The sequence below is a fragment of the Shinella sp. JR1-6 genome, assembly GCF_004284735.1.
Classification (GTDB): Bacteria; Pseudomonadota; Alphaproteobacteria; order Rhizobiales; family Rhizobiaceae; genus Shinella.
The window spans coordinates 57,140-169,522 of sequence record NZ_SHMI01000010.1; the positions used below are offsets into that span (position 1 = coordinate 57,140).

The 112,383-nt window shown below is 63.8% G+C and carries 108 protein-coding genes and 1 tRNA gene (2 of these 109 only partly in view); 75 read left to right on the forward strand and 34 right to left on the reverse strand.

The window, feature by feature from the left end; translation table 11 throughout:
- From fdnG to EXZ48_RS34925, 7 genes are all read left to right on the forward strand, one after another.
- A protein-coding gene (gene fdnG, locus EXZ48_RS18305) for a formate dehydrogenase-N subunit alpha (RefSeq protein WP_165909373.1) crosses the window boundary here: on the forward strand, window positions 1-824 show its end. It extends 2,260 nt beyond the left edge of the window; the window shows 824 of its 3,084 coding nt (coding positions 2,261-3,084); the start codon falls outside the window, past its left edge; its stop codon occupies window positions 822-824.
- Entirely contained in the window at window positions 821-1,807 is a 987-nt protein-coding gene (gene fdxH / locus EXZ48_RS18310; protein WP_130517505.1) for a formate dehydrogenase subunit beta, read from the forward strand. Before fdnG ends, fdxH begins: the two co-directional genes overlap by 4 nt.
- Complete coding sequence (locus tag EXZ48_RS18315) at window positions 1,807-2,496, forward strand: formate dehydrogenase subunit gamma (protein ID WP_130517507.1); 690 nt, start codon at window positions 1,807-1,809, stop codon at window positions 2,494-2,496. The genes fdxH and EXZ48_RS18315 overlap by 1 nt, the downstream gene beginning before the upstream one ends.
- 31 nt (window positions 2,497-2,527) lie before the next feature.
- Window positions 2,528-3,439 (forward strand): formate dehydrogenase accessory protein FdhE, encoded by a 912-nt coding sequence (gene fdhE, locus EXZ48_RS18320; protein ID WP_130517509.1) that lies wholly within the window; start codon window positions 2,528-2,530, stop codon window positions 3,437-3,439.
- Complete coding sequence (selA, locus tag EXZ48_RS18325) at window positions 3,439-4,815, forward strand: L-seryl-tRNA(Sec) selenium transferase (RefSeq protein WP_130517511.1); 1,377 nt, start codon at window positions 3,439-3,441, stop codon at window positions 4,813-4,815. Before fdhE ends, selA begins: the two co-directional genes overlap by 1 nt.
- Window positions 4,812-6,716 carry a selenocysteine-specific translation elongation factor gene (selB, locus tag EXZ48_RS18330; protein ID WP_130517513.1) on the forward strand — a complete coding sequence of 635 codons (1,905 nt, stop codon included), beginning with the start codon at window positions 4,812-4,814 and terminating at the stop codon, window positions 6,714-6,716. The genes selA and selB overlap by 4 nt, the downstream gene beginning before the upstream one ends.
- A 55-nt stretch (window positions 6,717-6,771) precedes the next feature.
- Window positions 6,772-6,867, forward strand: a tRNA-Sec gene (locus tag EXZ48_RS34925).
- Here EXZ48_RS34925 and EXZ48_RS18335 read toward each other — a convergent pair.
- The 8 genes from EXZ48_RS18335 to EXZ48_RS18375 form a co-directional block, all read right to left on the reverse strand.
- Window positions 6,868-7,866 (reverse strand): ROK family protein, encoded by a 999-nt coding sequence (locus EXZ48_RS18335; RefSeq protein WP_130517648.1) that lies wholly within the window; start codon window positions 7,864-7,866, stop codon window positions 6,868-6,870.
- A gap of 14 nt (window positions 7,867-7,880) precedes the next feature.
- Window positions 7,881-8,582 carry a ribulose-phosphate 3-epimerase gene (locus EXZ48_RS18340; RefSeq protein WP_130517515.1) on the reverse strand — a complete coding sequence of 234 codons (702 nt, stop codon included), beginning with the start codon at window positions 8,580-8,582 and terminating at the stop codon, window positions 7,881-7,883.
- Window positions 8,583-8,585: 3 nt separating this feature from the next.
- A complete protein-coding gene (locus EXZ48_RS18345) occupies window positions 8,586-9,389 on the reverse strand; it encodes an alpha/beta fold hydrolase (protein WP_130517517.1) in 804 nt (267 codons plus the stop codon).
- Window positions 9,386-10,219 (reverse strand): sugar phosphate isomerase/epimerase, encoded by an 834-nt coding sequence (locus EXZ48_RS18350; RefSeq protein ID WP_130517519.1) that lies wholly within the window; start codon window positions 10,217-10,219, stop codon window positions 9,386-9,388. Before EXZ48_RS18350 ends, EXZ48_RS18345 begins: the two co-directional genes overlap by 4 nt.
- Window positions 10,219-11,295, reverse strand: coding sequence for a Gfo/Idh/MocA family protein (locus EXZ48_RS18355; protein WP_130517521.1), 1,077 nt, complete (start codon window positions 11,293-11,295; stop codon window positions 10,219-10,221). Before EXZ48_RS18355 ends, EXZ48_RS18350 begins: the two co-directional genes overlap by 1 nt.
- 86 nt (window positions 11,296-11,381) lie before the next feature.
- A complete protein-coding gene (locus EXZ48_RS18360) occupies window positions 11,382-12,527 on the reverse strand; it encodes an ABC transporter ATP-binding protein (protein WP_037404728.1) in 1,146 nt (381 codons plus the stop codon).
- Window positions 12,528-12,853: 326 nt separating this feature from the next.
- Window positions 12,854-13,783: a PfkB family carbohydrate kinase gene (locus EXZ48_RS18370; RefSeq protein ID WP_130517525.1), complete on the reverse strand. Its 930-nt coding sequence runs from the start codon at window positions 13,781-13,783 to the stop codon at window positions 12,854-12,856.
- A 3-nt stretch (window positions 13,784-13,786) separates the two neighbouring features.
- Window positions 13,787-14,587 (reverse strand): class I fructose-bisphosphate aldolase, encoded by an 801-nt coding sequence (locus tag EXZ48_RS18375; protein ID WP_023514338.1) that lies wholly within the window; start codon window positions 14,585-14,587, stop codon window positions 13,787-13,789.
- A gap of 203 nt (window positions 14,588-14,790) precedes the next feature.
- Between EXZ48_RS18375 and EXZ48_RS18380 the strand changes: the two genes are divergently transcribed.
- Window positions 14,791-15,552, forward strand: a complete 762-nt coding sequence (locus EXZ48_RS18380; protein ID WP_024269900.1) for a DeoR/GlpR family DNA-binding transcription regulator — start codon at window positions 14,791-14,793, stop codon at window positions 15,550-15,552.
- Between the two features lie 59 nt (window positions 15,553-15,611).
- Here the strand turns inward: EXZ48_RS18380 and EXZ48_RS18385 are convergent, their stop codons facing one another.
- Window positions 15,612-16,430, reverse strand: a complete 819-nt coding sequence (locus EXZ48_RS18385) for a sugar phosphate isomerase/epimerase (protein WP_023515645.1) — start codon at window positions 16,428-16,430, stop codon at window positions 15,612-15,614.
- A 261-nt stretch (window positions 16,431-16,691) separates the two neighbouring features.
- On the opposite strand from EXZ48_RS18385, the gene EXZ48_RS18390 reads away from it, so the two are divergent.
- Together EXZ48_RS18390 and EXZ48_RS18395 are read left to right on the forward strand one after the other, a co-directional pair.
- Window positions 16,692-17,840: a Gfo/Idh/MocA family protein gene (locus tag EXZ48_RS18390; protein ID WP_024269899.1), complete on the forward strand. Its 1,149-nt coding sequence runs from the start codon at window positions 16,692-16,694 to the stop codon at window positions 17,838-17,840.
- Entirely contained in the window at window positions 17,837-18,772 is a 936-nt protein-coding gene (locus tag EXZ48_RS18395) for an alpha/beta hydrolase (protein WP_023511987.1), read from the forward strand. Before EXZ48_RS18390 ends, EXZ48_RS18395 begins: the two co-directional genes overlap by 4 nt.
- 10 nt (window positions 18,773-18,782) lie before the next feature.
- Here the strand turns inward: EXZ48_RS18395 and EXZ48_RS18400 are convergent, their stop codons facing one another.
- Entirely contained in the window at window positions 18,783-19,817 is a 1,035-nt protein-coding gene (locus EXZ48_RS18400) for a LacI family DNA-binding transcriptional regulator (protein ID WP_024269898.1), read from the reverse strand.
- 327 nt (window positions 19,818-20,144) lie between these two features.
- Here EXZ48_RS18400 and EXZ48_RS18405 point away from each other — a divergent pair, with 327 nt between their 5' ends.
- From EXZ48_RS18405 to EXZ48_RS18415, 3 genes are all read left to right on the forward strand, one after another.
- Window positions 20,145-21,392 carry a sugar ABC transporter substrate-binding protein gene (locus EXZ48_RS18405; protein WP_023517359.1) on the forward strand — a complete coding sequence of 416 codons (1,248 nt, stop codon included), beginning with the start codon at window positions 20,145-20,147 and terminating at the stop codon, window positions 21,390-21,392.
- Window positions 21,393-21,475: 83 nt separating this feature from the next.
- Window positions 21,476-22,414 carry a carbohydrate ABC transporter permease gene (locus tag EXZ48_RS18410; protein ID WP_024269897.1) on the forward strand — a complete coding sequence of 313 codons (939 nt, stop codon included), beginning with the start codon at window positions 21,476-21,478 and terminating at the stop codon, window positions 22,412-22,414.
- A gap of 6 nt (window positions 22,415-22,420) precedes the next feature.
- Complete coding sequence (locus EXZ48_RS18415) at window positions 22,421-23,266, forward strand: carbohydrate ABC transporter permease (protein WP_024269896.1); 846 nt, start codon at window positions 22,421-22,423, stop codon at window positions 23,264-23,266.
- A 55-nt stretch (window positions 23,267-23,321) separates the two neighbouring features.
- Here the strand turns inward: EXZ48_RS18415 and EXZ48_RS18420 are convergent, their stop codons facing one another.
- Window positions 23,322-24,734 (reverse strand): nitrate/nitrite transporter, encoded by a 1,413-nt coding sequence (locus tag EXZ48_RS18420; protein ID WP_130517527.1) that lies wholly within the window; start codon window positions 24,732-24,734, stop codon window positions 23,322-23,324.
- Between the two features lie 207 nt (window positions 24,735-24,941).
- Here EXZ48_RS18420 and EXZ48_RS18425 point away from each other — a divergent pair, with 207 nt between their 5' ends.
- Window positions 24,942-25,763: an SDR family oxidoreductase gene (locus EXZ48_RS18425; protein WP_130517529.1), complete on the forward strand. Its 822-nt coding sequence runs from the start codon at window positions 24,942-24,944 to the stop codon at window positions 25,761-25,763.
- Window positions 25,764-25,845: 82 nt separating this feature from the next.
- A complete protein-coding gene (locus EXZ48_RS18430) occupies window positions 25,846-26,796 on the forward strand; it encodes a GlxA family transcriptional regulator (protein WP_024269894.1) in 951 nt (316 codons plus the stop codon).
- Between the two features lie 239 nt (window positions 26,797-27,035).
- Here the strand turns inward: EXZ48_RS18430 and EXZ48_RS18435 are convergent, their stop codons facing one another.
- The 4 genes from EXZ48_RS18435 to EXZ48_RS18450 form a co-directional block, all read right to left on the reverse strand.
- A complete protein-coding gene (locus tag EXZ48_RS18435; RefSeq protein WP_024269893.1) occupies window positions 27,036-27,812 on the reverse strand; it encodes an SDR family oxidoreductase in 777 nt (258 codons plus the stop codon).
- 81 nt (window positions 27,813-27,893) lie between these two features.
- Entirely contained in the window at window positions 27,894-28,811 is a 918-nt protein-coding gene (locus EXZ48_RS18440; protein ID WP_130517531.1) for an AraC family transcriptional regulator, read from the reverse strand.
- 257 nt (window positions 28,812-29,068) lie between these two features.
- Window positions 29,069-29,680: an alpha/beta hydrolase gene (locus EXZ48_RS18445; RefSeq protein ID WP_023514672.1), complete on the reverse strand. Its 612-nt coding sequence runs from the start codon at window positions 29,678-29,680 to the stop codon at window positions 29,069-29,071.
- A gap of 99 nt (window positions 29,681-29,779) precedes the next feature.
- Window positions 29,780-30,712, reverse strand: a complete 933-nt coding sequence (locus EXZ48_RS18450) for a ring-cleaving dioxygenase (RefSeq protein WP_023514671.1) — start codon at window positions 30,710-30,712, stop codon at window positions 29,780-29,782.
- Between the two features lie 217 nt (window positions 30,713-30,929).
- Here EXZ48_RS18450 and EXZ48_RS18455 point away from each other — a divergent pair, with 217 nt between their 5' ends.
- From EXZ48_RS18455 to EXZ48_RS18495, 9 genes are all read left to right on the forward strand, one after another.
- The gene (locus tag EXZ48_RS18455) at window positions 30,930-31,760 is read left to right on the forward strand and encodes an AraC family transcriptional regulator (RefSeq protein ID WP_130517533.1); all 831 of its coding nucleotides are present in this window, start codon (window positions 30,930-30,932) and stop codon (window positions 31,758-31,760) included.
- A 74-nt stretch (window positions 31,761-31,834) separates the two neighbouring features.
- Window positions 31,835-32,704 carry an AraC family transcriptional regulator gene (locus tag EXZ48_RS18460; protein ID WP_023512492.1) on the forward strand — a complete coding sequence of 290 codons (870 nt, stop codon included), beginning with the start codon at window positions 31,835-31,837 and terminating at the stop codon, window positions 32,702-32,704.
- A gap of 76 nt (window positions 32,705-32,780) precedes the next feature.
- Window positions 32,781-33,698: a helix-turn-helix domain-containing protein gene (locus tag EXZ48_RS18465; RefSeq protein WP_245462189.1), complete on the forward strand. Its 918-nt coding sequence runs from the start codon at window positions 32,781-32,783 to the stop codon at window positions 33,696-33,698.
- A 157-nt stretch (window positions 33,699-33,855) separates the two neighbouring features.
- Window positions 33,856-34,512, forward strand: coding sequence for a hydrolase (locus EXZ48_RS18470; RefSeq protein WP_023512490.1), 657 nt, complete (start codon window positions 33,856-33,858; stop codon window positions 34,510-34,512).
- Window positions 34,513-34,584: 72 nt separating this feature from the next.
- Window positions 34,585-34,848 carry a XapX domain-containing protein gene (locus EXZ48_RS18475; protein ID WP_130517535.1) on the forward strand — a complete coding sequence of 88 codons (264 nt, stop codon included), beginning with the start codon at window positions 34,585-34,587 and terminating at the stop codon, window positions 34,846-34,848.
- On the forward strand, window positions 34,848-36,818 hold the full coding sequence (locus tag EXZ48_RS18480; protein ID WP_130517652.1) for an amidohydrolase: 1,971 nt from the start codon (window positions 34,848-34,850) through the stop codon (window positions 36,816-36,818). The genes EXZ48_RS18475 and EXZ48_RS18480 overlap by 1 nt, the downstream gene beginning before the upstream one ends.
- Before the next feature lie 69 nt (window positions 36,819-36,887).
- Window positions 36,888-37,343 (forward strand): DoxX family protein, encoded by a 456-nt coding sequence (locus EXZ48_RS18485; protein ID WP_130517537.1) that lies wholly within the window; start codon window positions 36,888-36,890, stop codon window positions 37,341-37,343.
- Window positions 37,343-38,938, forward strand: coding sequence for an MFS transporter (locus EXZ48_RS18490; protein ID WP_130517539.1), 1,596 nt, complete (start codon window positions 37,343-37,345; stop codon window positions 38,936-38,938). Before EXZ48_RS18485 ends, EXZ48_RS18490 begins: the two co-directional genes overlap by 1 nt.
- Before the next feature lie 117 nt (window positions 38,939-39,055).
- Window positions 39,056-39,877 carry an alpha/beta fold hydrolase gene (locus EXZ48_RS18495; protein WP_024269890.1) on the forward strand — a complete coding sequence of 274 codons (822 nt, stop codon included), beginning with the start codon at window positions 39,056-39,058 and terminating at the stop codon, window positions 39,875-39,877.
- A gap of 42 nt (window positions 39,878-39,919) precedes the next feature.
- On the opposite strand, the gene EXZ48_RS18500 is transcribed toward EXZ48_RS18495, so the two are convergent.
- Window positions 39,920-40,870 carry a LysR family transcriptional regulator gene (locus EXZ48_RS18500; RefSeq protein ID WP_023517211.1) on the reverse strand — a complete coding sequence of 317 codons (951 nt, stop codon included), beginning with the start codon at window positions 40,868-40,870 and terminating at the stop codon, window positions 39,920-39,922.
- Between the two features lie 86 nt (window positions 40,871-40,956).
- On the opposite strand from EXZ48_RS18500, the gene EXZ48_RS18505 reads away from it, so the two are divergent.
- From EXZ48_RS18505 to EXZ48_RS18545, 9 genes are read left to right on the forward strand one after another with little or no spacing between them, the layout of a single operon-like run.
- Complete coding sequence (locus tag EXZ48_RS18505) at window positions 40,957-41,811, forward strand: dioxygenase (protein WP_023517212.1); 855 nt, start codon at window positions 40,957-40,959, stop codon at window positions 41,809-41,811.
- On the forward strand, window positions 41,808-42,866 hold the full coding sequence (locus tag EXZ48_RS18510) for a maleylacetate reductase (RefSeq protein WP_130517541.1): 1,059 nt from the start codon (window positions 41,808-41,810) through the stop codon (window positions 42,864-42,866). Before EXZ48_RS18505 ends, EXZ48_RS18510 begins: the two co-directional genes overlap by 4 nt.
- A gap of 42 nt (window positions 42,867-42,908) precedes the next feature.
- Complete coding sequence (locus EXZ48_RS18515) at window positions 42,909-44,189, forward strand: ABC transporter substrate-binding protein (protein ID WP_023516972.1); 1,281 nt, start codon at window positions 42,909-42,911, stop codon at window positions 44,187-44,189.
- Window positions 44,190-44,239: 50 nt separating this feature from the next.
- On the forward strand, window positions 44,240-44,959 hold the full coding sequence (locus EXZ48_RS18520; RefSeq protein ID WP_023516973.1) for an ABC transporter ATP-binding protein: 720 nt from the start codon (window positions 44,240-44,242) through the stop codon (window positions 44,957-44,959).
- Window positions 44,956-45,675: an ABC transporter ATP-binding protein gene (locus EXZ48_RS18525; protein ID WP_023516974.1), complete on the forward strand. Its 720-nt coding sequence runs from the start codon at window positions 44,956-44,958 to the stop codon at window positions 45,673-45,675. Before EXZ48_RS18520 ends, EXZ48_RS18525 begins: the two co-directional genes overlap by 4 nt.
- Window positions 45,662-46,525 (forward strand): branched-chain amino acid ABC transporter permease, encoded by an 864-nt coding sequence (locus EXZ48_RS18530; protein WP_023516975.1) that lies wholly within the window; start codon window positions 45,662-45,664, stop codon window positions 46,523-46,525. Before EXZ48_RS18525 ends, EXZ48_RS18530 begins: the two co-directional genes overlap by 14 nt.
- A 9-nt stretch (window positions 46,526-46,534) precedes the next feature.
- Window positions 46,535-47,617, forward strand: a complete 1,083-nt coding sequence (locus EXZ48_RS18535; RefSeq protein ID WP_130517543.1) for a branched-chain amino acid ABC transporter permease — start codon at window positions 46,535-46,537, stop codon at window positions 47,615-47,617.
- Window positions 47,610-49,364 carry an FAD-dependent monooxygenase gene (locus tag EXZ48_RS18540; protein ID WP_130517545.1) on the forward strand — a complete coding sequence of 585 codons (1,755 nt, stop codon included), beginning with the start codon at window positions 47,610-47,612 and terminating at the stop codon, window positions 49,362-49,364. The genes EXZ48_RS18535 and EXZ48_RS18540 overlap by 8 nt, the downstream gene beginning before the upstream one ends.
- Before the next feature lie 8 nt (window positions 49,365-49,372).
- The gene (locus EXZ48_RS18545; RefSeq protein ID WP_023516978.1) at window positions 49,373-50,272 is read left to right on the forward strand and encodes an intradiol ring-cleavage dioxygenase; all 900 of its coding nucleotides are present in this window, start codon (window positions 49,373-49,375) and stop codon (window positions 50,270-50,272) included.
- A gap of 112 nt (window positions 50,273-50,384) precedes the next feature.
- Here EXZ48_RS18545 and EXZ48_RS18550 read toward each other — a convergent pair whose 3' ends face one another.
- A complete protein-coding gene (locus EXZ48_RS18550; RefSeq protein WP_023516979.1) occupies window positions 50,385-51,284 on the reverse strand; it encodes a LysR family transcriptional regulator in 900 nt (299 codons plus the stop codon).
- Window positions 51,285-51,440: 156 nt separating this feature from the next.
- Between EXZ48_RS18550 and EXZ48_RS18555 the strand changes: the two genes are divergently transcribed.
- Entirely contained in the window at window positions 51,441-52,130 is a 690-nt protein-coding gene (locus EXZ48_RS18555; RefSeq protein WP_023516099.1) for a hydrolase, read from the forward strand.
- Window positions 52,131-52,220: 90 nt separating this feature from the next.
- Here EXZ48_RS18555 and EXZ48_RS18560 read toward each other — a convergent pair whose 3' ends face one another.
- Window positions 52,221-52,637: a MarR family winged helix-turn-helix transcriptional regulator gene (locus EXZ48_RS18560; RefSeq protein WP_023516098.1), complete on the reverse strand. Its 417-nt coding sequence runs from the start codon at window positions 52,635-52,637 to the stop codon at window positions 52,221-52,223.
- A 279-nt stretch (window positions 52,638-52,916) separates the two neighbouring features.
- Between EXZ48_RS18560 and EXZ48_RS18565 the strand changes: the two genes are divergently transcribed.
- The 9 genes from EXZ48_RS18565 to EXZ48_RS18605 all read left to right on the forward strand — a co-directional run bounded on the left by EXZ48_RS18565 (window position 52,917) and on the right by EXZ48_RS18605 (window position 62,075).
- The gene (locus EXZ48_RS18565) at window positions 52,917-53,987 is read left to right on the forward strand and encodes a substrate-binding domain-containing protein (protein ID WP_245462190.1); all 1,071 of its coding nucleotides are present in this window, start codon (window positions 52,917-52,919) and stop codon (window positions 53,985-53,987) included.
- 306 nt (window positions 53,988-54,293) lie between these two features.
- Window positions 54,294-55,511, forward strand: coding sequence for an ABC transporter substrate-binding protein (locus EXZ48_RS18570; protein WP_130517549.1), 1,218 nt, complete (start codon window positions 54,294-54,296; stop codon window positions 55,509-55,511).
- A gap of 65 nt (window positions 55,512-55,576) precedes the next feature.
- A complete protein-coding gene (locus EXZ48_RS18575) occupies window positions 55,577-56,443 on the forward strand; it encodes a branched-chain amino acid ABC transporter permease (RefSeq protein WP_023513739.1) in 867 nt (288 codons plus the stop codon).
- Entirely contained in the window at window positions 56,440-57,477 is a 1,038-nt protein-coding gene (locus EXZ48_RS18580; protein ID WP_130517551.1) for a branched-chain amino acid ABC transporter permease, read from the forward strand. Before EXZ48_RS18575 ends, EXZ48_RS18580 begins: the two co-directional genes overlap by 4 nt.
- A complete protein-coding gene (locus EXZ48_RS18585) occupies window positions 57,474-58,196 on the forward strand; it encodes an ABC transporter ATP-binding protein (protein WP_024269888.1) in 723 nt (240 codons plus the stop codon). The genes EXZ48_RS18580 and EXZ48_RS18585 overlap by 4 nt, the downstream gene beginning before the upstream one ends.
- Window positions 58,189-58,899, forward strand: a complete 711-nt coding sequence (locus EXZ48_RS18590; RefSeq protein ID WP_165909374.1) for an ABC transporter ATP-binding protein — start codon at window positions 58,189-58,191, stop codon at window positions 58,897-58,899. The genes EXZ48_RS18585 and EXZ48_RS18590 overlap by 8 nt, the downstream gene beginning before the upstream one ends.
- 30 nt (window positions 58,900-58,929) lie before the next feature.
- Window positions 58,930-59,229, forward strand: a complete 300-nt coding sequence (locus EXZ48_RS18595) for a putative quinol monooxygenase (RefSeq protein WP_023513538.1) — start codon at window positions 58,930-58,932, stop codon at window positions 59,227-59,229.
- A 25-nt stretch (window positions 59,230-59,254) separates the two neighbouring features.
- Window positions 59,255-60,754, forward strand: a complete 1,500-nt coding sequence (locus tag EXZ48_RS18600) for an aldehyde dehydrogenase family protein (RefSeq protein WP_130517565.1) — start codon at window positions 59,255-59,257, stop codon at window positions 60,752-60,754.
- Between the two features lie 70 nt (window positions 60,755-60,824).
- Complete coding sequence (locus EXZ48_RS18605) at window positions 60,825-62,075, forward strand: M20 family metallo-hydrolase (protein WP_023513540.1); 1,251 nt, start codon at window positions 60,825-60,827, stop codon at window positions 62,073-62,075.
- Window positions 62,076-62,136: 61 nt separating this feature from the next.
- On the opposite strand, the gene EXZ48_RS18610 is transcribed toward EXZ48_RS18605, so the two are convergent.
- On the reverse strand, window positions 62,137-63,111 hold the full coding sequence (locus EXZ48_RS18610) for a phosphotriesterase (protein WP_130517567.1): 975 nt from the start codon (window positions 63,109-63,111) through the stop codon (window positions 62,137-62,139).
- Window positions 63,112-63,270: 159 nt separating this feature from the next.
- Here EXZ48_RS18610 and EXZ48_RS18615 point away from each other — a divergent pair, with 159 nt between their 5' ends.
- The 9 genes from EXZ48_RS18615 (at window position 63,271) to EXZ48_RS18655 (ending at window position 73,554) form a co-directional block, all read left to right on the forward strand.
- The gene (locus tag EXZ48_RS18615) at window positions 63,271-64,185 is read left to right on the forward strand and encodes a phosphotriesterase (RefSeq protein WP_023516392.1); all 915 of its coding nucleotides are present in this window, start codon (window positions 63,271-63,273) and stop codon (window positions 64,183-64,185) included.
- Window positions 64,186-64,209: 24 nt separating this feature from the next.
- Window positions 64,210-64,938 carry a creatininase family protein gene (locus tag EXZ48_RS18620; RefSeq protein ID WP_130517569.1) on the forward strand — a complete coding sequence of 243 codons (729 nt, stop codon included), beginning with the start codon at window positions 64,210-64,212 and terminating at the stop codon, window positions 64,936-64,938.
- Window positions 64,939-64,982: 44 nt separating this feature from the next.
- A complete protein-coding gene (locus tag EXZ48_RS18625) occupies window positions 64,983-65,849 on the forward strand; it encodes a MurR/RpiR family transcriptional regulator (RefSeq protein WP_023517521.1) in 867 nt (288 codons plus the stop codon).
- A 177-nt stretch (window positions 65,850-66,026) separates the two neighbouring features.
- On the forward strand, window positions 66,027-67,103 hold the full coding sequence (locus tag EXZ48_RS18630) for an ABC transporter substrate-binding protein (RefSeq protein ID WP_130517571.1): 1,077 nt from the start codon (window positions 66,027-66,029) through the stop codon (window positions 67,101-67,103).
- A 69-nt stretch (window positions 67,104-67,172) separates the two neighbouring features.
- Complete coding sequence (locus EXZ48_RS18635; RefSeq protein ID WP_023513250.1) at window positions 67,173-68,678, forward strand: sugar ABC transporter ATP-binding protein; 1,506 nt, start codon at window positions 67,173-67,175, stop codon at window positions 68,676-68,678.
- Window positions 68,675-69,655 carry an ABC transporter permease gene (locus EXZ48_RS18640; RefSeq protein WP_023513251.1) on the forward strand — a complete coding sequence of 327 codons (981 nt, stop codon included), beginning with the start codon at window positions 68,675-68,677 and terminating at the stop codon, window positions 69,653-69,655. Before EXZ48_RS18635 ends, EXZ48_RS18640 begins: the two co-directional genes overlap by 4 nt.
- 5 nt (window positions 69,656-69,660) lie before the next feature.
- A complete protein-coding gene (locus EXZ48_RS18645) occupies window positions 69,661-70,581 on the forward strand; it encodes an ABC transporter permease (protein ID WP_245462207.1) in 921 nt (306 codons plus the stop codon).
- Entirely contained in the window at window positions 70,571-72,046 is a 1,476-nt protein-coding gene (locus tag EXZ48_RS18650) for a xylulokinase (protein WP_023513253.1), read from the forward strand. The genes EXZ48_RS18645 and EXZ48_RS18650 overlap by 11 nt, the downstream gene beginning before the upstream one ends.
- The gene (locus EXZ48_RS18655; RefSeq protein ID WP_023513254.1) at window positions 72,043-73,554 is read left to right on the forward strand and encodes an FGGY-family carbohydrate kinase; all 1,512 of its coding nucleotides are present in this window, start codon (window positions 72,043-72,045) and stop codon (window positions 73,552-73,554) included. The genes EXZ48_RS18650 and EXZ48_RS18655 overlap by 4 nt, the downstream gene beginning before the upstream one ends.
- Before the next feature lie 18 nt (window positions 73,555-73,572).
- On the opposite strand, the gene EXZ48_RS18660 is transcribed toward EXZ48_RS18655, so the two are convergent.
- Window positions 73,573-73,977, reverse strand: coding sequence for a VOC family protein (locus EXZ48_RS18660; RefSeq protein ID WP_023513255.1), 405 nt, complete (start codon window positions 73,975-73,977; stop codon window positions 73,573-73,575).
- A gap of 216 nt (window positions 73,978-74,193) precedes the next feature.
- Here EXZ48_RS18660 and EXZ48_RS18665 point away from each other — a divergent pair, with 216 nt between their 5' ends.
- The 5 genes from EXZ48_RS18665 to EXZ48_RS18685 all read left to right on the forward strand — a co-directional run bounded on the left by EXZ48_RS18665 (window position 74,194) and on the right by EXZ48_RS18685 (window position 79,472).
- Entirely contained in the window at window positions 74,194-75,297 is a 1,104-nt protein-coding gene (locus tag EXZ48_RS18665) for an efflux RND transporter periplasmic adaptor subunit (protein WP_130517575.1), read from the forward strand.
- Window positions 75,294-75,995 carry an ABC transporter ATP-binding protein gene (locus EXZ48_RS18670; protein WP_130517577.1) on the forward strand — a complete coding sequence of 234 codons (702 nt, stop codon included), beginning with the start codon at window positions 75,294-75,296 and terminating at the stop codon, window positions 75,993-75,995. Before EXZ48_RS18665 ends, EXZ48_RS18670 begins: the two co-directional genes overlap by 4 nt.
- Window positions 75,995-77,137, forward strand: coding sequence for an FtsX-like permease family protein (locus tag EXZ48_RS18675; protein WP_023512473.1), 1,143 nt, complete (start codon window positions 75,995-75,997; stop codon window positions 77,135-77,137). The genes EXZ48_RS18670 and EXZ48_RS18675 overlap by 1 nt, the downstream gene beginning before the upstream one ends.
- Window positions 77,138-77,142: 5 nt before the next feature.
- Window positions 77,143-78,354, forward strand: coding sequence for an ABC transporter permease (locus EXZ48_RS18680; RefSeq protein ID WP_130517579.1), 1,212 nt, complete (start codon window positions 77,143-77,145; stop codon window positions 78,352-78,354).
- 224 nt (window positions 78,355-78,578) lie between these two features.
- The gene (locus EXZ48_RS18685; RefSeq protein ID WP_023512471.1) at window positions 78,579-79,472 is read left to right on the forward strand and encodes an AraC family transcriptional regulator; all 894 of its coding nucleotides are present in this window, start codon (window positions 78,579-78,581) and stop codon (window positions 79,470-79,472) included.
- Between the two features lie 6 nt (window positions 79,473-79,478).
- On the opposite strand, the gene EXZ48_RS18690 is transcribed toward EXZ48_RS18685, so the two are convergent.
- On the reverse strand, window positions 79,479-81,611 hold the full coding sequence (locus EXZ48_RS18690) for a TonB-dependent siderophore receptor (RefSeq protein WP_130517654.1): 2,133 nt from the start codon (window positions 81,609-81,611) through the stop codon (window positions 79,479-79,481).
- 277 nt (window positions 81,612-81,888) lie between these two features.
- Here EXZ48_RS18690 and EXZ48_RS18695 point away from each other — a divergent pair, with 277 nt between their 5' ends.
- Genes EXZ48_RS18695 through EXZ48_RS18715 form a run of 5 tightly spaced genes read left to right on the forward strand, consistent with a single transcriptional unit; the run spans window position 81,889 to window position 86,834 of the window.
- Window positions 81,889-82,881 carry an iron-siderophore ABC transporter substrate-binding protein gene (locus EXZ48_RS18695; protein WP_130517581.1) on the forward strand — a complete coding sequence of 331 codons (993 nt, stop codon included), beginning with the start codon at window positions 81,889-81,891 and terminating at the stop codon, window positions 82,879-82,881.
- Entirely contained in the window at window positions 82,878-83,918 is a 1,041-nt protein-coding gene (locus EXZ48_RS18700; protein ID WP_130517583.1) for an iron ABC transporter permease, read from the forward strand. The genes EXZ48_RS18695 and EXZ48_RS18700 overlap by 4 nt, the downstream gene beginning before the upstream one ends.
- Before the next feature lie 2 nt (window positions 83,919-83,920).
- Window positions 83,921-84,955: an iron chelate uptake ABC transporter family permease subunit gene (locus EXZ48_RS18705; protein WP_207900442.1), complete on the forward strand. Its 1,035-nt coding sequence runs from the start codon at window positions 83,921-83,923 to the stop codon at window positions 84,953-84,955.
- Window positions 84,952-85,773 (forward strand): ABC transporter ATP-binding protein, encoded by an 822-nt coding sequence (locus tag EXZ48_RS18710; RefSeq protein WP_130517587.1) that lies wholly within the window; start codon window positions 84,952-84,954, stop codon window positions 85,771-85,773. The genes EXZ48_RS18705 and EXZ48_RS18710 overlap by 4 nt, the downstream gene beginning before the upstream one ends.
- On the forward strand, window positions 85,770-86,834 hold the full coding sequence (locus EXZ48_RS18715; RefSeq protein WP_130517589.1) for a DUF2218 domain-containing protein: 1,065 nt from the start codon (window positions 85,770-85,772) through the stop codon (window positions 86,832-86,834). The genes EXZ48_RS18710 and EXZ48_RS18715 overlap by 4 nt, the downstream gene beginning before the upstream one ends.
- Window positions 86,835-86,996: 162 nt before the next feature.
- Here the strand turns inward: EXZ48_RS18715 and EXZ48_RS18720 are convergent, their stop codons facing one another.
- The 4 genes from EXZ48_RS18720 to EXZ48_RS18735 all read right to left on the reverse strand — a co-directional run bounded on the left by EXZ48_RS18720 (window position 86,997) and on the right by EXZ48_RS18735 (window position 92,006).
- Window positions 86,997-88,454 (reverse strand): UdgX family uracil-DNA binding protein, encoded by a 1,458-nt coding sequence (locus EXZ48_RS18720; RefSeq protein ID WP_130517591.1) that lies wholly within the window; start codon window positions 88,452-88,454, stop codon window positions 86,997-86,999.
- Window positions 88,454-89,683 carry a putative DNA modification/repair radical SAM protein gene (locus EXZ48_RS18725; protein WP_024269883.1) on the reverse strand — a complete coding sequence of 410 codons (1,230 nt, stop codon included), beginning with the start codon at window positions 89,681-89,683 and terminating at the stop codon, window positions 88,454-88,456. The genes EXZ48_RS18720 and EXZ48_RS18725 overlap by 1 nt, the downstream gene beginning before the upstream one ends.
- Before the next feature lie 135 nt (window positions 89,684-89,818).
- Window positions 89,819-91,021: an NAD(P)/FAD-dependent oxidoreductase gene (locus EXZ48_RS18730; protein ID WP_023517027.1), complete on the reverse strand. Its 1,203-nt coding sequence runs from the start codon at window positions 91,019-91,021 to the stop codon at window positions 89,819-89,821.
- Between the two features lie 22 nt (window positions 91,022-91,043).
- Complete coding sequence (locus EXZ48_RS18735; RefSeq protein WP_023517026.1) at window positions 91,044-92,006, reverse strand: D-glycerate dehydrogenase; 963 nt, start codon at window positions 92,004-92,006, stop codon at window positions 91,044-91,046.
- A gap of 217 nt (window positions 92,007-92,223) precedes the next feature.
- Here EXZ48_RS18735 and EXZ48_RS18740 point away from each other — a divergent pair, with 217 nt between their 5' ends.
- From EXZ48_RS18740 to EXZ48_RS18780, 9 genes are all read left to right on the forward strand, one after another.
- A complete protein-coding gene (locus tag EXZ48_RS18740) occupies window positions 92,224-93,024 on the forward strand; it encodes a creatininase family protein (protein ID WP_130517593.1) in 801 nt (266 codons plus the stop codon).
- 1 nt (window position 93,025) lies between these two features.
- Window positions 93,026-93,850, forward strand: a complete 825-nt coding sequence (locus EXZ48_RS18745; protein WP_130517595.1) for an ABC transporter ATP-binding protein — start codon at window positions 93,026-93,028, stop codon at window positions 93,848-93,850.
- Window positions 93,831-94,685: an ABC transporter permease gene (locus tag EXZ48_RS18750; protein ID WP_023512615.1), complete on the forward strand. Its 855-nt coding sequence runs from the start codon at window positions 93,831-93,833 to the stop codon at window positions 94,683-94,685. The genes EXZ48_RS18745 and EXZ48_RS18750 overlap by 20 nt, the downstream gene beginning before the upstream one ends.
- 5 nt (window positions 94,686-94,690) lie before the next feature.
- Complete coding sequence (locus EXZ48_RS18755; protein WP_130517597.1) at window positions 94,691-95,905, forward strand: amidohydrolase family protein; 1,215 nt, start codon at window positions 94,691-94,693, stop codon at window positions 95,903-95,905.
- Window positions 95,902-97,269: an FAD-binding oxidoreductase gene (locus EXZ48_RS18760; protein ID WP_130517599.1), complete on the forward strand. Its 1,368-nt coding sequence runs from the start codon at window positions 95,902-95,904 to the stop codon at window positions 97,267-97,269. The genes EXZ48_RS18755 and EXZ48_RS18760 overlap by 4 nt, the downstream gene beginning before the upstream one ends.
- 22 nt (window positions 97,270-97,291) lie before the next feature.
- Window positions 97,292-98,302, forward strand: coding sequence for an ABC transporter substrate-binding protein (locus EXZ48_RS18765; RefSeq protein ID WP_130517601.1), 1,011 nt, complete (start codon window positions 97,292-97,294; stop codon window positions 98,300-98,302).
- 73 nt (window positions 98,303-98,375) lie between these two features.
- Entirely contained in the window at window positions 98,376-98,999 is a 624-nt protein-coding gene (locus tag EXZ48_RS18770) for a TetR family transcriptional regulator C-terminal domain-containing protein (RefSeq protein ID WP_050746252.1), read from the forward strand.
- A gap of 3 nt (window positions 99,000-99,002) precedes the next feature.
- Window positions 99,003-99,383 (forward strand): RidA family protein, encoded by a 381-nt coding sequence (locus EXZ48_RS18775; protein ID WP_130517603.1) that lies wholly within the window; start codon window positions 99,003-99,005, stop codon window positions 99,381-99,383.
- A 27-nt stretch (window positions 99,384-99,410) separates the two neighbouring features.
- Complete coding sequence (locus tag EXZ48_RS18780) at window positions 99,411-99,734, forward strand: 2Fe-2S iron-sulfur cluster-binding protein (protein ID WP_023512077.1); 324 nt, start codon at window positions 99,411-99,413, stop codon at window positions 99,732-99,734.
- An 85-nt stretch (window positions 99,735-99,819) separates the two neighbouring features.
- On the opposite strand, the gene fabI is transcribed toward EXZ48_RS18780, so the two are convergent.
- The 9 genes from fabI to EXZ48_RS18825 form a co-directional block, all read right to left on the reverse strand.
- Entirely contained in the window at window positions 99,820-100,566 is a 747-nt protein-coding gene (gene fabI, locus EXZ48_RS18785; RefSeq protein ID WP_130517605.1) for an enoyl-ACP reductase FabI, read from the reverse strand.
- Window positions 100,563-101,675, reverse strand: coding sequence for an acetate/propionate family kinase (locus EXZ48_RS18790; protein WP_130517607.1), 1,113 nt, complete (start codon window positions 101,673-101,675; stop codon window positions 100,563-100,565). Before EXZ48_RS18790 ends, fabI begins: the two co-directional genes overlap by 4 nt.
- Window positions 101,672-102,601, reverse strand: a complete 930-nt coding sequence (locus EXZ48_RS18795) for a bifunctional enoyl-CoA hydratase/phosphate acetyltransferase (protein ID WP_130517609.1) — start codon at window positions 102,599-102,601, stop codon at window positions 101,672-101,674. Before EXZ48_RS18795 ends, EXZ48_RS18790 begins: the two co-directional genes overlap by 4 nt.
- A gap of 39 nt (window positions 102,602-102,640) precedes the next feature.
- The gene (locus tag EXZ48_RS18800; RefSeq protein ID WP_130517611.1) at window positions 102,641-103,738 is read right to left on the reverse strand and encodes an ABC transporter ATP-binding protein; all 1,098 of its coding nucleotides are present in this window, start codon (window positions 103,736-103,738) and stop codon (window positions 102,641-102,643) included.
- A 2-nt stretch (window positions 103,739-103,740) separates the two neighbouring features.
- Window positions 103,741-104,784, reverse strand: a complete 1,044-nt coding sequence (locus tag EXZ48_RS18805; protein WP_130517613.1) for an NAD(P)-dependent alcohol dehydrogenase — start codon at window positions 104,782-104,784, stop codon at window positions 103,741-103,743.
- Window positions 104,785-104,801: 17 nt separating this feature from the next.
- A complete protein-coding gene (locus EXZ48_RS18810) occupies window positions 104,802-105,614 on the reverse strand; it encodes a carbohydrate ABC transporter permease (protein WP_023512083.1) in 813 nt (270 codons plus the stop codon).
- Window positions 105,611-106,474, reverse strand: a complete 864-nt coding sequence (locus tag EXZ48_RS18815; RefSeq protein ID WP_130517614.1) for a carbohydrate ABC transporter permease — start codon at window positions 106,472-106,474, stop codon at window positions 105,611-105,613. Before EXZ48_RS18815 ends, EXZ48_RS18810 begins: the two co-directional genes overlap by 4 nt.
- Window positions 106,475-106,540: 66 nt before the next feature.
- Window positions 106,541-107,818, reverse strand: a complete 1,278-nt coding sequence (locus EXZ48_RS18820; protein ID WP_130517616.1) for a sugar ABC transporter substrate-binding protein — start codon at window positions 107,816-107,818, stop codon at window positions 106,541-106,543.
- Window positions 107,819-108,019: 201 nt separating this feature from the next.
- Window positions 108,020-108,982 carry a helix-turn-helix domain-containing protein gene (locus EXZ48_RS18825; protein WP_371260157.1) on the reverse strand — a complete coding sequence of 321 codons (963 nt, stop codon included), beginning with the start codon at window positions 108,980-108,982 and terminating at the stop codon, window positions 108,020-108,022.
- 436 nt (window positions 108,983-109,418) lie between these two features.
- On the opposite strand from EXZ48_RS18825, the gene EXZ48_RS18830 reads away from it, so the two are divergent.
- The 4 genes in view from EXZ48_RS18830 to EXZ48_RS18845 are tightly spaced (at most 27 nt apart) and all read left to right on the forward strand, a layout consistent with a single transcriptional unit that may run on beyond the window.
- Entirely contained in the window at window positions 109,419-110,111 is a 693-nt protein-coding gene (locus EXZ48_RS18830; RefSeq protein WP_023515416.1) for a GntR family transcriptional regulator, read from the forward strand.
- Window positions 110,108-110,968, forward strand: coding sequence for an ABC transporter permease (locus EXZ48_RS18835; RefSeq protein WP_130517618.1), 861 nt, complete (start codon window positions 110,108-110,110; stop codon window positions 110,966-110,968). The genes EXZ48_RS18830 and EXZ48_RS18835 overlap by 4 nt, the downstream gene beginning before the upstream one ends.
- Window positions 110,965-111,753: an ABC transporter permease gene (locus EXZ48_RS18840; RefSeq protein ID WP_130517620.1), complete on the forward strand. Its 789-nt coding sequence runs from the start codon at window positions 110,965-110,967 to the stop codon at window positions 111,751-111,753. The genes EXZ48_RS18835 and EXZ48_RS18840 overlap by 4 nt, the downstream gene beginning before the upstream one ends.
- Before the next feature lie 27 nt (window positions 111,754-111,780).
- Window positions 111,781-112,383 carry the 5' portion of a PotD/PotF family extracellular solute-binding protein gene (locus EXZ48_RS18845; RefSeq protein ID WP_024269880.1) on the forward strand. It continues 426 nt past the right edge of the window, so the window shows 603 of its 1,029 coding nt (coding positions 1-603); the start codon lies at window positions 111,781-111,783; its stop codon lies off the right edge, out of view.

Below are 112,383 nucleotides of genomic sequence, written 5' to 3' on the forward strand. Positions count from 1 at the left end.
GCAACATGATGGCGCGGCGCGACAACAGCGATCCGGGCGATATTGGTACTTTTCTCAACTGGACCTTCGCCTGGCCGGCAAACCGCCGCATCCTCTACAACCGCGCCTCCTGCGATCTTGCAGGCAAACCGTGGGACGAGAGCCGCAAGCTGATTGAATGGACCGGTGAGAAATGGGCCGGCTTCGACGTGCCGGATATCGCGGTGACGGCCAAACCCGAAACGGTGATGCCGTTCATCATGACGCCGGAAGGCACCGCCCGGCTGTTCGCGCGCAAGCTGATGCGCGACGGGCCCTTCCCCATCCACATGGAGCCCTTCGAAAGCCCGGTCGAGAATCCGTTCAACGCGAAGCTGCGTGGCAACCCGGTCGCCCGCATCTTCCCGAACGACGTGGAGCAGCTCGGCACCAGTGCCGACTATCCCTTCGTCGCCACCTCCTACCGCCTGACCGAGCACTTCCATTACTGGACGAAGCACAACCGCGTGAACGCCGTGCTGCAGCCGGAATTCTTCGTGGAGATCAGCGAGGAGCTGGCGGCCGAGCGCGGCATCGTCAAGGGCGGGCGCGTACGGGTCTGGAGCAAGCGCGGCGAGGTCTGGGCGAAAGCCGTGGTCACGAAGCGCATCCGCCCACTGATGTGCGGCGGCAAGACGGTACATGTGGTCGGCATTCCCTTGCATTGGGGTTTCATGGGCGCAGCGCGCAAGGGGTTCGGGCCGAACAGCCTCACCCCCTTCGTCGGCGATGCCAACATCGACACGCCGGAGTTCAAAGCCTTCCTTGTCAATATCGAGCCGGCGGCAGAGGAGGCCTCGTCATGAGCGAACGCGCACCGGAACCTCTGACGGCAGCGGCCAACCCGCCACTCCAGCCCTTGCCGTCGAACCTCCTGCCTGGAGACGTCATCAAAGCTTCGGCGACGAGCGACCTGCCTGCGCCCGAACGACAACTCACCCAAGTCGCCAAGCTGATCGACGTGTCGAAGTGCATCGGTTGCAAAGCCTGCCAGTCGGCGTGCATCGAGTGGAACGACACTCATCCGGACGTGGAGGAGAATGTCGGGGTTTACGAGAACCCGCATGATCTGACGCCCGACATGTTCACCCTCATGCGGTTTACGGAATACGAGAACCCGAAGACCAACGAGCTGGAATGGCTGATCCGCAAGGATGGCTGCATGCATTGCGCCGATCCGGGTTGCCTCAAGGCGTGCCCCGCCCCTGGCGCGATCGTGCAGTACTCCAACGGCATCGTCGATTTCATCTCCGACAACTGCATCGGCTGCGGATATTGCGTGGCGGGCTGTCCCTTCAACATCCCGCGCATCTCCAAGACGGCACACGTCTCGAAGAAATGCACACTCTGTTCGGATCGCGTCGCCGTCGGTCAAGGCCCGGCCTGTGCCAAGGCGTGCCCCACAAAGGCGATCACCTTCGGCACCAAGGAGAGCATGATCGAGCTTGCCGAGGAGCGCGTCGAGGATCTGAAATCGCGCGGTTACGACAATGCCGGCCTCTACGATCCGCAAGGCGTCGGCGGCACCCATGTCATGTATGTGCTGCACCACGCCGACCAGCCCTCGCTCTATGCTGGTCTGCCCGACGATCCGCAGATATCGCCCGTGGTGCGCGGCTGGAAGGGTCCGGCCAAGACGGTCGGCCTTGCCGTGGCGGGCATTGCCGCAGCCGGCGCGCTGCTGCACGGCCTTTTCGCCCGGGCGAACGTGGTGACGGAGCACGAGGAAGAGGAGGCAGAGGACCTCGTCGACGATGCCGGCCAGATGCCTGGCTGCAGGGAGGTTTGATGACCGAGAAACGGATCTATTCGGCCCCCGGCGACAAGATCGAAACGAAGCACCCGGTCCTGGTGAGCCGCTATCGCGGCATTACGCGGCTCAATCACTGGGTCACCGCGCTCTGCATGATCCTGCTCCTCCTTTCCGGCTTCTCCTTCTTCCACCCATCCCTGTTCTGGCTGACCGGCCTCTTTGGCGGCGGGCAGACAACGCGCTGGCTGCATCCCATCGTCGGCCTGGTGCTGGTGGCAAGTTTCCTCCTGCTCTTCGTGCAGATGTGGAAGCTCAACCTGCCGCGACGCGAGGACGTGGAATGGAGCCTGAAGATCGGCGACATGCTCAAGGGCGACGAAGACAAGTTGCCCGAGCTCGGCAAGTACAATGCGGGACAGAAGCTGGTATTTTGGGGCATGTCCGCGCTGATCATCGTGCTCGTCACAACGGGTATCATGATCTGGGAGCAGTATTTCCCGCACCTCGTTTCCATCCCTGTGCGCCGCGTCGCCGTCGCCGTGCATGCGCTGGCCGCGCTCGGAGCGATCCTCATCTTCATCGTTCATGTCTATGCGGCGATCTGGACGCGCGGCACGATCCGCGCGATGACGCGCGGTACCGTCACCGGCGGCTGGGCCTTCCGCCACCATCGCAAATGGCTGCGCGAACTGGCTGGACGCCAGCGCACCGACCCGTCAAAATAGCCTGCCAAGACAAAGCATCGCCGGAGGCTTCATGGCGCAGAACCTAGAGCCCGATCCCACGCTCATCGGCGGCGTGCCGACACCTCCGTTCGCCTTCCTGCCCGAGCCGGTGAAGCTCTTCCAGACACGCGCTCGCCGCTTCGCCTTCCTCGCTGAAAGCAATCCTTTGGCGCCTTATCTTGCGTTCCTCGCCGAGCTCTCGCGTCTGCAGGCCCGGCTTGCCGCAACACTGCGGCCGGTGAGCGCCATTGCGCCGATGCGCGTCACCGAGGCCGCCCGCAGCGCCATGCCACCCATCGACCGGCTGAGGATCTCCGCCGATCCCGCCCTCGGGGTCACGCTGGACGCCTTTGTCGAAGGGGCCGTCAGGTTCTCCATGCCCGAACCCGCCCGCCTCGCGCTTGATGCCGTGCGCGCAGCCGAGCCGGCGGACCGCATCTGGCTCCTGTCAAACATCCTGTCGGACCGGATTCCTGACGACAGCGCCGCTCCGCATCTCTTCGCCGCCGCTGCGGTACAGGTTCACCTGGCAAGGCTCGCCGCTACGCTCGATGCCGGCGCACTGGTCCCTGTCGGAACCGGTCTCTGTCCCGCCTGCGGCGGACGCCCCGCCACCACATCGGTCATGGGCACACAGGGCATCGAGAATGTGCGCTACGCCGCCTGCGCCTGCTGCGCCACCTGCTGGAACGAAGTCAGGGTGAAATGCCTTTGCTGCGGTTCGACCAAGGGGATCAGCTATCGTTCGGTCGAGACCACGGAGGCCACGGTGAAGGCCGAGACCTGCAAGGAATGCCATTCCTGGATCAAGATCTTCTATACGACGAAGAACCCCAGCCTCGATCCCGTTGCCGATGATGTCGGCAGTCTGGGCCTCGATATCCTGATGAAGGAGACCGATTTCCGCCGCGGCGGCTTCAACCCCTATCTGGCAGGCTATTGATGCAGGGATTTCGCGCGCTTCCCTCCGTAGACCAGATACTCACCTCGACAGAGGGACTGGCACTGGCCGAAGCGTACGGTCGGCTTGCCGTTGTCACCGCGATCCGCGCGCGGCTTGAAATCGCCAGGGAGAAGATCCGCGGCGGTGCGGATGGCGTGACCCTTGCTGCCGATCTGCCGGGTCGGGTCGCCGGGGATCTCGTGGCTGCAGCGCGCTCCACCCTGCGCCCGGTGCTGAACCTCACGGGCACGGTGCTGCACACCAATCTTGGCCGCGCAATCCTCGCCGATGACGCGATTCGGGCCGCGACGACTGCCATGGCCCACCCGCTGGCGCTCGAGTTCGACCTTACAGGCGGTGGGCGCGGACAGCGTGATGATCATCTGCGCGGACTTCTCAGGGAGCTTTCCGGCGCGGAAGACGCCACTATCGTCAACAACAATGCCGCCGCGGTGCTGATCGCGCTCAACACCTTCGCAGCCGGGCGCGAGGCCATCGTTTCACGCGGCGAGCTGATCGAGATCGGCGGCGCTTTCCGCATGCCCGACATTATGGCCCGCGCCGGAGCCCGACTTGTCGAGATCGGCACCACCAACCGCACCCACCCGCGCGACTACGAAGAGGCGATCCGCCCTGAAACCGGCATCATCCTGAAGGTCCACACCTCAAACTACCGTATTGAGGGCTTCACGGCCGAAGTGCCCGCACCGAAACTGGCGGGCATTGCCGGAAAGGCCGGCGTGCCGCTGCTGAACGATCTTGGCTCGGGCTCGCTCGTCGACCTCTCTGCGTTCGGTCTGCGGCGTGAGCCGACGGTCGCAGAAGCAGTCGCCGAGGGTGCAGACCTCGTCACCTTCTCCGGCGACAAACTGCTCGGGGGGCCGCAGGCCGGCTTCATTGTCGGCAGGCGCGATCTCGTCGCCGCGATCAACCGCAACCCGTTGAAGCGCGCCGTGCGGCTGGACAAAATCCGTATCGCCGCACTTGAGGCGACGCTGAAACTCTACCGCGACCCCGACCGCCTCGGCGAGCGCCTGCCGACCCTTCGCTTTCTCGCCCGCCCGGAGGCTGAGATTGCAGCGCAGGCCAACCGCCTCGCGCCTGCGGTCGCTACGCTGCTTGCCCCGTACGGTTTTTCCGCGACCCACTGTTCCTGCCGAAGCCAGGTCGGGTCCGGCGCCCTGCCGGTCGATACGATCGCAAGCGCCGGTCTCCGGCTGACGGGTGCCGGTGGCGATGCGCCCGACCGTCTTTCCGCCCGGTTGCGCGTCCTCCCTACCCCTATCATCGGCCATATCCGCGACGGTGCGCTGATCCTCGATCTGCGCTGCCTTGAGCGCGACGACGATCTGCTGGAGGCGCTTGCAGCCCTATGATTGTCGGGACGGCAGGGCATATCGACCATGGCAAGACCGCGCTCATCAAGGCGCTGACCGGCACGGACCCCGATCGCCTTGCCGAGGAGAAAGCCCGTGGCATCACGATCGACCTCGGCTTTGCGTATGCCGATCTCGGCGGCGGCACGATTACCGGCTTCGTCGACGTTCCCGGCCATGAACGCTTGCTCCACACCATGCTTGCTGGCGCCGGTGGTATCGACTTCGCACTGTTGGTCGTCGCCGCAAACGACGGCATCATGCCACAGACGTGCGAGCATCTCGCGGTCCTCGACCTGCTCGGGATAACCAGGGGTGTCGTTGCCCTCACCAAGATCGACCTTGTTGACCCGCAGCGCCGAACCGAGGTGACGGCGAGGATCCGCACGACCCTTGCGGGCACCGGACTTGGCACAGCCCCGATCATCCCGGTTTCCGCGCAGAGCGGCGAAGGCATCCCAGCCCTGCGCAGCGCGCTCGCCGAAGCCGAATCGGAAAGCACGGTACGCGACCACGCCGGCCTTCTGCGTTTTTCCGTCGATCGAAGTTTCACGCTGCCAGGCGCAGGAACAGTGGTCACGGGGATGATGCTGTCCGGGCAGGTGAGACTGGACGACGTCGTTACCGTCAGCCCCTCCGGCCTGACGGCCCGCGTGCGCGGCATCCACGCGCAGAGCCGCAGGGCTACCGAAGGGCTTGCCGGCCAGCGCTGCGCACTGAACCTTGCCGGTGATCGAGTGACAAAGGATGCTCTCCGACGTGGTGACATCGTGCTTTCCCCGCCTCTTCATGCACCCTCGGACCGGATCGATGCAGTGCTTTGCGTGCTGGCATCGGAGACCAAGGCCATCGGAACATGGTTTCCAGCCCGGCTGCACAGCCACGCAGCGGAGGTCGGCGCGCGGGTCGTGCCGCTCGACGGCCCGGTTTCGCCCGGCGGCGAGGGCTTTGTACAACTGGTTCTCGATCGCCCGGTCGCAGCAGTCATCGGCGACCGATTCATCCTGCGCGACACCTCCGCCAGCCGCACGATCGGCGGCGGCCGCTTCCTCGACCTCCGCCCACCGGCCCGCAAGCGCGGCACGCCGGAGCGATTGGCTTGCCTCTCCGCCGCCCGCAGCACCGAACCTGCCGTGGCTCTTTCCGGGCTCGCCGCCATAGCTCCGGTCGATCTTGCCGTCTTTCTCCGCGACCGCGGCCTTGCGGAAAGCGCCCAGCCTGGCATCCTCGACGCCGCGAACGCCGAAACGGTCGGAGCCTTTGCCCTTTCCTCGAAAGCCCTCGGCCGCCTGCAGGCCGATCTTGTCGAACATCTGGCGGCGTTCCATGCGGACAATCCCGACCTCGCCGGGATCGGCCGCGAGAGATTGCGCCTCGCCCTTCCTCTCCGCCTGCCCAAGGACACGTTCCTCACCTTTCTGAAAACGGAGGCAGCGGCGGGTTGCGTGGTTCTCGATGGCGCGTTCCTGCGCCTGCCCGGGCACGCGGCGCGGCTCTCAGCCGCAGATGAAGGTCTCTGGGACCGTGTCAAACCGCATCTGTTGGGTGAAGGCCGCTTCCGGCCGCCGCGTGTACGCGATTTCGCAGAAAGCTTCGGCATGGACGAGCGTGCGGTGCGGCGCATGTTGAAGCTCACGCAGAAGCTTGGACGGACAGACCAGATTGCCCATGACCATTTCTTCGCCCGTGAGGTTGTTAAGGAGATGGCAGCGATCGTGCATGGTGTTGCCGCACAGGCTGAGGACGGCTGGTTCACCGCGCCCGCCTTTCGCGACAGGGTCCATAACGGCCGCAAGGTCGCCATCGAGATCCTCGACTTCTTCGACCGTCTCGGCCTGACCTTGCGCAAAGGCGACTTGCGCCGCATAAATCCTCATCGCAGCGACCTGTTCGATCTCTAGGTTCTGCAATCCGTCGGTCCGGCAAAGCCGCTTTGCCCTTGCAGGCACGGCTTCAGGAAGGGAATCGTCTCCGGTGGGACGGCCGGACTTCAAATCCGGTTGGGGCAGCGAGCCTGTCCCGGGTGGGTTCGACCCCCACTCCCCTCCGCCATCACATGGGGAAGGACTTGGCCGCTTGTGAAGAAGAGAGTTGCCTGTCGTTCTGCATGTCTGCCGCAAGGAATGCCAGGGCGGCCGCGCCGATAAGCCCGGAATTCTGGCCGAGGGCAGCGCACACCACGCGCACATCCTTGAAGGCGGGCATAGCCCATTCGGCGATGTAGCGCTGGATGCCGGGATGCAAACGCTCGAATTCGTGCGAGAGACCACCCCCCATGATGATGACATCAGGGCTGAAGATGTGCAGGAGGCTCGTGAAACCCCGGCCGAGGATTTCCGCCTCCTCGTCGATCAATGTATTTGCCAGGGCGTCCCCGGATCTGGCGGCGGCGAACACGGCGCGACTGTCGACGGCGGCGCCCTCGGCCCCCAAACGGGTTTCCGTGCACGCAAAAGCCCGGTCCCGCGCGCGCCGCGTGAAGGCCGTACCGGATCCGTAGGCCTCGAAGCATCCCCGGTTGCCGCAAAGGCAGAGCGCGCCATCCGGCATGACGGACATGTGACCGATATGCCCTGCCATCCCCTTGCGGCCGCGCAGCACGCGCCCATCAGCAATCACGCCGCCGCCAAGGCCCGTGCTGACCGTAACATAGACAAGGTTTTCCAGCCCCCTGCCTGCGCCGAACTGCCATTCACCAATGGCGGCGGCAATGCCGTCGTTTTCGAGGCTGACGGGAACGCCGAACCGCTTCTGCAACTCAGCCTTCAGAGGAAAATCAGCAAATCCGGCAAGCGTCGGGATATCCCGCGCTATGCCCGAGATCGTGTCGATCGGCCCCGGCGTCGAGATACCGATGCCAACCACCCTGGCGGTCCCCACATCAGCGGTCAGACCATCGGCAAGCGCTCCGATCTGGGCAAGCACACGATCCGGCCCGGCCATTGCATCCGTCCGCTCCTCGGCGCGCGCGATGACCTCTCCCCGCGCGCCGACGAGCGCGGCGCGAACCTGCGTGCCTCCAAGATCGATGCCGATGGCGATCTCATGCATGGTCGGATGCACCTTCAGAGGGAATGAAGCCACGCCATGCGCTCCTCGAGCGAAGGCGCATTAAAGGCAAGCGAACCGAGTACGACCGTCTGCGCACCTGCCCCACGCAAAATCGGCACGGTGTGCTCTCGGATACCGCCATCGGCCGCAAGCACGATGCGATGCTCCGCCCCGCACGCGGCGATGATGCCTTTTGCCTCCTGCAGGCGTGCGCCGGCACGCTCATCAAGGCCCTGCCCTTTCACGCCGATTGCAGTTCCAAGCAGTGTGATGAACTGCAGCCGAGCAGCGTAGCGGCGGATGCGCTCGACGGGGGTTTCCACCCGCAGCACCATACCGGCAGCGATGCCGCGGCGTTCAAGCAGGTCGAGGGCTGCGTCTGCGACACGTTCGTTTTCGACGTGAAGGCTGATGAGATCACTGCCTGCATCAGCGAATTGCTCGATCTGCGAGAGGAGGATGTCGTCGGAGACCATGAGATGAACGTGGATCGGCCGCCCGGAAACCTTGCGAACACCCGCCACCAGATCGGGGAAGAACAGCATCGCCGGCGCAAAATGGCCGTCGGCGACGTCGATGTGCAGGATATCGACATGGGGCTCGACGCGGGCGAGATCATCAGCCAGCCGCACAAGATCGGCCGACCAGACGGAGAATTCGGCAATCAGACGGTCCTTGGGAAGGTCGGCGATCCAGTTTCTGGCGGTGATGTTCATACGTCAGAGATCCTTCAGGAAGGCAGCCATGGCCCGGCGGAAATCGGCGACGTACTGCACCTTGTCCTCCGCCTTTGGCGTGATTTGAATGAAGCGTGCCGTGCGGATTTGTTCCGCCAGCGCACGCGCATAGGCAATGGGATGAATGAGATCCCGTTCATGACCGATGACGAGGGTCGGCGCGGCAATGCCGCCAAGATCTGCCTCCGTCACGCCTGGGCCGTCCTTCGCAATGGCGGTCAGAAGCGCGCCGGTGACCTCCACAGGTTCGCGCGAGAAGAAACCGGTGAGGGAGGCCAGGTTGTCCGGCGCTTCAGCGGCAAGACGCCGGCCGGTCGATCCTGCCAAGAAAGCAGCTTTTGCGGCCGGGGACGGTAAATGCGCGAGTAGATGGCCAACTTCGGCATTCGGCGCCATGTTCTCCGGCGCCGCGGCCGTTCGCCAGGCAGGTCGGGCGAGGACAAGCGCACGGACGAGTTCCGGCCGTCGCACCGCAAGGCGAAGAGAAATCGCAGCTCCCATAGAGATGCCGCCGACGACAACCGGCGCCTCCAGGGCGGACTCGATATAGTCGGCGACATCATCTGCGAAGGTCGAGATCGAAAGTTTGCCGAAGGCTCCGGCTTGCGAGCGGCCATGGCCGCGGGCCTCGATGGTGATGCGGCGAAATCCGGTATCAGTCGGAAACACCTCCGCGGTCTGGCCCGAATCGCCGCAGAGACCGTGCAGGAAGACGACCGGTATGCCCTCTCCTGCCGTATCGACATTCAGCCGCGTGCCATCGCTTGCCTCGAATGCAGCACTCATCGCCGCGCCCCGGAAAGTTTTTCCGACAGGAAACGGGCAACACCCTCGGCTTCGGCCGCGGTTAGCCCGTGGGTGATCAGGCCGCCGGCAAAACCAATCGCCTTCAGTCCATCGAGATAGTGCGTATAGTCGAGCACACCCTTGCCGGCCGTCGCAAAGCTGCCGTCCGCGTTCCTGTCCTTGGCATGGGCCATGACGATGCGGTCGGCGAGAAGATCGATGGCGGCTGAGATGGTCGCGCGCTGCGCATCGAGCGCTGCTCGTTCGAAGAGATTGGCGGGATCGAGCACGATCTTGAGGCGCGGGCTCTGCATCTCGTCGATCAGCCGGCGGGCCTTTTCCGCCGAATTGATCACATTGGCCAGTTCCGGCTCGATGCCGAGATCGATGTCATGGCGGTCGGCGATATCGATTGCCGTTTCCATGGCCTCCAGCAGGTCCCGCCAGGCTTCCGGTGTGTCGTTGTCCGGATGTGCCTTCCATTGGTCGAGCGGATCGCGCGTGCCGGTGCAGAGTGTGATCAGGCGCGTGGACATCGCACGGCTGCGCGCCGCCAGCACGGCAAGCCGGCGGTGGCCCGCCTCACGTACGACCCGGTCTGGATGGATCATGTTGTAGGTGCCGGAGACGGCGGCGATTTCGATACCGGCGTCTTTCGCCGCAGCGGCGACCGCACCCGCCTCTCCCTCATCGATCGAATCCGGCATGGAGGCGAGACCCGAGCAGGCCATGTTGTATTGCGCCGAGGCAAAGCCGGCCGCAGCTGCCGCATCGAGCACCGCCCTGGGCTGCGCGCCTTCAAACGTCTTGGCAAAGATCCCAAGTTTCATCAGACACCACCCGTCACATCGGAGAGCCTGACCGCCCTGCCGCTTTCGACTGAGCGGGCGATGGCGACCATGGCGCGGACGGAGGCAAGACCGTCATCGATATCGGCACCTTCCATCGGAGAGCCATCGAGGATGGTGCGGGCAAAACCTTCGACCTGACGACGGTAGAAATGGCCATCCGCACCAAGGATGCGATGGGTTGCGCCGTCAGCCTCGCGGAAGATGTCGACCTCGCTCGTCTTGTAGTACCAGGGGTTATAGGTTTTGCCGAGGACGCTCCCGTTCCTGCCATAGATCTGGAAGCCCTCATGCCAGTCCATGCGGACCTGGACCGTCAGATCAAGGTGGCCAAGCGTGCCGGAAGCGAATTCCACATCCACGAACCAGCACCAGATGCCTGCCCGCTCGGAAAGCCGCGCCTGGACCGAAACGATGTCGCCGGCGAAATAGCGCGCTGTGTCGATCAGATGGCAGCCGTGTGCCAGCATGTAGTAGCGGCGCAGGTCGGCCTTCGGGTTGGCCGAAGGCCTCTTCGCATTGGCGCTGGTGACGATCAGCGGCTGCACGGCATCGGTCATCGGATAGCGGTGGGTGCTGTCGCAGTACCAGGCCTTGAGCGCAACCATCTCGCCCATCTCATCGGCAATGAAGGACTTTGCCGCCTGCAGGCCGGCATCGAAACGCTTCATGTGCCCGACCTGAAACACCCTGCCGTATTTTTCGACGGCCGCCTTGAGCGTGAGGCATTCCTCGACCGTCACACCGACCGGCTTCTCGCAGAGCACATGCTTGCCGGCTTCGAGCGCACGCAGCGACGCCGGAACGTGGAATGCATCGGCGGTCGCGATGATCACGGCATCGAGATCCGGATCCGCAAGCATCGCATCATAGTCGTTGTAGGTCTTCTCAGCGCCGTGGGTGATCGCCATGCGCTCGCGAAGATCATCGGCGACATCGCAGATCGCATAGAGATCGGCGTTGGCCGCCTTGGTGCAGCTTTCGAAGTGGGCGGCCTGGGCGATCTGCCCCGCGCCGAGTACGCCCACGCGAAGGCGCCGTTCCTGTTTTGCTGGCATTGCTGCCCCCTTCAAGTTTCATCGTTCGCCGCGGACGTCGAGCCTGGTGTCCCGGAGATCACGGCAGCCAAGCCCGGATCTGGCACCTAGAGAGCCGCATGGGTCTGCACATCGAAGAAGTGCAGCTTTGCCGGGTCGATAGCGAGATCGATCTGCTCTCCGGCCTTGACCATGCTGGTGGCCGCAAACCGTGCCACCGTGTTGGCCGCGCCGCTCAGATCCTCGACGGCATCCGGATCACCGGAATCGACACGGGCCGCCTCGACTTTCAGGTGCACGATCAGCTCGGAACCAAGCTCCTCGGTCGTTCTGACCAATGCCGGGATGGTCGGATAGGCCGCGCCCGACGGCAGGCGGCTGTCATGGAGATCTTCAGGACGGATTCCAAAAACGACAGGCTTGCCGTCGAAAGCCGCAAGACCGGGAACACGCTCGCGGACACTTGCCGGCAACGGGATCGAAAAGCCCGGGAGCCGGATCGATCCACCTTCCAGGCGCCCCTCGAACAGGTTCATTGAAGGCGAGCCGATGAACCCCGCAACGAACGCGTTGACCGGCTTGTGATAGAGTGCCCTTGGCGTATCCACCTGCTGCAACACGCCACTCTTCAACACCGCGACGCGGTCGCCCATGGTCATCGCCTCCGTCTGGTCGTGGGTGACATAGATGGTCGTCACGCCCAGCTGGCGCTGCAGGCTGGCGATCTCGGCGCGCATCTGGACACGCAGCTTTGCATCGAGATTGGACAGGGGCTCATCCATCAGGAAGGCCGCAGGTTCGCGCACCATCGCCCGACCCATCGCCACGCGCTGGCGTTGACCGCCGGAGAGCTGCGCCGGCTTGTTCTGCAGCAGCGTTTCGAGCTGCAGGATTTTGGCGATCTCGTTTACCCGTTTGGCGCGCTCCGCCTTGCTCTTCCCCGCCAGCTTCATCGAAAAGGCGATGTTGTCGAAAACGGTCATGTGCGGATAGAGAGCGTAGCTCTGGAACACCATGGCAATGTCGCGGTCTTTCGGCGGCAGGTCTGCCACGTCCTGGTCACCGATGCTCAGCGTGCCGCTCGTGATTTCCTCAAGGCCGGCGATCATCCGCAGGGCCGTCGATTTTCCGCAACCCGATGGCCCCACGAGGATCAGAAACTCACCATCGTGGATCGTCAGGCTCAAATCCTTGATCGCATGATAGTTGTTTCCATAGGTCTTGCAGATCCTGTCCAGCACAACCTCAGCCACGTCGCATCCTCCCTGCACTGTCCCGAACACCGACCGGCAGCCTCCACCGCTGCTATCGATTTTCGACAGAAGGCTCAGGAGTGACCAACAAAGTCAAGGTGAAAAAATACACCTGAAAGCCACGACAAGAATAAGAAACAAGCTCATCACATTGATAACAAACATGTTTTTTAATTCAAAAAATGATATGCGTGATATTTTATTTTTTAACGCGCGTAATTTTTTATCTAAGGCATGCACTTGATGCCGAGCGCGCAGCATCATGCATATGCCGGCGCGCTTCAGCGCACCGGCGGCTGGGATGTCACGTTGAGGACGGGAGGGGTCTAACTGCGTAGGGGAACAGGGACGGGCGCGTGTGCCCCGGCCATCCAGGATAGACATGCGGCCCTATCCGGCAGCCCCAGGCGACCGCCATGCGCCGTCACCGATATGGCCGCTGCGGCGGCCGCAAAAGCCGCGCAATCAAGTGGGCGGCCGCCCTCGGCCAGCGCCAGCGCGTAGGCGCCATGGAAACAATCTCCTGCGCCGGTCGTATCCACGGCCCGGACCATATAGGCCGGGAGGTGCCAAGAGACCGGATCGCCCCGCTGCCGGACATAGCTGCCACGGTCGCCATCGGTGAGAACCACCGCCGCTCGATCCGGCGACCAAAGCGCCTCCAGGAGTGCCCGCGGATCATCCTGTTCCAGATGGGACCTGGCAAAGGCGATCGGCAGCACGAGATGATCGGCAAGCGACAGGATTCGGTCGCTTGCAGAGCCGGCGGTCCACTCGATATCGGCGACGATGGAAAGGCCAAGCGCGTGCGCCCGCACGACAGCGGCCTCCGAATGGATGGCGTAGCCATCGATGAGGAGAACCGGTGTCTTGCTGAACACGACGTCCGGCAAATCTGGTGCCGTGCCGTGCAACACATCGTCATCATAGGCGATGAAGCGATCACCATCCGGCCCGACGGTGATGATGGACCGGATGGGAGCCGCATCGGCATGGCGAGGCGCGCAAGCGGTGTCGACGCCCTCGCGCTCCAGTTCGCGCCCGCCAATATCCTGCGCGGGTTCGCCCAGCCATCCGACGAAAGCAGCCCGCCCCCCGAGGCGGGCGACGGCGACGAGCGCAGTGGCGACATTGCCGCCATGGTCGCGGACACGTTTCGTCACCTTTCCCTTGCCGGCAGAAAGGGGACGGTCGACATAAACGATGTCGTCGACCGCCAGGGCGCCAAAGCCGATGACGTCAAAGGCGCGGGCCATGGTTCACGCGCCGGCCGCAGCGAGCGCCTCTTCCGGCGCCAAGCCATCGTGAATGACCAGTTTGAAGGCACGGGCGGCCTTTGTCGTATCGCCGTGTCCCCAGAGGTTGCGCCCCACGACCGCACCCCGCGCGCCAGCGCGCAGGGCATCCGAAGTCTGCTGCAGCGCGCCGAGCAGCGTTTCCGTCTTCGGGCCGCCGGCAATAACGATCGGGATCGGGCAGGTGGCGACGGTCTCACGGAAGGAATCGAAATCGCCGGTGTAGCCAACCTTGACCACATCGACGCCCGTTTCGTAGCCGATCCGGACCGCGTAGGCGATTTCATCCGGCGTGAAAACGATCTTGCCGCCATCGGAAAAATCGCGTGGATAGACATGGGCAATGACCGGCATCTCAAAGCGCGCGGCAGCGTTCACCGTATCGGTCAACCAGCGAATGTATTCGCCTTCCGTGTTGCCGCGCACGGGAATGGCAACGGCCAGCGCATCCGCTCCGTAACGCACAGCATCTTCCGGGGTGGCGATGAGCTGGCGGATCCGGTCGTCGGCCGTGAAGCAGCCGGCCTGGATGACAAGAGCCGCCTTGCCCGCATAGTCGGACCAAAGATGCCGCGCGGCACCAGGCTGGATGCTGACATAGTCAGGCCCGCCGGCCATGACCCGGCTCAATGCGCCTGGCAGGTCTGCTAGGCCACCTTCACGCACATTGCCGTAGCCAACGAAGTGGTCAACCGCGCCGCCAAAAAGATTGCCCGAAGCGTTCGAGAAGAGGCGTGACAGTCGAATTTTGGTACCGAGACCCATGAAAAACTCCTCCGTGTTTTCTGGCCTGACCCTAACTCGAAAGAAAAAGAACATTCAATCTTTCGATTCCTTTCATTTAACGCTTCTCATACGATTTCTTCCCGTGCTATCCTCAATGGGGCACGAGGTGCGCGACGCTTTACAGCGAAGGATGAGAAATTCCTTTCGAAATTCGAAACCCGGTGAGTAGGCAGCGAAGCCCTATGCTTGCAGAACAAAGACGCCAGCAGATCCTGATCGAACTTCAGCGGATTGGTCAGGCTCGCACGCGCCAGCTCGCGGACCTGTTCGATGTTTCAGAAGTGACGATCCGCTCCGACCTCGACATTATGGACGGGAAGAAGCTGCTCATCAAAACCCACGGCGGCGCCATAGCCCTGCCCGCGGATTCACCGGCAGCTGCCTTCGAGGAGCGCATGCAGCGCAACTTCGACGCCAAGAGACGCATCGCCCAGATGGCCGCGCGCCAGATCATCGACAATCAATCGATCGTCTTCGACAGCGGCTCTACGCTGCTCCAACTCGCCATGCAGATGCCGCCAGTAAAGAATGTCGTTGTGGCGACCACCGCCATGAACATCGCCCAGCACCTCATGTATCGCCCAGGCCTTGATGTTCACATGATCGGCGGCCGCGTGTTTCCGAGCACGGTCAGCACGATCGTTTCCGATTCCGACAAGGCTCTCGGCGGCCTCGTCGCGCATCAGGCCTTCGTCAGCGCGCACGCGATCGACTCGTCCTTCGACGTGGTCGATGTCTCCGAGGACATCGCCCGGACCAAACGCAATCTTGTGCGCATGGCGCGCCGCGTCGTTCTGGTCGCCGATTCCAGCAAATGGGACATCGGTGCGTCCTCGAAGGCATTCTCCCTCTCGCGCGTCGATCTCATCATCACCGACAGCAACATGCCGCACGGTATCCGGCACCGCCTGGAAAAGCTCGGCGTCGAAGTCCGCTACGCCTGAAAGCGTTCACGGCCGGGGTGCCTGCAGCCGAAGCGGCATCGCCCGGCGCGGGCCTGCGGCTAGTATCCGAGTTTGCGCAACGTCTGACGGTTGATGCGGACTGCGGAAGCAGGGTCTTCGCCCGCCACGGTGGACTCTTCCTCGACGACGATCCAGCCATTGAAGAGGGGCGCGGCACGAACGGCTTCGATCACCGCCGGCACATCGCACACGCCCGCCCCCAGCATGGCCCAGTCGCCCTCGGCATCAACGTCCTTAAGGTGCACATAGCGGATGCGCGGGTGGAACGCCGCAAGCGTGTCACCCATGACCTGTCCGCCACGCAGGATATGGCCCGTATCCGGCACCCAACCCACCTGCGGATCGAGAAGCGCGAAGAGCGCATCATAGTCCTCCCGGGTAAACAGCAGCGTGTTGTGATGCGAGGACGGATGAACCGCGACGGCCACCCCTGCGGATCTGCCGATCTCGCTTGCGCGGTTGTAGCACTCGGCTGCAACCGAGAATTTATCCGCGCGTGCACCCTCGGACACCACCGTTGCCGAGCCCATGGAAACGAGAGCACCAGGGAAATGCGCTGCAAAATCCACCCAGCGCCGCGCCGCTTCGAGGTCGGACGCGATCCCATCCGGCAGCGTAAAGCCGCTGGACGAACCGAAGGCAAAAGAAACGAGGCGCAGCCCGGCATCCGCGAGTGTGCGGGCGAAGGCATCAGGCTTGCCGGCATAGCCGCCGATCATGGTGTCGGTGATCTCGATCCCCGAATAGCCGCCGGCCGCAATGGCCCGAACCAGATCGTCAGGGCCGCCGGCCCAGGCTTTCCCCAGCATCTCCCAGGTAAATGTCTGGCAGCCGATTTGCAGTTCTGCAGTCTTCATAGGCTAAGTCCCGAGCTGTCGGTTGATCGTCACATCGACACACGGAGGCAATCTCAGCTCCAGGCGGACAACCACGAATCCGCATGCAGAAGCGACCGTGAAAATCCCCGATGAAGGCGACTGGTGACGCCTCCCAGGCATCTTGTCATTACGTAAGATAAAATGTTACCGTGCGTCAACTTAATTTGTTCTTTAAGTGCTTAATGTGGCACGGAAAGACGAAGATTTTATCAACGATGACAGATAGATAAGGCTTACAAGATGACACAGAAGAGCGACAAGAAACTCAGGATCGGTGTTGTCGGCTGCGGCAACATCTCGCTCACCTACATGCGCAACGCCCCGCTTTTTCGCGATGTCGAGATCGTCGCATGCGCAGACCTCAACAGCCAGGCCGCCCAACACCGTGCCGAGGAATTCGGGCTGCGCGTCACCGACGTCGACACGCTTCTTGAAGCCAGCGACATCGACCTGATCCTCAACCTGACCATCCCCGCAGCGCATTTCGACATTTCAATGCGCGCACTCTCCGCGGGCAAGCATGTCTTTACCGAAAAGCCGCTGGGCGTGACGGCCGATGAAGGTCGCCGACTGGTCGATACCGCAGATACCCAGGGGCTTGTCATCGGTTCAGCACCGGACACCTTCCTTGGAGCTGCCGGGCGGCATGCACGCCGCCTGATGGAAGCAGGCATCATCGGCAAGCCCGTCACCGGCACCGCCTTCATGATGGGGCGCGGCATGGAGCATTGGCATCCGGATCCGAGCTTCTACTACCAGCCTGGCGCAGGCCCGCTCATGGACATGGGCCCGTACTACCTCACCATGATGGTCAACCTACTGGGGCCGGTGCGCCGCGTCCAGGCAATCGCAACCAGCGGGCAGGAAGAGCGCCTCATCACAGCCGACGGCCCCAAGAAGGGCACGACTTTCAAGGTCGGCACACCGACCAGCGTGCTCTCACTGCTGGAATTTGCCTGCGGTGCGACCATCACCTTCGGCACCTCCTGGGATGTTTTCCGCCACTCCAACCATCCGATCGAGCTGCACGGCACCCAGGGCTCGCTGCGCCTGCCCGATCCGGACAATTTCGGTGGGGTGATCGCCGTGTCACGACAGGGCGCACCCTGGGAGGAAACGGATACGGCCAACGCCCTGTTCGGGGCCGTCAACTGGCCGATCACCGCGCCGGACCGCGCCAATTACCGCATGCTGGGCCTTGCGGATCTTGCCCGTTCGATAACTGAGGGGCGCAAGCCTCGCGCCTCCGGGAGCCTGGCGCTGCACGTCCTCGAAATCATGGAGGCGATCCTGCGGGCCGGCGAAATCGGCGCAGCACAGATTGTGGCCGACAAGACGGAGCAGCCGAAAGCGCTACACGAGGACGAAGCGCGGAGCCTGCTCGCATGACCAAGCTCGACCCATCCGCCGAACGGGCCCTCGCCTGGCCGGGCGAACCGGAAAAGCCCGTCGAAGAATGCACACCAGCAGAGGCCCGCAGACAGTATCTCGACGGTTTTGCCAGCAAACAATGGCCGCTGGAGCCAGTCGAAAGCGTGGAAGAGCTCGACATTCAGGGCATCCGTATCAAGGTCTGGCGTGGCCTTGGCGCAGCGCCTTGCGATGCCCCCGCCCTGCTCTATCTGCATGGCGGCGGCTGGGTGATCGGCGCGCCGGAAACCCATGAGGATATCTGCCGCACTCTCGCCAACGACGCCGGCGCCGTTGTTGTCGCTCCAGACTACCGGCTCGCACCGGAGCATCCCTTCCCGGCAGCCATCGAGGATTGCGCCGCCACCCTCGCCTGGATGGAGGAGCAGGCTACCGCTCTTGGCATCAATGCGAACCGCATCCTCGTCGCAGGCGACAGTGCCGGCGGCAACCTCGCCGCGGTCATCGCCCTCCTTGCCAGGGACGGCCAAGCTCCAGCCATCCTCGGCCAGGTGCTGATCTATCCCGTAACGGATCAGCAGCAAACCTCCGGCAGTTATCGCCGCTATGCAACCGATTTCGGCCTCACCACGCAGGCCATGCACTGGTTTCGCGATCACTATCTGCCGGACGAAACCAGCCGCCTGGACTGGCGCGCCTCACCGCTCCATGCATCCTCGCTGAAGGGCACCGCAGCGGCCGTCGTCATCCTTGCCGGCCACGACGTTCTCTTTGATGAAGGGCGCGCCTATGCGGAACGCCTGGAAGCGGAAGCAGACGTCCGGTGCCACACCTGGCCGGGACAGATCCACGGCTTTCTCTCGATGGGCCGTGCCATTCCCGAGGCCCGTGAAGCGCTCGACACGATCCTCGCGGCTTGGCGCAGCCTGGACCCTCGCGTCAGGACGTAGAGCGGGAGCCTCAGGCGGACTCGCGCATGACGAGGGTCGCCTCGAGGATCACGCGGGACGGTGCCACCTTGCGGTCGGCCTCCTCGTCCTCGATGCTTTTCAGCAGAAGCTCGACGGCCCTGGCCGCGATTTCGGATGCGTTCTGAGCCATCGTCGTCAGCGAAGGGCATGTGTACCGACTGAGCGGATGGTCGTCGTGGCCGGCAATGCGGATATCGCACCCATCCGCCCGCCCGATCTTCAGCCCCGAGGCGAAGGCGGCCGCCATGGCGCCAAAGGCGAAGCGATCGTTGGCGCACAACAGCGTCTTTCCCGGCAGGCCGCCTCTTGCCAGCATTCGCTCCACCTGCTCGTAGCCAAGTCGCTCGAACTCCCACGAGGGGAGCGATTCGCACGCGATCACGAGCGGTTCGTGGCCTTCGCGCTGCATCGTGACGCGGTAGCTGTCCGTCCGCTCGTTGGTATTGGCCATCATATGCGGCACGTCGAGGAAAATCGGCGGTTCGCCGGAGCGACACAGATACTGCACGATCGCCGCAATGCTCTGAGTGTTGTCGTTACCCACAAAGGGAAGATCGAAGGCCGAGGGGCTGTCGAAACAGACGACCGGAATCGCATCGGTGAGGCGCCCAAGTGCCGAACGCCGGGAGCCCGTGCCCAGCGGGGCCACGATCGCCCCCGCAACCTTGAGCGAAAGGAGCGTGCGGACCGCTTCCTCCTCGAGTTCGGGCCGGGTATGCGAAGAAAGCTGCACGGGCCAGAACCCCTTGGCGCGCAGCTCCAGCTCGATCAGCGAAACCACCTGCACGTAGAACGGGTCGGACATGCTCGGAACGAGGATGCCGATGTTCTTCGTCCGCTTGCGGTTCAGATGCCTGGCGAAGAGGTTCGGCTCGAAGTTCGATTTCTTCAGCGCCGCCTCGATACGCTTGCGCGTCACCTCCTTGACCTGTGTCGGATCGTCAAAATATTTCGACAATGTCGGCCGCGACACGCCGCAGGCGGCGGCAAAGTCGTCCATGGATCTGTAAGTCTTTTTAGCCATTCCAATCCTCATCGCGGGGGCGACACTCTACAATCTCACATCGCAGGCTGAAAGGGCTGCCAGCACTGGGAATGGGGATGCAGCGACGAACTTTCGTTTGTTTACGAAAGTAAAGAAAAAACACATCACAAGCAACAGAAACCTCACCAAAAAATTCACGCGCGCAAATTTTTTTTATTACTTTAAATCAAATACTTGATGTGACATTCGACAATAAAATCATTCAACTTGCAATCGTCCCAGTTGACAGTCGGATCGTTCCGGCAGCTACTCATGTCACGATCTTGGGAGAGGATCGCTCACCTGAAAGTCCAATGGGAGGCAGATATGGATTTCAAAAAACTCAGCCACACTCTGAAGACCGCCGCAGCGGTCTGGGCCCTCTGCGCCACGTCGGCCTTTGCCGACACCACCATCGAGTTCATCCAGTGGTGGGAACCGGAAATGCCCGCCGGCGCGCTGCGCGGCATCATGGATGATTTCGAGGCCAAGAATCCCGGCATCAAGGTGACGCTCGTCAGCGGCCCCTATGCCACGACCCGTGACCAGATCGTCGTCGGCGCGGCCTCCGGCACGCTCAGCGATGTTGTCGGCCTTGACGGGGCATGGGTCAACGGCCTCTCGAAGCAGGGCGCCATCGCATCGATGGACGAACTGATGGAGAAGGCCAACTACGACAAGAGCCAGATCGCCGACATCGTCAAGGTCGATGGCAAGAGCGTCATGTTCCCGCTGGCGTCCTTTGTCTATCCCGTCTTCGTCAATCTGGATATCGCCAAGGCATCGGGCGTCGAAACGATGCCCTCGACCCGTAGCGAATTCGCCGAAGCCGCCAAGAAGATGACGGACGCCGCGAAGAACCAGTACGGCTGGGTTCTGCCGCTTTCGCTGCAGTCGCCGAGCGGCATTCAGAACGACGTCATGTCCTGGGTCTGGTCGTCCGGCGCCTCGATGATGAAGGACGGCAAGCCGGACCTCGAAAACGAGGCTGTCGTCGGCACGCTGGAATACATCGAGCAGCTGAACAAGGACGGTGTGATTTCGCCCGGCATCTTTGCCAAGAAGGAACAGGACAAAGTCGAGGAGTTCGTCAACGGCCGCGTCGGCATGATGGTCGATACGCTCGCCCATGTGAACCTGATCCGCGAGCGCAATCCGAAGCTGAACTTCGGCATATCCGCCCTGCCCGCCGCCGACGGCTATACCGGCAAGCGCGGCATGCCCTATGCATCCTGGGGCATCGGCATCAGCGAAGGCAGCGCCCACAAGGAAGAAGCCTGGAAGCTCGTGGAATTCCTGATGAGCCCTGAGATCAACGGGCGGCTTGTCTCCATCGCCAACGCCTTCCCGGGCAACGTTCATGCCAAGCCCGATTTCGTGACCTCCGATCCGATCTTCGCGGAAGCCTTCAAGATCTACCAGAGTGGCTACCCGGCCAACGAATTCGTTGGCCTGCCGGTCGCCGAGGAACTGATGCGCAACATGAACGTCGAGGTGCAGAAGATGTTCGATGGCGGCCAAAGTGCCAAGGATGCCGCTGCAAACACACAGAAGGCCTGGCTCGCCAAGTTCTAAGCCGGCACACTCAACAGCACCGGCAGCGTCGATCATGGCCTGCCGGTGTCGTCGTCAATCCCGGCAAATCGGACAGTCCCGCGATGAACCACTCCATGACGGCCCAGGCCGCAGCACCGCCGAAGGCACACAAGAAGGGCAAGCTTAGCTACAAGACGCTGCGCAAGCTGGTGCCATATCTCTACGTGACGCCGGCCACGCTCCTGCTGGTCCTCCTGATGCTCTTTCCGATGGTAATGGTTCTGCGCTACTCGCTGATGGACGGCGCCATCATGAAGCCGGACGCCGCCTTCGCGGGGCTCCAGAACTACATCGCCATCTTCCAGAACCCGGTCTTCTGGCAGTCCTTGTACCAGACGATCTACTTCACCGTGATGAGCGTGGTCTTCCACTTCATCCTCGGCCTTGCTTTCGCACTGCTGCTCAACACCGATCGTGTCGATCCGCTGATCCGCAGCATCCTGCGCGTGCTCTTCATTCTTCCCTGGCTGTTCACCGCCGTGATCATCGCCATCATCTGGCGCCTGCTGCTCGATCCGAACGGTGTCGTCAACAGCGTGCTGATGGCGCTGCGGATCATCGACTTCAAGGTGGAGTGGTTTTCCTCGACCAGCACGGCCATTCACGCGCTGACATTCGCAAACATCTGGGCAGGATACCCGCTCTTCATGGTCAGCCTGCTCGCCGGCCTCCAGGGCATTCCAAAGGAACTTTACGAGGCGGCCGGCATCGATGGCGCCAATGAATTGCAGAAGTTCTGGTACATCACCATTCCGCAGCTGATGCCCATCATCATCAGCATCTCGTTGCTCGATTTCATCTGGACCATGCAGGTCTTCCCGCTTGTCTGGATGACCACCGGCGGCGGCCCGATCTATGCGACGGAAATGCTGTCCACCTTCACCTACAAGCTGGCCTTCGCCCAATATGAATTCTCACTGGCCTCGGCGAGTGCCATCGTCATCCTCCTCATCTCGATGAGCGTGACGTATTTTTACATCAAGCACCAGCAGCGCAGGTAGTCGGTCATGGCAAAGCGTTCCTTCAAAAACTCGATCCTGCCGACGGCCCTCACCTATCTCGGCCTTGCGGTCGGCCTGGTCTTCGCCGCCTTCCCGATCGTCTGGATGTTCTTCAGTTCGCTGAAATCCAACACGGAGATTTTCGCCCTGCCGCCACGGTTGCTGCCGGACGACTTCACGATTTCGGCCTACCTGACGATCTTCAATGATCCGACGAAGGTGCGCTTCTTCATCAACAGCTACTTCGTTGCCGGTGTCGTGACGGCTCTGACGCTCTTCATCGCGATCCTTACCGCCTACGCCTTCAGCCGCTACTCGTTCCGTTTCAAGAGCACCCTGAACATCTTCATCATCAGCACGCAGACCGTGCCGCCGATTACCCTCCTCATCCCCTATTTCGGCATGGTGGTCGCCTTCCGGATCTTCGACACCTATCTTGCACTGATCCTGACCTATCTGGTCTTCACGCTTCCCTATGCGGTCCTGCTCATGACAGGCTATCTGAACACCTTGCCCAAGGAACTCGACGAAGCCGTTCTGGTTGACGGCGGCTCCAGTTGGACGGCGCTGTGGCGGGTGATCGTTCCTGTGTCGATCCCCGGTATCGTGGCGACGGCAGTCTATACGTTCCTGCTTGCATGGAACGAGTTTCTCTTCGCGCTCACCCTGACCAAGTCCATGGATTTGCGCACCGTACCGATCGGGATCCAACTCCTCATGGGGCAGCACGCCTTCGAGTGGAACGAGATGATGGCCATGAGCGTGCTCGGATCACTCCCGCTGCTCGTGCTGTATCTGGTTGCCCAGCGCTACTTCCTCGCGGGCATGACGGCAGGCTCCGTCAAGAGCTGAGGCCTGCGCAAACAACGGGAAGACCGGAGCTTCAACGCGGCGCAGAAATCGCGCGTCACGATGCTGCTCCCGGCCGCCGCAGGAAAATGGCGAGAACGATGAGAGCGGCGGCCGACACAAGCGCAACGATATAGATCTGCTGGAACGAGCCGCTTTCGTCCTTGAGGACGCCGCCGAGAAAATTCCCGGTCATGGCACCCAGCCCGAGCATGACATTTCCCATGCCAAAAATCAGGGCTGTGGCCCTGGTCGGATAGGCCAGGCTCACATAGGCGGGAATGAGGCCGAAAATCGCGTTGAAGGCCAGCCCGAACAGGGCGGCCCCCAGATAGATCACCACAAGGCTCCGGTGATCGGCAAAGGCTGCGAAAGAGACGCCCAGCAGAAGATAGGCAAGGACCAGGGCTTTCTTCACCGTTATCTTGTCCGCAAGGATACCCATGAGGAATCCGCCGAACATGCCGATGAAACCGATCACCTTCCAGACGTCTCCTGCCGCGTCGATGCCATGGCCAAGCTCATCGCGAACGAAGGCGACAAGATAGTTCTGCGCCGGCATGCAAGAAAAGCCGTTCAGAAACATCATGGCGGGAACCGTGAGATAGGCAGGCTGCGCCAGCGTGCGCAAATCCATGCGCTCCATGGCGCTTCCGGCGGCGCCACGCATCCCGGCAGTCTTTTCCAACCCTGCCAGACGATACCAGCCCCACACGAACAGCAGGCCTGTGAGGGCTGCGACAAAAAACCAGACCGACTGCCAGCCATAGGCCGGCAGCAGGACTGGGATGGCAGACCCGTTGACGAAGACACCGTAGGCCGTACCCGACGACATGAGACCGAGGGCTTTTCCCTGATGTGCTTCCGGAATGAGGGCCTTGGCGACCACGACCATCGGCACCCAGACCGAAGCCGACGCCGCACCGGTAAAGAACAAAGCGACCGCCAGGGCGGTAAAGCCTTCCGTGAGCGGCACGAGCAGCAGGCACAGCGTGCAACAGGCCATCGAGAGAAGAATGAGGCGAGAGGCGCCGATCCTGTTCGTCAGAATTCCGCTGATGAGCGCAGCAATCAGAAAGCCGGCCTGCGATGCCGCCATGATGGTACCGGCGTGCCCGTAATTCAGAGAGAGCGCCGCCAGCATGTCCGGCATGACGGCCGGGAAAAGATAGACCCCGAAGCCGTAGGCCGCCGCAATAAAACCGGTGAACAGGAAGGTCAGGCCAACGGCCCCTGATTTGCGCGCTGGCGGAACGGCTTGATCTGTTGTGGTCACACCACGGCTCCCGGAGGTGCAAAGGGAAGGACAATGGGTCTTGCGGGCCGGCCCGTAATCCATCGGCGGCGGGATCGAGGGACCTGCAGTCCCTTCATTCCGCCCGCGACGCCTATTATCCACATCGCCAAACGGATGGGTATCGCGCGCGCGACGAGCCTCGATCTTATCGCGAATGACCTCTCTTTCACTCAAGCCTCTCTCGCCTGGTCCTTTCCCACAATCCGATCCGTATCAATGGCCGTCGTGGAACCCTGCGCCGATCTCGACCCGAGTCAGCCTCAGGAAGCGTGCCACAATCAATGTCGCCAGAGTGTCCCAAATCGACGGATATATGACATTTGAGACGCCTGAATTTCGTCCTACCATCAGGCAATACATTCCAACCTGATGGCGATTGTCATGACCGAGAATTCGAAAGGCACCGCGCTGATCACCGGCGCATCCTCCGGCATAGGCGCGGTTTATGCCGACCGCCTGTCGCGCCGAGGCTACGACCTCATCCTTGTGGCCCGCAACAGGGCGCGCCTCATGGATCTGGCCAAGCACCTTGCCGATGAAACCGGCCGCGCAGTCGAGGTTATCGCTGCGGATCTCGGTCAAAAGGGTGGCCTTGCTGAAGTCGAGACCCTGCTGCGCGCCGACGCCGGCATAACGATGCTGGTCAACAATGCCGGTGTCGGTGCAACGGCCCCGCTGCTGGCATCAGATATCGACAAGATGGAAGAAATGCTGACGCTGAACGTCAACGCGCTGACGCGGTTGACCTATGCTGCCGCACCCGGCTTCGTGGCCCGTGGCGCGGGGACCGTCATCAACATTGCCTCGATCGCCGGCGTCGCGCCGGAACGGTTGAACGGTGTGTATGGCGCCAGCAAGGCCTTCGTGCTTGCCTTCAGCCTGTCGCTCCAGAGCGAGTTGGTCGGCAAGGGTATCCGTGTGCAGGCCGTTCTGCCGGGGGCGACAGCAACCGACTTCTGGAGCATCGCCGGGACGCCATTGGAACATGTGCCGAGCGAGATCGTCATGTCGGCGGAGGATATGGTCGATGCTGCGCTGGCCGGTCTGGAGATAGGCGAACAGGTCACCATTCCGTCGCTTCCCGACATCGGTGACTGGGCAGCCTACGAGGCCGCCCGGCAGAAGCTCATGCCCAACCTGTCGCGCAGCGTGCCAGCCTCCCGCTACGGCGTCGAGCGCAAAAAGAGGCTATTGTCGGCATAGTCTCGGCCCTGGATGCGTATCAGATTTCTCGCCGTGGCATAAATCTGCTACATACGTCCTTATCAGACAGACGCGGTTCGCCATGCACACAGTCGGCTATGTCATTTTCCCCGGGTTCCAGCTCATGGGCTTTGCCGCGGTGACCGCCTTCGAGATGACTAACCTCCATCTTGGGGAAGCCGCCTACGGCATCGAACTCCTTTCCGAAGCCGGTGGCGAGGTCAGGTCGTCCGCCGGTTTCGGGGTCAATTCGAAAGCCTTCAATCCCCAGGCGAGCTACGACACGATCATGCTGGGCGCCGGCACGGCAATCGAGCCGGTGACGCCGGCGCTGATCAATTTTGCGCAGCACGCCCACCAGACCGCACGGCGGCTGGCCGCGCCCTGCACGGGAGCGTTCATCCTTGCTGAGGCCGGTTTGCTGGACGGCCGCCGTGCGACGACGCACTGGGCCTTCGCCCGACAGCTCAGGGAGCATTTCCCGGCCGTCAGGGTCGAGGAAGATCGAATCTTCATCGTCGACGGTACGGTTTGGACCTCGGCGGGGATGACGGCCGGCATCGATCTGGCACTTGCCATGATCGAGAAGGACCATGGCCAGGCCGTGGCGCGCGCCGTCGCGCGCAAGCTCGTGGTCTACCACCGGAGAGCAGGTGGCCAGTCCCAGTTTTCCGCCCTCCTCGAACTGGACGCGAAATCGGACCGGATCCAGAAATCCATCGGCTATGCCAAGGCCAACCTGCGCAGCCTCCTGTCGGTGGTTAAGCTTGCCGATGCAGCAGGTCTGAGTCCGCGCCAGTTCAGCCGAGCCTTCCGCTCGGAGACAGGGCAGTCGCCTGCCAAGGCTGTCGAGACCTTACGCGTGGAGGCGGCACGGCTGATGATGGAACAGGGGCGCCATTCCATGGACGTGATTGCCACGGAGACCGGCTTTGCAGACAGCGACCGGATGCGCCGGGCCTTCTTGCGAACGCTTGGCCAACCACCTCAGACAATCCGGCGCAATGCGCGGGAAAGCGCTTTGTCCCTATAACCAGCAAACAGGCGATATTCTATCCGCACACTACAGCGCTGCTGAGGGGTGATGGGCGCAGGCCGCCGGTTCAATGAACCCTCGCAAACCACATCCCGAGCGCCCCGCTTCATGCCGGCAATCATGCCCCTTGGGGCTGGCCGTCCATGCAGGGCCGCAGGGTAAGGCTGCCAAACAGCGGGTGGCGAGAAGCAGCAACGCCTCTGGGTGGCAGCATCGCTCCAACGGCCATTGCGTGGCTATGCAAGGCGCACAGCACTCGGAGCCTTGCCGAACCGTGCCGCGGCCAGCGCCAGAGCGTCCTCCCCCGCCGGGAAATGAAGCTGCCCGGAGGTATCGTGCACCGCGGCCCAGACAGCCCTTGCGACGTCAGTCTCCCGGGTGGTCGCCCCGGGATTGGCGAAGGCGGCAAAGATCGGGGCTGCGAAGGGTGTATATTCCGGTGGCACCAGATCCTCCACCTTCACATCCGCGTTCTGCGCGAAACGCGTGGTCGGGCCGTAGCCCGGCTCGACGAGCCGGGTGCGAACTCCGAAGAAAGCGAGTTCGTGCGCCAGCGAGCCTGTAAAACCTTCGATCGCCTGCTTGCTCGCGGTATAGGCCGCCGCGAGCGGCATTGCAGCGAGCGTGACCGTCGACGTGACATTGACGATGACACCCGTGCGCCGTGCGCGCATTTGTGGAATGACCGCCTGGGTCATCGCCATGACACCAAAGGTGTTGGTGTCGAATATCTTGCGGACGTGAGACATCGACATCGCCTCGAACGCACCAACGACACCGATGCCGGCATTGTTGACGAGGGCGTCGATAGGCCCGGCTGCGGTGACGGCGGCCGCAATGCTCTCTTCGTTCGTGACATCGAGCGGCAGGATCCTCAACCGCTCGGAACGGGGGAGAATATCTGCGTTCGGGCGGCGCATCGTTGCGATGACAGTCCACCCGTTGGCGAGGAAATGGCATGCGGTCTCAAGACCGTAGCCGGATGAACTGCCGGTAATCAGGATCGTCTTCACGAGAACCTCCATATGTTGGGGAGGCCCTTCGATAGCGCACGCCGTTTGGATGATATATAATCAGACGTCTAGAATGATTGCTCAATCTTCCAAAACCGCTTGTTCGTATGTCTTGGCGAACCGACCGGGAGGGCAGCCGACGCGCTTTCGGAACGCGGTGCTGAAGGCGCTCGCGGATTCATAGCCGATCTCGTCGGCGATCCGGTCAAGGGGCTTGGTGGCGTTGATCAGTGCATCCTTCGCAAGTGCCATGCGCCAGCGCGCGAGATACTCGATGGGACCGCATCCGAGCACGTCACAAAAGCGGGCGGCAAATGCCGAACGCGACAGGCCCGCGGTCTTTGCCAGATCCGCAACCGTCCAGCGCGCCCTGACATCGGCGTGGATGGCGCGCAATACCCGCGCCAGAACCGGATCCCGCAGCCCCCGGAGCAAGCCGGTCCGGTCCTCGTCATCGTCGATGCCGCGCCACCGCAGGGCTTCGACCAGGAGGATCTCCAGCAATCTCTGCAGCAGCATTTCCTTTCCGGGCTCGTCGCGGACGCATTCTTCCGTGATGAGCTGGATCATCCGGTGAAGCCTGCCGCCGCGCCCCTCCGCCGCCGGGATACGGATGATCGATGGCAACAGCGCCAGCAGCAGCGGAGCATTCGCCTGCTCGATACGAAAGGTGCCGCCCAGCGCGATGAAGTCCGGGTCCCCGTCCTGTTCACCATGCCTGACGGGCCCTTCGCGCGGATCCGTCAAATCCCCTTTGACGTCGGGATGGCTCGCCATCGTGAAAGGTGGCGTCGTCGGGAGGAGGAGGAAGTCGCCCGTCAGGAATCGCACCGGCAACGCTCCCTCGAAGGAGAGCCAGCATTCGCCCTGCAGGACGACCGCAAATCCGGGCGCTTTGTGAGCGGCATAGCGCACGCCCCATGTACTGCGCCCACTGATCGGTTTGGCTATTGCAGTGCTCGGCCGGAGCAATGCAATGACGTCGCTGAAGGGGTCCATGCGGACGATCCGTAATCAATTTAAGACTTCGGATTGTAATCTGTCCGGCAATCTCCGTCGAGATGTCGAACCGCTCGAGGGCGACGACAGGGGAAAGGGTCGAGACTGCCCTGCCTATCCCACCCACCCCGAGCAGGAGCCCGGAGATCATCAAAGATCGCCAGTCGCGCGGAACAAGGGGGCCGTGCAATGGCGGGCGCCCCCGGGGGCGAAAAACTCCCGGAGACATGCGCATGAAGATCGGTGGTGGATGCAGCCTACGTCTTCCGGGTCAGGAAAGTCGTGACGGCCTCGATCTCCGGCTGCCGCACCTCGTGGCCGCCATCGTGCAGCAAGAGCTCGACATTCGCTCCCTTCGCTTCGAAATGGGCAACGAGCGTTTCGGTGAAGGGCAACGGGCAGATCGGGTCGCGCCTTCCGGCTGTCACCAGAATGTCCCGGCCTAGAAGGGTCGGATCCGGCGCCGGCGCCCAGGGGATCAGCGGATGCATCAGCACCGCACGATCGAAAAGGTCGGGCGCCTCGAACAGCACCGAGGCGAGGATGTTCGCACCGTTCGAATAGCCAAGGCCGTAAAGCAGCACGCCTGGATTGGCCTGCTTATGCGCACGGACGAAATCCGCCATCTTGCGCGTGCGAACGGCAAGGTCCTCCATGTCGTAGACCCCTTCGGCCTTACGGCGGAAGAAGCGGTTCGCGCCATGTTCGGAAACATCGCCGCGGGGCGAAACGATGCCGGCCGCAGGCAGGATCTGGCCGACGAGGCCTGTGAACTGATGCTCGTCACCACCCGTTCCATGGAAGGTGAAAACGAGCGGCGCGCCAGGTGCCGGCGCTTTGGAGACGTGTTGGTACGCGTCGCGGGACATGCGAATCTCCTTTGCAACGAATCCGCAAGCAACCGTGGACGGCTGGCGGAAGTGTTTGAATGAAGGGGCCGCCGAAGATGGCCGGCGGCCGGGGTCGGCCTAATCGACGATGGGCGGCAGGATCTCTTCGATCCGTTCGCGCAGATGGGCGTGCTGACGCGGAAGTTTCAGCGCCTCTCCGAGATGCGCGGTGTCCTCGTCCCGGTTGAAGCCGGGCTCGTTCGTTGCCACCTCGAACAGCACGCCGCCGGGCGTGCGGAAATAGATGGCGAAGAAATAGTCGCGGTCGATGACCGGCGTAACCTGGTAGCCGGTATCCATCAGCGCCTTGCGCACCTCGGCCTGGGCGGCACGATCTTCGACGGCGAAGGCGACATGGTGAACGGAGCCCGCTCCCTGCCGCGCTGCCGGCGCGCCAGGCAACACTTCGAGATCGATGAAATCGGCGCCGTTGCCGTCCTTGACGGCATATCGTGTCAGGTCGCCGCGACGATCGATTTCCTCGTAACCCATGAACGTCAGCAGTTCGCCGGTGGCCCCGCCGTCGCGCAACCGCATGGTCACGCCATGAAAGCCGTGCACGCCATCGTCACCGGGCACCGGTCCGCCGGCAAAAGGCAGCCGCCGATCACCATCGACCTCAGCAAGAGCAAAGCCGTCACCGTCGGGGCCGAGGAACCGCAGGCGCCTCTCGCCGAAGGCTTCATCTCCGGCGAGGCCAACAAGACCCTTTCCGGCAAATCGTTCCTTCCAATAGCCGAGCGAGCCCTTCGGCACAGAGAACACGGTTTCGGAAACTTCGCCCGCCCCGCGGTTGCCCTTGGCGATGTGCGGGAAGGGAAAATAGGTCATGACCGTGCCGGCCGAGCCGTTTTCGTCGCCATAGTAGAGGTGGTAGACGTCCGGCGCATCGAAATTCACGGTTTTCTTGACCCGACGCAGACCGAGCGTCTTGGTGAAGAAATCGTTGTTTTCCTGGGCGTCGGCAGCCATGGAGGTGACGTGATGCAAGCCTTTGATCTGGGTAAGCATGGTGTTATCCTCACTCGTGGATATCTTCGTTGAGCAACAGATAAATCCGCAGGCGCCAAATAAAAATAGACATAATAATGCATTTATTATTGACTTAATCGCAATTGTTTGTGGCTGCCGCCGAGCGTTGCATGCAGCACCGGGCTGGCCTAAAGTCGCGCAACATCCGGTCTCGCCTTGATGATATCGCTCAGCCGGAGGGATTGAGAGTTTGCCGTTGACGTTTCCAGAAAAAGAACTCAGCTGCGTAGGCCTCTGCTTCGGGACACCTGAAGCGCCCAGCCTCACCACCGTCCCCATCAAATCCGCCACCTTCTCCGTCACCAGTATCCGCAAGGATCTCGGCGTGGGAGAACCGTGCGACATCCGTCTTCCCGCCTGCAGCGCCTATTTTCTCATGCTCTATCTCGATGATGTGGATCATGCGGATATCCGGCCGGACGGAACATGCACGCCAGTTCGCTGCTACGAGCGCGGATCGATCTGCCTGGTCGATCTCGACGAAGGGGCCGCCATTCGCCTGCACAGCCGGCTGAACGCCTTGGCCTTCGTCCTGCCGAAGTCGCTTTTCGAGGAGGCCGCAACCCTTTCCAAAAGCACGGAAAAGCGCCGGCTAGCCTGCCGGCGCGGCAGGCCGGACAGCGTGCTGAGCAATCTCGGGACGGCCCTCCTCGTCTTGCTCGGAGGCGGCCGACAACCCTCGCCGCCCGCGCTGTTGCGTCACATGGCGGTCGCCATCTGCGCCCATCTCCTGCATCAGTATGGCGAAACGCCCGACGATGCCTCGGCAGCCACGCCGCAGTCATCCCGCCCGGGAGCAGCAGTGCCGGAAAATGGCCATGCCGTGCAGCACGGTGAGCCACCGCTTTCCCTTCTCGCCACGGCCGCGGGCCTTGCCGAGGATGAATTCCTGAAAGAATTCAAGGACGCGACGGGCCTGACACCCGCACAATGGCTGATATGGATCCGCGCAGAGCGCGCCAGAGAAACTGACGACGGTTTTACACGAACCTTCCGCCAGCACGCATATACGGACCGCCTTTACTAAGGAAAATCCTTTGCCTCGGCAGGGGGAAAACACGCACTCTTTATCCGTCCATCAACCAATTGCAGGAGGACACGGTGAACGACGCAGACCCGATCGACCCGACCGCCGCCCTGCACCGATCGACCCTGCATGCCGCGCCACTCGTCATCACGCGGCTGAGCTGTGACCGGGACGATCTTGCTCCTGATCCACCGAGCGTGCGGGAGGAAGCCTTCCACATCATCACGCAGCTGCGCGACTTCCGGCTGCACCGGCTGTGGCGGGGCGAGGCGCTGGTCTTCGAAGGCGGGCACCCCAAGGGAGCGCTTGCCATCACCGATCTTCGCGAGGAATGGCGCTGCCATCATCTTTCGCCCTTCGACAATGTCCGCTTTCAGGTTCCCTTCTGGCATGTTCGTGCCTTCGCCGACGAGCTGGGCCGACCCGAACTGTCGGGCTTCAAATGCCCGCCCGGCACGGTCGATGCCGTCGTGCTCGGCCTCGCCCAGGCACTGCTGCCGGCGCTGGAACGGCCGCGGGAGGCCAGCCGCCTGTTCGTGGACCAGGTCAGCCTGGCCATCCTGACGCACCTCACTCAAACCTATGGCGGCGTCTACTTCCCCGCCGAGCGCAAGGGCACGCTGGCGTCCTGGCAGGAAAAACGCGCGTTGGAATTCCTTTCCACACGCCTCGACGGCCGGTTCTCGATTGCCGAGCTGGCGGAAAGCTGTGAACTGTCACAAAGCTATTTCATAAAGGCCTTCAAGGCGAGCTTCGGGCGCACGCCCGCGCGCTGGCTTATGGAATATCGTATTGCCCACGCCAAGGACCTGCTGCGCACCGACATCTCCATCGCCGAGATCGCTATCAGCTGCGGCTTTGCCGACCAGAGCCATCTGACGAAGACCTTCTCCGCGGTGACGGGTGAGACGCCGGCGCGCTTCCGCCGCGACAACCGACCCTAAAATTTCTGGATTGGCGAACCCGGCCCGCACGGCGTAAATTGCCTCGGGGGGAGACAAGATTCAGAGGAATGAAGCCGTGAGCAATGCCTCTTCGATGACGGCTGTCCCCTTGCCCCGGGACACCCTGGGGTGCAGCCTCTCCCGGCTTGCGGAGGACCGCCGCATCGATGCCGGCGGCATGACGTTCTATCGCAAGAAGGCGGAGAAGGCGCCGCCCGAGCCCGTAGCGACGCCTGCCACCAGCCGCGGCTACCTGCTGGGGCTCTCGCTTGCCGGCGGCCACCGGCGACGAATTTACCAACCGCACCATTCGACCCTGCACGACTTCGCGGAGAACACCGTCTATCTGCGCTCCTTCCAGGATGCCTATCGCGCCGAGCTTACCGGGTCATTCGACTTCGCGCTCATCGAGATCGGCCCCTGCGCGATCGAGCGCATGGCCGACAGTGCAGACCTCGAAGGCGTCAGCGGGCTACGGGCTTGCAATGCGCAACCCGATCCCGTGCTGGGTGTACTGATGGGCGCGCTTTTTGCCCCGACGAACGATCAACTGGAACGCAGCGCCCTATTCGTCGACCAGCTCTCGGTGGCGATCGGCATTCACGTCACACACCGCTACGGCGATGCCGGCCGCACAACGGCGGCCGCGCGGGTTGCCGGCCGCCGCCTTTCGCCGCGCCATTTGGCCATGATCCGGGAATGGATGCGCAACCGTCTCGGCGGCGACCTTTCCATCCGAGAACTGGCGCATGCCTGCAACCTTTCCGAGGGGGCTTTCCTGAGAGCTTTTCGCGCGACGGCCGGCAAGACGCCACACCAGTTCCTTATGCAGGAACGCATGGACCAGGCGCGCGACCTGCTTGCTCGTTCCGTGCTCTCGATCAGCGAGATCGCAGCGGCCTGCGGCTTTGCCGACCAGAGCCATTTCACGCGGATTTTCTCCCGTGTCGCCGGGATTTCGCCGGGGGCCTGGCGGCGCAGCCGGAGGTTCTGACCAGAGGTACCGTCAGCGTGCAAAGGCACGAAAATTCAACTCAGAAACCTGACAAAATGTTCAAAAGACAGACATAGGCGACAAGAACGACAGAAGGCGGAAAGGCATAGTTCGGGTTCCGGAGACCTCCAACCGGCATCCAGAAAGGGAGAAGTCCATGACCCCGAACGCCACGCCCACCCCAGGCAGCCTCCTGATATCCCCCGCCGACCACACGCTGATCATGATCGACTTCCAGTCGCAGATGTCCTTTGCGACCAAATCGATCGACGCGGTGAACCTGCGCAACAATGCGGCTCTCGTCGCCCATGGCGCAAAGGGGTTCGGCGTCTCGACGATCCTGACGACGGTTGCCGAGAAGACCTTTTCAGGGCCGATGTTCAGCGAGATCACCGACGCCTTTCCCGGCCAGCCGCTGCTTGACCGCACCTCGATGAACACCTGGGAAGACGCCGCTGTGATTGCCGAGGTCAACCGCATCGGCAAGAAGCGGCTGGTCATGTGCGGCCTGTGGACCTCGGTCTGTATCGTCGGTCCGTCCCTATCGGCGCTCGACCAGGGCTTCGAGGTCTATGTTATCGCCGATGCCTGCGGTGACATCTCCACAGAAGCTCATGACCGCGCCATGGACCGCATGGTGCAGGCGGGCGTGCGCCCGATGACTGCCCTGCAATACCTGCTCGAGCTGCAGCGCGACTGGGCCCGGGCCGAAACCTACGAGTTGACGACAGGCATCGCAAAAAAATTCGGCGGCGCTTACGGCCTCGGCATCATCTACGCCAAAACCATGTTCGGTGCGTCCGAGGGCCATTGAGCCGTTTGCCTTACCCCTCTGCAGGCTCTGCTCCTGCTGTGAGGCGCTCGATCCGTGATGGAGGACGCAGCGATGAAACTGTATCTGCTCTCGCTCGGCGCCGGCCTGCTCGTCGGCGTGATCTACAGCCTTCTCAATGTGCGCTCCCCAGCGCCGCCGGTGGTCGCACTGGTCGGTCTCCTCGGCATGCTTGCCGGAGAGCAGCTCGTGCCGCTCGCCAGATCGCTCTGGAGCCGGGAGATGGCAGGCCAATCCTGGCTGCACCATCACGTCAAACCGCACGTCTTCGGTGAACTGCCGAAGGGAGGCGAACCGCCAGACAGGAAACAGACATGATGCCGACACGCCGCAATTTTCTGGGTGCAACGGCCGCCGCCCTTGCTTTGGGCAGTGGCGTTTCCGCGCGTGCCCAACAGGAGCCCGAAGCGATGACCGCTGACCTCATCCTCCGCAATGGCCGTTTTACGACCCTCGACCGCAGCAGGCCGAAGGCGAGCGCCGTGGCGATTGCCGCCGGCACCTTCCTTGCCGTCGGCGAGGAGCAGGAGGTGATGGCGTTTGCCGGGCCTGCCACGCGGGTCATCGACCTCAAGGGCCGAAGCGCACTGCCCGGCCTTTGCGACAACCATACCCACGTCGTGCGCGGTGGCCTCAACTTCAACATGGAACTGCGCTGGGACGGCGTGCGCTCGCTGGCCGACGCCATGGATATGCTGAAGCGGCAGGTGGCAAACACGCCGCCACCACAATGGGTGCGCGTCGTCGGCGGTTTCACCGAACACCAGTTCGCCGAAAAGCGGCTGCCGACGCTCGATGAGATCAATGCCGTGGCACCCGACACCCCGGTCTTCCTGCTTCATCTCTATGACCGGGCGCTGCTCAACGGCGCCGCGCTCAGAGCCGTCGGCTACACCCGGGACACGCCGAACCCGCCCGGCGGCGAGATAAGCCGCGATGAGAAGGGCAATCCGACAGGCCTGCTTCTGGCAAAACCCAATGCCGGCGTCCTCTATTCGACGCTCGCCAAGGGACCGAAGCTCCCCCTCGACTACCAGGTCAATTCTACCCGGCATTTCATGCGCGAACTGAACCGGCTCGGCGTCACCTCCGTCATCGATGCCGGCGGCGGCTTCCAGAACTATCCGGATGACTATGCCGTCATCCAGAAGCTCTCCGACGAGAACCAGATGACCGTGCGGCTGGCCTACAACCTCTTCACCCAGAAGCCGAAGGAGGAGAAGGAAGACTTCCTCAACTGGACGAAATCCGTCAAATACAAGCAGGGCAACGACTACTTCCGGCACAACGGCGCAGGCGAGATGCTCGTCTTCTCCGCCGCTGACTTCGAGGACTTCCGCGAGCCCCGGCCGGACATGCCGCCGGAAATGGAAGGAGACCTCGAGGCGGTCGTGCGGATCCTTGCAGAAAATCGCTGGCCCTGGCGCTTGCACGCCACCTACGATGAAACGATTTCCCGCGCTCTCGACGTGTTCGAGACGGTGAACCGCGACATCCCCCTCGCCGGTCTCAACTGGTTCTTCGACCATGCCGAGACAATTTCGGAACGCTCGATCGACCGTGTCGCCGCGCTCGGCGGCGGTATCGCCGTACAGCATCGCATGGCCTTCCAGGGCGAATATTTCGTCGAGCGCTATGGGCATGCGGCCGCGGAAGCGACGCCACCAATCGCCCGCATGCTGGAAAAGGGCGTCAAGGTCTCCGCCGGCACGGACGCGACCCGCGTCGCCTCCTACAATCCCTGGATCTCGCTCGCCTGGATGATCACCGGAAAGACGGTGGGCGGCACCGCGCTCTATCCACGCCGCAACTGCCTTGATCGCGAAACGGCGCTTCGGATGTGGACGGAAAATGTCACCTGGTTCTCCAACGAGGAGGGCAGGAAGGGTCGCATCGAAGTGGGCCAGTTCGCCGATCTCGTCATCCCCGACAAGGACTTCTTCACCTGCGCAGAAGACGAAATCTCCTTCCTGACCTCCGACTTGACGATGGTCGGTGGAAGGGTTGTCTATGGCGCAGGCGACTTCGACGACCTCGACGAAAACCCTGTGCCGCCGCCCATGCCCGACTGGTCCCCGGTCAGGACCTTCGGCGGCTACGCGGCCTGGGCGGAGCCGGAAGGCGCGGGCAGACGATCATTGCGCCGGGCGGCGATCTCGGCATGCGGCTGCGCCAGCGCCTGCGGCGTGCACGGCCACGACCATGCCGCCGCCTGGACATCGAAACTGCCGGTCGGCGATCTCAAGGGATTCTTCGGCGCGCTCGGCTGCGCCTGCTGGGCGGTATGAGGAGAATGCGTCCGGCGCACCCATGGGGCAATTGATATTCGAATAGTGGAAAACAGAGAGATAGGCATCATGTCCGCAACCATGGAACAGCGCGCCGCCAGGGTCTGCGCGCGCTTCGTCATCAACCATCCGGTGCGCTGGATCGCGCTGCTGGGCCTGTGCGCCGCCTACATCCAGGGCAGCGTGATGAAACTCTTCGACTTCAACGGCGCGATCGCCGAGATGGAGCATTTCGGCCTTACCCCGGCTGCCCCCATCGCCGCGACCATCATTTTCTTCGAGCTTGCCTGCTCGGCCATGGTGCTCTCCGGCTTCTGGCGCTGGATCGGCGCGCTGGCGCTTGCCGGCTTCACGCTCATGGCGACCTTCATTGCGCTGCGCTTCTGGGAAATGCCATCCGGCATGCCACGCATGATGGCCACCAACTCCTTCTTCGAGCATCTCGGACTTGCGGGTGCGTTCGTGCTGGTCGCCTGGTATGATCTGCACCGCTGGAAGAACGGCGCGAAAGAGGACTGGAGCTGATGGCCGAAGCCCCCAACACCCCTCGCGCGGGCGCGTTCGCCCCGCTACGCCAGAAGGTCTTCGCCGTGCTGTGGGTGGCGACGATCATCGGCAATATCGGTACCTTCGTGCGCGATGTTGCCAGCTCCTGGCTGGTGACGGACCTGTCGGCGGCACCGGCGGCGGTGGCGCTCATCCAGGCCGCATCCACCTTTCCGATCTTCCTGCTGGCTATTCCTGCGGGCGTGCTCTCCGACATCCTCGACCGCCGAAAATTCCTGATCGCCATCCAGCTCATCCTCGCCTCGGCGAGCCTCTGCCTGCTGGCCCTGTCAGCGACGGGCCTGCAGACGGTCACCTCGCTCGTCGCCTTCACCTTCGTCGGCGGCATTGGCGCGGCGCTGATGGCTCCCACCTGGCAGGCGATCGTTCCGGAACTGGTGACAAAGGGGGACGTCAAGGGCGCCATCGCCCTCAACTCGTTGGGCATCAACATTTCGCGGGCGATCGGTCCAGCGCTTGGCGGTGTCCTGCTCGCCTCCTTCGGGGCTGCCGTCACCTATGGCGTCGATGTCATCAGCTACGTGTTCGTCGTTTCCGCCCTCCTGTGGTGGCGGCGAAAAACGGAAGGCGAGGACGCGCTTTCCGAACGGTTCTTCGGTGCCTTCCGCGCCGGCCTGCGCTATGCCCGATCGAGCCGGGACCTGCATGTCGTCCTGGTGCGCGCAGCGGTCTTCTTCGCCTTCTCCAGCGCAGTCTGGGCGCTGTTGCCGCTGGTGGCGCGCAATCTTCTCGGCGGCACGGCGGGATTTTACGGCGTGCTGCTCGGCGCGGTCGGGGCCGGCGCAATCGGCGGCGCCTTCCTGATGCCGCTGCTGCGCACCCGGCTCGATGTGGACGGGCTGATGCTGCTGGCGGCCCTCGCTGCAGCACTGGTGATGGCGGCGCTCTCCCTTGCCCCACCGCAATGGGTGGCCATCCTGTTGCTGCTTCTCCTCGGTGCCGGCTGGATCACCGCGCTCACCACGCTCAACGGCACGGCCCAGTCCGTGCTGCCCAACTGGGTGCGCGGCCGCTCGCTCGCCATCTATCTCACCGTGTTCAACGGGGCGATGACAGCGGGGAGCCTCGCCTGGGGCACGATCGCCGAAGCGCTCGGCATCGCCACGACGCTCCTCGTCGCGGCTGCCGGCCTCGTCATAGCCGGCCTTGTCTTCCACCGGCTGCACCTGCCCAGGGGCGAGGCGGATCTGGTGCCTTCCAACCATTGGCCCGAACCCTTGACCGCCGAACCCGTCGACCATGACCGTGGCCCCGTGCTGATCACCGTGGAGTACCGCATCGACGACGCCGACCGCACGGCATTCCTTCAGGCCCTCCATCGCTTCTCTACTGAACGACGGCGTGACGGCGCCTATGGCTGGGGCGTGACCGAGGATGCAGCCGATCCGAACATCGTCCTCGAATGGTTCTTCGTCGAATCCTGGGCCGAGCACCTGCGCCAGCATCGCCGCGTTTCCAAGGCGGATGCCGATCTCCAGGAGGATGTGCGCCGGTTCCATCGTGGCGGAGAACCACCCCGCGTCCGACACCTGCTGGCCGCCGGAAAGCACTGAACGCCATCGCAGGCCAATGCATTCCCGCCGGTAAGCCAGCCTCTTCACAGGGCTCCCGGCAGACGCCGGAGCCACCACCGTTGCCGCCCAAGCCATAACCAAGCAAGGAGCATACTGATGAGCACCATCACGACGAAAGACGGGACCCGGATTTTCTACAAGGATTGGGGCAAGGGCCAGCCGATCCTGTTTTCCCACGGCTGGCCGCTTTCGGCAGACGCCTGGGATGCGCAGATGCTGTTCTTTGGCCGGAACGGTTTTCGTGTCATCGCCCATGACCGGCGCGGCCATGGGCGGTCTGACCAGCCCTGGAACGGCAATAACATGGATCAATATGCCGACGACCTTGCGGAGCTGATCGAAAAGCTCGACCTGAAAGACCTCGTCATGATCGGCCACTCCACCGGTGGCGGCGAGGTCGTCCACTATATCGGCCGCCACGGCACTGCCCGCGTAGCGAAGGTCGTGCTGGTCGGCGCCGTGCCACCCCTGATGCTGAAGACCGATGCCAATCCCGAGGGCACGCCGCTGGAGGTTTTCGACGGCATTCGCGCGGGAACAGCGAACAACCGTTCGCAATTCTTCAAGGACCTGACCATGCCCTTCTATGGCTTCAACCGTGACGGCGCGAAGGCCAGCGAGGGCCGGCGTCAATCCTTCTGGCTGCAGGGCATGATGGGCTCTATCAAGGGTCACTACGACTGCATCCACGAGTTCTCCGAGATCGACTACACCGAAGACCTGAAGAAGATAGATCGCCCAACATTGATCGTGCACGGCGATGACGACCAGATCGTGCCGGTTGCCGCCTCCGCGGAAAAATCTGCAAAGATCGTCAAAGATGCGAAACTGCTCGTCTACAAGGGCGGTTCGCACGGCCTTGCCGAAATCGACGCCGAAAAATTCAACGCCGACGCGCTCGCCTTTATCAACGGCTGAGCGTTTGGAACACCAGCGCCGGGCAAGGCCCGGCGCTCCTCCTCAAACACCCCAGACGATCGCCTCTTCATGCCGCTTGATGAGGTGCTTCAGCGTATCGAACCCAGCCTGCACATGGCGGGCGAAGTGATCGACCGCCGGCATGCGTGGCGCATCGCCGCGCTTCAGAAGGCCAAGTGCACGCTCGGGATGCGGCACGTTGATGGGCAACGCCGTGATCGATTTCTCATTCCGCTGGGCAAAGACCACGCCGTGCGGCAGCACGGTAAGTGCATCGGTGCCCTTCAGGTAGTTGACGACGCTGAACAACGAGCCGCCGGTATAGCGGATGCGCAGCTCCGTCGCGCCGAAGGAGAGCAGCATGCTGCGCAGGTCTGCCAGCAGCGGGCTGCCCGGCGGCGGGGCGACCCAGGGGTAATCCAGCAGATGCGACGGCTGCGGCCGGCGCTTGAGGAGCAGCGGATGCGTGACGCGGCAGGCGACGACGTTGCGGCCGGGCAGGATCTGCTGGAATTCGAGGCCCGAGCCTTCGTCGAGGATATCGATGGGGCAGATGGCAAGGTCGATCTGGTCGGCCTTGAGGGCTGCGCGCAGGTCCGGGAAATAGCCGTAGATCTGGTCGATGCGCACATCCGGATGCTGGGTCTGGAAGGTCGCGATCATGTTTGAGATCAGCGCATCCATGAAGAAGGGCGTGCCGCCGATGCGCACCGTGCCGCCCTTGCCGACGCGAAAACTCTCGATCGTATCGGAAGCCTTGCGCGAGGCGGCGAGCATGACCTGGCCGTGATCGGCGAGCGCCCGGCCGAGCGGTGTCGGCTGAAGGGGGCGGCGGCCCTTGAGGAACAAGGGTTCACCGAGGCGCTTTTCCAGCATGGAGAGCGTGCGCGAGACGGCGGGCTGGGCAAGGCCGAGCAGCGCCGCGCCCTCGGTGACGCCGCCCGTCCTGACGACGGCGGCAAGCTGGATCAGGTGGCGCTCGTCTATCTTCATAACGATCCGTTATATTCCTGCCGAACAAAATCATCAATGCCCATGCCGCGCCTTGCTACAGTCTCCTCAAGGTTGGAGGAAACAGCATGGCCGTCCCTGTCGATACCCTCGCCTCCTCGGAGGTGTTTTCCCGGCGGCTTACAGCCGTTGGAGAGGGGCCGTTGCGGCAGGCGCTGATCGGCACGGTGACGCATCTCCACGCCCTCATCCGCGAATTGAAGCCGACGCCCGCCGAGTGGCGCAGCCTGATCGCCTTCCTCACCGATGTCGGCCACGCCTCGGATGACCGGCGGCAGGAATGGGTGCTTTTGTCGGACCTGCTCGGCGCGACGGCGCTGGTCGAGGAGGTGAACGCCCATCGCCCGAAACAGGCGACGCCGGGCACGCTGCGCGGTCCGTTCTTCCGTGCCGATGCGCCGGCCCGGGCGCTGGGCAGCGATATCTCGCTCGACGGCGTCGGCGAGCGCCTCGCCGTCTTCGGTCGTGTGGTCGATCTCGACGGCGAACCCGTCGCGGGGGCGGAGATCATCACGTGGCAGGCCAACGCCGCCGGGCTCTACGAGAACCAGCAGCCCGATCTCCAGCCGGAGTTCAACTTGCGCGGCCTTTTCCGCACGGATGGCGAGGGGCGCTTCCATTATCTCACCGTCCGGCCCGCCGGCTATGGCGTGCCCGACGACGGGCCGGTCGGCGCGCTGCTGCTGAAGGCCGGCCTGCCGCTGCGCCGCCCGGCGCATCTGCAATTCCTGATCAAGGCATCGGGTTTCGAAACGCTTGTCACCCACCTCTACGACGGCAGCGATCCACATCTCGCCGAAGACCCGCTCTTCGCCGTCAAGCCGGAACTCGTCTGCCGTTTCGAGCGGATGGGGGAAAAACCCTGCTGGCGGCTCGATTTCACCTTCGTGCTGGCGCGCGCAAAACAGGGAGCAAGGGCATGAGCCGCGATTTCGTCTATTCCACCAGCCCGGCCCATATCGTCTTCGGCGCCGGCAAGGCCGCAACGGTCGGCGACTGGATCGACCGCATCGGCGCCCGCCGCGCCCTCGTGCTGGCAACGCCGCACCAGAAGGCGGATGCGGAGAGGCTGGCGGAAACGCTGGGCGCCCGTGCGGCCGGGGTTTTCGCCGGGGCGGTCATGCACACGCCCGTCGATGTGACGGAACAGGCGATGGATGTGGTGCGCCGGACCGCGGCGGACGCGGTCGTCTCGCTCGGCGGCGGCTCGACGACGGGGCTCGGCAAGGCGATCGCTTATCGCACCGACCTGCCGCAGATCGTCATCCCCACCACCTATGCCGGTTCGGAGGTGACGCCGATCCTCGGCCAGACCGAGGGCGGGCGCAAGACGACGGTGCGCAGCGCCAGCATCCTGCCGGAGGTGGTGATCTACGATCCCCAGCTCACCCTCGGCCTGCCGGTCGGCATGAGCGTGACGAGCGGCCTCAACGCCATGGCCCATGCGGTGGAAGCGCTTTACGCCGAGGATCGCAACCCCGTTTCCTCGCTGATGGCTGTCGAGGGCCTGCGTGCCTTCCGCAAAAGCCTGCCCGGCATCATCGAAAAACCCGGCGACGGCGAGGCGCGGGCGGAGGCGCTTTACGGCGCCTGGCTCTGCGGCACGGTGCTCGGTACGGTCGGCATGGCGCTGCACCACAAGATCTGCCACACGCTCGGCGGCACCTTCGATACGCCCCATGCCGAGACCCATGCGATCATGCTGCCGCACACTGCGGCCTTCAACGCCGTCGCCGTGCCCGATCTGCTCGCCCCCGTGGCGGAGATTTTTGGCGGTTCGGTCGGCGGCGGGCTCTGGGATTTCGCCAGGGCGGCGGGAGCGCCGCTGGCGTTGAGGGATCTCGGCCTTTCGGAAGGCGATCTCGACCTTGCCGCCGATATCGCCACGCAAAACCCCTATCGCAATCCGCGCGCAATCGACCGGCCGTCGATCCGCGCGTTGCTGCAGGCGGCCTGGGAGGGCCGGCGGCCGGACTGACAACACCCTTCGGGAGGAAGGGAACGGGAGGAGGAACCCATCATGTTTACGAGACGCGATTTCCTGAAGACGACGGCCGCCGGCGGCGCCGCGGCCCTGACATCCGGCCTCTCCATGCCGGCGCTGGCGCAGAATGCGGCCATCAAGCTCGGCTATGTGAGCCCGCAGACCGGCCCGCTCGCCGCCTTCGGCGAAGCCGACAGTTTTGTCATTGACGCCTTCCTTTCGGTCGCCAAGGCCAAGGGGCTGAACTACGAGATTGTTGTCAAGGACAGCCAGTCGAACCCCAACCGGGCGGCGGAGGTGGCAAAACAGCTCATCGTCGACGACGAGGTGAACCTGGTGCTCGTCGCCTCGACGCCGGAGACGACCAATCCGGTTGCGACGACCTGCGAGGCGGAGGGCATGCCCTGCATCTCCACCGTCGCGCCCTGGCAGCCCTGGTTCATCGGCCAGCAGGGCAATCCCGGCGATCCCGCCTCGTGGAAACCCTTCGACTACGCCTACCACTTCTTCTGGGGGCTGGAGGACGTCATCGCCGTCTTCACCAACATGTGGGCGCAGGTCGAGACCAACCGCAAGGTCGGCGGCCTCTTCCCAAATGATGGTGACGGCAATGCCTGGGGCGACAAGGTGGTCGGCTTCCCGCCCGTGCTCGAAAAGATGGGCTATTCGCTGAACGATCCCGGCCGCTACCAGAACATGACCGACGATTTTTCCGCGCAGATCAATGCCTTCAAGGCGGGCCAGTGCGAGATCATCACCGGCGTCGTCATCCCGCCCGATTTCACCACCTTCTGGAACCAGGCCAAGCAGCAGGGTTTCGTGCCGAAAGTGGCCTCGATCGGCAAGGCGCTGCTCTTCCCGCAGGCGGTGGAGGCGCTGGGCACGGCCGGGCACAATCTGTCCTCGGAAGTCTGGTGGTCGCCGAGCCATCCGTTCAAATCCTCGCTGACGGGCGAAAGCTCGGCCGAGGTCGCGGCCGCCTTCACCAAGGCGACCGGCCGGCCCTGGACGCAGCCGATCGGCTTTGCCCATGCCCTCTTCGAACTCGCGGTCGATGCGCTCTCCCGCGCCGAGGACCCGACGGACGGCGACGCGGTCGCCGCGGCCATCGCCGCGACGAAGCTCGATACGCTGGTGGGCAATGTCGCCTGGGGCGGCGCGGGCCTGCCGCCCTTTGCGGCGAAGAACGTGGCGAAGACGCCGCTCGTCGGCGGCCAGTGGCGGCTGAAGGAGGGCGGTGGCTACGACCTCGTCATCACCGACAACAAGACCGCGCCGGCCATTCCCGTCGGCGGCACGATGGAAGCGATCGCCTGAGCGTGAGGAAGGCCTGCGGGTGAGAAAACCCGCAGGCTTGGAGGATACCCATGACATTGCTTGAACTCGACAAGGTCTCGAAGAAATTCGGCGCGCTGACCGTCGCTGACAGCATCAGCTTTTCCGTGGCGGAGGGCGAGGCGCTCGGCATCATCGGCCCGAACGGCGCCGGCAAGTCGACGCTGTTCAACCTGATCAACGGCACGATCGCCGCCGACAGCGGCACGATCCGTTTTTCCGGCGCCGACGTCACCCGCACGCCGCCGATGGCGCGCTGTCTTTCGGGCATGGGGCGCACCTTCCAGATCCCCCAGCCCTTCGAAAAGCTGACCGTGTTCGAAAACCTGCTCGTCGCCGGCAGTTTCGGCGCCAGGCGCAGCGAGGCGGAGGCCTATGACCATTGTGCCGAGATTCTCAGCGAAACCGGCCTTCTCGACAAGGCCAATGTGCCGGCCGGCGGCCTGACGCTGCTCCAGCGCAAACGCCTGGAACTCGCCCGCGCGCTCGCCACCGAGCCGCGCCTCCTGCTGCTCGACGAGATCGCCGGCGGGCTGACGGAGGGCGAATGCCTGTCGCTCGTCGCCACCATCCGCGCCATCCATGCCAAGGGCGTCGCCGTCATCTGGATCGAGCATGTTCTGCATGCGCTGACATCTGTCGTCGAGCGGCTGCTGGTGCTGAATTTCGGCCGGGTGATCGGCATCGGCGCGCCGGACGAGATCATGGCCTCACGCGAGGTCAAGGAAATCTATCTGGGGATCGAGATATGACCGCGCTCCTCGAAACCAGGGGGCTCACCGCCTTCTACGGCGATTTCCAGGCGCTGTTCGGCGTCGATATCCGCGTCGAGGCCGGCGAGACCATCGCCATTATCGGCGCCAACGGCGCCGGCAAGACGACGCTGATGCGCGCCATCTCCGGAGTGCTGAAGAGCGCCGCCGAGACCATCCACTGCCGCGGCGAGGCCATCGGCGCGCTCGCGGCGCCCGACATCCTCTCGCGCGGCGTCGCCATGGTGCCGGAAGGACGGCGTCTCTTTCCCTCGCTGACCGTCGAGGAGAACCTGCTCATCGGCGCCTATGGCAAGCGCCGCGGCGTCTGGACGCTCGACAGCGTCTACACGCTCTTCCCGATCCTGAAGGAGCGCCGCAACAACCCGGCGACGGCGCTCTCCGGCGGCCAGCAGCAGATGGTGGCGATCGGCCGGGCGTTGATGGCCAATCCGGATGTGCTGCTCTGCGACGAGATCAGCCTTGGCCTTGCCCCCGTCGTGGTGCGCGACATCTACGCCGCCTTCCCGCGCATCCGCGCCTCGGGCGCCTCCATCGTCATCGTCGAGCAGGATATCGGCCAGGCGCTGAAGGTGGCGAGCCGCGTCTATTGCATGATGGAGGGGCGCATCACCCTGTCAGGCCGGCCGGACGATCTGAGCCGCGACGCCATCCACGCCGCCTATTTCGGAGCCCAGCGCCATGAGCCTCATTGATACCATCGTCCAGGGCGTTTTGCTCGGCGGGCTCTATGCGCTGTTCGCGGCGGGCCTCAGCCTCGTCTTCGGCATCATGCGGCTGGTCAACCTCGCCCATGGCGACCTCATCGTGCTCGCCGCCTTCCTGCTGCTCGTGCTGGTCTCCACCCTCGGCCTCAACCCCTTCCTCGCCGCGCTCTTCGTCGCGCCGCTTATGTTCGCGCTCGGTTATGTCTTGCAGGAGGTGTTGTTCAACCGCACGCTCGGCAAGGACGTGCTGCCGCCGCTGCTCGTCACCTTCGGCCTGTCGATCGTCATCCAGAACGGCCTGCTGGAAGGCTTTTCAGCCGACAGCCGCCGCATCTCCGCGGGATCGCTGGAGACGGCCTCGATGGCGGCAGGCCCCGTCACCATCGGCCTGATGCCGCTCTTGGCCCTGCTCTCGGCCGTCGCCGTCATCGTTGGCCTCAACCTCCTCATCTACCGCACCGCGCTCGGCCGCGCCTTCCGCGCCACGTCGGACGACGCGGTAACGGCTGGCCTTATGGGCATCCGCCCGCGCAAAATCTTCGCCATGGCGACGGGGCTGGCCATGGTCGTGGTGACGATTGCCGCGCTCTATCTCGGCACACGCGCCAATTTCGACCCGACCGCCGGCCCGGCCCGGCTGATCTACGCCTTCGAGGCGGTCATCATCGGCGGCCTCGGCTCGCTGTGGGGCACGCTGGCCGGCGGCATCATCCTCGGGGTCGCGCAGACGCTCGGCGCGGCCATCAATCCCGAATGGCAGATCCTCTCCGGCCATCTCGCCTTCCTCGCCGTTCTTCTCGTCAAGCCGCGCGGCCTCTTCCCGCGCGCCGTCGATTGAGGTGTTTTCATGAGCATCGCCCTCCCCTCCCTCAAGGTCGAAACCCGCAACAAGGCCTCGTCGGTCTCGCTGCTTCTCGCCGCCGCCGTGCTGGCGCTCGGCCTTGCCGCGCCCTTCCTCGTCTCGCGCGGCGCGGTGCAGGACCTGTTCTTCATTCTCACCATGCTGGTGCTGGCGCAGAGCTGGAACCTGCTCGCCGGCTATGCCGGGCTGATCTCCGTCGGCCAGCAGGTTTTCGTCGGCTTCGGCGCCTATGCCATGTTCGGCACAGTCATCCTTCTCGGCGTCGATCCGCTGCTGGCGATCCTGATCGCCGGGCTGTTGTCGGTCCTCCTCGCCATTCCCACCGCCTTCTTCACCTTCCGCCTCTACGGCCCCTATTTCGCCATCGGCACCTGGGTCGTGGCGGAGGTCGTGCGCCTCAGCTTCGCCCAGTGGAAGGCGCTCGGCGGCGGCACCGGCACCTCGCTGCCGCGCGAGGCGGTGCGCGACATGGCCGGCGTCTCCCTCTTGCGCGACTTCTTCGGCATGAAACCTGCGCAGGCAAGCGACGCCATCACCTATTGGCTGGCGCTGATCCTTGCCGCCGCCACCATCGGTTTCATCTACCGTCTCCTGCGCAGCAAGCAGGGCCTCGGCCTTGCCGCCGTGCGCGACAACGAGCAGGCCGCCCGCGCCGTCGGCGTCGATGCGCGGCGCATGAAGGCGCTGGTCTATCTCGCCACCGCCTTCCTCACCGGCCTTGCCGGCGCGCTGATCTATGTGCAGAAGGCCCGCATCTCGCCCGACGCCGCCTTCTCCGTCACCGACTGGACGGCCTATGTCATCTTCATCGTCGTCATCGGCGGCATCGGCACCATCGAAGGGCCGCTCCTCGGTGTCATCCTGTTCTTTCTGTTGCAGAACCTCATGGCCGATTACGGCTCCTGGTATCTCCTGATGCTCGGCCTTGCCGGCATCCTCGTCATGCTCTTCGCGCCGCGCGGTCTCTGGGGCGCCTTCTCCGACCGCACCGGCATCCAGCTTTTCCCGGTCCGCCGCAAACTCGTCGGCGGCCCCGCCATCCATCAGGGAGGAACCTCACATGGCTGACATCACCACGGACGTACTGATCATCGGCACCGGCCCCGCCGGCTCGGCCACCGCGGCGCTGCTTTCCAGCTACGGCGTCGAGAACATGGTGATCAACCGCTACCGCTGGCTCGCCAACACGCCGCGCGCCCACATCACCAACCAGCGCACCATGGAAGTGCTGCGCGATCTCGGCCGCGACGTGGAGGACGAGGCCTACATGTTCGCCGCCGGGCAGGAGCTGATGGGCGAGAACGTCTTCTGCACCGCGCTTGCGGGAGAAGAAATCGGCCGCATGAAGAGCTGGGGCATGCACCCCACCTCGCGCGCCGAGCACCAGCTCTCCTCGCCGACGCTGATGAACGACCTGCCGCAGACCTTCATGGAGCCGCTGCTCTTCCGCACCGCCTGTTCGCGCGGCACGCAGGCGCGTCTTTCCACCGAATATGTCAGCCATGAGCAGGACGGCGAGGGCGTCACCACCACCTGTCTCGACCGGCTGACCGGCAAGACGTTCACGGTGCGTTCGAAATATCTCGTCGGTGCGGATGGTGGCAATTCCAAGGTGGCGGAACATGCGGGCCTTGCCTTCGAAGGCCGCATGGGCGTCGCCGGCTCGATGAACATCCTCTTCGAGGCCGACCTGTCGCGTTATGTCGCCCATCGTCCCTCGGTGCTCTACTGGGTCCTCCAGCCGGGCGCCGATGTCGGCGGCATCGGCATGGGGCTGGTGCGCATGGTGCGCCCCTGGCACGAATGGCTGATCGTCTGGGGCTACGACATCAACCAGCCTGCCCCCGCCGTGGACGAGGCCCATGCGAAGAAGGTGGTGCGCGATCTCGTCGGCGTCGCCGATCTCGACGTGACGATCAAGTCGGTCTCGACCTGGACCGTCAACAACATGTACGCCACCACGCTTTCGAACGGCCGCGTCTTCTGCATGGGCGACGCCATCCACCGCCATCCGCCCTCCAACGGCCTCGGCTCCAACACCTCCATTCAGGACGCCTTCAACCTCGCCTGGAAGCTCGCCCATGTGCTGAAGGGCCAGGCCGGCGCAAAACTGCTCGACAGCTACCAGGCCGAGCGCGCGCCGGTGGCAAAACAGATCGTCACCCGCGCCAACAAGTCGATCGAGGAATTCGGCCCGATCTTCAAGGCGCTCGGCCTGCTGGATTCCGTCGATCCCGTGAAGATGCAGGAGAACATGGACGCCCGCTGCAACGACACGCCCGCCGCCGAGGCGCAGCGGGCCGCTATCCGCAAGGCGATCGCCGCGAAGGTCTACGAGTTCGACGCCCATGGCGTGGAGATGAACCAGCGTTACCGCTCCGACGCCGTCGTCAATGACGGCCAGCCGGAACCCGCCTTCGTGAAGGACCCGGAGCTGCATTTCCAGCAGACCACCTGGCCCGGCGCGCGCCTGCCCCATGCCTGGCTGTTTTCCGAGGACGGAAAAAAGGTCTCGACGCTCGACCTTGCCGGCCATGGCCGCTTCACCGTCCTGACCGGCCCCGGCGGGCAGGGCTGGATCGAGGCTGCAAGGACAGTCGGCCGGGCGCTCGGCATCGAGATCGCCGCCCATGCCATCGGCCCGCGCCAGCAATGGCAGGATTTTTCCGGCGACTGGGCCAATCTCAGCGAGGTGCGCGACGGCGGCGTGGTGCTGGTGCGCCCCGACCACCATGTCTGCTGGCGGCATGCTGAAAATTCCGCTGATCCGGCCGGCGACCTCAGCCGGGTGCTGACCGCCATTCTTGGAAAGTGAGACGCGTGATGGACGAGCATGAAAAGGGTTTCTTCACGGAGGAAAACTCCGTCGAGGTCGTCGCCGGCCGCAACCGCAACGCCAGGGACGCGCGGCTGAAGGCGATCATGGAGGTGGTGACGCGCAAGCTGCACGAGGCCGTCAAGGAGATCGAGCCGACGCAGGAGGAGTGGATGGAGGCGATCCTCTTCCTCACCCGCACCGGCCAGATGTGCAACGAATGGCGGCAGGAATTCATCCTGCTCTCCGATACGCTCGGCGTGTCCATGCTGGTCGACGCCATCAACAACCGCAAACCCTCCGGCGCTTCGGAAAGCACGGTGCTCGGGCCATTCCATGTGCAGGATGCGCCGGAACTGCCGATGGGCGCCAATATCTGCCTCGACCAGAAGGGCGAGGACATGGTCATTTCGGGCCGCATCCTCGACACGGCCGGCCGGCCGATCGCGGGCGCGGTGCTGGATGTCTGGCAGGCCAACGACGAGGGGTTCTACGACGTCCAGCAGCTCGGCATCCAGCCGGAATTCAACCTGCGCGGCGTTTTCCGAACGGGTGAGGACGGGCGCTACTGGTTCCGCGCCGTCAAGCCGAAATTCTACCCGATTCCGCATGACGGCCCGGTCGGCAGGATGCTCCAGCATCTCGGCCGCCACCCCAACCGTCCGGCACACCTGCACTACATCCTCAAGGCCGAGGGTTTCGAAACGCTGATCACCCACATCTTCGACCCGGACGACCCCTATATCAATTCGGATGCCGTCTTCGGGGTGAAGCAGAGCCTGCTCGCGGAATTTCGGCGCGTGGACGACCCGCCGCGGGCGAAGGCCTATGAATTCGCCGGACCGTTCTGGGAGGTGGAGTACGATTTCGTGCTGGCGCGGAAGGGTGAGGCCCGTGAAGCGCCCTGAAGCATCGTTCCCCGTTGACGTGACAATTGCAACACGCGGGGGCGATCCTGATCGCCCCCGCGCACCCTGCAAACGGAGCCATCGATCAAGGCCGTGATGGCATAAGCCTCCCCTATTGCAGCGCCGACATATAGGCAGGCACGTGCTGCTCGAAATATTTCGAGAAGGCGGCAATGCGTGGCGGCAGCGTCTGATACGGGGGATAGTACAGGGTCAGCCACAGCTCGGGCGGCGACCAGCGCGGCAACACGTGCACCAGCCGACCGGCCTTCAGATGCGCTGCGACGTGAAAGCGCGGCAGCAGCGTGACGCCAGCGCCCTCCGCCGCCATGTCGGCCAAGACGTCGCCATTGTTCGCGCTGAAGCTTCGGCCGGCGGAAATCTCGATGTTCGCGCTGCCGTCCGAGAGCACCCATGCTTCCCGACGGCTTTCGCCGCTATAGGCGAGGCACTCGTCGGGCGTCAGTTCGCCGGGATGGTCCATGGCGGCGAACCGGCTGTCGGGCGCTGCCACGAGCACGCGGGGGATGACGCAGACCTTTCGCCAGATCGTGAACTTGTCGGAAGGCGCCGAGGAGATTCGGATGGCAAGATCGAAATCCTGGTCGAGGATGTTGACGAAGCCATCGGCCAGGGAGATCTCGAAATTGATCTTCGGATAGAGCTTTCGAAACCCGGAGAGGATCGGCGGCAGAACGGCCTTACCGAACCATGTCGGTGCGCTGATGCGAAGCCGTCCCTGGTCCGTCTTATGGGCATCCATGATGTCCTTGCGCGCCGTTTCGAGCGCCTGGAACGCCGGCTGGATCTGCGCGGCGAAGATCGCGCCGTCCGTCGTCAGGGACACCTGGCGCGTCGTCCGCACGAAGAGCTGAAGACCGAGCTCCTCTTCCAGCGCGGCGATGGTGCGCGTGATGGCGGCAGGCGCCATGTTGAGTTCCCGCGCCACCTGGGCGAAATTTCGCTTCTCGGCAGCCAGCAAGAAGATGCGCAGGGCCTTGTAGTCATTCATCTCTATTATTTCTCTAATCGCAATTCATTGCGAATTATTATTGCAATTTTCCAACACAATCAATGCCGCTACCTTGTCTCTATCGAAACACACCGACGCAAAACGGAAAGGGCAAGGGCGAGGAACCCTTCCCCCCAAACCAGAGAGGAGACAGACATGTCCAGGAAACTCGAAGTCCTGACCCCGGAAAACAGCCAGATCATCTTCATCGACCAGCAGCCGCAGATGGCTTTCGGCGTTCAGTCGATCGACCGCCAGGCGCTGAAAAACAACGTCGTGGGGCTTGCCAAGGCGGCCAAGACCTTCGGCATTCCGGCAACCATCACGACCGTCGAGACGGACTCCTTCTCCGGCCATACCTATCCGGAGCTGCTCGCCGTTTTCCCCGAAAACGATATCCTCGAGCGAACCTCGATGAATTCCTGGGACGACCAGAACGTCCGTGACGCGCTCGCTCGGAACGCTGCGGCCGGCCGCAAGAAGATCATCGTTTCCGGCCTGTGGACGGAAGTGTGCAACACCACCTTCGCCCTCTCCTGCCTGCATGACACCGACTACGAAATCTACATGGTCGCCGATGCATCCGGCGGCACATCGATGGATGCCCACAAATATGCCATGGATCGCATGGTCCAGGCCGGTGTCGTCCCGGTCACCTGGCAGCAGGTGCTCCTGGAATGGCAGCGCGACTGGGCCCACAAGAAGACTTATGACGCTGTCACCGCCATCGTGAAGGAACATTCCGGTGCCTATGGCATGGGTATCGACTATGCCGTCACCATGGTTCACAAGGGCGAGGAACGTACTCACCACGGCAAGCGCATTGGTCCCAATCCGGCCCGCTGAGCGTCAACCATACGTCGAACAGAGGTCGGTTCCCTCAGGAGCCGGCCTTCGCGTGTTCCGTCTTCTGCCGCGCAGGGGGAATGCTGCGCGTTATACGATCTGCTTGATAAAGCTTTCCAGCATGATTTTCAGGCGCTGGGCATCCTCGCTGCCGTAGTTGTCCTCGACCTTCGCCTCATGCTCCTCGACACGCTTGTTCTGCGAGGCAAGCATCGAGGCCCCCTTGTCGGAAAGGAACATTCGCACCTTGCGCCGGTCGGCGGGGTCGGGAACCCGATAGACGAGCGCATCCTGCACCATGCGATCCACCAGCTTTGTGAGCGTCGGCAAATTAAGCGCCAGCTCCTCGGCAAGCTTGCCCATCGGCAGCCCACCGGCCTCCGACAGAACCTTCATCAGCCGCCACTGATCCAGCGACACGCCCTCGGCTGTCAACTGGCGGCTGAGGTGCCGGTTCGCCTGAGCGAGCAGATGCGAAAGATGTTCGTTGAGCGAGCGTTCGGCCATGATTCTTTAATGAGCAATTGTTTAATCGGAAACTATATATATAGTGCTTCAGTCCCGCCGCATAGGCGGGGCCCAACGAAAACAAAAAAATCACAATCCGCCGTTGCGGAGCGTGTCGTCCAGGGTGGAGCGTAGAATAAAAGGGAGAACGCCGTGACGTTCGATTCTGCTCTGGCCGGCGGGGCCAGCGGCATCTGGATGCGCAACCCAGCCTCTTCGCGCCAAAGCCGGGTTCCCTTACGCCAGACCCTGCTTTCCAAACGCGCAGGTCACCAAAACATGTCCGTACCGCGCAAACGAGAGCCTATCCGGATCGGGTTGCTCGTCCCCTTCCAGGGGGCGGATGCGATCTGGGGGCCATCCTGCCAGTACAGCGCCGTTCTCGCCGCGGCCGAGCTCAACGAGAAAGGCGGCATCCTCGGCCGACAGATAGAGCTTCTGGCCGCCGATGCCGGCGGCAGCCCGCAAGCCGTTGTCGAGCGTGCCCGCGACCTTGTCGAGCGCCAGGGCGCCAATGCACTGGTCGGCGTCCACCTCTCCTCAGTAAGGGTCGAACTTGCCCGCGCCCTGGCCGACCGGGTACCCTATGTCTTCGCTCCACTCTTTGAAGGCGGTACGGAGGGCGAGAGGGTATTCAGCATCGGCGAGGTGCCGGAACGGCAGTTTTCCGGCGCCGTGAGCCATTTCATGGATCACCAGGGCGCGCAGCGTTGGTTTCTCGTCGGCAACGACTATGTCTGGCCCCGGGCTTCACACAACTGGGTGCGCAACTTCGTCCTGCAGCGGGGCGGCGAGATCATCGGAGAGGAATATGTCGGACTTGGCGACGACACGACGCACCTCATCGACCTGATCGGGGCAGCGGACCCTGATATCGTCTTTCTCTCTTTAGTCGGCTCGGAATGCGTGCCCTTCAACCGCATGTTTGCCGAGCGCGGCCTGTCCCGCCATATCCTCCGTCTCTCGGGTGCTGTGGAGGAAAACACGTTGCTGGCAATCGGCGCAGACAACACCGAGAACCTGTTCTGTGCCGCCGGTTACTTCAGCGCGCTGCAGACACCGGAGAACGACACCTTCCTGAAGCGCTACCGGGATGCCTTCGGCGTGACGGCGCCCGTGCAAGGTGTCTTGAGCGAGGCCTGCTATGAGGGCTTGCGCTTCTTCGGTGCCCTGGCCACCCGCGCACAATCACTGGAAATCGACGCTCTGTCACAGGCTTTCGAAGGCCTCAGCTTCGAAAGCCCCCGCGGCGTGACCACGATCCGAAACGGGGTCGTTTCCGGGCCGACCTACCTTGCCCGCGCCGACGGCACCGAGTTCGAGATTCTTCGCAGCTTCGACGCCATCTGACCTCCCCTCTCCGGTTTCGACAATCGGAGGCACGTTCCTCGCCCGCGATCAGAAGGCACGTCCCTGCGAAGGCGCCTTTCCAATCCTTCATATCCTGCTGTTTTGAAACAGGCTTTCCGGAAGCCACGGCTTGAAAACCGTTGCTGTTAAAAAATACTTGAAAAAGAAAATATTGAATATATAAATATTATTGACCGCACGAAGACCGCCTGCCCGTTCCCATCGGTTCGGGCCGACCCCGCAGACACCCGTCTGCCGGAACGAATTCGTACGTCCATTCGGATCTACTAAGAAGAGGGTGAACTCATGAAAATCAGCAGACGCCTGTTTCTCGGCGGTACGGCCGCCGCCTTGGCCGCACCGTGGGTCAATCGCAGCTTCGCGGCTGATGACATCACGATTGCGAGCATCTACGATCTTTCCGGCGGCCTCGAAATCTACGGCCAGCCGATCGACGCCTGCCTCGATCTTGCCGTTGCCGAACTGAACGAGGCCGGCGGCCTGCTCGGTCGCCAGATCAAGGTCCAGAAATACGATCCGCAGTCCAACATCCAGCTCTACACGCAGTTCGCGACGGAAGCGGCAACGAGCCTGCAGGCTGCGACCGTCTTTGGCGGCATCACCAGCGCCTCCCGCGAAGCCATCCGGCCGATCCTCGGTCGGTACCAGACGCTCTACTTCTACTCGCCGCTCTATGAGGGCGGCGTCTGCGACCGCAATACCTTTTTGACGGGCTCGACCCCTTCGCAGACCATCGGCCAGCTGATGCCCTTTGCCGTCAAGAACTTCGGCAAGAAGGTCTATGTGCTCGCTGCCGACTACAACTACGGTCAGATTTCCGCCAAGTGGGTACGCGACTTCACCACGCAAGCCGGCGGAGAAGTGATTGCTGCGGAATTCTTCCCGCTCGACGTCACCGATTTCAGCGCGGCAATCCAGAAGATCCAGCGCGAGAAGCCTGACGTGATCTATACGCTCCTTGTGGGCGGCAACCATATGGCCTTCTTCCGCCAGTGGGCGGCGGCCGGGATGGCGGGCCAGATCCCGATCGTCTCCACATCTTTCGGTGGCGGCAACGAACACATCGTCCTGACGCCTGCGGAATCTGACGGCGTCATGGCCGCCTTCGGATACTTCCAGGAGATAAAGTCGCCAGCCAACGAAGCGTTCGTGAAGCGCTACCACCAGAAGTTCGGCGACAAGGCGCCCTATGTGACCGAGCATGCCTCGGCGACCTACAACGCCGTCCACCATTGGGCAAACGGCGTCAGGAAGGCCAACACCCTCGATCGCATGGCAGTCATAGAGGCGATCGAGAATGGTTCGACGGTTGACGGGCCTGGCGGCCCCTCGACGATCGATCCCAAGACGCACCATTGCGCCACGGACGTCCATATTGGCCGGGTCAAGAACCACAGTTTCGAAATCCTCGAAAGCTTCGCGAACCAGCCGCCGGCCGACACGGCTGCCGTTTGCGACCTGGTCGCCAACCCGAACGACAACCAGCAATACGTCATCCAGTAATCGCTGACGCATTGCCTCCCGGCGCGTGGCAGGCCGCGCACCGGGAGCCACCCGGGACAAATCCAGTGGACTATTTTCTTGTTGTGCTACTCCAGATCGCTGGAGCGGTCGGCAACCTCGCGCTTGTCAGCGTCGGGCTTGCCGTCATCTTCGGCATGATGCGGGTCATTAACCTTGCCCATGGCGAGTTCATCATGCTCGGCGGTTTTGCAGCGATCTTCAGCGTGCAGGCCGGCGTCAACATCTGGCTTGCTATGCTGGTGGTCGCGCCGCTGAGCGTGGCCCTGCTCGGCGTGCTGGTCGAACGCCTCATCATGCGCCGCCTTTATGGCCGCATGGTCGACACCATGCTGGCAAGCTGGGGCCTGAGCCTGCTGCTTATCGGCCTTGCCACCACTTTCTTCGGCAATCGCGTCGTCGGCGTCGCTGCCCCGGTCGGCAGTTTCCGTATCGGCCAATACAGTCTGGGCGCCTATGATTTCGTGCTGACGGGCATCGTCCTCGTCATCTTTGCCGCAGGCTATGCAGTGTTGCGCTTCACGCGCGTCGGCCTGGTTGCCCGGGCAACCATGCAGAACCGGGAAATGGCCTCGTCCCTGGGCATCGAACCCTCGCGGGTCTACGCCGTCACCTTCGCGATCGGCTCGGCCCTCAGCGGTTTGGCAGGCGGATTGCTGGCCCCGATATCCGGCGTGTTGCCCACCATGGGCGTCGCCTATGTCGCCAAGGCCTTCATCACCGTTATCACCGGCGGAGCCAGCGTCATCACCGGCACAGCGCTGAGCTCGACCTTGCTCGGCAGCATCAACACGGTGTCCACCTTCATCACCACACCGGTTCTCGGCGACGTGGCGCTGCTTCTTGCCGCCACCATCTTCCTGCGTCTCCTGCCGACAGGCATCACCGGCCGCATTTTCAGGGGGGCACCATGAGCTTGTCCACATTCTGCCGGGCCAGCGGCACGCATATCGCCCTCGCAGCCATCGCCATGCTGACAGCGATCGTCATTTTCCCCACTGTCGCGCCGCTCTACACACTGATCAACGTCACGCTCTACATGTCCATGGGCATCTTTGCGCTCAGCCTGGCGCTTCTCTGGGGCTATGGCGGCATCCTCTGCTTCGGCCAATCGGCGTTCTTCGGCCTCGGCGCCTATGCCTATGCCATTGCCGCCATCAACTTTGGCGACACGACGCTTGCAGCAGCTTTCGCCATAGGGGTCCCGGCCCTTTTCGCGGCCGGCCTCGGCTACTTCCTGTTCTATGGCCGCCTCAGCGATGTCTATCTCGGCGTCATTACGCTTACCGTCACGCTCATTCTGTTCAAGCTAGTCAACAGCACCGGTGGTGACGTCTGGCGGATCGGCGAGGCGCGGATCGGCGGCTTCAACGGCATTCCCAACACGCCGCTGCTGACAATGCCGTTTACCGGCGCACCACTGTCACCTGCGAATATGTTCGTGCTCGCCTGCATCGCCCTGTTTGCAACCTACGCCCTCTGCAAGTGGCTGATCGCCACCCGCTTCGGCCGCGCGGTGATTGCCGTGCGGGAAAACGAGATGCGCGCCGAACTGCTCGGCTACAATGCCAAGCACTTGAAGCTCGCCGTCTTCGTTGTTTCCGCGGGCATTGCAGGGCTGGCCGGATTGCTGTTTGCCAACTCCGTCTTCGTCAGTCCGACCATGTTCAGCCTCTCCATGGCCGCACAGGTGCTGATCTGGGTGGTGGTCGGCGGCCTCGGCACGCTCTTGGGCCCGGTCGCAGCCTGCTTCGCCCTGCAAATCGCGGCGACAGCGCTCGGCAAACTCGGCTTTGTAGACCCAAACATCGTGCTCGGGCTGGTGCTGATCGTTTTCGTGGTCTTCGTCCCGGGCGGCATCCAGCCTGCTCTCGCCGCGCTCCTTGCCCGCATCAGTGTCCCCTTCAGCAAGTCCCAAGAGCACATGCGCAGGGAGGCCACACGATGAGCGACTATCTCCTCGAAGCGCAGGACGTCGCCATGCATTTCGGCGGTGTAAAGGCACTCGACGGCGTGGATCTACGCCTGAAGAAGGGCGAACTGCGTTGTCTTCTCGGCCCCAACGGCGCCGGCAAGAGCACCTTCTTTCGCTGCCTTACCGGCACCTACAAGCCAACCCGAGGGCGCATCCTCTTCAAGAGCGACGATATCGCCGGCAGGGAGCGGCACGAGATCGCCCGTGCCGGCATCGGGGTGAAGACCCAGGTGCCCAGTCTGTTCGACGGTCTCACCGCCCATGAAAACCTGTGGCTCGCCCTCCGCACGGTCCACAACACCGCCGCCCGGGAAGAGAAGATCGCTGATGTAATGGAGCGGGTGGGCATTTCATCGCTGCGGGGCAACGTGCTCGGTCGCATGGCCCATGGACAACGCCAACTCGTGGAACTGGCCATGGTTGTCGCCAGTGATCCGGACCTCGTGCTGCTCGACGAACCGGCAGCCGGTATGACCGACGGCGAGGTGGAGCGCCTTGCTTCCATCATCCGCGACCTGAACCGCACCCATACCGTCGTGGTCGTGGAGCATGACATGCACTTCATCCGCATGATCGCGGATCAGATCACAGTCTTCCATCAGGGTCGCATCCTGGCGGAGGGCCATGTGGAAAGCATCCTCGCGAACCAGACGGTCCGGGATGTCTATCTGGGGAAAAAACATGATGCCTGATCTCCTGACCGTCAAAAATCTCCAGTCCGGCTATGGCCGCATTCCGATCCTCTTCGGGATCAGCCTCTCGATCGCACAGGGCGAATTCGTCGGCATTCTCGGCCACAATGGCATGGGCAAATCGACGCTTCTGCGCACGCTGATGGGGCACATCGCCGCGACCGGCGGCAGCATCCATCTTGCGGGCCACGATGTGACCAAGGCCTCTCCCGCCGCCCGTTCCCAGGCCGGCATCGGCTACGTCCCGCAAGGACGCCAGATATTCCCGGCGCTCTCGGTGATGGACAACATGCGCGTCGGCGCCGCCCACCAGAGCCCGAGGCAGGCCAAGGCGATCATCGATCAGATCATCGAGGAACTGCCACGGCTGAAGCCGATCCTGTCGCGGGCCGGCGGGGTGCTCTCCGGTGGCGAGCAGCAGATTCTCGCCCTCGCCCGCTGCCTCTGTGCCGATCCGAAGCTGATCCTGCTCGACGAACCGACCGAAGGCATTCAGCCGTCCATCATCGAGGAAATGAAGGACACGCTGAAGGCCCTCGCCCGCTCACGCAACCTTTCGATCCTGCTCGTGGAGCAGAATCTCGACTTCATCAGCGATCTTGCCACCCGGGTCCTCGTCATCAAGCGCGGCCAGCTCTCCGGCGAGATCGACCCTGCCAAACTGCACGACGCCGATCTGGCGGGTGACTTCCTGCCCGCCTGATCCCCTTCAACACCCAGAAACGAGGTCACCATGATCACCATCACCGCCGTCATCCGTGCCCGCAAGGGCTACGAGCAGACCATGGCCCAGGCCCTGCTCGAAGTTGCCGAGCATGTGCGCGCCAACGAGCCGAACACGATCGGTTTCCATATTTCCCAGGATGCGCAGGACCCCTGCCTGTTTGCCACATACGAGCGCTTTAACGATCGCGCCGCGATGGACCTGCATAACAATTCCGACGTCGTCGCCCGCTTCTTCGGCATCGCAAAGCCGATCCTCGACGGCGAGGTCATCCTGATCACCGCCAACGAAATTTCCGCCAAAGCCTGAAGATCGACAAGGGGAACAGAGCACCATGAACGCACCCGTAACTCTCCGGCGCCTTGGCGCGGATGCCGCCCGCTTCGTGGCGAAGGAAAAGAAGCTCTATATCGACGGCAAATGGGTTCCGTCCGCCGAAGGCGGCACCATAGAGATCATCGACCCTGCGACCGGCGAGGCCTTCGATCGTGTTCCGGAGGGCAAGGCCGCCGATATCGACCGCGCCGTTGCCGCCGCCCGCAAGGCGTTCGATGACGGCCCATGGGCAAACATGACACCGGCCGACCGCGGAAAGCTCGTCTGGACGCTTGGTGATCTCGTCGAAAGGCATGCGGACGAACTGGCGGAGCTCGAGGCGCTGGACAATGGAAAGCCGGTGACGGACGCCAGGAACGGCGACATTGCCTTTTCTTACGAGTTGCTGCGTTACATGGCCGGCTGGAGCACGAAAATCTACGGCCAGACCATCCCGCTGTCGGCCGGTGCTCCGTTCCATGCCTATACGCTGCGGGAGCCGGTGGGCGTCTGCGGCCAGATCGTGCCGTGGAATTTCTCTTTCATGATGGCCGTCTGGAAAGTCGCGCCGGCGCTTGCTGCAGGCTGCACGATCGTCCTCAAGCCGGCCGAGCAGACACCGCTGACGGCCCTGCGCCTTGCCGAACTGGTCGAAGAGGCCGGCTTCCCGGCCGGCGTCTTCAACGTGGTGACAGGCTATGGCGAAACTGCCGGCGCGGCACTTGCCGCCCATCCCGACGTCGACAAGATCGCCTTCACCGGTTCCACGGAGGTTGGCAAGAAGATCCTCGACGCTGCCAAAGGCAACTTGAAAAAGGTCTCGCTCGAACTCGGCGGAAAGTCGCCGATGATCGTCTTTGCCGACGCCGATCCCGCTGTCGCGATCCCCGCCATCGCCTATGGCATCTTCTACAATATGGGCCAGACCTGCACGGCCGGAACCCGTCTTTATGTGCACAAGGACATCGCCGATACCATCCTGAGCGGCTTGAAGACCTTTGCCGAATCCATGTCGATCGGCGTCGGCCTCGACCCCACGACACAGATCGGCCCGCTCGTCTCCCAGGAACAGTTCGACCGCGTCAGCGCCTATGTGAAGGCGGGCCTTGCCGAGGGTGCGAAGCTCTATTGCGGCGGCAAACGCGCTGGCACGGAAGGATATTTCCTCGAACCCACCATCCTGACGGAAACCACTCCCGATATGTCCGTCGTCAAGGAGGAGATCTTCGGGCCGGTTCTGGTCGTCGCCACCTTCGATGACGACGGCATCGACGCTATCGTCAAGGAGGCCAACAACTCGATCTATGGATTGGCCGGCAGCGTCTTCACGCGCGATGTCAGCCGTGCCCACAAGGTCGCCAAGAAGCTGAAGGCGGGCACGGTGGGAGTGAACACCCACCATGTCATCGACCCCGCGCTTCCGTTCGGCGGCTTCAACCAGTCCGGCTGGGGGCGTGAACAAGGCTACGAAGCCATCCTCCTCTATACCGAGGTGAAGTCCGTCGGCATTGCGCTCTAGGACCGCCGATGCCGTGGCGGTTTCACCGCCACGGCATGTACTCTGGACAGGAAACACGAGACGACGACGCATGCACAATCTGACGATCGACGGTGAACGCCTCTGGCAAACCATCATGGAGACATCGGCCTTCGGCGCCATCGCGGGAGGCGGTATCGGCCGGCTGACGCTGTCTGAGGCAGACAGGAATGTCCGCGACTGGCTTTGGGAACAATGCGAGGCCATCGGCTGCAGCGTCAAGGTCGATACGGTTGGCAACATGTTTGCACTGCGGCCCGGTACCAATGGGAATGCGCTGCCAATAGCCATGGGCAGCCATCTCGACACGCAGCCGACCGGAGGGAAGTTCGACGGGATTCTCGGCGTGCTTGCAGGGCTGGAAGTGCTCCGCACGCTACATGACGCGGGCTACGAAGCGGAACATCCGCTGATGCTGGTCAATTGGACCAACGAGGAAGGCGCACGTTTTGCGCCCGCCATGCTCGGCTCAGGCGTTCATGCCGGCGTCTTCGACCAGACGTTTGCCGACAGCCGCGTGGATGCCGATGGCGTTTCGTTCGGCGAGGCCATCGACGCAATCGGTTATCGCGGCAAGGCCCCTTTGGGAGAAACTCGCTTTGCAGCAATGTTCGAGCTGCATATCGAGCAGGGGCCGTTGCTGGAGCGGGATACCACCGACATTGGCATCGTGACCGGCGTCCAGGCAATGCGATGGTACGACCTGGCCATCACCGGCCGGGAAGCCCATGCCGGCTCGACCCCGATGGACATGCGATGCGATGCGCTTGCCGATGCCGCGGCGGTCATCCTCGGTGCACAGGAGATCGCCCGCAGGTTCAAAGGCATGGCAACGACAGGCCAGCTATCGATTGCCTCTCCCTCTCGAAACGTCATTCCCGGCACGGTGACGCTCAGCCTCGATATGCGCCATCCGACGGATGACGGGCTCGACCAGATGGAAGCCGAGGTGGCAAAGCTTGTTTGGAGCCAGTGCCAGGAGCGGGCCCGGACTGACGTGGTGTGGAACAGCCCGGCCGTGCATTTCGATGCCGGTTGCCTAGCGACGGTTCGGCAGGCAGTGAAGCGCATCGGCGCGAGCGCGCGCGATATCGTTTCCGGCGCGGGCCATGACGCCGTCTATGTCTCGCGCGTTGCGCCCACGGCAATGATCTTCATCCCCTGCCGGGAGGGCCTGAGCCACAATCCTGCCGAGAGCGCGGAGAAAGGTCACTGTGTCCTTGGCGCCCAGGCACTGCTTGAGAGCGTGCTGTCCCACAAGGTTTCGCGCGGCCCTCAACAGGGTGCCACCGAAACACCCTAACCTCGCGCCTGCGGCGGCAGCCAGCCCGGCGTCGCGACAGGCGTCCGGGCTGTACGATCTATCAAAGCGTGAAGGCGAAGGCCCGCTGCGGGTTGGCGACCATGAACTTGTGGATGAGAGCCTTGCCGTCAAATCCCGCCTCACCGGCCTCCTCGACAAAACGCGGCACCCATTTTTCGAGGATGAAGCCCATGCCAAGCCCCCCTTCGCCATAGCTGGCAAACATCGTGCGCCGCGCGATATCGCCGCCGACCATGACCTGATCCTCGTGCCCGCGCCGCACAAGATCAAGGATGCAGCGCGTGCGCACGTCTTCGGAATAGTATTTGACGCGGGTAATGCCGTCGAAGCTGAAGAAGGCGCCGGTTTCGGCAACCTTGCGATGCAGCCAGGGATCGGGATTACGGTCGAGATGGGCGATCGTCAGGCGGGTGGGGTCGATCCCTTCCTGCTTGAGAAGGTCGAGTTGCTCGAGCGCCATCGTGCCGAGTTCCGTGTGCGAATGGATGGGCGCGCCGGTTTCCTTGTGCGCATCGAGCACGGAAAGAAGCACCTTGATCTCGGCCTCGCTCATCGTGTTGTAGCCCGTGCCGAACTTGACGACGCCGCCCCTGATATCCGTGCCATCCATGCCCTCGGTGACTTCGCGCCGGACGTGATCGGCGAGTGCCGTGCGGCTCTTCGATGCGATCCACTGCGCGTAGGTCATGCCCTGGCCGGGCATCTGCGCCGGCCACATGATCGCCTTGTTGAACCCTGCCGTTGCGATCACCTGCACGCCCGCCGCCCCGGCAATGCGCTTCACCGTCCCCACATCCCGGCCATAGTCGATCGCCGTCGCATCGTAGATCGTCCGCCCGCCTGCCCTGGCGAAGATCTCCAGCTCCGCCTGAGACGCCTCCGGACTGTCGAGGAGCAGATCCGCATCACCCTTCTCCTTCCAGAGTGCCGGGACGCAATAGATATGGTCGTGGGCATAGGTCACACCCATCTCCGACGGATTGATATCGCCAGCCACGGTCCGCACGAAAGCCATTACACTCTCCATATGGAAAACATTTTCACAAAAAGAATTGCACAAATTCAATGAATAGGCACGAATAAAATGAATATACGAAAATAATTGCAATATGCCATCCGTCTGCTAAGCTAAAGCCATCGCGCCCCACGCTCACCCGCCTGATCAGGAATGCCCATGAGAAGAATCCGCACAGTGCTTGGAGATATCGGGACCGATGGTCTTGGCCTCGTCTACAGCCACGAACACCTGATCACCGATCCGCCCGCGATACAGAAGGATCGGGATCTCGAGCTTTCCAGTTATGAGTGCTCGCTGCGCGAGCTCATCATCTTCAAGGAGAGCGGCGGCACGCTGCTGGTCGAGGCAACAACGCTCGACTATGGGCGCAACCCCGCGGCGATGGCGCGCATGTCGCGCGAGGCCGGTGTACCGGTCGTCGCCGTCAGCGGCTTCAACAAGGCCGCCTATTTTCCGCTCTGGGTGGAAACGACCCCGCTCAACGCGATCGCCGACAAGCTGGTCCGGGACGTGTCGGAGGGCATGGATGGCGGCCCACACAAGGCAGGGCACCTCAAGTCCGGCGGCTCGTACAACTTCCTCCACCCGCTTGAGGAAAAGACCACGCGGGCCGTCGCACGCGCCCACAAGGAAACCGGCGCGCCGATATGGCTACATACCGAAGCCGGCACGATGGGCCTCGAAATGCTCGACATTCTTGAGAGTGAGGGCGTGGCGCTGGAGCGCGTGGTCGTTGGCCACTCCGACCGCAACCCCGACCCCTACTATCATGCAGCCATCGCCCGGCGCGGCGCGACCGTTCAGTTCGACGGCGTCTCGAAGGTAAAGTACCACCCGGACAGCACCCGCATTGCCTGCATCAAGGCCCTGCTGGATGCCGGCCATACCGAACGCCTGATGATATCGGGTGACATGGGCCGGGCCTCCTATCTTGCCGGCTACGGCGGCGGCCCGGGCTTTGCCTTCATCGCCAAGACGTTCATCCCGCGCATGCGGGAAGAGGGCATAGACGAAGGGGCAATCGAAACGATCTTCAAAAGGAACCCGGTGCGCTGGCTTGCCCAGTTCTGACCGTTCAAGCCGATACGAGACCCCATGACCGTCGAAGCAAAATATCTCAGCCGCGATGCCTTTGCAGAGCGCATCGCCAAGTTCCCCGCGGTCATCCTGCCGCTAGGCGCCACCGAGCAGCATGGCTACCATCTGCCGCTTGGCGTCGACATCATCCTTGCCGAGGCGCTCGCCACACGCATCGCCGAGGCGACGGGCGCGACAGTCATGCCGGCAATGCCTTTCGGCTATTCCTGGGTCTGGCGCGATGCGCCGGGTTCGGTAACGGTGGAAGCACGCACGCTCGAGGATGTGATCTGCCAGACGGCCGAAAGCCTTGCCCGGCACGGCGTCCGCCACGTCTTCCTTGTGAACGGCCACGAAGCCAACAGCGCCACCATGAAATACGCCGCACGGCGCCTGTGGGACCACCCCGACATCAAGGTCTGGCGCCTTTTCTACCCCAACCTCACTGCCGTGATGGCCGAGCACTGCGAAAGCCCGACCTGGCACGGCATCGTCCATGCCTGCGAATTCGAAACCTCGCTGATGCTCGCCGTGGCACCCAATCTGGTCGACATGGAAAAGGCCGTACGGGAATATCCCGATCGTGACCGCGGCTACTTCCAGGGCGGACGTCCCATGGGGGAACTCAGCCGAAGCGGCGTCTTCGGCGATGCAACGCTCGCAACGGCCGCCAAGGGTGAAGCGATGCTTGAAATCTTCACTCAGAGCATGGCCGACGCCGTGCGCGAGGTTTGCGCGGGGAAGTGATGTGCTTCATACCAGTTCATCGCTCCAGAATCGCGTGATGAACCATGAACGATATCTTCAGCCGCATCAGCAAACTCTATCCCGGCCTCAAGAAGGCGGAGAAGCGGATCGCCGACCTGATCCTGGCAGATGCGGATTTTTTCCTGCGCGGTTCAATCACCGAGATAGCCGAAACCGCCGGCGTCTCGGCCTCTTCGCTTACCCGCTTCAGCCGGCTCCTGGAGGTCGAAGGCTTTCGTGAACTCAAACTGTCGATCGCGCAGGCCAAGAGCGCGCAGAGCCCCTACTATCACCAGTCGGTCCAGGCGCTGAACGAGATCGAGATCGCGGAAGGCCGGCTGGAGTATCTCTATCTCCAGCAGATCGTCGCCGCTCTCAACTCCACCTTTACCCGCCTCGATGCGGAAGCGCTGGTCGACGCCATCCGCGCCATTCGCTCTGCCCGGCGCATACGCACGTTCGGCGTCGCCGTCTCGGGCCTGATCGCTGCCGAGACCGCCATGCGACTGATGCGGCTGGGGCTGGAAGCAACCCATGTCGCCGATCCGCACTTCATGCGCATCGCCTCCAGCCTGGTCGGACCGGAGGATGTGGCAATCTGCATTTCCCATACCGGACGTTCACAGGAGGTACTCGAAGCCGCCGACATGGCCCGCCAGCAGGGCGCGGCGGTCATCGGATTGACCGCGCCGCACACGCCGCTGTCGCGCAAGGCCGACATCCTGCTCGAACTCTCCGTCTTCGAGGAAATCGACATCTATACGCCTTCGATCTCGCACTTTGCCTATCACTACGTCATCGGCCTCATCACCTTCCATATCGGCCAGTCTGCGGATCTGGATCGCGACGGGCTCCTTGCAAAGATCAAGGCTGGCCTCGCGTCCGGCCAGACAGGCGACTTCAGGCAATGAAAATATTTTCAAAAAAATAAACACAATAAAAACATAATGATACAGAACACACAGCCACAAAGGAAAAACTTTACATTCTTTGTGGCAATGATAGAGTTCCCCCAACGAGACCGGATCGCCCCAAGTTAATGCAGCGCATGAAGACGGCGCGACCGGCCAACAAGAGGGAGAACGATCATGAGATTTCCTGCCATCTGCGCCGTGCTGACCGGCATACTTCTCGCTTCGACTGCTGGGGCCGAGAGCGTGATCGAGCTGAACTCGGGCCTCGGCCCGGCCGACGGTGCAAAACCGGTCGACGTGACGCGCTACGAGCCACGCCGCGACGGCAAGTACAAGATCGGCTTCTCCAACGTCTTTACCGGCAACAGCTGGGTCGTCCAGCTTCTGGAGGAAGCAAAATGGCGTGCGGCCGGCTTGCCCGAGATCGAGAGCTACATCGTTACCGATGCCAATTTCGACCCGGCCAAGCAGGTCGCCGATGTCGAGGACATGCTGGCGCAGGGCGTGGACGCCATCATCATCAATCCGACATCGCCGGTCGCTGTCGTACCGGTACTCGAAAAGGCCTATGATGCCGGCGTCGTCGTGGTGATCGTCGCCGCCGACGCGCAGACCGAAAAGGCGACGGTGCGCATCCTGGCCGACCAGGTGAAATTCGGCCGCGACGGTGGCGAGTTCCTGGCGAAGGCCATGGGCGGCAAGGGCAAGGTCATCGCCTTGCGCGGCATTGCCGGCATCTCCGTCGATACGGATCGCTGGGCCGGCGCTGCCGAAGCCCTCAAGACCCACCCGGAGATCGAGGTGGTTGGTGAGGTCTACGCGCAATGGGCGTACGATCAGGGCCGAAAGGCATGCGAGAGCCTCGCCCTTGCCCATCCGCAGATCGACGGCGTCTGGTCTTCGGGTGGCGCCATGACACAGGCCTGCATCGAGGTCTTCAACGAGCTCGGCCGCCCTCTGGTGCCGATGACCGGAGAGGCCAACAACGGCTTCTTCGGCGCCTGGAAGGAAAACCAGGCCGCCGGTTTCGATTCCATTGCGCCACAGAACCCGACCTGGATGGTCGCCGAAGGCGTCGCGGCCGCCGTCGGCGTTTTGAACGGCCAGGAGATCTACACCCAGTACAAGGTGATCGCCGAACCTTACACCGCCAAGGATCTCGACACGCTCTATCGCTCGGACCTCAACGATTCCTATTGGGTCGGCTCCATCCTGCCGGATGAAAAGCTGAAGGAACTCTACGGCAATTGAGTTGACGCGGTCCGGCCCCCTGGGCCGGTCCGTCCGACCTCGGCAAACAGGCAGAACGCGAAAACCGACGTGACGGCAGTTTCCCATCCCCTGATCGAGGTCGAAAACCTCAGCAAGTCATTCGGACCGGTACACGCGCTGCGCCAGATGCAGTTGCGCGGGTTTGCCGGCAAGGTCCATGCCGTGATGGGCGAGAACGGCGCCGGCAAATCGACGTTGATGAAGCTGCTTTCCGGCGTCTACCGGCCCGACACGGGATCGATCCGTTTGAACGGTGCCGCCGTGGCGTTCGGTCATCCGCGCGACGCGCAGAAGGCCGGTATCTCCACCATCTTCCAGGAATTTTCTCTCCTGCCCAACCTCTCGGTCGCGGAAAACCTCTTTCTCGGCCGCGAGCGGGAAAACGGCCGCAAACTGGGCAGCACCGAAATCCATCGCCGGGCGGCGGCGGCCCTCGCGTCACTGGACCTGCCAATCGATCCGCGCCGCCGGGTCGGCGCCCTGAGCGTCGGGCATCAACAAATGGTGGAGATCGCCAAGGGCGTGCTGGCCGATGCATCGGTCTTCATTTTCGATGAACCGACCGCGGCGCTCGCCACGCATGAAGTCGACACACTGTTCAAGCTGATCTGGCGGCTGACGGCGGCCGGTAAGGTCGTCTTCTACATCTCGCACCGCCTCAGCGAGATCTTCGCCCTGTGTGACGACATCACGATCATGAAGGACGGGCGCTTCGTGCGCTGCGTGGCGACCGGTGAGACGACGGTGGACGACGTCATCCAGGGCATGGTCGGCCGCCCGATCGAGGAGTTGTTCGAACCGCGCGCCGAAACGCTGGGCGCCAGCCTGCTGAAGGCGGAAGGCCTTGCAGGCGACGGGCTCCCGTCTCCCCTTTTCCTCGATATCCGCGAAGGCGAGATCGTTGGAATTGCGGGCCTTGAGGGCCAGGGTCAACAGGAACTCATGCGCCTTGTCGCGGGCTTTGACCGTGCCCAGCGCGGTTCCCTGACGCTTGGCGGCAAGAACATCGAGGGCCATTCCGCGCGGCGCAGGATGGCTACGGGCCTCGGTTTCGTGCCCGAAAGCCGCAAGGACGACGGCCTTTTCCTATCGCTCGACATCGGCGCGAACATGGCGACGGCCGACATCGCCCGTCGCCGCCTGTTCTCCTGGCTGCCGGATTTCGGTGCGCGCGTCGGCGAGGTCATGCGGCAGCTCGCGGTCAAGGCGCCCGATGCCAAGACCCCTGTCGTCGATCTTTCCGGAGGAAATCAACAAAAGGTGGTGCTCGGCCGCTGGCTGTTGGCCGGCGCGCGCGTGTTGCTCTGCGAAGAGCCGACGCGCGGGGTTGATGTCGGTGCCAAACGGGAAATCTACCGCCAGTTGCGCCAGTTTGCCGGCGAGGGTCGTGCGATCCTCGTCACGTCCCGGGAGCTTCCCGAGCTGATCGGTCTCTGCGACCGGCTGCTCGTGATCCGTGACGGCCGGATCGTCGCCGAAATGCAGGCAAGGGGCGCCAGCGAAGATGCACTGCTGCGCGCCGCCCTGCCGGCCATGGAAGGAGACGAGGCATGAGCACCCAGCCAGCGGAGCCGGCAACATCAGGCGTCCTTTTCCGCTTCCGTGAGGATGCCTTCTGGTATCGCCAGCGGGGCGCTGCGCTTTCCTACGGTGTTTTGGCGGCCATGCTCGTCCTGCTCGCCCTCTCCGTACCGACCACCTTCTATTCGCAGACGAACCTTTCCAACCTTGCCGGCCAGCTGGCACCGCTCTTCCTCGTCGCGCTCGGGCAGACCTTCGTCCTGCTGGGTGCCGGTTTCGACCTGTCGGTCGGCGCCGTCATCTCGCTCTCGTCGGCGATCCTGACGCTCGATCTTGCCGACCCGGTCAAGATCCCGCTCGCCCTTCTTGCCGCACTCACCGTCGGTCTGGTCAATGGCTGGGGATGCGTCGTCCTGCGCGTCCACCCCATCATCATGACGCTGGCCTCCAGCTCGATCGTGCAGGGCCTTGCACTGATTTTGCGGCCGACACCGGGTGGTGTCGCGCCCACCCTGCTCGTCCAGGCGGCATCAGGTTCCATTCTTGGTTTGCCGGCCGGCCTGTTCTGGATACTGGGCGGCATCGCCGGCACCGTCTGGCTGGTTCACGGCACAAGCTATGGCGTGCGCCTCTACGCCACCGGGCAAAATGCCCGGGCAACCTGGATGAGTGGCGTCGAGGCGAACCACATCCGCATCTCGACCTACATGCTCTCCGCGCTGATGGCGGCCGGCGCCGGCGCCTATCTGACGGGACGCCTCGCCTCGGGCGACCCCAATGTCGGCACAGCACTCGGCCTCGACAGCGTGCTCGGTGCAGCGCTCGGCGGCACCTTGCTGTCCGGCGGCATCGGCGGGCCGATCGGAACGGTCGCCGGCGTGCTGATCATCGGCGTTCTCAACAACGGGCTCAATCTCGCGGGTGTTTCTCCCTACTACCAGTTCATCGTGAAGGGCTCCATGCTGGTGCTCGCCGTCAGCCTTTTCCGTCGCAAGGAGGCCGGCCTGTGAAGCGCATGCTGCTCGCCCTGCCACCGGCCTTCTGGGGCCTGGTCGCCGTCTGCGCCTTCGCCGCGGCCACGCAACCACAATTCCTGTCGTTGCCCTTTCTCATGATCCTTCTGCGCCAGGCTGCGCCGCTCGGCATTGTCGCGCTCGGCCAGACCTTCGTCGTCGCGAACCGTTCGCTCGACCTTTCGATCGGCGCGACGATCGCCTTCGTCAACCTCATCGTCTCCCATGCGATGTGGAACGGCTATGCCCCGGCGCTCGTCATCTCGCTCGCCCTGTCGGCTGGTCTTGTTATTGGCCTCGTCAACGGCCTTCTCGTCACCGTGCTGCGGGCATCGGCCGTGGTGGTAACACTCGGCACGGCTGCCATCGTCACCGGCATCGGCTTTCTCTATTCCGGCGGTGCAGCGGGCAATGCCATGCCGGAACTGGTGAAATGGCTCGGCCGCGGGCGGATCGGCATGCTGCCAGTCTCGGGCCTTGTCTGGCTCGGCCTCGGCATTGCGAGCTTCATCCTGTTGCGCCGCCTCACGCTCGGTCGCTACATCTTCGCCGCCGGTGACAACCCTTCCGCCGCGCTCTTTTCCGGTATCCCCGTCAACACCACGCTTCTGGCTTCCCACATTCTCAGCGGCCTGTTCGCCGCCGTCGGCGGTCTCGTTCTCTCCGGTCTCGTCGGCGTCGGCTCGCTCAATCTTGGCGCGGACTTTGTGCTGAGCTCCATTGCCGCGGTCATTCTCGGCGGCGCTGTCTTTGGCGGCGGTGCGGGCGGCGCGATCGGGACGATGCTCGGTACCGCACTCCTCACCATGGTGCTCAACCTCCTTACCGTCTTCGGCGTGGACCAACCCGGCAAACTGATCGTGCAGGGGCTTATCATCGCGGTCGCGGCGATCATCTACCAGCAGGGCAGGCATGGCAGCTGATACCCTCACCCTCGGCCTCGATTTTGGAACGTCCGCCGTCAAGGCCATAGTCATGAATGCAGACGGAACCGTGTGCAGCGCCGCAAGCGCAGCTTACGAAACGAAACGGCCGGCGGCAGATCACGCAGAACAGGACCCGGAGGCCTGGTGGCAGGCCCTGCGAGCCGTTTGCCGTGCCGTGATGGCCGACATCGACGGGGCCACCATCGGTGCGATCGGTCTTTCAGGCCAGCTGAACGGCATCGTGCTGATCGGCGCCGATGGAAAGGTGCTGCGGCCGAGCCTCATCTGGCTCGACCAGCGCTGCACGGAACAGGTCCGGGCGCTGGAGGACGAGCATTCTGCCCGGCTCGCCGCCGCAACATCGTCGCCGATTTCACCGATCGCCGTCCTGCCCAAGCTGCAGTGGCTCGCCGTGCACGAGCCGAAGACCATGCAACGCGTTGCCAGGGTCCTGCAGGTCAAGGACTACATCCTCTGGCAACTGACCGGTACCATTGCCACGGATGCCAACGAAGCCTCTGCGACGCTCCTCATGGATCTTGGCCGGCGGGCCTGGGCGCCGGATCTCGTGGCGCTCGCCGGGCTCAAGCCTACCCAGCTGTCGCCCATCCGTCCGTCGGCCGCCATCGCCGGCCGGATCCATCGCGTGGCCGCACGGGAAACGGGCTTGCCGCAGGGCATACCCGTCGTTCCGGGCGCAGGTGACACCGGCGCCCTCGCCGTCGGCTGCGGCGCCTATGCGCGCGGGACCGTTGCCGTCACACTTGGCACCGCCGGACACATCGTCGCTGCCATGCCCAATCGTGGCCCCGGTCCCATCGATGGTCTTTGGCGTATGGCGCATGTCTCGCCGGACCGGGAACTATGGCTGGGCCTCATTCCCGCTGGTGGATTGTCGATCGCCTGGCTTCGGCGGTTGGTCGAAGGCTTCAGCGGCAGGCCGACAGGCTTCGATGACCTTGAGATCCTGTTGCAACAGGCGCCGGCCGGATCGGCAGGCGGGGCCTTTCTGCCATTCCTCGAAGGCGCCGGCACCCCCTGGAACGACCCGGGAAAACGCGCGGGCTTCGTCAATCTGAACGTGACTCACGGCGCACCCGCCCTTGTGCGCGCGGTTTACGAAGGTGTCGCCTTCAACATCCGGGCTGCGATCGAGGCTTTCGAAATCGCCGGCGTCCCGCTCACCGACATCCGGCTTGCCGAAGGCGGGGCCCGCTCGTCCGCCTGGTGCCAGATCATCGCCGACGCGCTTGGGCGCAAGGTTCATGTGGTGGCCGAAGGAGATGCCTCGGCCGCTGGCGCCGCAATCCTGGCTCGCGCCGCCATCGCCGAGGCTGATCTTGCCGCGTGCATTGCCCGAGCGGTGCGCATCGAGCGAACCCACAGCCCGGAGCCTGCCCACCGCACCGCGACGGAGCAGGCCTGGCAACGCTTCAGGCGCTATGCCGGACATGCTCGATGACGGGGCCGTATTTTCTCGGCCTCGACGCCGGAACGTCCCTCATCAAGGCCGCAATCTTCGATCTTGGCGGCCGGGAGCTGGCCGTCGCCGAAAGACCGACGACCGTGCACCGCCCCCATCCCGGCTGGAGTGAAATCGATCCGTCGGAGGCCTGGACCGCGACCACGGAGGTCATCGCGCGCGCGGTCCGCGAAAGCGGCCTCGACCCGGGCAACATCGCCGGCATCGGCCTTTCCGCCGCCATGGTCGGCGCCTGGCTTCTCGATGCAGACGGCATGCCGCTGCGCCGCGGTATCACCTGGGAGGACAGCCGCGCCCAGACCCTGATAGACGGGTACCTTGCGGAAGACCCGGCTTTCCTCAGCCGGATCTTCGCCTCATCGGGTTCGGTCATGCAGCAAGGCTGCACCTTGCCGGTGCTCGCCTGGCTCGTCCGGCATGAGCCGGACGTGCTGCGCCGCACCCGACACATTCTCTGCTTTAAGGACTATCTGCGCTTTCGCATGACCGGCCGGATCGCGACGGACCGAAGCGAGGCGGCGGTCCTGCCGGGCTCCGCCCGTGGACGTGCGCGGTCCTCCGACATGATCTCCCTTTTCGGCCTGGGCCCCTACGAACCGCTCCTGCCACCGATAGTGGATTCCGAGGCCGTTGCGGGAGGCCTGACGGCGGAAGTGGCGGTCGCGACCGGCCTTCGCGAAGGATTGCCCGTCGCCATCGGCGCGGGCGATGTCGCCGCCACGGTCATCGGTGCCGGCGGCCTTGTCCACGGCACCGCGACGGCCGTACTCGGCACGGCCTGCCTTGTCGGTGTCGTGCATGAGCACCCGACCTTCGAACCGGCCGATATCGGCCTGCTCTTCACATTGCCCGGCCATCGCTGGTATCGCGCCATGGTCAATGTCGCCGGAACACTCAATCTCGACTGGGCCTTCGAAACACTCGCGCCGGATCTTTCAGGCCGTGCTGATCGGTTTGCCGCGCTGGACACGATGCTCTCCGCGACCCCAGCCGGCGCCCATGGTCTCACCTACCTTCCCTACCTGTCCGAGAGCGGCATCATCGCCCCACGCGTGAACCGTACGGCAAGGGCGCAGTTCAGCGGCCTGACGCCGCGCCATGACCGGGCATGCCTCTTCCGCGCCATTGTCGAAGGCGTCGCCTTTGCCATGGTGGATTTGCTGGACGCTCTTTCGTTCGACGGGGAGCGCCTGCTTTTGACCGGCGGCGGCGCGCGAAACGATATCTGGGTCCAGATGATCTGCGACCTTGTCGGCAAGCCCGTCGAAGTCCCGCACGGCTCGCAATTCGGCGCCCGCGGTGCAGCCCTGCTCGCCGCAACGGCCACCGGTCATTTCGCCAGCATCAATGACGCCTCGAGCACCGTCAGCGGCGACAGCCGGCTCTTCGAGCCCCGTGCGACCGGCCAGCATGACCTTGCCGATGCGTTTCAGCGCTACCGAGCGGCGCGGGACAGGCTGCTGGCCGCCGGATCGCTGCCGTCTTGAGCCGGGACGGCAACTCCACTATGGCCTGCCATCCGTGAATTCGACCAGGTCCCACAGGTTTCCATAGAGATCCTTGAAGACGGCAACCACTCCGTAGTCGGCCTCTTTGGGTTCACGCACGAATTCGACCCCGCGATCGACGAGCGCCTGGTAATCCTTCCAGAACGCATCGGTCCTCAAGAACAAAAAGACCCGCCCGCCGGCCTGATCGCCGATATAATCCGCCTGATGTTCGCTAGAGGCCCGGGCGAGCAGGACCGAGCAGCCCTGCTGCCCTCGCGGACCGACGACGACCCACCGTTTGTCCTGATCCGGCTGATAGGTATCCTCGATGAGGTCGAAACCCAACTTTCCGACGAAGAAGGCGATGGCCTCGTCGTAATCCCGGACCAACAAGGCGATATGGGCGAGCATCTGCGGCATGAAGCAATCCTGAGCTGATGTAATCAGGTGCGATTATCACCGTGGATTCCGCGGCGGCGCAAGCCGGGACAGTGCGAGAACATCCGGTTCACCGCGCGAATGTGGCTTCGGCTTTCGATGGAACGAGCAAGGACAGAATGTCCTCGATCGCGATCGAGCACGACCCTGAACACGTTTCAGGTCGAGTCTGTCCTCCAGCCGGCCACCATATCCGGCATGAACACTCATATCGACATCACCACCGACCACCAGCGCAAACGCGCCGAGATACTCAAGTCGCTTGCGCTTGATCTCTCCTGCGAAGACACGCCGCCGAAGCCGATGCTCAGGCGGCTCATCCTGCCGATCTGCCTCTTGGCGCTGGCTGCCGGAGCCGGCGGTCTCATACTCTATCGAATGGAGGTGGTGCGCCAGTTCGAAACCGCGCGATCAGAGCCGGAACGCGAAGCGGGCGACCTCGCCGCCGTGCCGCAGGCCGGGGCGCTTGATGCGGAGCAAACCGCCATCCGCGGCGCACTGCCGGCCAGACGCGAGATCACCGGCTCCGGTTTCGTCGTCGCACCCAACGCAACCACTGTCTTCGCCAAGTATGAAGGCAAGATCACACGGGTCGCCGTGGTGCCGGGCGATCATGTCGAAGCGGGCGAGGTCCTGGTTACGCTGGAGGATGCCGGCGCCCGTTTCGCACTCGACCAGGCAAATGCTGCAAAGGCCGAGGCCAAACTGGTCCTCGGCGCCCGCGACATCGACCTTGCACAGGCCCGGGCACGGCTTGCCCGCACGGAAATCCTCGCAGCCCGCAACGCTGCCTCGACGCAGGTACTGGAAGAGGCGCGTTCGGCTGCAGAACGAGCGGCCAATGCCGTCGCGCAGGCGGTTCAATCCGTCGACAGCGCCGACCTTGCCATTCGCATTGCCGCGGAACGGGTCGGTGAACTGACCGTTCGTGCTCCACTGACGGGCACCGTCACGCGCCTCGATGCCCGCATGGGCGATACGGTGCTGGCGCGGATCGACAGCGTTCGCGAAAACCAGAGCCTGCTCACGATTACCGATACGACAAGCCTCGTGATCGACGCCGACGTGGCGGAAACCACCATCGCCGCGCTGAGGCCCGGCCTGCGCGGCGAGGCCGTGCTCGACGGTTTCCCCGACCATCCCTTCCCGGTGACGGTGCTGCGGCTGGCGCCCGTCGCCTCGGCCGAAAAAGGCACCCTCACGCTACGCCTGACGCTTGCCGGCCCGCCGGAAGGCATCCGGCCCAACATGGCGGCCCGCATCCGCATCACCCTCGACGAAACAGGAGACAAGACGCAATGACCCACGACCCGACCCCCTACATCGCCCTTGCCGGTATCAGGAAGGCATATCGCATCGGTAGCGAGAGGATCGCCATTTTTTCCGGCCTCGATCTTGCCATTCCGCGCGGCGATTTCGTTGCCGTCATGGGCCCGTCCGGATCCGGCAAGTCGACATTGCTCAACATGCTGGCCGGCATCGATCGACCGGATGCCGGGACCCTGCGCATCGGCACCAGCCACCTCGACCAGATGGGGGATGCCGCCCGCTCCTCCTGGCGGGCACACAACATGGGCATCGTCTTCCAGTTCTACAATCTGCTGCCCATGCTCACCGCTGCCGAGAATGTCGAATTGCCCTTGCTGCTGAAGCCGCTGTCGCGCCAGGAGCGGCGCCTGCGCGTCGAAAGGGCTCTGGGTCTCGTCGGCCTTGCCGGACGGGAAAGGCAATATCCGGCGCTGATGTCCGGCGGCCAGCAACAGCGCATCGGCATCGCCCGCGCTCTCGTCACCGATCCGGGCCTGCTGCTTTGCGACGAACCGACCGGTGACCTCGACCGCAAGTCCGCCGACGAGGTTCTGGACATGCTGCGCTTCCTCAATCGCGAGCTTGGAAAGACCATCGTCATGGTGACCCACGATCCGCAAGCGGCCCTCTACGCGCGCCGCACGTTGCATCTCGACAAAGGCGATTTCATTGAAGAGAAGAGGGCCGCCTGATGGGCTTTTTCGATCTCGCCCGCAGGAATGCCTGGCGCAAGCCGCTGCGTACCTTGCTGCTCATGCTCTCGATTGCGGTCGCCTTTCTCATTTACGGCCTGACGGCAAGTTTCCTTGCCGGAGCCCAGGGGGCAGTCGGCGCAAGCGACGACCTTCTCGGCGTCACCAGCGTGAGCGGCCGCACGGTCCCCCTGCCCATGGCGGCAATGTCGCGCATCACTGCAGACCCCGATGTCGCGGTCGTGGGATATGTCGCGCGCCTGCGCGGTTTCGTCGATGTCGAGAAGAACGTCGTCGCCGTCAGCGCCGCCGACCCCGACAGGCTGATGGCTGTCAATGGAAAGGAACTCGGGTTGACGCCCGCGCTGATGAAGGCGATCGACGGGGCGCGCGACCGGGTTCTGGTCGGCCGGGCCCTTGCCGAGGCACAAGGCTGGGCCGTCGGTCAGCGGATTACCGTCACTGCCTTCGATACACCGCGAGAAGATGGCAGCCGGGACTGGCGCTTCGAGATAGCCGGCCTCTTCGAGGGTGAAAGCGCTGCCACCGACACCTATTTCCTGATCGCTCGCTACGATTATGTGAATGCTGCCCGTGCGCGCGGCAAGGAGACTGTGGATGCTTTCGTCGTCCGGCCCCGTGCCGGCACCGCCCCCGGAAAACTCGCTGCCCGGATCGACGCGCTCTTCGCCAATTCGCCGACGCCGACACGCACGCAATCGGAAAAGCAGTTCCTGGAAGCTTTCCTGCGCCAGTATGCCGATGTCGGCCTGATTGTGAATCTCGTCGTCGGCGCGGCGTTCATCACGCTGCTGATGATCGTCGTGAACACCATGGTCTTTGCCGTGCGCGAACGTACCTTCGAAATTGGCGTGTTGAAGACACTGGGTTTCTCCCGTCGCGCGATCGTTGTGCTCATCCTCGGTGAAACACTCTTCATCTTCGCCGTCGGCGGCGGTATCGGGCTCGCCCTGGCAAAGCTTGGAACCATGCTCGCCGGCCCGGCACTCGGCCTCGTCTTCTCCCTTCCCGTCCTCGCCAAGGCGCTGGCCATCATCGCTGCCCTCGGCCTCGCAACCGGCGCGCTACCAGCCTTCAACGCAATGCGCACACCGATCATCGCTGCTTTCAGAACGAGGTAACCGCCATGCTGAAATCCACTTCCGCCCATAGCCGACAAACACTTGTGATGATCCGCACGAATCTTTCCAGCCTGTCGCGCCGCCGCGCGATTTCGGCCTCCATGGCTCTGTCGGTCGCGCTCGTCGTCTGCGTGCTTGCCGGCTTCCTCTCCATGGCAAAGGGGTTCGAAACCGCGCTCGCCAGCGCAGGCTCACCATCGGTCGCAGTCCTTCTTGGCAGCGGTACGAACCAGGAGACGGGTTCGGACATTCCCGCAGCCGTCATCCGCACGCTCGACGCCATGACCGGCGATATCGGGGTCGTCCGTGATACCGAGGGCAAACTCGCTTCCTCCCGCGAGATCGTCGTCCCCGTCGATATGGAGCTTGAAGCGGAGGAGCCAGCCCGCACACTGGCACTGCGCGGCATGGATGCGGCCGGCCCGTCGATCCGCGATGGCATCGCACTGTCGGCCGGACACGTCTTCAAACCCGGCACGCGCGAAATCGTCGTCGGAGATCGCCTCGCCGAGGAATTCGGCCTCGATGTAGGCGACACGGTTCGCCTCGGCGCCGTCGACTGGACGGTTGCCGGTCGCTTTTCCGCCCATGGCAGCGCCTTCGAGTCCGAAATCTGGGCCGACCTCGATGCGGTGCGCGCCGCCTTCGACCGGCAGGGCGAAGTGCAGAGCCTGAAACTTCGCCTTACCGGGCCCGATGCGCTCGAGCGTCTGCGGAGGAGCCTCGTCACGATCACGCAGACACCGCTCGTCACGCTTTCCGAAGCCGATCTCTACGCAGCGCAATCCGGGCGCACCGCAAGCCTCATCCGCCTGTTCGGCTGGCCGCTGGCGTTGCTGATGGCGGTCGGCGCCACGGCAGGCGCCCTCAACACGATGATGAGCTCCGTTTCCGACCGCACCGTCGAGATCGCCACCGTCCGCGCGCTCGGCTTCAGCCGTCTCTCGGCCTTTTTCGGCACCTGGGTCGAGGCCGTGGTGCTCGCAAGCGCCGGTGTCCTTCTCGGCCTTTTTGCCTCATGGCTTGTCTTCCATGGATGGCAGGCGAGCACGCTTGGCGCGAACAATACACGGATGGCCTTCCAGCTCACCATCACGCCGGATATCCTTGCGATATCCGGCCTGCTTGGCCTCGCCATCGGCATCGTCGGTGGCGCACTGCCCGCCATCGCCGCCACGCGGCTGCCGATGACGGAGGCCCTGCGCGCGCGCGGCTAGGTCTGTTCCTGTTGGCAGGAAGGGTCTCGGATCTCGAAGCAGCGGGAGCTTCTGCTTCAAGATCCGAGATTCGCCCGCGACTTGCCCTGAGGAAAAAACATGATATTTTTAATCATATTTTTGTGCGATTGCTGCACGCACAGGAGCGGTTGCCATCGCGTACCGCTTGGCCTTAAACGCATGCAGACATGCGAGGACTGCTCGATCATGGGTGGCTTTGAACGGTGAACTACCAGCATGCAATGACCTGCCACACGGAAGGCATCAAGGTGCTTGCCCCGGTAAAATGGCGCAGCCTCGACGGGCTGGTCGGCGTCTTCTGGGATGCGGAGGGCCATTCCGGCGCGCGCGGCTATTACCTTTCACCCGATCCACGCATCGTGATCTTCTTCAACGACGTGTCGCCGCACATCAAGATGACCAACCGTGACGGCGGCATGCTCGCGCATTCGCGCCCGATGACCCGCGCGGTCTATGTGCCGGCCGGCGTTCCGCTCTGGACGAGTTTCACCTCCGCCCATCGCTTTTCCCATCTCGATCTGCACCTCCACAAGGACCGCATGCTACGGTTCCTGTCGCCAACGGTCGGCACGTCGGCCGCGCTTGCGACGCTCCGCCGCCCTGTGGAGATCCAGGACGTCGGCGCGATCGAGACGCTGGCAAGCCTCCTCGTCGACGAAGTGTCGGGCCCGACGAAACACGCGCTCTACGCTGAAAGTCTGGTCGGCACGATCGTCAGTGGCCTGCTGGATATCCAGGATTTCCCCAGCGAGCCGCAGAACGGCCGGCTGACCCAGGCGCAGATGAACCGGCTCGTCACCCGCATCAATGCCCAAAGCGACGGCCGCTTGACCGTCGCCGAGATGGCCAAGACGGCCGGCCTTTCCGAAAGCTGGTTCGCCACCGTCTTCAAGCAGACGACCGGCAAGACACCACTGCAGTGGCAGCTCGGCAAACGCATCGACCTTGCGCAGAAGCTGCTGGTCGAAAGCGAGCTGACGATCGCCGATATCGCCGCCCAGCTCGGCTTTTCCGACCAGGCACACCTTACCAAGGCATTCCGGCAGGTCGCCGGTGATACACCCGCCGCCTGGCGGCGGGTGCAGCAGGTCCGCTAGCCTCTCTCACCACGTCTGGCGCAGCGTCGCCGAGATCGAGCGGCCCGGATTGTAGAAATCTGCGCCGAAGCCACCGTAATCGATATGCTTGCGGTCGAAGAGATTGGAGACATTGACTTCGAAGGACGTGTTCTCGAACACCTTGTAGCTGAAGGCCGCATCGACGACGAAATTGCCGCCCGTCTTCACCGTGTTTTCGTCGTTGAAGTAGTAGGAGCCGGTATAGCGGCCACCGAGGCCGAAGGTCATGTCGCCGCGCTTGCCGTCGCCCTCGAGCATGTAGTTGACCCAGAGCGATGCCGTGTGCTTGGGCACATGGTAGGGTCGGTTGCCCTCATTGCCGGCCGCGCCGTTCTCAACGATCTCGGCATCGAGATAGGAATAACCGGCCGTCAGGCTCCAGTTCGGCGTCAATTCCGCCTTGGCCTCCAGGTCGAAACCGCGCACGCGCACCTCGCCGATCGTCTCCTGGAGGTTCGTGGCAGGATTGGTGCGCGTGATGTTGTTCTTCGTCAGATCGTAGATCGAGGCCGTGATCAGCGCCGGGAAGGCGTCCGGTTGGTATTTCACACCAAGTTCGATCTGTTCGCCACGCTCCGGCTCGACGCCGATGGAGGGCGCTGCAACCGACTCGGCATAACTGACAAAAGGCGCAATCTCATCGGTGACGCGATAGGTGAGGCCGACGCGGTTCGTCAACTCGCTGAAGTCCCCCTCGCTCTTGGCGCCCGTCAGCTTGTTCACCTCGCTAAGGTCGAGCCAGTCGTTGCGAAGGCCGGCCGTGACGATAAACTTATCCCAGAAGGCCAGTTCCTGCTGAATATAGAGCGCCTTGCCCGTCTGGTCGCTGCGCGTGCTGGCGATCAGCGGCAGGTTGGTGGGCCGGCCCGTATAGATCGGGTTCGTCCAGTCTATGCCGGGCGCCGGTCCCCACCAGGTATCGTTGTTGCCCTTCATGTCGTTGTATTCGGCGCCGACCAGAGTGCGGCTGTCCATGGCATCGAAATTCGCCTCGTATTGCAGATGCGCGTCGATGATGAACTGCCGGTTCGAGGCCTCGTTGCCGAAGAAGGCGCGCGAGGCGGTCGTGGAGCCGTCCGTCGGCGTTGCGGAAATATAGGCGTAGCCGAAATCGGTGTCGGATTTGCTGTAGCGCGCATTCGCGCCGAAGGTCAGGCCCGAGCCGAAATCGTGGTCGAACATGACGCTGACCGTATCGCGGTTCGTGCCGCGGAAATTGTAGTCCGGCTCGCCGAAGAAGCGGCTGCCGTCGAAATCGGTGCCGACCGGATGGCCGCCGCTGCCGGGCACGCCGTCCTTGTTCAGGTGATCGTAGACGATGGTAAGGCTGGTGGCGTCCGTCGGCCGCCAGGTGAGGCCGCCCATGAAGAATTTTTCATCATCGCGCGAATGGTCGTACTCCGCATCGGCATCGCGCAGCTTGCCGGTAAAACGATAGGAGAGCGTGTCGTCGGCCGTCAGATTGTCGCCGAAGTCGAAGCCGACCTCCTTGCGGTCGAACGAGCCGCCCGTGACATAGGCCTCGCCGAATTTCTCGCTGCGCGGGCGCTTCGTCACATAGTTGACGGCACCACCGGGATCGGAGACGCCGAACGTCGTGGAGTTCGCGCCCTTCAGCACCTCGACACGCTCGAAGGCATAGGCTTCTTCCCGCACACCGCCGAAGGGACGGCCGAGGATCAGCCCGTCGCGGTAGGTCGTGGCATCGAAACCACGGATCTTGAAGAAGTCGTAGCGGTCATCCGAACCATAAAAATCCGTGGTGACACCTGCCGTATATTGCAGGATCTCCTCGACGGTCTCGGCGCCGCGCTGCTGGATTTCCTTGGCCGTGATGACGGAGACCGTTGCCGGCGTGTTCAGGATCTCCGTCGCCATGCGCCCGCCGGCGGTCGTCTTCTTCGCGACGATCGACCGGGCATCGTTGTCGCCGCCCGTCGCAGAACCATCGCCTTCGACGGTGATGGTCTCAAGCACCGTCGTGGAGCCGGCATCCGCCTGCTGGGCGCGCGAGGCGGACGGCACAAGGGCGACAAGCGCGGTGCAGCCGAGCAGAACCGCAGTCCACAAACGGGTAAGAGGCTGTCTCGTATCGGCGCCGGTCGTCTTGATGTCCATCATCGTGTTCCAGAAATTGAAGTTGCGCTCGCCGGCGCAGGGCAGAACCTGCCGAACGCCAGCCGGAACAGGCCAAAACCCCCTCAGGCCGATGCGGCTGCCCCTTAAAGGGGCCATAACTTGAGACACATTGTCCAGTATTGTAGATTTCCATGGTTTTGTAGGAAACCCCGGAAACTTCGCCGCCCTGCCCCAACAAGCCGCCCCTTCGCCTTGACGCCGCCCGATGAACCTGAAACGGAAACTCCACTTTTAACCACCCTGGAGGGTTTCGCCCATGTCGCGGCTTTTCCGCTTCCCGCTGGTTCTTGTTGCCCTCTGCCTCTGGATCACGCCAACCGCATGGGCCGCGGACGAAACCGCCTATCCCATCGTCATCGAGCACGCCTTCGGAACGACGACAATCACGAAGAAGCCGGCGCGCGTGGCGACCGTCGCCTGGGCGAACCATGAAGTGCCGCTGGCGCTCGGCATCGTGCCCGTGGGCTTTGCCGCCGCCAATTTCGGCGACGACGATGGCGATGGTCTCCTGCCCTGGGTGGCGGAAAGGCTGACGGAACTCGGCGGCGAAAAGCCCGTCCTGTTCGACGAGGGCGACGGTATCGATTTCGAGGCGGTCGCGGCGACGAAACCGGATGTCATCCTCGCCGCCTATTCCGGCCTCAGCCAGGCGGACTACGAGACGCTGAGCCAGATCGCCCCCGTCATCGCCTACCCGCAATCCGCCTGGTCAACCGACTGGCGCGAGACGATCCGGCTCAACAGCGCCGGGCTCGGCATGGCAAAGGACGGCGAAGCGCTGATCGCACGCATCGAGAAGGAAATCGCCGGCACGGTCGCCGGCTATCCGGTCCTCAAGGGCAAATCGGCGATCTTCGTCACCCATCTCGACGCGACCGACCTCAGCATGGTGAACTTCTATACCGCCAACGACACGCGCATCAAATTCTTCCGCGACCTCGGCCTCGCCTCTCCCAAAAGCGTGCTGGACGCAACGAAGCCCGGACAATTCGCCGCCAGCGTCAGCGCCGAACAGGTCGACGCCTTCGACGATGTCGATATCGTCGTCAGCTATGGCGGCACGCCGCTGCTCGACGCCGTGAAGGCCGATCTCCTGCTCTCGCGCATGCCCGCCGTCAGCAAGGACGCGCTCGTCATGCTCGGCCGCGACCCGGTCGGCACGGCCGCCAATCCGACGCCGCTGTCGATCTCCTGGGTGCTGAAGGACTATGTCGCGCTTCTTGCGGAAGCGGCCGGGAAAACGAAATGACATCGCACGCCGCCACGGCACGAAATCCGGCGCCGGCCGGACGCCTCAAGCGCCTGCGCGGGCTCTGGCTTTTGCTGGCCGCCGCTACGCTGGTCGTGCTGGTGGCGCTGTCGGTGGCGATCGGCACGCGGAATGTCGGTCTTGGCGACATCCTTTCCGCGCTTGGCGGCAGGGTCGAGACGATCGGTGAGGCGGCTGTGGCGATGCGCATTCCCCGCACGCTGCTGGCGCTGCTCGCCGGCGCCGCGCTCGGCCTTGCCGGCGCGGTCATGCAGGGCGTGACGCGCAATCCCCTCGCCGATCCCGGCATTCTCGGCGTCAACATGGGGGCATCGCTCGCCGTCGTCGTCGGCGTCGCCTGGTTCGGTATCGAAACCGCCTTTGCCTATATCGTCACCGCCATCCTCGGCGCGGGGGCGGCGGCGATCTTCGTCTATGTCATCGGCTCGCTCGGGCGGGGCGGGGCGACGCCGCTGAAGCTGGCGCTCGCCGGGGCCGCCACGTCCGTCGCCTTCTCCTCGCTGGTCATCGCCGTCGTCCTGCCGCGCGCCGACATTGCCGGCGGCGTGCGCGCCTGGCAGATCGGCGGCGTCGGCGGGGCGACCTTCGAACGCATCCTTCCCGTCCTGCCTTTCCTTGCCGCCGGCTTCGCCATCAGCCTCCTCTCCGCCCGCAAGCTCAACGCCCTCGCGCTTGGCGACGAGCTTGCCGCCGGCCTCGGCGAACATGTCGCGACCACCCGCGCCGTCGCCGCCTTCGGCGCGATCCTGCTCGCAGGCGCGACGACGGCTGTCTGCGGCCCGATCGGCTTTCTCGGCCTCATCGTACCGCATCTCGTTCGCCTCCTGACCGGCAGCGACCATCGCTGGCTGCTGCCCTTTTCCGCCCTCGGCGGCGCCTGCCTGCTGATCGCCGCCGATATTGTCGGGCGCATCGTGGCAAGGCCGGCCGAACTGGACGTCGGCATCGTGACGGCGCTGATCGGCGCGCCCTTCTTCATCTGGATCGTCCGCCGCCAGCGGGTGCGGGATCTTTGACCATGCTCGCCCCCCTCGTCGATTCCATTGCGAAAAACCGCCATCGCCGCGCCCGCCGGCGCCACTGCGTCATCGGCTTCCTCCTCGCGCTCGTCACCGCGACCTTCCTGCTGACCCTGCTGCTCGGCCAGTCCTTCACCCCACCGCAGGACATTTTCCGCGCGCTGATGGGCGAGGATGTGCCTGATGTCGCCTTCACTGTCGGCCAGCTCCGGCTGCCGCGCGCCATGCTCGCGATCCTCGCCGGCCTCAGTTTCGGCCTCGGCGGCGTCGCCTTCCAGATCATGCTGCGCAATCCGCTGGCGAGCCCCGACATTATCGGCATCAGCTGGGGGGCGAGCGCCGCCGCGGTCTTCGCCATCGTCGTGCTCGGGCTTTCGGGGCCGATCGTCTCGATCCTCGCCGTTATCGCCGGGCTTGGCGTGGCGCTCGTCGTCTACGCGCTCTCCTTTCGCAACGGCGTCGCGGGCACGCGGCTCATCCTCGTCGGCATCGGCGTTTCGGCCATGCTGGAGAGCGTCATCGCCTACATCCTCTCCACCGCCCCCGCCTGGACCCTGCAAGAGGCGCTGCGCTGGCTCACGGGCAGCGTCAACGGCGCACAGCTCGGCCAGAGCCTGCCGCTCGTCGTCGCGCTCGCCGTCTTCGGCGGCCTGCTGCTTTCCCGCGCCCGCGACCTCGAAGCCCTGCGGCTTGGCGACGACACCGCGGCCGCGCTCGGCGTCCGGGTCGGCCAGACCCGCGTGCTGGTCATCATCGCGGCCGTCGGCATGATCGCCAGCGCCACCGCCATTTCGGGGCCGATCGCCTTCGTCGCCTTCCTCGCGGGGCCGATTGCCGCCCGCATCGTCGGCAACAACGGCTCGCTGCTCGTCCCAGCGGCACTGACAGGCGCGGCGCTGGTATTGGTCGGCGATTATTGTGGCCAGTTCCTGCTGCCGAGCCGCTATCCCGTCGGCGTCGTCACCGGGGCGCTCGGTGCGCCCTACCTGATTTTCCTGATCGTGCGCGTCAACCGGTCCGGAGGCTCCCTATGAAACCGCACACCCTCCTCGCCACCGGCCTTTCCGCCGGGTACGGCGAAACACGCATCCTCGACGGGCTCGACCTTGCCGTGCCGCCCGGGAGGATCACCGTCATTGTCGGGGCGAACGCCTGCGGCAAGTCCACGCTGCTGCGCACCCTCTCGCGCCTGCTGCCGGCCCAAAGAGGGCAGGTGTTGCTGGACGGCAAGTCGATCCATCGCATTCCCTCAAGAGATCTTGCCCGCACGCTCGGCCTCCTGCCCCAATCGCCCATCGCGCCCGAGGGCATCACCGTCGCCGACCTTGTCAGCCGCGGCCGCCATCCGCATCAGGGGGTCTTTTCCCGCTGGACGCGCGAAGACGACGTAGCGGTCGCCGCCGCCCTTGCGGCGACGAAGACCGACGACCTTGCGGAACGGCCGATCGACGAACTCTCGGGCGGTCAGCGCCAGCGTGTCTGGATCGCCATGGCGCTTGCCCAGCAGACGGACCTCCTGCTGCTCGACGAGCCCACCACCTTCCTCGACATCAGCCACCAGATCGAGGTGCTGGACCTCCTGACCGACCTCAACCAGACGCGCGGCACCACCATCGTGATGGTGCTGCACGACCTGAACCTTGCCGCCCGCTACGCCGACCACCTCGTCGCGATGGCGAACGGCCGGCTGCACATCGCCGGCCCGCCGGAGACCGTTCTGACAGAGGACCATGTGCGACAGGTCTTTGGCCTCGAAAGCCGCATCATCACCGACCCGACCTCCGGTCGGCCGACCATGTTGCCGATCGGCCGCCATCGCATGATTTCCCCCGTAATCAAGGAGCCCGCATGAACGCCCTCCCGCAATTCAAGCTCACCGGTGTCGCGCTGCCGAAGGATGCGCTGAAAATGCTCGATGAGGTCTGCGAGCACTTCGTCGAGCACGCCGAGGTGCGGCGCACGGAAAATGCCGCAACGCTGACGAGCGAGATCGGCACAGCCGATATGCGTCTCGACGGCGGACGGCTCCTCATCGATCTCGCCTGCCCGAGCGACGAGACGCTTCAGATGAGCCGCACGGTCATCGCCGAGCACCTCTTCTATTTCGCCGGCGAGGACCCGCTGGAACTCACCTGGTCCGAACCGGCGACGCGTTCGCGGCTCGCCAATCTTCATGAAGTGACCGTCGTCTCGGCCGAGGACGTGACGCCGCACATGCGGCGCGTCATCTTTGCTTGCACAGACGTGAAGCCTTTCATCGGCGAGGGCATGCATGTGCGCCTGCTGGTGCCGCCGAAAGGCCGGACGCCGGTCTGGCCGGGGCTGCGCGATGACGGCCGCATTGCCTGGCCGGAGGGCGAGGATGCGCTGCTCGTGCGCGTCTACACGATCCGCGCCGTCAACGCCGAGCGCGGCGAACTCTCGGTCGACTTCCTGCAGCATCCCCTGCCTGGCGTTGCGACACCCGGCGCGGATTTCGCCCGGGATGCGCAGCCGGGGGACAGGCTCGCCCTGCTCGGCCCCGGCGGCGGCGACCTTCCGCAGGCCGAAACCATCTTCCTTGCCGGGGACGAAAGCGCCTTGCCCGCCATCGCCCGCATCGCCGCCGAAGCGCCCGAAGGCACGAGGATGCAGGCGATCATAGAGGTGGCGGATGCGGCGGAAGAGCAGCCGCTGCCGACCACCGGAACGCTCGACATACGCTGGCTGCACCGCGCCAGCTACCCGGCGGGCAACAAGAACATGCTCGCGCAGACGGTGATAGAGGCACTTGCTGCCGTGGATGAAGAAGCCTTCGTCTGGGTCGCCTGCGAGCGGGAGGATGTCCGGCTTGTCCGCGCATTCCTCAAGGGCCGCGGGCACGATCGCACGCGCACCTATGCCGCCTGGTACTGGGAGCGCGACAACGCCTGACGGAACGGCACCTTTCCCCATCCAAAGACGGCTTCTCCGGGTCGCAACCGGTTGAGATCCCGGCTGGCATGAGGCAACCCATAAATTGCCGGGCAGGGAACGACTTTTATCGAGAAGGCGGCGCAACGCCGCCTGAAGCCAAACGCCGCACCACCGGTTCCTTCAGCAAAGGGAATGCGCCCGCTCGATCATAGCCCGGATGGCACGCAGATCCTCAACGAAGAGGGCATGCTGCCTCAACCGTTCCGCGCCGTCCGGAAGGCGCAGCAGATGGGATGGGTGGATTGTGGGGTAGAGCAACCGCGCGCCTTCCATGGCGATCGGCTTGCCGCGAACTTCACTGAGCGGGCGGCGCTCTCCGCTCAGCGCATGGAGGGCGGTCGCGCCGAGCGTGACGACAAGGCTCGGCTGGACAGCATCGATCTCCTTGGCAAGCCACCACCGGCAGTGCTCGATCTCGCCCCTGTCCGGTCGCTGGTGAAGACGGCGCTTGCCACGAGGGACATATTTGAAGTGCTTTACCGCATTCGTCAGATAGAGACTGTCGCGGGCGATGCCCGCCTCGTGCAGCGCGGCGTCCAAGACCCTGCCTGCCGGGCCGACAAAAGGACGGCCAGCAAGATCCTCCTGATCACCCGGTTGCTCCCCGACCATCATGATCCGTGCACCCTGTGGCCCCTCGCCAAATACGGTTTGCGTGGCGGCGCAATGCAGCGGGCACCGCGTGCACCGTCCTGCCTCTTCGCGCAGCGCATCAAGCGTGCCCGGGCTTTCCAGCCTGACCTGCGGCAATGTCGGGGCGGCATCCTGGAGACGATGGTGAAAGAGCGGCGGATCGCTGGCGGCGCGTTCGGCCATGGCGCGCACATTCGCCTCGGCATGGGCGATGAGGCCTGGAATCAGCGCCGCCTCCGGCAGGTTGCGCCAGTACTTCTTCGGCATCTCCGTCTGCATGGCCTTCACCTTGAGCCGGGCCGGATTGAAGATGCTCGCATAGTAGGTGCACCAGAGGTCATCCGTCGGGTCGTCATGGCCGGGATTTTCACAAGGGCGCGGATCGAAGGCCAGGGTCTCGCCATCCCAGCGCGCCGACCCGCGCGGGGTGGCGATCATCCAGTCCATATCGGCAAAGCGTCGACGGAAGAAAGGCGCCGTGCGGGCAACCACGAAATGCGACGGCTCGAACCAGGCGACGAACCGGCGGCGGCCCACCGCTTCTCCGAAAACCTCCTTGAAGCGTACGAAGGCCGTCATCTTGTGGCTATCGCGATGAACATTTCTGGCAAGCAGCCGTGCCCGGGCAACATCCTCGTCCGCCGGCAGCGCGAGAAGGTTCCTGTCGGATTGCAGGCGCCAGAGCAGCCTGTAGAGGAGATGGAAACGGCCGGGTTCGGTATGGCAGACGACCGCCTCGGCCAACTCCAGAAAACCGGCGGGAACGGTGAGCGCCCGCGCCCGAGGCAAGGCTTTCGGCAGGTTCTGCCCCGCCGCAAAGAGCTCGTTCTCCCCCGACGTCCGCCATTCCACCTCCCGCGGTGCAACACCGGCGGCAGCGAGTGCGCGGGCCGCATCCCGCCATTCGGCAAAGTCACCGCGGCCGAGAAGGAAGACCCTGTGCATCAGAGCAGCGAAAGCTGTACCGGCCTGGGTGCGAAGAACGCCTTCAGGTCGGCCCGGTCGGCAAGGCGGCGGGGCGTCCAACCGTCCGTTTCGATGAAGGCACGTACCTTGCGCAGCGAAACGCCGAGCCTTGCCAGGTCCTCCAGCCGCAGACGGCGGAGGCGGCGGCTGGAAAGAATGGCCTCCACGGTCTTCGTGCCGAAGCCAGGCACGCGCAGCAGCCGTTCCCGCTCGGCCCGGTTGACATCCACTGGAAACGCATCGCGATTGGCGAGAGCCCAGGCGAGCTTCGGGTCCATGTCGAGATCGAGCATGCCGCCGGTTGATGCCGTGATTTCGTCGACGCCGAAACCGTAGAAGCGATAGAGCCAGTCGGCCTGGTAGAGCCGGTGTTCACGAACCAGCGGCGGCTTGATCAGCGGAAGCGCACGGGAGGCGTCAGGGATGGGGCTGAAGGCGGAATAGTAGACACGCTTCAGTCCGTAGCTGCCATAGAGCCGGGCGCTGGTTTTCAGGATGGTTGCATCATCCGCACCGTCGGCCCCGACGATCATCTGCGTGCTCTGCCCACCCGGCACGAAGCGCTTGCGTCGTTTCGACTGTAAGGTCGGCTCATCCGCCGCTTCGATCTTGCGGCGCAGGTCGCCCATCGCACGGCGAATTCCCTCCGGGCGCTTCTGCGGTGCGAAGCGGCCGATGCCGGCATCCGTCGGAAGCTCGATGTTGAGCGACAGGCGATCGGCGTAAAGCCCCGCCTGCTCGATCAGTTCCGGCGCGGCATCGGGGATGGATTTCAAATGGATGTAGCCGCCAAATCCATGCACCGTTCGCAGCTCCCGCGCCACGCGCACCATCTCTCCCATTGTGTGATCGGGCGAGCGGATGATGCCCGACGACAGGAACAGCCCTTCGATATAGTTGCGGCGGTAGAACTCCAGCGTCAGCCAGACCACCTCTTCTGGCGTGAACCGGGCTCGTTCCACATTGCTGGACGAGCGGTTGATGCAATAGGCGCAATCGAAGATGCAGAAGTTGGTGAGAAGAATCTTGAGAAGCGAAATGCATCGGCCGTCGGGAGCATAGGCATGGCAAATTCCGGCTCCCTCCGTCGAGCCGAGCCCGCCGCTTTCCATGGAGTCCCGCTTCACCGTTCCACTCGAAGCGCACGAGGCATCGTATTTGGCGGCATCCGAGAGGATCGCTAAGCGCTGCTTCATCGATTTCTTCATGAATGTTCACTATATGTTCTTTTGCGCACCGTCAAGCAACCGGCCCAGACGGCGCGCGCATGAATGCATCAGAACGCCGTACGGCCTGCACCACCGCGCCAGACAGACCGCACGGTGGAACACGGCTTGAACCCGTCATATCAGGGTTTTCAAATCGAAACCCGTATCGGCCACCTGCTCCGGCAAGGGTGAACGCCCGGCCTCGATCAAGCGCTTGCCCACCATATAGCTGCGCGGCTCGTTCATCGCATCGACGGCAAGCAGCACGCCCTCGCGAAAATACCAGTGCGAACGTGCCTTCTCGTTCGCTCCCGATCGCACCACAACCCGGTCAAATGTCGTGTTCAGGCCGGCGATCTGCAGCTTCACGTCATACTGGTCGGACCAGAACCAGGGCTTCGGCACATAATCCATCGCCGCACCCAGCATATTGGCCGCGACGGCTTCAGCCTGGTCGATGGCGTTCTGCACACTCTCCAGCCGGATCATGTCACCGCGATAGGGCAGGCGCGCGCAATCACCGGCCGCCCAGATGGCGGGATCTCCTGTCCTGCCATGCGCATCGACGATAACACCGCCATCGCAGGCGAGACCCGCCGCCGCCGCGAGCCCGTCATTGGCCGTCACGCCGATGCCGGCGATGACGAAGTCCACCTCCCGGCGTGAGCCATCCGCCAACACCACCGAGATCGCCTCCCCGCGTTCCAGCCCAGCCAGGCCGGTGCCCTCGAGGATTTCGACACCGTTGCCGGCATGAAGGCTCCGGAAATAATCGGAGGTTTCCGGCGCGGCGACGCGCTGGAGAATACGGGGCGCCGCCTCAATGAGTGTCACCTTGAGGCCGAGCCTGGCCGCCACCGCCGCGGCCTCCAGCCCGATATAGCCGCCCCCGACGACCAGCACCCGTCGCCCCTCGCGGAACTCCGGGGCCATACGATCGACATCGGCCAGATTGCGCACCACATAGACGCCGGACAGGTCGCCACCGAGCGCGGCCGGTAGCGAACGCGGCGTCGCGCCGGTCGTCAGCGCCAGCTGGTCATAAGATACGCGGTCGTCATCGAGACGGATCTGCCGCGCGGCGCGGTCGATCGCGACGATCCTTTCACCGAGCCGCAGGGCAATGTCGTTGTCCGCGTAGAACCGCTCGGGCCGCAGGTGCAGCTGCTCCAGCGTCATTTCCTTCATCAGGTATTTCTTGGAGAGTGGCGGGCGCTGGTAGGGCAGCGTGTCTTCTTCACCGATGAGCGTGATGCGCCCGCCAAAACCAAGGACCCGCAGTTTGGCCGCCAGCGACGACCCGGCCTGTCCTGCTCCCAGGATCGCTATGTGGTTCATGTCGTCCTCCCCTCGCTCCTGCTCACGCGACCCGGTTTTCCGGCGCATCGCCGCGGAAAAAGGCCTCCAGATTGTCGAGCGCCGTCATGCCCATCGCCGCGCGTGCCGCCTGCGTCGCCGAACCGAGATGGGGCAGCAGAACGACGTCGTCACGCTCGCGGAGGGCGGCCGGCACGGCGGGCTCGAATTCATAGACATCGAGCGCCGCCCCGGCGATCTGCCGGCATTCGAGCGCGCGGATCAGGGCCACCTCGTCCACCACCTCGCCGCGCGAGACGTTGACGAGATGCGCCTCAGGCCGCATCAAAGCGAAGGCACGCTCGTCGATCAGGTGGCGCGTCTCGCTGCCACCCGGCACGGTCAGAACGACAAAATCGGCGCGTTGCAGCAGATCGTCCAGGGGCACCTGTGTCGCGTCCATGCCGGACACGGTCTTCGGCGAGCGGTTGTGGAACAGCACCCGCATGCCGAAACCGGCAGCGGCGCGGCGGGCGACCTCCTGCCCGATACGCCCCATGCCGACAATGCCGATCGTGCTACCGGAAACATCCCGGCCGAGAAGCTGTACGGGATGCCAGCCCTTCCATGCCCCGGACCGCACCAGCCGCTCCCCCTCGCCCGCACGGCGCGCGGTCATCAAGAGGAGCAGCATCGCAAGGTCGGCTGTCGGGCCGGTGACGGCCCCCGGCGTGTTGGTGACGGCAATGCCTGCGCGCGCCGCTGCCGCAAGGTCGATATGGCTGACCCCGGCGCCAAAATTGGCAAGGATGCGGCAGCGCGGCAATGCCCCATCGGCAAACACCGCCGGCGAGAAGACATCGCCGAGAGAAGGCAGGATCGCGTCGTGATCGCGGAGCGCGGCGGAAAGCTCTGCCGCCGTCGTGGCGCCGGCGTCCTTGCGGATCGTCAGGTCGAAGAGGGCGCCGGCCCGCTCGTGCACGGCGGCCGGCAAGGGACGGGTGATCAGCAGGCGCGGTCGTTTCATAAATCCCTCCCAGACTGCATTCCAACCACCCTCCCGGCGGCAGAAAGCCACGAATAAACATGATGATAATCAAAAGCTTACCGTAACATCTGGAAAGAACATACCAAATAGTTTGACCATTTGCTATGAGTTTGTTTATCTAACCTCGGAGGAAGAGGAGGAGCAAGATGGAACTTCTGTCATCAACGGGTATCCGTAACGGCATGGAGGCTTCCCGATGAAGCGCTTCTGGGCCGACTATTCCAGCCGTGATTTCGCAGCGCTCGATCGGGGACGCCTCATCGCCGTCCTGCCCATCGGAGCCATCGAGCAGCACGGACCGCACCTGCCGATGTCCGTCGACAGCTGTACCGTCGACGGGGTGGTGCGCCGCCTCGCAAAAGCCCTGCCGGAGGATAGTCCAGTGCTGTTCCTGCCCACGCAGGCCGTCTGCAAGAGCGACGAGCATATCGACTATCCCGGCACGCTCACCCTTTCGGCCGAAACGCTGGTCCGCGTGCTGACCGAAATCGGCGCCAGCGTGGCGCGCTCGGGGGTCCGCAAGTTCGTCCTCCTCAACGGCCATGGCGGCAACATTCCGGTCATGGACGTCGTGACCCGCCAGCTGCGCGTTGCCCATGACATGCTGGCCTTCTCGGTCAACTGGTTCGGCTTTGGCATGCCCGAGGGCGTCTATTCCGATGTCGAGCGCACCCACGGCATCCATGCCGGCGACATGGAGACCTCCGTCATGCTGGCACTCGACCCCGGCAATGTGACCATGGCCGCGGCCCGCGACTTCCGCTCGCGCGGCCAGGACCTTTTCGAAAACTTCCGCCATCTCGGCCTCGGCCGTGGCGCAAAACCGGGCTGGAAGACACAGGATTTCAGCACGGCCGGGGCCTGCGGCGAGGCGCATCTCGCCACCGCCGAAAAGGGTGATGCGACCCTCGACCACGCCGTGGCGCGCCTCGTCGAGGCCATGGCAGAGATCGACAGCCTGCCAGCCGACTGGCTGGACAGAAAGCCGGAGTGGTAGCATGAACGCGGCAAGCCCTCTCCCCAAGGCCGCCGGCCTGACCGGCGCGCCCGCCCTCATCGACATGAAGGACGTCTACAAGCGCTTCGCAAACGGTACCGTGGCGCTGCGCGGCATGTCGCTGACGATCCGCAACGGTGAGTTCGTGTCCTTCCTCGGCCCTTCGGGCTGCGGCAAAAGCACCGCACTGAAGATGATCTCCGGTCTCCTGTCCCTCTCCTCGGGTTCGATCACGGTCAACGGTCATCCGGCCGGCGAAAGTCCCCATGGCAGCGATATCGGCTATGTCTTCCAGGAAGCGACGCTGATGCCCTGGGCAACGGTCTTCGACAACGTCTTCCTCCCCCTGAAACTGCAGGGGCTCGGCAAGGGCGAGGCGAAAGCCCGCGTGGAAGAGGCCCTTTCCATGGTGGGCCTTGCCAATTTCGCCCGCTCCTATCCGCGCGAACTTTCGGGCGGCATGAAGATGCGCGTTTCCATTGCCCGCGCCATGGTGACGAAGCCGAAGCTGCTCTTGATGGACGAACCCTTCGCAGCGCTGGACGAGATGACCCGATCCAAGCTCAACGACGAGGTGCTGGGCCTCTGGCGCTCGCACGGGCTGACAGTGATCTTCGTCACTCATTCGGTCTTCGAGTCCGTCTATCTCTCCAGCCGCGTCGTGGTCATGGCCGCGCGCCCCGGCCGCGTGGTGCACGACATCGCGCTGCCCGGCGCGGAGACGCGCACGAGCGCCTACCGCATGACATCCGAGTACACCGAGAACTGCCGTCTGGTCAGCAACGCGCTCGAAGGGACCATGGACCATGTCGATCTCAACCATTGATCCGGCCGTTGCCGAAAGCGAAATCGTCGATCCGCGCATCCTGCTCGAACGCCGCGAACGGCGCCTGCGCGTCATCATGCCCATCATCTCGATTCTGGTGGTGCTTGGACTGTGGGAATTCCTCGTCTGGTACAACGAGGTTCCGCATTACCTGATCCCCGCGCCAAGCCTGATCGCAAAGACGCTGGTCGAGGACTGGTCGTCTCTGATGCAGAGCGCGGCGTTCACGGTGAAGCTGACGCTGCTGTCACTCAGCCTCGCCATCATCGGCGGCGTGCTGCTCGGCATGCTCTTTGCCTTGTCGCGCACGGTGGAAATGTGCCTCTTTCCCTTCGCCGTCATCCTGCAGGTAACGCCGATCATCGCCATCGCACCGCTGATCCTCATCTATGTCAGCAACACCTTCTTCGCGCTGCTCATCTGCGCCTGGATCGTCGCGTTCTTCCCGATCCTGTCGAACACTGCGATCGGCCTGCGCAGCGCCGACCATAACCTGCGCGACATGTTCCGGCTCTATCAGGCGACGCCCTGGCAGCGCCTGCGCCACCTGCTGATCCCCTCGGCACTCCCCTACTTCATGGCCGCGCTGAAGATCGCCGGCGGCCTGTCGCTGATCGGCGCGGTCGTCGCCGAATTCGTCGCAGGCACGGCGGGGCAGAACACCGGCCTTGCCTCACGCATCCTCGAATCGAGCTTCCGCAACGAGATCCCGCGCATGTTCGCCGCGCTGTTCCTCGTCTCGGTGCTGGGGGTCGGGATCTTCCTCGTCACGTCCTGGCTGTCGAACCTCGTGCTCGGCCACTGGCACGAAAGCGAAATCAAGCGCGAGACGTGAACCTCATGCGGACCATCGAGACCACCAGCCTCGCCGATGCCGGCGCAGCGGGCCTGCGCCTTGCAGGCGCCAGCCTCGCTGGCCGGGAGGGCCATTGGGACATCGCCATCAACGGCGGCCGCATCACGGCCCTCGCCCCCTCGGCAAGCCGCGATGGCGGCCTCGTCCTGCCGCTCCTGGCCGACATTCACACCCATCTCGACAAGACCTTCACCGCCTCCCGGATGCCAGCCCGTGCCACATCGCTCTTCCACGCCATCGAGATGATGCAGGCCGATGCCGCACTCTGGGACGACGCCGATCTGCGCCGGCGGGCAGGCCGGGGACTGGATCGCGCCTATCGGCACGGCACGGCGCTGATGCGCAGCCATGTCGACTGGCACGGCGCGACGCCGCCGGCAGCCTGGACCGTGCTGCGCGGGCTTGCCGACGAATGGCAGGGTCGCCTCCATCTGGAGCTTGCCTCGTTGACGCCGCTCGATCTCTTCGCCGAAGTCGGCGAAGCCATCGCCGGTGAGGTCAAGGCGACGGGTGGGGTGCTCGGGGCATTCATCTATCGCAACAATGACCTCGAGGCCCGGCTCGCGCACGTCTTCGATCTTGCGGAAAAGCACGATCTTCTGCTCGACTTCCATGTCGATGAGGGGTTGGACATCGAGGCGCGCGGCATCGATGCCATCGTGGTGGAAACCGAAAGGCGCGGCCTTTCCGGCCGGGTGTTGTGCGGTCATGGCTGCGCGCTCTCGGTGCGTGATCCCTCGGAGGTCGCGGACATTCTCGCCCGAGCGGGCGGAGCGGGTGTCGGACTGACGGTGCTGCCAGGCTGCAACGCCTACCTGCAGGACGCCAGGGCAGGCCGCACGCCGCGCCTGCGCGGCCTTGCGCCCCTGCATGAGGCGCGGGACGCAGGCCTTGCCGTGATGATCGGCTCCGACAACGTGCGCGACGCCTTCTTCCCCTTCGGCGATTATGACCTCTTCGACGCCTTTCGCAGCGCGACCCTGCTCGGCCACCTCCAGCCGGAGGACTGGCTGGACGCGGTGAGCGAGACACCGGCCCGCTGGATGGGCCGGAGCCTTGCGCTTGTCGAGGGCGGCCCCGCCGATTTCATCCGGCTCGACGCCGAGGATCTGACCGATGCCCTGAGCCGTCCCCGCGCCGACCGACAGGTCTGGCGGGGGGGCCGCATCCTGACCGACCACGAAGGAGAACAGACATGACCGGACACCGCGACTGGGCGTCGATCAAGACGGCGCTGAATGGGATCCGCCTGCATGACGACGAGAACTACATCGCCGCGCGTTCGCGCGACTACTTCTGGTATAGCCCCATCCTCAACGAGCAGCTGAAGGACAAGCTGGGCGAGCTGGTGGTCGTACCCCAGAGCCTTGAGGAGGTCGTGCATGTCGCCTCCGTCGTCGCCCGCCACAAGGTTCCGCTTACACTGCGCGGCGGCGGCACCGGCAATTACGGCCAGTGCGTGCCGCTGGACGGCGGTATCGTCATGGACCTCACCCGCCTCGACAGAGTGATCGAGATCACGGACGGCCATGTGCGCGTGGAGGCGGGCGCCCGCATCTCGCGGCTCGATGACGCTGCGCACGAGACCGGGCAGGAACTGATGATGTATCCTTCGACCCGCCAGATGGCGACCATCGGCGGCTTCGTCGCCGGCGGCTCTGGCGGCATCGGCTCGCTGCGCCATGGCATGCTGCGCGACCCCGGCAACCTCACCTATGCCAAGGTCGTCACCGTCGAACCGGAACCGCAGGTCATCGAGCTCCACGGCGAAGACGTGCAGAAGGTGCAGCACGCCTATGGCACCAACGGCATCGTGGTGGAGCTCGGCGTCGGCCTCACCCGCGCAACGGACTGGATCCATACCGCCGCGCTCTTCGACGGCTACGACGCCGCGCTACGTTTCGCCTCGCTGGCGCAGCAGAAGGGGCTCGACTGCTACCTGCTGACCACCGTCGAGCGTCGCTTTGCGCCCTTCTACAACAAGCTCGGCGATCTCTTTCCCGCAGACCGGGACGCCGTCTTCGCCATGGTCGCGCCGCAGGAGATGGCCCGCTTCACCGCCGAGGCAGAAGCCCTTGGCGGGCGCATCTCGTTTGCCATGAGCAAGCCGGAGATCCGCGCCGCCGGCCTGCAACCGGCCTATGAATGCGGCTGGAACCACACCACGCTGCAGGCCCTCAAGGCGGACAAGAGCTGGACCTATCTGCAGGTCGCGTATCCGCGGCCCTTCGATGCCGACCTCGTGCTCCGCCAGATGGCCCGCTACGGCGAGGAGATCTACTGGCACCACGAAATGGCGCGTATGGACGGCGAGGTGCAGATCTTCGCCCTGCCGTTGGTGCGCTACCGCGGCGAAGAGGCCATGTACCGCCTGATCGCCGAAGTGGAGGAGACGGACGGCTGCACGATCTTCGACCCTCATGTGGTGACCATCGAGGACGGCGGCATGAAGCAGATCGACCAGACGCAGATCGAGTTCAAGAAGCGCGCCGATCCATACGGCCTGATGAATCCCGGCAAGACCCGGGGCTGGACCGATGGCATGGCCCGCACCGACGCCTGAAACAACCAAAGGGGAAACGCGCATGAAACACATGACAAGTCTTTTCGCCGCCGTGGGCCTGCTGCTCGCCGCCGGCTCCTCCTGGGCCGCCGACAAGGTCGTCTTCGGTACCAACTGGCTGGCCCAAGGCGGCCATGGCGGCTTCTACCAGGCCGTGGTGGACGGCACCTATGCCAAATACGGCCTCGACGTCGAGATCAGGATGGGTGGCCCGCAGGTCAACACCCGCCCGATGCTGCCGGCCGGCCGGCTCGATTTTCTGATGGGCGGCAACCTGCTGCTCGCTTTCGACAATGTGCGCAACGGCATTCCCACCACGGTCGTGGCAGCGATCTTCCAGAAGGATCCGCAGGCCTTCATGGCGCACAAGGGCGAATATGCCGATTTTGCGGCGCTCACCAAGGCACCGTCCGTGCTCGTTTCCAAGGACGGCCAGTTCAGCTTCTGGCAGTGGATGGTCACCCGCCTCGGTTTCCAGGATGAACAGCTGCGCCCCTACGGCTTCAACCTCGCGCAGTTCCTGAGCGACAAGAAGATGGTGCAGCAGGCCTATGGCACCGCCGAGCCGCTCTATGCCGCAAAGGAGGGCGCCGAGGTTGACGTGTTCCTGCTCGCCGATCAGGGCTGGAGCACCTATGGCTCGATCATCGAGACGCGCAACGAACTGGTCGAGAACAACCCCGACCTCGTGCAGCGTTTCCTCGACGCTTCCATCGAGGGCTGGAACAACTACCTCTACGGCGACCGCAAGGCGGCCTATGCAGCGATCATCGCCGCCAATCCGGAAATGACGGTCGAAAAGCTCGACGCCGAGATGGCGCAATTCGACAAACTTCAGATCATCGATTCCGGCGAAGCGGTGGAAAAGGGCATCGGCGCGATGAGCCCCGAGCGCATCAAGGCCTTCCATGACCTTGCCGTCGAAAGCAAGATCATCGAGGCTGGCGCCGTCGATCTCTCGAAGGTCGCCGATACGCGCTTCGTCAACAAGGGCAAGGGGCTCGACATCAAGGCCAAGCTGACGGGCAAGTAAGCAAAACCACGGACCGGCACCCACCCCGTGCCGGTCCGATCCCGACGCATCGCCAGGAAGGCCAGGACCGCCCATGAGCACTCTTCAGAAAAAGCGGCAGGAAATCCACGCCGCCATCCGCAACGCGGCCATCCAGGAGTTCGCGCGCAACGGCCTGTCAGGCACCTCCACCCAGGCGATCGCGCAGACGGCGGGCATCACCAAGGCCCAGCTACACTACTACATCTCCTCCAAGGAGGAGCTCTACCAGCAGGTCCTCAGCGACATCGTCGGAGCCTACAAGGACATCTTCTTCCTCTCCGCCTCGCGCGACGATCCGGCGCTGGCGATCACCCAGTATATAGAGCGCAAGGTACGCCATACGCTGGAATTCCCCGACCTCTCACGCTTCTTCGCCAATGAGATTGCCCGTGGCGCACCCGAGATGACGCCCCACTGGGCGGCGCTCAAGGCCGCGGTCGAGGAGGCGAACGCCGTGATCCAGCAATGGATCGACAGTGGCAAGATAACACCCGTCGATCCCCTGCTCTTCCAGATGAACATCTGGGCCGTGACCCAACACTATGCCGAATACGAGGCGCAGGCGCGCGTGCTGATGGACCGGCCGGAAAGCGAAGCACTCGATGCGGACCGCATCATCGCCGAAGCGACCGCACTTTTCCTGCGCCGCTGCGGACTTGCCGGCAAGGAGGCGTGACCCATGAAGACACTGCAACCCGCCAGCCTGCCCGCACCTTTCGGCCGCTATTCCCACGGTGTCGCCTCGGGAAGGATCGTCGTCACCTCCGGCCAGCTCGCCCTTGCCGGCGACGGCACGATCCCCGAAGGGGTCACGGCCCAGGCGGAACTGTGCTTCGACAATATCCGCGCCATCCTTGCCGAGGCCGGCGCGGACTTTTCCCATGTCCTGCGCTTCAACGCCTTCGTGACGGAACGCGTGCACATGGCCGACTATATGGCGGTGCGCGACCGCCTCGTCGCCGATCTCCCGGTCAAGCCTGCCTCCACGCTCATGATCGTTTCCGGCTTCACCCGACCGGAATTCCTGGTCGAGGTCGAGGCAACGGCGCTTCTGCCCTGAAGAGTTCCAAACGAAAGGAAAGCGACCATGGTCCAGATCACCTTTGTGGAACATGACGGGAGCCTCCATGTCGTGGAAGCCGCCGCCGGGTTGACGCTAATGGAGGCGGCCCGTGACGATGATGTGCGCGGCATCCTTGCCGAGTGCGGCGGGGCCTGTTCCTGTTCCACCTGCCACGTCTATGTCGCGCCCGAATGGGTGGACCGTCTGCCGGCCATCTCGGCGCTGGAACAGGACATGCTGGACTTCGCCCACGACCCGGACCCCGCCCGCTCGCGCCTGTCCTGCCAGATCAAGCTGACGGACACGCTCGACGGACTGCGCGTCGATCTTCCGGAGCGCCAGGGATAGACCATCTCCTGCCCGCCGGATATCGAACCATCCCTCGATCCCGCCAAGGCGCGGGCTGGGCGACAGATGGCGTCGCCGCCGGGTTTCAAGTCCGAACATTGTAGCCGGCATCGACATAGATCGTCTGTCCGGTGATGAACCGCGCCTTGTCCGACAGCAGAAACGACGCAGCCTCCCCGACCTGTTCAAGGGTGACCAGCTGTTTGAGCGGCGTCTCTTCCGCAGCCTTTGCCAACAGGTCGTCGAAATGCGAAAGGCCCGACGCGGCACGGGTCTTGACCGGCCCTGTGGAGAGCGCATTCACGCGGATCGCCTTGTCGCCCAGATCCACCGCCAGATAGCGCACCGTGGATTCGAGGGCTGCCTTGACCGGCCCCATGATGCCATAGCCGGGGACGACCTTCTCGGATCCATAAAAACTCATGGTGAGGATCGCGCCACCATCGGACATCAGTGGCTCCGCGCGTTTGGCAAGCCGAACGAGCGAATGGCAGGAAACATCCATGGCAGTCGAAAACCCGTCCGGCGAGCTGTCGACGACCCGTCCGTGCAGATCCGCCTTGGGTGCGAAGGCAATCGAATGCAGCAGGAAGTCGAGCCGGCCCCAGTGGGCCGCGATGGCCTTGAAGACATCGTCCATCTGTTCCGGCCGGCACACGTCGAGCGGCAGGACGATCGGCGCCCCGAGCTCCCTGGCAAGCGGCTCCACATGCGGCCTTGCCTTGTCATTTTGATAGGTGACAGCGATTTCAGCACCGAGCGCCTTGAGCGCCACGGCGCAGCCCCAGGCCAGTGACTGGTCGTTCGCCAGACCGACGATCAACCCTTTCATCGCCGTGCCTCCAGCAGTGCGCGTGCATGGATCGCCATCATCATTTCCTCGTTGGCCGGGACTACAAGGGTCTGGAACGGCGGCAGAAACGCAAGCCTTGCAACGATCGCCTCCCGGATCGGGCTCGCGTTCTCGCCGATGCCGCCCGTGAAGACGAAGGCGTCGAGCCCGCCCATCGAAACCGCCATCATCGCGGCATATTGCGAGACCTTGAGCGTGAAATAATCGAGTGCAAATCGGGCAGCCGGCTCGCCGCACTCCAGCAACGTCTTCACGTCGTTGCTGATCCCCGACAGGCCCTTCAGGCCGGAATGCTCGTAGAGAGCGGCTTCCACCTGTTCCACCGTCATGCCCAACGCACGCAGCATATAGGTCACCGCACCGCCATCGATCGCTCCGCTTCGCGTTCCCATGGGAATGCCGTCGAGCGCGGTCATGCCCATGGTCGTGTCGACGCTGACGCCGTTATCGAGAGCACAGAGGCTGGCACCGTTGCCGAGATGGGCGACAACCACCTTGCCCCGGGCGATATCGGGATAGTCCTGCTCCAGAGCCCGGGCAATCCACTCATAGGAAATGCCATGGAAGCCGTAGCGGCGCATGCCCCTGTCGCGCAGCGGCTTCTCGATTGCAAAAGTCTGGAAGAGCGGATCGTGCCCCGCGTGGAACGCCGTGTCGAAACAGGCAATGTCGGGCGCATGCCCCGCCAGCCGATCCGACGCCTCGATGCCCGCGAGATTGTAAGGCTGGTGCAGCGGCGCCAGCGGATTGAGCGCCTTGAGCGCCCTGACGATTTCCGGCGTCACGATGACGGGCTCGACGAACTGTGCACCGCCATGGACGATGCGATGCACCGCCGCCACCATGCGCCAACCGTCATCGAAGCGATCGATAAGGTCCAGAACGGCCGACAGGGCCGTGTCATGGTCGCTGCCATCGAGCGGGCTGTCGATCGTCCGTCCTGCATCCGCAACGGTTGCCGATAGGCGGGCGCTCGTGCCGATCCCCGTCACCTTCCCGTTGGCAAGTACCTCGAGCCCCTCGTAGCCCAGCACCTGGAACTTGAGACTGGACGATCCTGTGTTAAGGACAAGGAGGACGTCCTTCACTTGATCTGCCCCTTGTCGCGCGCCTCGGCCAGAAGCACCGCGAGCGCGCAGGACAACAGCCGCGTCCGCTCATTGTCCGCCCGGCTCGTCAGAACAACGGGCACGCGCGCGCCGAGCACGATGCCGGCGGCCTCGGCCCCTCCAAGGAAGGTCAGCTGCTTGGCCAGCATGTTGCCGGCCTCTATATCGGGAACGACAAGGATATCCGCCTCGCCGGCAACCATGGAGACGATGCCCTTTTCCCGGGCGGCCTCCGCACTGATCGCGTTGTCGAAGGCCAGCGGGCCGTCGATGAGGCAACCTGTGATCTGGCCACGATCGGCCATCTTGCAAAGCGCTGCGGCATCAAGCGTCGCCTGCATCTTCGGATTGACCGTCTCCACGGCGGCGAGGACAGCCACCTTGGGAAGGTTTCCGTCACCGAAGACCACGCGCCAGAGATCGGCGGCATTCTGCACGATGTCGGCCTTGACCGGCAGGTCCGGGAGGATGTTGACCGCTGCATCGGTAATGATGAAGGGCTTGGGATAACTCGCAATGCTCATGAGATAGGCGTGGCTGATCCTGCGCTCCGTCCTTAGCCCGGCATCCGACGGCACGATGGCTCCGAGCAATTCGTCGGTGTGGAGCGAGCCCTTCATGATCGCATTGACCTGATGCCCCGCCGCCAGCTCCGCAGCCTTCGCGGCAGCGGCGTGGCTGTGTTCCACGTCCACCAGTTCCCAGCCAGAAATATCGACCGAAGCAACCGTGGCCGCCTCCTCGATCTTTGCCTTGGGTCCGATCAGGATCGGTACGATGAGCTTTTCCCGCACCGCCTCGTCGATGGCTTCAATCACATTCGGCTTGACCGGGTGGACAACGGCCGCCCTGGTCGGCGGCAACGTCCTGCAAAGCGCCAGGATCGCATCGGTCGCCTCGGCCATGCAGGAACTCCTCTGTCCAGGGTGAATCACCCGCTGACCTTACGATCCCGTCCGCAACATCGAAAGACCCGTCATGCGATCGAAGAGGTGGAGGTTCGCTTTGTCGGCCGAGAAGGCGACGGGGGCGCCGGTTACGGGCCGGCTGCTCGCTGGAACGAGAGCGCCGATCTCCCTGCCGCCCACACGGAAGGAAACCAGGGCACTGTCACCGTGAAACTCGACGAGGTCGGCAATGCCGGCAAGGGTGTTCTCCCGCGTGTCTTCGCCGGCTGCGGGCGACAGCGACGACGGCCGCACGCCGAGGGTAAGGGCCTGCCCCTCCTTAAGGTCGAACCGCTTGCGATCGACCCTGAAGCGCAGCCCGTCGCCCTCCAGCAGCCAGCTTTCGCCAGCGGAGCGCGCTGTTACGTCGAGGAAATTCATGTTCGGCGTGCCGATGAAGCCGGCGACGAAGAGCGTGCGGGGACGCTCGTAGATTTCAGCAGGCGTGCCAACCTGTTCGATCGCTCCGCCTTTCATGAGCACGATACGATCGGCCAGGGTCATCGCCTCGAGCTGGTCATGTGTAACATAGATCGTCGTGGTCTTGAGCGTCTGGTGCAGCCGCGCGATCTCGACGCGCATGTGGTTGCGCAGCTTGGCATCGAGGTTGGAGAGCGGCTCGTCGAAGAGGAAGACGCGCGGCGTCTTGATCATGGCGCGGGCAATCGCCACGCGCTGCTGCTGGCCGCCGGAAAGCTCCGTCGGCTTGCGGGCAAGGTAGGGCTCCAGGCCGAGCGTGCCGGCGACCGTCTTGATGCGGCTGTCGATCTCGGTCTTGTCGACCTTCATGCGCCTCAGGCCGAAGGCGATGTTGTCGTAGATCGTCATGTGCGGATAGAGCGCGTAGTTCTGGAAGACCATCGCAACGCCGCGGTCGCGCGGTTCTAGGTCGTTAACGGTGCGGCCGGCGATGCAGACCTCTCCGCCGGAGATTTCCTCCAGCCCGGCGATCATGCGCAGGAGCGTCGATTTCCCGCAGCCGGAGGGGCCGAGGAAGACCACGAATTCGTGATCCTCGATCTCCAGGTTGAAGTCCCTGATGACATTGACCGCGCCATAGGCCTTGTCGACGCGGGTGCAGACGATGTTTGCCATGCTCAGTTCTCCTCCTGCACGCGGATTTGCAGTTTCACGTCGGTCGGCCGCGCTTCGGCCGCCCGCTCGAAGGCGGCGACGCTTTCGCCAAAGGCATAGGTGCCCGTTATCAGCGGCTTCAGATCGACCTTGCCGGACGCGATGAGTTCAAGGGCGCGGTCGAAGACATTGGCGTAGCGGAAGACCGTTTCCACGCGCACCTCCTTGGAAATGGCGCCCGGGACGTCGAAGCGCACCGCATCGACCGGCAGGCCGACCAGCACGACGGCGCCGCCCGGCCGCACGAGATCGAAGAGGCCCTCGAAGGCCTTCGCGCTGCCGCTGGCCTCGAAGACGACGTCGGCGCCCCATCCTCCGGTTGCGGCAGCGACAGCGGCTGCGAAGGGGGCCTTGCCGACATTCACCGGCTCGATGCCCGGATAGGCGGCCGCGATCGCCAGCTTCTCGGCGGAAAAATCCGAGATGAAGACCCGGCTGCACCCGCCGGCCCGCGCCGCCAGCGCCACCATGATGCCGATGGGACCGGCGCCGATGACCGCCGCGACGTCTCCCGGCACGATGCGGGCGCGCGTGGCCGCCTGCATGCCGATGGCGAACGGCTCGACCATCGCGCCTTCTGCGAAGGAAACATTGTCCGGCAGGCGGTAGGTGAAGGCGGCGGGGTGAACGGCATAGGGAGCAAGAACCCCGTGCACCGGCGGCGTCGCCCAGAAGCGCACGGCGGGATCGACATTGTAGAGGCCGAGCTTCGCGGCGCGGGAGGAAAGGTCGGGAACGCCGGGCTCCATGCAGACCCGGTCGCCGACCGAGAGGGAGCGGACGTTTTCCCCGACCGCGACGACGGTGCCCGCGGCCTCATGGCCGAGCACCATGGGCGCCTGCACCACATAGGCGCCGATCGCGCCATGGGTATAGTAGTGCACGTCGCTGCCGCAGACGCCGACCGTATGGACGGCGATCTTGACATCCTCCGGCCCGACGGAAAGCGGGAGATCGATGTCGCGAAGGGCAAGCACGCCCTTCTCTTCGAGAACCAAGGCTTGCATGGAAGATTGTCCTGTCATCAATTGCTCTTGCGCCGGAACGCATTGTTGAGGAGGCCGCTGAGGATCCCGACAAGCAGGAGCGGCGGAATGGAGAGCAGCACCACCGAGGCGTTGAGGATGCCCCAGGGCACGTCGCGGCCGAGCTGGGTGAGCTCCGAGGCGACGATCGGCAACGTCTTGGCATCCGAGGTCGTCAGCATCAGCGCGATCAGGAACTCGTTCCAGACCAGCACGAAGGCAAAGGCGACCGCGCCGATGAGCGAGCGCGAGGCGATCGGCAAGGCGACGCGCAGGAAGACCGCATAGGGGCCGTAGCCATCGACCCGCGCCGCCTCCTCGACCTCTTTCGGCACGCGGGCGAAGGCCGGCACGCCGAGCCAGATGACGGTCGCGAGCGTCAACAGCGTATAGGTGACGATCAGCGAGAGCCGCGTGTCGTAGAGGCCGAGATCGAGCCAGATCACCATGAGCGGTATCGCCACGGCGACCGGCGGCAGGAAACGTAGCGACAACACGAAGAACTGGATGTCGGCCGACCAGCGGTTCGGATAGCGCGCGATGGCATAGGCCGCCGGCAGGCCGAGCAGCGCGCCGATCAGCACCGATCCGCCGGCAGCGAGCAGCGAATTGAGAAGGCCCGCCGCGACGCTTTCCCGACCCAGCACATAGGCGAAATTGTCGAGTGTCGGCGTGAAGAGGAAGAGCGGCGTGGGCGTGACGATATCGACGCGGTTCTTGAAGGCGTTGATCGCCGTCCAGACCATGGGGAAGACGGCGGAAAAGGCCGCGAGAGAGAGAACGGAGCGGCCGAGGAAACGGGAGACGTTCATGGCTTCACCCTCTTCCAGATCACCGTGAAGATGACGGTCGTCGCCAGCATCATCAGCACCGCCATGCTGGAGGCATAGGAGATGCGGCCAGATTCGATGAAACCCTGCGAGAAGGCATACATGTCGAGCGTTTCCGTCGCGATGCCGGGTCCCCCGCGGGTCATGACATAGATGAGGTCGAAGGCGCGCAGGGACTCGATCATCTTGATGAAGGTGAGCGAGATGAGCGGCGCCTTCAACATGGGCAGGGCGACATAGGCATAGATCTCCCAGCGCCGCGCACGGTCGAGGCGCGCGGCCTCGAAGGGCTGCGGCGGCAGGGTTTCGAGCAGTTTCAACACGATGACCGAAAAGAACAGGCCCCATTGCCAGACATCGACCAGCGCGACCGTCATCAGCGCCGTGGCGGGGCTCGACAGCACGTCGAGCGGCTGGCCGGTGATCATCTTGTAGGGATAGGTGATGATGCCGTAGAGCGGGTGGAAGGCGAATTTCCAGACGAAGGCAGCCGAGACGCGCGGCAGGATGACCGGCACCAGGAAGACCAGTGTCAGCACCGCCCTCTGGCGCATCGAGGCGAGTTCGAAGAGTAGGATGCCCAGCACGATCGCGACGAGAAGGGTCAACGTGACCGTTATCACCTCCCATGTCAGCGACACGCCCACCGCATTGACGAAGCGGCGGTCGGAGAAGAGATCGATATAGTTGGCAAGGCCGACGAAGCTGCCGTCGGGACGGCTGAGCTCGCGGTTGCGGAAGGAAATGTAGATGGCATAGGCGGTCGGCACGAAGGCGAGCACCGCCAGGATGACGAGCGGCGGCGCCAGGAAGACGGCGGGCAGGCTGGTTTTTGGTTTCATGGGGGTTTCCTCGGGATCGCGCGGCCGCCGTCTCGGGAGGCGAAAGCGGCCGCGCGGCTCAAAGGTTTACTGGCTGCGGGCGACGAAGTCCTTGGCGAAACCTTCGAGTTCGGCAAGGCCTTCCTTGATGTCGGAACGCGAGCCGGTGATCAGTTCCTCCAGGATGATGCCCCAGCGGTCGCCGAGATCCGGCCAGAGCGCGCTCTGCCAGAAGTTGACCGCCGTGACCTTGCCGGTATCGGCAAGGGCCTGGCCGAGGTCCGGACCGTAGAGCTTGGCGAAGGCATCGCTCGCCATGATGCTGGTGCGGTTGAGTTCGCCGAACTGGTTGGCCTCCAGGCGCCGCTTCTCGTTCTCCTTCGATGTCGCCCAGGCGATGAAGAGGCCGGCGCAGGCCTTGGAGGCATCGTCCGGGTTGGCCTTGGTGCCGATGGCAAGGCCGTGGCCGTAGCCGCCGCCCGTCAAGGGCGTCGGGGGCGGCAGGTAGCCGACCTTGCCGACGACCTGCGAGGTCTTCGGATCGATCGCGAGGCCGGCGAGCGGCGTGGATTCGATCAGGATGGCGACCTGGCCCGAAAGGAAGGCGCCGGTCGATTCATCCCAGCTGCCGGTCTGCGTGCCGGGCGCGGAATATTTGAAGAGGTCGAGATAGGTCTGCGTCGCCTTTACGGCCGCCTCGCTGTTGAAGGCGGGCGCGTTGCCGTTGAACCATTCCCCGCCGAAACCCTTGAAATAGGGCATCCAGCGCCAGACATTGGCACCCGATCCGCGCTGGCCGCGCAGCGCAATGCCATAGACGCCCTTGTCCGGCTGGTGCAGTTTCTGGACAGCGTCCTTCAGTTCATCGAGCGTTGTCGGCGGCTTGATGCCTGCCGCCTCCAGGAGGTCCCTGCGGTAGACCATCAGGTCGCCGCCGCCCGTAACGGGTGCGAACCAGACCTTGCCGTCATAGGTCGCGACCTTCTGGCGGCCGGGGTCGAAATCCGCATAGTCGTATTCTTCGGGATAATAGTCGGTGAGCGGCACGACCCAGCCGGAGGAAGCGAAAAGCGCAACATTCGCCTCATCGACATAATACACGTTGTATTTGCCAATGGTGGAGGCATCCGCCTTGGTCTTGGCGCGCCGGTCATTCTCGTTGAGATAGTCGATCTCGAAGGATGCGCCGCCGGAGAGCTTGGTAAACTCGTCCTTGTAACCTTCCAGAAGCGTCAGGCCGTCGCGCGGCTGGGCAAGAATGCGGATCGTGCCGGAGCACTCCGCAGCCAGCGCGATCGACGAGACCGAGCCGGCAAGAAGGCATGCATAGGCGATGCTCGAAGCGAGCGTCTTCACGGATGTCATGGATGAACCTCCCCTAAGGATTCGATGGTCGGCGCGGCTCGACCTCCTCGGGCCGGCGCCAATCTGTCAGCGAACAGTTTCGCTGGTGCTGATATTAGCGAAGAGAACCGGGGGAACTAGCGTGCCTGATGCAGCAATTCTGTACTTTAATGCGAAATGAGATGCTGCAGTGCAGAAATAACACCGTGTTTTCGCAAGGTTTCATCGGCTTGCTGCGGGATCATCCCGAAGCGAGCGACGATGGGGCGCCAGCCGGCGATAGGCCGACGGCGTCATACGGTGCTGTCGCAGAAAGGTGCGGTTGAAATTGGAAATGTTCATGTAACCGACCTCGAAGCAGATGTCGGTAATCGGCATGTCGCCTTCCGCCAGAAGCTTGCAGGCCTGCCAGATGCGCAGCTTGTTGACGTGATCGGTGAAGGTGTTGCCGGTGTTCTTCTTGAAGAAGCGGGAAAAGGCGCTTTCGCTCATGCCAGCAAGGTCCGCGACATCCGCAAGCCGGATATCGGTTGCGAAGTTGCGGTAGATGAAGACGAGGGCGCGCTGGAGGACATCGAGCGTCTCGGCATCGAGCTTCGGCGAATATTCCGGGGAAGACAGAATGTCATAGTCGCTGGACGTGCCGAGCAGGTCGAGCAGCTGAAGGAAGAGGGCAAAGCGGGCGACGCCCTTTTCCGCCCCCATGCGCTCGACCAGGTCGGCGCCCTTGGCCAGCGTTTCACCGTGAAAGACGAGGCCGCGCTGGGCGCGGGAGAAGAAATCCTCGAGTTGGGCAAATTCCGGGATCAGCCGTGTCGCCTCGCGGATCCGGTCGGGATGGAACTGGAGCACGACGTCCCGCCCCTCGATCACCTCACCCGGCGCCGTCATCGTCACCCAGTCATGCGGCAGGTCGCTACCGATGACGGTGAGATAGGTCGCCGAAAAAGCGCCGATATAGTCACCGACAAAGGCAATGCCCGTGCCCTTGCGGATCAGATGGATCTCGAATTCCGGGTGGAAATTCCAGACGTTGCGCTCCCAGGGATAGTCATCGAGCCGCCAGAGAAAGCTTTCGTCGATGCCGGTGATGATGTGCTCGAAGGTCGGTGTGCTTGAGGAAAACGGACCGGGTCTTGGGTCTGCAGCGCTCTGGGCTTCACGCATCCTGGTGAGAGTGGCCACATTCTTCTCCGGCAGGGTTTCACTCGACGGAAGGTGCAGGCGAGCGATCACCGGTGCGGTTTGGAGCCACGCCTTCCGCTCCCATTGTGGCGTGGAACAGACGCCGGGACAATCCGTACCCACTGCAGCTACCCGTTCACGCAGCCGATGACGCCGCGGCCGGGGGGATAAAACACGTCTCTCTAGCCGGACGGAATGTTGCTGGCACCATTGGTAAGCGCTGTTGTTTGCGCAATCGGCGACTTCGCCTCCACCGCTTTCCGAGGGCCCCGCTCCCGGCCAAAGTCGTCGGTTGCCCATCCAAACCCTTCCCTCTCAGGCGCTTCGTGCATGGCCCGATTTTCCGGCCTGTCACTTTCATCGGATTTTATCGAGAGCCGTTGACAGGAAATATTTCGACGATATCTTAAAAATATATTTTATGGAGCGACAAGCCTTGCAGCCCTTCTCCACCAAGAAAATGCGCCTCAGCGACGTCGCCTATCACGGGCTGCGCACCGCCATCATCAAGGCCGAGCTGCTGCCGGGATCACCGATCGACGAGAAGGAATGCATGGAGCGCCTGTCGGTCGGTCGCACGCCGCTGCGCGAGGCGCTGCAGCGACTGGCACAGGAGGACCTGCTGCTCGCGGTGCCGCAGCGAGGCTATTTCGTCTCCTCCACGTCCGCGACGGATTTCTTCCAGCTCCAGGAATTTCGCCTCCAGGCCGAAGTCTGGGCCGCCCGCCTTGCCGCGACGCGCATCAGCGACGCCCAGCTCGATCGCCTCGCCGCGCTGATCGAGGAAGCGCGGGCCGGTGTCGAAGCAAAGCGCATGGAGATCGAATGGCATCTCGGCATCGATGAGGAGATGCACAAGCTGATCGCCGAAGCCTCCGGCAACACCTACCTGATGCAGGCGCTGAACCGCCTCTACGCGCTCTCGGTGCGCAGCCTCTATGTCTCGCGGATGCCGGTGGCGCTGCTCTTCGAAGACCTGAAGGACATGGTGGTCATCCACGAAGCACTCGCGAGCCGCGACCCGGACCAGGCCGAGACCGCGATGCGTGCGCATCTTTCCGTCAGCGCGACGAACCTCATCCGCCCGGTCGAGCCCGCCCGCCAGGCCCGCGTGGAGATCCGCAAGTGACCGCCGCGCGCCGCGGCAACCTCGTGACGCTGGCGCTTCTCGCCCCGTCCCTCCTCAGCGCCATCCTTCTCCTTGTCATCCCGATCCTGATCGTCATCGCCTTCTCCTTCGCCGAGCAGGACACCTATGGCGGTGCAAAATTCGGCTTCACGCTGGCGAGCTACCGCGAGCTCTTCCAGGCCATCTATGTGCCGATCTTCGTCAATTCGCTCCAGCTCGCCGCTGTCTCCACCTTCGTCTGTCTGCTGGTCGGCTATCCCATCGCCTATTTTATCGCGCTGCGCGCCGGCCGTTACGCCGGCATCCTGCTCGCGCTGCTGCTCATCCCGTTCTGGATCGATTTCATCGTGCGTATGTCGGCCTGGATGGTGCTGCTCGGCCGGAGCGGCACGATCAACAGCGCGCTTCTCGGCCTCGGTTTGGTCGAACAGCCAATCCGCATGATCGGCACCTATCCCGCCGTGCTCGTCGGCATGCTCTATGCCTTCCTGCCGACGACGGTGCTGCCGATCCACGCCGCGCTGAACGGCCTCGACAAGCGGCTGCTCGAAGCCGCCGACGATCTCGGCGCGACACCGCTGCAATCCTTCTGGCGCGTCACCTTCCCGCTGTCTCTGCCGGGCGTCATGGCGGCGATCCTCTTCGTCTTCGTGCCGGCCATGGGCGTCTATGCCATCCCGGTCCTGCTCGGCGGCGGCAAGAGCATCATTCTCGGCAACCTCATCCTCCAGCTCTTCCTCGATTTCCGCAATATCCCGCTGGGCGCGGCTGTCTCCGTCGTGCTGCTCGCCATCTCCTCGGTCATCATCGTCTGCTACATGCGCGTGCTGCGCTCGGTCGAGGAGGCACGGGCATGAGGAAGGTTCTTTCGCTCTACGTCCCCGCCGCAACGCTCATCGGCTATATTTTCCTCTTTGCACCGCTCGTCGTCCTCGTCGTCTACGCCTTCAATGCCGGCCGCTCGACGGTGATCTGGGAAGGCTTTTCGCTCGCCTGGTTCGCCGAGGCGCTGGGCGACCGGGGCCTCCGCGCCGGCTTGCAGGTCAGCGTCATCGTCGCGGTCGCCTCGGCCGCGCTTGCCACCGCCATCGGCGCGAGCGCCGCGCTCGCCGTCGTCAAGCGGCCTTTCGCCGGCAAGAACCTCTTCTCGACGCTCGTCATCGCCCCGCTCGTGCTGCCGGAGATCGTGCTCGCCGTCGGCCTCCTCGTCGCAACCGTCTGGACCGGCGTTCCACTCGGCTACGGCACGTTGATTGCCGGCCATGTGCTGGTATCGATCCCCTTCAGCTTCCTCATCGTGCGCGCCGCCGCCTCGGGTCTCGATCCGCGTCTCGACGAGGCCGCCGCCGATCTCGGCGCAAACGGCCGGCAAGCCTTCCTGCGGGTGACGCTGCCTTTGCTCGCTCCGGCCATCCTCTCGGCCTTCCTGCTCTGCGCGGTCATCTCCTTCGACAATTTCGTCGTCTCGACCTTCGTCTCCGGTGTCGGCTCCACGCCGCTGCCGATCCAGATCTACGCCGCGCTGAAAACCGGCCTTACGCCCAAGATCAACGCGCTCGGCGCCATGCTGATCGCCGTCAACGTCATCGTCATCCTGATCGTCATGGGACGCTATCTCAAGACGGTCCGCAAACCATCATAACCACCAACCAAAATGGGGAATGCGACAATGAAAAACTGGAGAACCCTTCTTGCCTCGGTCAGCCTGATCGCCTTTGCATCGGGCGCCTCGGCCGCCGAACTCAACATCTATGCCTGGTCCGGCGAAGTGCCGCAGGAGATCGTCGACGATTTTGCCAAGGAGACCGGCATCACCGTCACCTTCGACACCTACGATTCCAACGAAACGATGATGGCGAAGCTTTCGGCCGGCGCCAGCGGCTACGACCTCATCGAGCCGAGCCAGTACACCGTGCAGGTGCTCGCCAAGCAGGGCCTGCTGAAAGAACTCGACCACGCGAAAATCCCGAACCTCGGCAATCTCGGCGCACCGTTCAAGGACGTCTCCTACGATCCCGGCCAGAAGTGGTCTGTACCCTATATCTGGGGCACGACGGGTTTTGCCTATAACGAGGATTGCGTGAAAACCCCGCCGACGAGCTGGAAGGCACTGTGGGACCCGCAGTATGAAGGCCGCATCTACATGCTCGACAACATGCTGGCCGCCTATATCGCCGGCCTCCAGGTCAACGGCTTCAAGGCCGGCACCACCACGCCCGCGGAAATCGAAAAGGCGACCCAGTCGCTCATCGACCAGAAGAAGGTGCTCGGC

What these genes read in the sequence shown, in the direction of transcription:
- fdxH (WP_130517505.1), top strand. Translation starts at nt 821, where the DNA reads ATGAGCGAACGCGCACCGGAACCTCTGACGGCAGCGGCCAACCCGCCA.
- EXZ48_RS18315 (WP_130517507.1), top strand. Translation starts at nt 1,807, where the DNA reads ATGACCGAGAAACGGATCTATTCGGCCCCCGGCGACAAGATCGAAACG.
- fdhE (WP_130517509.1), top strand. Translation starts at nt 2,528, where the DNA reads ATGGCGCAGAACCTAGAGCCCGATCCCACGCTCATCGGCGGCGTGCCG.
- selA (WP_130517511.1), top strand. Translation starts at nt 3,439, where the DNA reads ATGCAGGGATTTCGCGCGCTTCCCTCCGTAGACCAGATACTCACCTCG.
- selB (WP_130517513.1), top strand. Translation starts at nt 4,812, where the DNA reads ATGATTGTCGGGACGGCAGGGCATATCGACCATGGCAAGACCGCGCTC.
- EXZ48_RS18335 (WP_130517648.1), bottom strand. Translation starts at nt 7,866, where the DNA reads ATGCATGAGATCGCCATCGGCATCGATCTTGGAGGCACGCAGGTTCGC.
- EXZ48_RS18340 (WP_130517515.1), bottom strand. Translation starts at nt 8,582, where the DNA reads ATGAACATCACCGCCAGAAACTGGATCGCCGACCTTCCCAAGGACCGT.
- EXZ48_RS18345 (WP_130517517.1), bottom strand. Translation starts at nt 9,389, where the DNA reads ATGAGTGCTGCATTCGAGGCAAGCGATGGCACGCGGCTGAATGTCGAT.
- EXZ48_RS18350 (WP_130517519.1), bottom strand. Translation starts at nt 10,219, where the DNA reads ATGAAACTTGGGATCTTTGCCAAGACGTTTGAAGGCGCGCAGCCCAGG.
- EXZ48_RS18355 (WP_130517521.1), bottom strand. Translation starts at nt 11,295, where the DNA reads ATGCCAGCAAAACAGGAACGGCGCCTTCGCGTGGGCGTACTCGGCGCG.
- EXZ48_RS18370 (WP_130517525.1), bottom strand. Translation starts at nt 13,783, where the DNA reads ATGGCCCGCGCCTTTGACGTCATCGGCTTTGGCGCCCTGGCGGTCGAC.
- EXZ48_RS18375 (WP_023514338.1), bottom strand. Translation starts at nt 14,587, where the DNA reads ATGGGTCTCGGTACCAAAATTCGACTGTCACGCCTCTTCTCGAACGCT.
- EXZ48_RS18380 (WP_024269900.1), top strand. Translation starts at nt 14,791, where the DNA reads ATGCTTGCAGAACAAAGACGCCAGCAGATCCTGATCGAACTTCAGCGG.
- EXZ48_RS18385 (WP_023515645.1), bottom strand. Translation starts at nt 16,430, where the DNA reads ATGAAGACTGCAGAACTGCAAATCGGCTGCCAGACATTTACCTGGGAG.
- EXZ48_RS18390 (WP_024269899.1), top strand. Translation starts at nt 16,692, where the DNA reads ATGACACAGAAGAGCGACAAGAAACTCAGGATCGGTGTTGTCGGCTGC.
- EXZ48_RS18395 (WP_023511987.1), top strand. Translation starts at nt 17,837, where the DNA reads ATGACCAAGCTCGACCCATCCGCCGAACGGGCCCTCGCCTGGCCGGGC.
- EXZ48_RS18400 (WP_024269898.1), bottom strand. Translation starts at nt 19,817, where the DNA reads ATGGCTAAAAAGACTTACAGATCCATGGACGACTTTGCCGCCGCCTGC.
- EXZ48_RS18405 (WP_023517359.1), top strand. Translation starts at nt 20,145, where the DNA reads ATGGATTTCAAAAAACTCAGCCACACTCTGAAGACCGCCGCAGCGGTC.
- EXZ48_RS18410 (WP_024269897.1), top strand. Translation starts at nt 21,476, where the DNA reads ATGAACCACTCCATGACGGCCCAGGCCGCAGCACCGCCGAAGGCACAC.
- EXZ48_RS18415 (WP_024269896.1), top strand. Translation starts at nt 22,421, where the DNA reads ATGGCAAAGCGTTCCTTCAAAAACTCGATCCTGCCGACGGCCCTCACC.
- EXZ48_RS18425 (WP_130517529.1), top strand. Translation starts at nt 24,942, where the DNA reads ATGACCGAGAATTCGAAAGGCACCGCGCTGATCACCGGCGCATCCTCC.
- EXZ48_RS18430 (WP_024269894.1), top strand. Translation starts at nt 25,846, where the DNA reads ATGCACACAGTCGGCTATGTCATTTTCCCCGGGTTCCAGCTCATGGGC.
- EXZ48_RS18440 (WP_130517531.1), bottom strand. Translation starts at nt 28,811, where the DNA reads ATGGACCCCTTCAGCGACGTCATTGCATTGCTCCGGCCGAGCACTGCA.
- EXZ48_RS18445 (WP_023514672.1), bottom strand. Translation starts at nt 29,680, where the DNA reads ATGTCCCGCGACGCGTACCAACACGTCTCCAAAGCGCCGGCACCTGGC.
- EXZ48_RS18450 (WP_023514671.1), bottom strand. Translation starts at nt 30,712, where the DNA reads ATGCTTACCCAGATCAAAGGCTTGCATCACGTCACCTCCATGGCTGCC.
- EXZ48_RS18470 (WP_023512490.1), top strand. Translation starts at nt 33,856, where the DNA reads ATGACCCCGAACGCCACGCCCACCCCAGGCAGCCTCCTGATATCCCCC.
- EXZ48_RS18475 (WP_130517535.1), top strand. Translation starts at nt 34,585, where the DNA reads ATGAAACTGTATCTGCTCTCGCTCGGCGCCGGCCTGCTCGTCGGCGTG.
- EXZ48_RS18480 (WP_130517652.1), top strand. Translation starts at nt 34,848, where the DNA reads ATGCCGACACGCCGCAATTTTCTGGGTGCAACGGCCGCCGCCCTTGCT.
- EXZ48_RS18485 (WP_130517537.1), top strand. Translation starts at nt 36,888, where the DNA reads ATGTCCGCAACCATGGAACAGCGCGCCGCCAGGGTCTGCGCGCGCTTC.
- EXZ48_RS18490 (WP_130517539.1), top strand. Translation starts at nt 37,343, where the DNA reads ATGGCCGAAGCCCCCAACACCCCTCGCGCGGGCGCGTTCGCCCCGCTA.
- EXZ48_RS18495 (WP_024269890.1), top strand. Translation starts at nt 39,056, where the DNA reads ATGAGCACCATCACGACGAAAGACGGGACCCGGATTTTCTACAAGGAT.
- EXZ48_RS18500 (WP_023517211.1), bottom strand. Translation starts at nt 40,870, where the DNA reads ATGAAGATAGACGAGCGCCACCTGATCCAGCTTGCCGCCGTCGTCAGG.
- EXZ48_RS18505 (WP_023517212.1), top strand. Translation starts at nt 40,957, where the DNA reads ATGGCCGTCCCTGTCGATACCCTCGCCTCCTCGGAGGTGTTTTCCCGG.
- EXZ48_RS18510 (WP_130517541.1), top strand. Translation starts at nt 41,808, where the DNA reads ATGAGCCGCGATTTCGTCTATTCCACCAGCCCGGCCCATATCGTCTTC.
- EXZ48_RS18515 (WP_023516972.1), top strand. Translation starts at nt 42,909, where the DNA reads ATGTTTACGAGACGCGATTTCCTGAAGACGACGGCCGCCGGCGGCGCC.
- EXZ48_RS18520 (WP_023516973.1), top strand. Translation starts at nt 44,240, where the DNA reads ATGACATTGCTTGAACTCGACAAGGTCTCGAAGAAATTCGGCGCGCTG.
- EXZ48_RS18525 (WP_023516974.1), top strand. Translation starts at nt 44,956, where the DNA reads ATGACCGCGCTCCTCGAAACCAGGGGGCTCACCGCCTTCTACGGCGAT.
- EXZ48_RS18530 (WP_023516975.1), top strand. Translation starts at nt 45,662, where the DNA reads ATGAGCCTCATTGATACCATCGTCCAGGGCGTTTTGCTCGGCGGGCTC.
- EXZ48_RS18535 (WP_130517543.1), top strand. Translation starts at nt 46,535, where the DNA reads ATGAGCATCGCCCTCCCCTCCCTCAAGGTCGAAACCCGCAACAAGGCC.
- EXZ48_RS18540 (WP_130517545.1), top strand. Translation starts at nt 47,610, where the DNA reads ATGGCTGACATCACCACGGACGTACTGATCATCGGCACCGGCCCCGCC.
- EXZ48_RS18545 (WP_023516978.1), top strand. Translation starts at nt 49,373, where the DNA reads ATGGACGAGCATGAAAAGGGTTTCTTCACGGAGGAAAACTCCGTCGAG.
- EXZ48_RS18550 (WP_023516979.1), bottom strand. Translation starts at nt 51,284, where the DNA reads ATGAATGACTACAAGGCCCTGCGCATCTTCTTGCTGGCTGCCGAGAAG.
- EXZ48_RS18555 (WP_023516099.1), top strand. Translation starts at nt 51,441, where the DNA reads ATGTCCAGGAAACTCGAAGTCCTGACCCCGGAAAACAGCCAGATCATC.
- EXZ48_RS18560 (WP_023516098.1), bottom strand. Translation starts at nt 52,637, where the DNA reads ATGGCCGAACGCTCGCTCAACGAACATCTTTCGCATCTGCTCGCTCAG.
- EXZ48_RS18565 (WP_245462190.1), top strand. Translation starts at nt 52,917, where the DNA reads ATGTCCGTACCGCGCAAACGAGAGCCTATCCGGATCGGGTTGCTCGTC.
- EXZ48_RS18570 (WP_130517549.1), top strand. Translation starts at nt 54,294, where the DNA reads ATGAAAATCAGCAGACGCCTGTTTCTCGGCGGTACGGCCGCCGCCTTG.
- EXZ48_RS18580 (WP_130517551.1), top strand. Translation starts at nt 56,440, where the DNA reads ATGAGCTTGTCCACATTCTGCCGGGCCAGCGGCACGCATATCGCCCTC.
- EXZ48_RS18585 (WP_024269888.1), top strand. Translation starts at nt 57,474, where the DNA reads ATGAGCGACTATCTCCTCGAAGCGCAGGACGTCGCCATGCATTTCGGC.
- EXZ48_RS18590 (WP_165909374.1), top strand. Translation starts at nt 58,189, where the DNA reads ATGCCTGATCTCCTGACCGTCAAAAATCTCCAGTCCGGCTATGGCCGC.
- EXZ48_RS18595 (WP_023513538.1), top strand. Translation starts at nt 58,930, where the DNA reads ATGATCACCATCACCGCCGTCATCCGTGCCCGCAAGGGCTACGAGCAG.
- EXZ48_RS18600 (WP_130517565.1), top strand. Translation starts at nt 59,255, where the DNA reads ATGAACGCACCCGTAACTCTCCGGCGCCTTGGCGCGGATGCCGCCCGC.
- EXZ48_RS18605 (WP_023513540.1), top strand. Translation starts at nt 60,825, where the DNA reads ATGCACAATCTGACGATCGACGGTGAACGCCTCTGGCAAACCATCATG.
- EXZ48_RS18610 (WP_130517567.1), bottom strand. Translation starts at nt 63,111, where the DNA reads ATGGCTTTCGTGCGGACCGTGGCTGGCGATATCAATCCGTCGGAGATG.
- EXZ48_RS18615 (WP_023516392.1), top strand. Translation starts at nt 63,271, where the DNA reads ATGAGAAGAATCCGCACAGTGCTTGGAGATATCGGGACCGATGGTCTT.
- EXZ48_RS18620 (WP_130517569.1), top strand. Translation starts at nt 64,210, where the DNA reads ATGACCGTCGAAGCAAAATATCTCAGCCGCGATGCCTTTGCAGAGCGC.
- EXZ48_RS18625 (WP_023517521.1), top strand. Translation starts at nt 64,983, where the DNA reads ATGAACGATATCTTCAGCCGCATCAGCAAACTCTATCCCGGCCTCAAG.
- EXZ48_RS18630 (WP_130517571.1), top strand. Translation starts at nt 66,027, where the DNA reads ATGAGATTTCCTGCCATCTGCGCCGTGCTGACCGGCATACTTCTCGCT.
- EXZ48_RS18640 (WP_023513251.1), top strand. Translation starts at nt 68,675, where the DNA reads ATGAGCACCCAGCCAGCGGAGCCGGCAACATCAGGCGTCCTTTTCCGC.
- EXZ48_RS18645 (WP_245462207.1), top strand. Translation starts at nt 69,661, where the DNA reads ATGCTGCTCGCCCTGCCACCGGCCTTCTGGGGCCTGGTCGCCGTCTGC.
- EXZ48_RS18650 (WP_023513253.1), top strand. Translation starts at nt 70,571, where the DNA reads ATGGCAGCTGATACCCTCACCCTCGGCCTCGATTTTGGAACGTCCGCC.
- EXZ48_RS18655 (WP_023513254.1), top strand. Translation starts at nt 72,043, where the DNA reads ATGACGGGGCCGTATTTTCTCGGCCTCGACGCCGGAACGTCCCTCATC.
- EXZ48_RS18660 (WP_023513255.1), bottom strand. Translation starts at nt 73,977, where the DNA reads ATGCCGCAGATGCTCGCCCATATCGCCTTGTTGGTCCGGGATTACGAC.
- EXZ48_RS18665 (WP_130517575.1), top strand. Translation starts at nt 74,194, where the DNA reads ATGAACACTCATATCGACATCACCACCGACCACCAGCGCAAACGCGCC.
- EXZ48_RS18670 (WP_130517577.1), top strand. Translation starts at nt 75,294, where the DNA reads ATGACCCACGACCCGACCCCCTACATCGCCCTTGCCGGTATCAGGAAG.
- EXZ48_RS18675 (WP_023512473.1), top strand. Translation starts at nt 75,995, where the DNA reads ATGGGCTTTTTCGATCTCGCCCGCAGGAATGCCTGGCGCAAGCCGCTG.
- EXZ48_RS18680 (WP_130517579.1), top strand. Translation starts at nt 77,143, where the DNA reads ATGCTGAAATCCACTTCCGCCCATAGCCGACAAACACTTGTGATGATC.
- EXZ48_RS18690 (WP_130517654.1), bottom strand. Translation starts at nt 81,611, where the DNA reads ATGGACATCAAGACGACCGGCGCCGATACGAGACAGCCTCTTACCCGT.
- EXZ48_RS18695 (WP_130517581.1), top strand. Translation starts at nt 81,889, where the DNA reads ATGTCGCGGCTTTTCCGCTTCCCGCTGGTTCTTGTTGCCCTCTGCCTC.
- EXZ48_RS18700 (WP_130517583.1), top strand. Translation starts at nt 82,878, where the DNA reads ATGACATCGCACGCCGCCACGGCACGAAATCCGGCGCCGGCCGGACGC.
- EXZ48_RS18705 (WP_207900442.1), top strand. Translation starts at nt 83,921, where the DNA reads ATGCTCGCCCCCCTCGTCGATTCCATTGCGAAAAACCGCCATCGCCGC.
- EXZ48_RS18710 (WP_130517587.1), top strand. Translation starts at nt 84,952, where the DNA reads ATGAAACCGCACACCCTCCTCGCCACCGGCCTTTCCGCCGGGTACGGC.
- EXZ48_RS18715 (WP_130517589.1), top strand. Translation starts at nt 85,770, where the DNA reads ATGAACGCCCTCCCGCAATTCAAGCTCACCGGTGTCGCGCTGCCGAAG.
- EXZ48_RS18720 (WP_130517591.1), bottom strand. Translation starts at nt 88,454, where the DNA reads ATGCACAGGGTCTTCCTTCTCGGCCGCGGTGACTTTGCCGAATGGCGG.
- EXZ48_RS18725 (WP_024269883.1), bottom strand. Translation starts at nt 89,683, where the DNA reads ATGAAGAAATCGATGAAGCAGCGCTTAGCGATCCTCTCGGATGCCGCC.
- EXZ48_RS18730 (WP_023517027.1), bottom strand. Translation starts at nt 91,021, where the DNA reads ATGAACCACATAGCGATCCTGGGAGCAGGACAGGCCGGGTCGTCGCTG.
- EXZ48_RS18735 (WP_023517026.1), bottom strand. Translation starts at nt 92,006, where the DNA reads ATGAAACGACCGCGCCTGCTGATCACCCGTCCCTTGCCGGCCGCCGTG.
- EXZ48_RS18740 (WP_130517593.1), top strand. Translation starts at nt 92,224, where the DNA reads ATGAAGCGCTTCTGGGCCGACTATTCCAGCCGTGATTTCGCAGCGCTC.
- EXZ48_RS18745 (WP_130517595.1), top strand. Translation starts at nt 93,026, where the DNA reads ATGAACGCGGCAAGCCCTCTCCCCAAGGCCGCCGGCCTGACCGGCGCG.
- EXZ48_RS18750 (WP_023512615.1), top strand. Translation starts at nt 93,831, where the DNA reads ATGTCGATCTCAACCATTGATCCGGCCGTTGCCGAAAGCGAAATCGTC.
- EXZ48_RS18755 (WP_130517597.1), top strand. Translation starts at nt 94,691, where the DNA reads ATGCGGACCATCGAGACCACCAGCCTCGCCGATGCCGGCGCAGCGGGC.
- EXZ48_RS18760 (WP_130517599.1), top strand. Translation starts at nt 95,902, where the DNA reads ATGACCGGACACCGCGACTGGGCGTCGATCAAGACGGCGCTGAATGGG.
- EXZ48_RS18765 (WP_130517601.1), top strand. Translation starts at nt 97,292, where the DNA reads ATGAAACACATGACAAGTCTTTTCGCCGCCGTGGGCCTGCTGCTCGCC.
- EXZ48_RS18770 (WP_050746252.1), top strand. Translation starts at nt 98,376, where the DNA reads ATGAGCACTCTTCAGAAAAAGCGGCAGGAAATCCACGCCGCCATCCGC.
- EXZ48_RS18775 (WP_130517603.1), top strand. Translation starts at nt 99,003, where the DNA reads ATGAAGACACTGCAACCCGCCAGCCTGCCCGCACCTTTCGGCCGCTAT.
- EXZ48_RS18780 (WP_023512077.1), top strand. Translation starts at nt 99,411, where the DNA reads ATGGTCCAGATCACCTTTGTGGAACATGACGGGAGCCTCCATGTCGTG.
- fabI (WP_130517605.1), bottom strand. Translation starts at nt 100,566, where the DNA reads ATGAAAGGGTTGATCGTCGGTCTGGCGAACGACCAGTCACTGGCCTGG.
- EXZ48_RS18795 (WP_130517609.1), bottom strand. Translation starts at nt 102,601, where the DNA reads ATGGCCGAGGCGACCGATGCGATCCTGGCGCTTTGCAGGACGTTGCCG.
- EXZ48_RS18800 (WP_130517611.1), bottom strand. Translation starts at nt 103,738, where the DNA reads ATGGCAAACATCGTCTGCACCCGCGTCGACAAGGCCTATGGCGCGGTC.
- EXZ48_RS18805 (WP_130517613.1), bottom strand. Translation starts at nt 104,784, where the DNA reads ATGCAAGCCTTGGTTCTCGAAGAGAAGGGCGTGCTTGCCCTTCGCGAC.
- EXZ48_RS18810 (WP_023512083.1), bottom strand. Translation starts at nt 105,614, where the DNA reads ATGAACGTCTCCCGTTTCCTCGGCCGCTCCGTTCTCTCTCTCGCGGCC.
- EXZ48_RS18815 (WP_130517614.1), bottom strand. Translation starts at nt 106,474, where the DNA reads ATGAAACCAAAAACCAGCCTGCCCGCCGTCTTCCTGGCGCCGCCGCTC.
- EXZ48_RS18820 (WP_130517616.1), bottom strand. Translation starts at nt 107,818, where the DNA reads ATGACATCCGTGAAGACGCTCGCTTCGAGCATCGCCTATGCATGCCTT.
- EXZ48_RS18840 (WP_130517620.1), top strand. Translation starts at nt 110,965, where the DNA reads ATGAGGAAGGTTCTTTCGCTCTACGTCCCCGCCGCAACGCTCATCGGC.